The following is a 115,343-nucleotide window of genomic DNA, read 5'->3' as shown; positions in this document are numbered from 1 at the left end:
CATTCAATGCCATGACGGTCGATTGTATATTTAAAACGAGCATTTTTGCGTACGGAACGGTTGCCGTAATCACGTTGGATCGTAACGGTTTTCTCTGCCACGTCAATTACTTGCTCCGGTGTACAGAAACCAATAATACGTCCCAGCTGCGGATATGTTGCCGTATCGCCATGAGTCATGCCCATACCGCCGCCGGCAGTGATGTTAAAGCCCGCCAGTTTCCCATCTTCAATGATTGCAATATAACCCAAATCCTGGGAATATACATCAACATCGTTAGAAGGAGGAACTGCCATACCAATTTTGAACTTACGAGGCAAATAAACAGGACCGTAAATCGGCTCCACTTCCACTGCGTTATCCAAGCTGTTTACAACCTTCTCGCCATCCAGCCATATTTCATGGTAAGCAGGTGTTCTTGGAGCTAGATGATCGCTTATCTTCCGTGCCCATTCATAAACCTCGCCATGAATTTCGGATTGATACGGATTCGGGTTGCTCATCACATTCCGATTCACGTCACCGCAGGCAGCCAATGTAGTCATCAGCGTATCGTTAATGCCTTTAATCGTACTCTTCAAATTCCATTTCAATATGCCATGCATTTGGAAGGCTTGACGCGTCGTCAGGCGCAGCGTGTTGTTGCCATATTTATGAGCAAGGCTATCCATCACTAACCACTGCTCTGGAGTAGCAACACCTCCAGGTGCTACTACACGAATCATGAACTGGTAAGACGGCTCCAGCTTCTGCCGTTCACGCTCATTGCGCAGATCACGGTCATCCTGCATATAACTCCCGTGAAATTTCAATAAACGATTGTCGTCCTCAGGCAAACCGCCGGTAATCCGGTTTCCCAGCGTTTCGACAAGCGCTCCGCGCAAATAATTACTCTCACTTTTAATATGCTCAACCTCGCTCGGCGGTCCGCCAATCGGCTTCACAATTTGATCATTCGCCATTGTTGCAGTCTCCTCTCGCAATCATTCAATCCGTATTGTTCGCTATGATTAATACACATCACGCTGGTAGCGCTGCTGTTGCTGCAATTCAGCTAAGTACGCCGATGCGTCTTCTGGGCTTAATCCGCCCTCACGTTCTAGAATCATTATAAGTGCAGCCTGAACATCATGTGCCATATGCTTCTCGTCCCCGCATACATAAACATGTGCTCCCTCTTGCAGCCACTCATAAACCTCACGACTATTCTTGAGCAAACGATGCTGTACATAGACTTTCTCATCCGTATCACGGGAGAATGCAACATCCATGCGTGTCAGCACTCCATCCTTAAGCATCCGCTGCCAGTCTGTCTGATACAGGAAGTCTGTAACAAAATGGCGATCTCCGTAGAACAACCATGATTTTCCTTCCGATCCTAGCTCCTCGCGCTCCTCCAGAAAAGCACGGAAAGGCGCAACGCCTGTACCAGGACCGATCATAATAACCGGTGTATCCGGATTAGCTGGAAGCTTAAAGTTCGGGTTATTCTGAATATAGATGGACAGAGAATCGCCAGGTTGTACCCTCTCTGCAAGTTGAACAGACGTGACGCCGTAACGATCGCGGCCATGAGCCTGATAGCGAACGGATCTTACTGTCAGATGTACTTCGTCAGGATTCGCTTTGTTGCTGCTCGCAATAGAATAAAGTCTCGCCGGAAGCTTCCGGAGTATAGTCACAAATTCACGTGCTGATACTTGCCATGGTGAGAAATCTGTTACAAGATCCAGTAAATCTCTACCCTCTACATAGCTTTTAAGCTTCTGCTCATTGCCTGCAGCAAGCAGATCACGAAGTGAATCATTGGATGAAAGCTTAGCAGCCTGCTCCATTAATGGCTTCGTCAACACTGTAATTTCGTAATGATGTGTTAGCGCATCCTGTAAGGAAGATTCCTCGCCCTTCTTGTTTATAGGAACAATCTCATCAGCCTTCCAGCCCAATGCTTCAATAAGCTTCTCAACAAGCTCAGGATGATTCTCCGGATAGATACCTAGACAATCACCTGGTTCATATTGCAAATTAGAGCCTTCAAGGGACAGCTCAAGGTGACGGGTCTCCCGGTCTGAACCACGGCCATTTAAATTTATATTGGCAAGCACTTCTGCTTTAAACGGATTGGTACGCGAGTACGCCGACTGTTCCACCGCTAAAGCGCTGCCTGCTGCGCCTGCCGCTGCTTCAGTCACAGCCACTGCTGATACATTCAAGCGTTCATTTAAAGCGCTTAAAACCTGCTCAAACCACTCAGCTGCCGGCTCATCATAATCCAGGTCACAATCGACACGCGGACTAAGCCGTTTGCCTCCGATTTCCTCGAGGCGTTGATCGAAATCTTTGCCAGTTTGACAGAAAAACTCATATGAAGTATCACCAAGGGATAGCACAGAGAACCACAGATTATCTAATTGAGGAGCTCTTTTGCTATACAAAAATTCATGGAAAGATATTGCATTGTCAGGCGGTTCCCCTTCACCGTGGGTACTGGCCAGAATAAGTAAGTTCTCGACCTTCTTCAAACCGTTTGGCTTAAAGCTGTTCATTGCAGAAAGCGTTACTTGAAATCCGCGTTCTTCCAGCTTGCGGGACAAGCTGCCCGCTAATCGCTGGCAGTTTCCGGTTTGGGAACCAAACAATATCGTTACTTCCCGTGAACCAACCGGTTGGCTGATCGGGGATAATACTTCCGAGACTGCGACTGCTGCTTGCAGTTCAGCGCCAATCGGGCCTACTGCCGCTGTTTTCTGTAATGCGGTCAAATAGCCGCTGAGCCATATTTGCTGTGTCTCCGTTAATGACGGCAGAAGACGATTCAAAAGCTCGGCTTGCTCCTGATTAAAGGGACTGTTCGTTACTTGAAGTTGCAACAAAATCCACCTCTCATAGACATAAAATCTTCCTTATTTTAAACCCTCAATATAAACCTTTGTCGACTATCAAACTAACACAATATGAGGAAACGATCAATGAGGATTTTAGAGCGTTTTCGTCTCTTCAATTACATATTTTTCTAATTTAAACTCAAAACCCAAGAAATCAGGGGTATTCACCCTGATTTTCGTAATTTCATTATAAAAAATGATGATATCTATTAGAAAAAATGATGAGCGGATGAGAAAAAAATGAGATGTATTTTTAGTTTTAGCGGGGAATTTCCTTTTATTAAGTCGGAAAGTTTGTGCGTCTCATGGATGAGCTCACCAAATGAACATTCCTTAGTTGAATGAACGTTACTCTATTTCTCCGGGATAAACACCCAAACATGTAGGATCTGCTGTGCATATTATACAATGTACTCAACAAGTAAGGAGGTGCATTGAAAAATGTCAGGTTACGTTGGTGGAGCATTTAATAACACTGGTATAATTCTGGTCCTTTTCATTTTGTTAGTAATCATTGCTTGTAGTTGCGGCATATTCGGCGGCTGGGGTAAAGGCTACTAATTTGGCGGCTAAACTAACCTCCTGTAAACAACCGTGATTTCCCTTAAAAATAATACAACAACAGGCCCCATTTGCGGGCCTTTTGAATGTTCCGGCTTCTCCATTTTTTCTTTCTTCTTTTGCCCCCAAATGATTGCACACTGCAGCTTTACACACATATCTATTTCAATAAAATAATACGTTTACATTAGGTCAGATCTATTATAATATTCTTTATAAAGAACGAATTGTTCTTAATAAATTTTTTTGGGGGGTGTTAATGTCATGTCCAAATACAAGAAAATTATATGTCTGACCATCCTGATTAGTATGTTTATGGTACCTACTTCTGCATTTGCATCATCAAGCAAAGCATCGTCAGATAATAAGCAAGGCATTTTATCAAGTATTTTATCTTTCTTTACATCACCAAAAAGTCCAAGCAGCCCGCCGAGTAATTCAAACAATAATAACAATAACAACAAACCGGTCAAAACGGGTTGGTTTGATTGGTTCCTTGGTTTTGACAGTAAAAACTGGATGCACGACAAAGCATGGGATGCCTTGTGTTTGGAATCAAAAGACATTTGGAAAAATTACTACTGCTATTAAAGAAAGGAACAACAACAACCGCCGGAGCATACGCTTGCCGGCGGTTGTTGTTTTTATATAAAAGATTCTAAATGATAAACGAGCAGAAGCAGCTTGATTATGATACGTTATCTAAACGGCTGTTTCTTTACTAAATGTGCCTTGTTTTATTTTTTTCACATCATACATATTTACTGATGAATCGATGATGTAAGCTGGTCTTTCCTCATTCTTGCGGTTGCGGTGCCCAGCAATATGGACGGGGTCCTTCTCCCAATTTTTCCAGGCAGTTTCTGATTCCCAACGAATCATGATGACTACTTCCTCGGACTCTTTTGATTTCCGATTGACCATTATGTTAATGTCGATCAGGCCTTCTTTTCCATCAATATGGCCCTCTTTACTGAAATTTTGCACAACCTGCTCGGAATTGCCCTTCTCTACAACAATCGATCTCATTTGGATGAACATTGAAGTACCTCCTACAAGGTTATTATTTACAACCTATCATATCGATAACGATTCTCATTGTCAATGGCATACGTTTTTAAAACAAGCTAGGTTTCGAGTTAGTTTCATAATTTAACACTAAATCGTTGTAGACACCTTAATTTTTGAAATTATTTCATAATCTGATGTTCATTATGGAATGTGATTGACGCTGTTTCACAATAACTCACCTACGCATGAGCAAGCTTAGGCACACAAAAAGGCGGAATATGACTTAAATCAGAATTTGACTTCACGAACAAAACGTCTTCCTTTTTATCAAAAGGCGCCATGTACACTTGGTCTAGCAGTTGATCAGGTGTGAAATAAAACTTGATTTTTCGTGATTCTTTTGCAGCAATATGGACTATCAAATACTCTAAATCAATCTCTTCAGTACTAACGACATCATATAGATGAAGCACTTCACCATCATGTTCGTAAATAATAATGGCATCGTCTTTTGGCGAGTAATATAAACACTCTGGGTAAACGCTCAAAGCATAAAATGTAAAAAGTGCTTGATTGTTAGTAACACCGAACCGTTGTGATATTGGTCGTCGGGATTGAACAATATTTTTTATCAAGTTCCAATCTTCTTCCCTCGAACCATTTAATCTGTTTAAAGTTACTTCTTTGGTTGAAGTTGTATTAACATTTATAAAAAATTGAGATTCATCTGTTGCTTTAAACCCAAATTTAGGATAAAAATCGAGCACAGTGCTATTTGCGAATAAAAAAACGACATCACATGTTTTTTCGTACGTCTTTAGTACATATTCCATTAACTGTTTGGAGTAACCTTTACCCCTATGTTCGGGATGCGTCATAACCGTACCGATCTGTATCGCGTTCATCGTCACGCCTTCGACGACCAAGTTCATCCTGCTTACAGAAATATTCGCAATGATTTCGTTATCACTAACGATTGAGTGGCAAATGTAGTCATCATCCCAGCATCCTTTTTGAAACCAAGCTTCAAATTCAATGCCAAAAACGAGTTGGGAAAGGCGATTGAAACTGGCTCGATAGTGATCTTGCTGTTTAAAATCATAACTATGTATCACATGGATTCGTCCTTTCAGAACGTCATTTATATAGGCTTACATATTCAGAGTACGCACGAAGATGTATTTCTTTCGCCCGTTTCTGAGTCATTTCTTTCACTTCGGGTACATTCTCAGCATCAACGTAATCAGCAAGAACATCTATCACATCATCGAGAAGCTTCGCTCTAAAATAAATCGCAACCCTTTCGAAAACTTCTTCACCTGCTGAGGCGATTAGCCTATTTTTCCAATGTGCCCAATCTTCTGAATGATACAACGGCCACAGCAGGACAGAGTAATCCATGGCTGCATCCCCTTCTCCTGCTAGACTATCCCAGTCGATAATCCAAAAATCAAAATTATCATTTGCTAAGACATTTTCCCAGTTCAGATCGTTATGAACCACATCAGTCGCTTTCTTCTGAAAAGAAGGCGTTTCCTTTACTATCTTTCTTAATTCTTCAATTTCTGACTCAAACCAATTTAAAGTGTCTTCTGTCACGAAGTAAAGTAAATGTTTCTCAGCTCGAATGACCTGTAAATCTTCTTCAAATCGATTTATGTATTCCTCAATAAAAGCATCTGAGTAAGTTGGCTTTGTGGGCACACTTGTCATTACCGTTTTGATGTTCTTATCCTTATGTAATCGGCTTAGCGCGTGAAGTACTTTTTCAATCACAGGTGCTGGATTCGAAAAGGAACTGAGTGGCTTTCCCTTAATGAATTCAAAAACTAAACCGTAACAATAACCTGTAATGATTTCTTGTGACACCTCTCTAATAAGTCGAGGCGCATTATAATTATTAGTCAGATAGTTACTTAGCAAGGCCCATTGTTTAAGACGAGGAGCATTTCGTTCCTGCACGAGTTTTAAATGCCGAATGGTTTCTCCATCAGATAAACGGAAGGACTGATTGACAAATCCTCCTGGATTCCAAATATACTTCGCTTCTATTTTCGAGCGAATTAGTCCTAAAGAATATGAATTTGCTTCGGCCCACTCTTTCACTTGATTTTCGGCTAGCTGTAAATTCATTAATAATCACCTGCCCTTACACCATATTCATATAGACCACCTTAGACTCTATGGAATACAGAAACCATAACGGCGATTAAATATATTAGTCGATTTCTAACTATGTAACAATATATATAAATTATACTTCATATTTCTATATTTGGTTGATTACACTCAATTATAATTAAAAATTACTACACATCAATAAACGCTGCTGCCAATCTGATCTGGCAGCAACGTTTATTGATGATGATGATGATTAAATTTATGCTCTAATTGAGTTAGTGATTAAACCATATTCGGCATGTTTAGACTTTCTCAAATCCATAATCTCGTTCAACCTTACAAACTCTTGTTTTATAAGTCAGATACCAATCAGAAATACCTTTTCTTTGAGCTACTAAGTGTCGTTCGTTTTGTTTCCATTTTTGTATCGCTTCAAGCGATTCCCAATAGGATACAGTAATACCTACTCCTTCTCTAGCACTTTCTACGCCGAGAAACCCTGGTTGGACGGATGCAAGCTTCTCCATTTCGTCGGCCATTTCCGCATATTCATTATCCCCATCTGTACGTTCAGATGTAAAAATCACAGCAAAATAAGGCGGTTGTGGTGTTTTAGCAATCTTACTCATGATGATTTCCCCCGTTTGTTGGCAGTTACGTTTACTACATCAACATTACTGCATGTAGTATCCTAATGTATAGCTTTAAACACTACAGCAATTGCATTTTTTCACTCATCTCTAATATCCGACTACTTTCCCTACTATTTCTTCTTTTCGAAATCCAGCTGCTGATTGACTGTCGTTCATACCTCTCCAGCGGATATCTGCCAAGATAAAGTATTCTTTTTCATTTAATTGTAAGGGAATATCCATTGAGTCATTGGTTTGGGTCGAGTAATCTTTTCCATAGAACGTGTCTAATTTATTTCCATTAATATAAACCTGACCCTTTTTTATAATTATAGTCTCACCAGGAAGACCTACAATTCTTGCAATATCCGTATCCTGATTTATATTGTTCTTTGTCTTGAAAACAACAATATCACCACGGGAAACTTCGTTTTTGTCATAGTAATCATAATCGACCAACACTTCCTGATTCATTCCGAGAGGATGAGGCGAATCATAACCATTCACTACCATACCATCTGTTTCTACTTTCTTCTTCGTTAAGGATTGATCCGAGTTCTCTAAAGCCTTTATCTTCTTATCTGTAATGCTGTCTGTGATTGTATCATTGCAACCGTTTAGAATTATTGTAAAGGTAAGGAGAAAAGAAATAACTATAATCATCCTTTTTAACTATTTCACTCCTAGAAAGAACAATTTAACAGCTTCTTGAAGGACAATCTGATCTCTTAAAATCATAAATTTTGATGAGTAATCATCACAGCTCTGAATGGAATCATTCATTTTTTCTAATGCCCTCTCTATTGCCATCCATTCGACAACCATTCCACTTTTCATCTCATCGTCGCTTAAATTGATATCTTTATTTTTTTTAATCGCTTTTGCTACAAAACAATAGGAATATTGAAAGAAATTATTTTTGTTCTTATGCTCTTCGATGTAGCCTAAATTACCAATTATTTCAGCAGAGAAGCCTGTTTCCTCCCTTATTTCACGTAAAAAGGCCTCTTCCTTCGTTTCACCCTTCTCGATTCCACCGCCAGGTAGTTTATAAAGATCCATTCGCGACATATACAACATTGCAACATTATTATGGTTATCAATTAGAACGCCTCTGGAAGCAAATCGAGAAACCGTATTGATGAATTCAGGGGCTCCACGTAAGAAATCACTATCAGTTAAGCGGTAAATTAAACGCAATGTAATCACCTTCTTTGAGGTTGATATAAAAGATTGTTGAAAGTAGTCAAAACGAAGTGCGTCAGATAATAGAAGTGGTATCCTATCTAATTTAGCGGGTCGTTAACGCGGCGATTTCTGAAGTTAATTCTTTTATTTATGCTCTATTCTGAATTTTTTTTGCTATCATAGGTGTATGTTATAATAGTGGTTCCGTTTCTTAGAATTGTACAAACAACTGGATAAACAACTTAGCAAACATAAGAATGTAAGATACTTAATCATACAACCACACAATCATTCAAATCTGCGTAATTGCTAATCCAAAACGGGAGGTTCGACCAATGATTGCTCAAGGAATAATCGTTCAAGGTAATAGTGTATTGATGGTCAAGCAGTTTGTCCAACGAGGGGACCTCGTTTGGAATTTTCCAGGTGGTGGCATCGAAGATAACGAAACCTCTGAACAAGCTTGTATCAGAGAAGTAAAAGAAGAAACTGGATATGACGTTCGGATAACAAAACTACTACATGAAAAGAACGAAAAATACACTTATTTAGCCGAAATCATTGGCGGAGAACTTTTTCTTGATACAGTGAACGAATATAACCAAGATATCGTTGAAATTGCATGGATTAACTTAGATGACAATGATAAATTTGATTCTTTTACCACCCCTATGTTGAATCTATATTTGGAGAATGCAGGCTAATTTCAAAAAAATGTTTTGCTCTTGAGCACCTCTGCTCATAATTCCAATGGATCAATTATACCTCATTTGATCTAATAACTGGGTTTTATTGGAGAATCAGGTGAGCTTAGAGGTAAGGCCTACGGGAACGCTCTGTTGCGTCTCGTAGGCCTTAATTTATTTCATCAATATTTCAATTTGTTTTATTACCTTCGCGGGATTTCCACCTACTACTACATTATCAGGTACATCTTTGGTAACGATTGCTCCGGAAGCGATTACGACATTATTGCCTATTTTAACGCCTGGGTTTATGACGGCTCTCCCGCCTATCCATACATTATGTCCAATTGTTACGGATTTCCCGAATTCTGCACCCGTTATTCTTTCCTGTGCATTTAATGGGTGAGTCGCCGTATAGATGTGCACTCCTGGTGCAATGAAGCAATTATCACCTATCCGGATTTCACAAACATCCAAAAACACACAATCAAAATTAGCATAGAAGTTTTCGCCAACATGAATGTTATAGCCATAATCACAACGAAATGTTGGTTCAACGAATAAATGGTTACCAGTCGAACCAAACAATTCTTTAAGTAATTCCGTTCTTTTGCTATTTTCCGTTTCTAGTGTTTGGTTATATAACCGGGTAAGCCTTCGAGCGTTTAGTCTCTCCTTTACTAAAACCTCGTCTCCAGCATGATAAAGCTCTCCATTTATCATTTTCTCTTTTTCTGATTTCACTCCGAACCACTCCTAGTATTTGTTTGTATTTATTTAATAAGAAACCTAATATTCATACTATATTCTTGTTCCAGAGATCATAAGATCAAGTCCGAGCTTCTGTAATCCATATAAATAATCTTGTTTCCAGTCGCTTTTTATTAGTTCTGGAAGATGTTCTGCCGGAATATATACTGCACTTCTAACTGCTATTTGGTTGATCGTTGATTCGGTCAATTCATCGTTACAAAAGATAATCGTGTGTGGGTTCACTATAGCTGAGAACGAAGCAACCAACCGGCTAATAGCATCAATCTCACTTTCCTCACGAAGATTGGCTGTTCCGCTTCCATTGTTTAAAGCTTGCAGAAAGTTTCTATCATCATACTGAGGGACAAATGAAACCTCCCCAGAGAAAAACGTACTACCTCGAACCACATCTCCATTGATCATAATGCCGGCACCCGGACCATTTTGGCCTAAGTATAGATAGATCAAGGATGATGATTGGTCTTTATTTCCCCAATTATCGTTATATCCAAGGACGGCAGCATTCATATCGTTTTCTACAACGACAGGAATAGATAAACGATCTTCGAAGTATCCTTTCATATCAAAATCATGAAACTGCTCATAGCTTGGTATATAAATAATTCGACCATTTTTGACCGAACCCGGTACGCCAATAGACAAGGAATTGATCTTCGGATAATTTTCAATAATGTTTTCAATATGCTTCGCTAAGCTGTTAACGTCATCCATTAACACACTCGAAGTATTCCCTTGTTCCTTCACTTCTCCCAGACAATTAAAAATCGTGTAGTTTGTTTCTGTCTTTTCCAAAAAAATAGCTAAACCCAGCATATACTCTGGATTGTATGCATATCTTTTTGCTCTTCTTCCGCCGCTAGAATCATCGATTCCAACTAATAGCAGCTCCCCGTCCTTTTCCATTTGGGTGAGAAACTTACTTATGGTGGGGAAGCTAATACCCAATTTGTGACTTAATTCAACCTTCGTAGCACTTCCAAGTGCTAGAAGAGCTGCTCGTATACCCCGAAGGATAACCTGCTTTATCTCTTTTGGATTTGAAAGTAACTCATTCACTGTAATCACCACCTTTTAGCGCGACACTTATTAAACGTATTTAATAAGTTACAATAATAATATCAAAAAATCATAATAAAGAAAAGGCAACTTGATTTTTTACGGCATTATACCGGTTGACTTAAAACCTAAAACTCAATTCCCTCATCAGTTAAGATCAGTTCGTTTCCAGTTGGAAACAATATTAAATTATAAAAAGACTGAGATCACTCTTCAACCCCTTATTTCCTAATATTTATTAGAGAGACTGTGCTTTGGCCGCGTTTCAGGAATAATAAAAGAATCTCTTTCTCATAATAATATTTGGATTAAAATCCATCACAGAGATTAAGGGAGGAGGAATAACCTTGCCTAATAATGACAAAATAGATCTTGCAACTAAAGATTCAAGAAAAGCTGCGGATGCCGCTCTTCATTCCAGAGGAAACGAACTTGAGCAACATGCACAAAACGCTGTTTCTGAAGTGCAAACGGCTTTAGATCAGGCTATCCAATCAGTTAGTCAAGCAGCAACAAACCCTCAAGCTTTGGAAGATGCGCGTAAGCAAATAACTCAGGCAGAGGAATTTTTAGATCAAGCACAAACATCAGCCAATGCGTTGAACCTACCAACTCAACAATAGCTGAACCGCTCCTCTCCAGCCATCAGTATTTTACTATAGGTTTCGAAATATTACGCCATTATGAAAATCCGGAGGTCTTTATCTCCGGATCATGTGATTTTGGCATAAACCAAAAGGGTTAGGAAAAACTATCTCAGAAAAAAATATGGAGGTAATTATTTCACTATGCATACACAAACCTTAGCCCCGCATGAATCAATGGAGCTTCACGAAGCGCTTAATTTTAAAACGCTCTGTTTAGCTAAATCAAAACTTATGCAAGGTATCGTGTTTGACCAAGAGCTCAAAAATTTAATGCAAAAAGATGTCGTGCAATCCATCCAAGCTATCGCTGATTTGCAAGCCATTTATGCAAGGGCACCTTTCCAAGCTCCTCTCCTTCAAAATCGTCCCACTCCTATCTTAAACTAAAGGGGAAAATCAAATGAATAACGATTATTTAGACCCTATAAATGCATTAAATATGCCCGAAATGGCAGATATGACCTTTGCCATGGACTTCCTTATGCGTGCCAAAGAGGGAGTAAGAAATACGGCGATTGCCCTTACTGAAACGGCTTCGCCGGATGCAAGAGCTTTGCTGCGCAATCAACTAAAGCAAGGAATCGCTATGCACCAGGAAATTTCCGATCTAATGATGCGCAAGAAATGGTTTCATCCTTATGAGCTCAATGAACAGTACCAGTTGGACCAGCTTTCAGCGAAAAATACGGTCATGATCGGACAAATGAATTTGTTCCCTGAGGATACAAGTCGCAAAGGGATGTTCGATCGTACGCCAGATGAACACATTGGGGGAAATTATGCATGAAAGCCGTAACGTATCAAGGGATTAAGAATGTTGTCGTTAAAGAAGTGCCGGACCCTAAGATTGAGAAGCCTGACGATATGATCGTAAGAATGACCAGTACGGCTATTTGCGGATCTGACCTCCATCTTATTCACGGGATGATACCCAATCTTCAGGAAAATTATGTTATCGGACACGAGCCTATGGGGATCGTAGAAGAGGTTGGCCCTGGAGTTACTAAACTAAAGATAGGCGACCGGGTAATTATCCCGTTCAACATTGCCTGTGGAGATTGCTTTTACTGCAAAAACCAACTGGAAAGCCAATGTGACAATTCGAACGAGAACGGGGATATGGGTGCTTACTTTGGATACTCTGGAACGACCGGCGGTTATCCTGGCGGACAAGCCGAATATTTGCGTGTGCCTTTCGCCAATTTTACCCACTTCAAAATTCCCGAAAGCTGTGAGGAACCAGACGAAAAGCTTTGTCTGATAGCTGATGCGATGACGACGGCGTTTTGGAGCGTAGATAACTCCGGAGTGAAGAACGGAGATACAGTGATCGTGCTTGGCTGCGGCCCGGTGGGACTTCTCGCTCAGAAGTTTGCCTGGCTGAAAGGCGCAAAGAGGGTCATAGCTGTAGACTATGTTGATTATCGATTACAGCATGCGAAGCGTACGAATAATGTGGAAATTGTCAATTTCGAGCAAGAGCAAAATATCGGCAACCATCTCAAGGAAATCACCAAAGGCGGAGCCGATGTCGTGATTGATGCGGTCGGAATGGATGGCAAAATGAGTGATCTTGAATTTCTTGCAAGCGGATTGAAACTGCAAGGGGGAACACTGGGTCCCTTGGTCATTGCATCCCAGGCTGTCCGCAAGTGTGGAACGATCCAAATCACAGGGGTATATGGCGGACGCTATAATGGATTTCCGCTTGGCGACATTATGCAGCGCAACGTTAACATTCGTTCCGGTCAAGCTCCGGTTATTCATTACATGCCGTATATGTACGAGTTGATCACTTCAGGCAAAGTGAATCCAGGCGATATTGTAACACATGTTATTCCACTAAGTGAAGCGACACGTGGATATGAGGTGTTCGACACGAAGACGGACGATTGCATCAAAGTTATTCTGAAGCCGTGATTAATGATTTGATACAGGAGGAAATCCAATTGAATACGACATACGCCTTACACGAAACTCTGGAGGTTCATGAAGTAGCCGCTTTCAAAACGGTATGCATGACGAAATCCAAAACCATGCAGGTTCTAGTGTCAGACCCGGAGCTGCAGCAAATATTAAAACATGACATTCAGTTATCCACGCAGCAGCTTCAAGAACTCAGTGGACTGCTGTCTAAATCACAGCAAGGGAGTTGATAGGATGAACCCAATCTTGGAACATATGACGGGAATGAACACATTAACGGATGAAGTCATTGCAATGGATTTTCTCATTAACGCCAAAAGCGCGATCAGAAACTACGCTATGGCCGTCACAGAATGTGCCACTCCTGAAATCAAAACGATTTTAGTTAAACAGCTTGAGGAAGCCATCGACACTCATGAGATGATCACCAGCTACATGATGCAACGAGGCTTATATCACCCTTACAATGTTAACGAGCAAATTCAGTTAGATCTGCAAAACATTCAGATCGCTATGAATATTCCTTCCTGACATTCAGCGGGGAATTTTAGTGCTGCTTCTACGTGTTGAGTATCAAAAAAAAGATTCGGGTCACTGTAATTTATCTAAACCCAAAGTACATTTTGACCTCAAAAAATACATCAGTTTAGAAAGACAAAGCCACTCCTGAAAATGGAGTGGTTTAGTCTTCGCCATAGCCTTCAGATTTATAGACTCGGTGAGGATATGGTTGTACGCTATCTTACAAAAATAATATAATCAGTGCTAATTGGTTCAAAACCTTCTGCTCGAAGTCGCGAGTTAATTTGTCCTCGATGATACTGACCATGAAGCGCTACATGAGTTAAAATATCTCTTATAGAAGACGTAAACGTATTTCCTGTACTATTTGTATATGTTATTAAGTTATCCAGGTCAGTTTCTGCTATTTCAGTAAGAAATGCCTTGAAGCTTTCTTCATTTTGTTTAATAAGTTTTGCACAGACTGTTAGATCACCTTCCGACCAGATGGGCATTTGCGAACTGTCCATTCCTTGTAGTCTAGTTAGCCATACCTGTTCAGCATTTAAAATATGAGTAAATAAACGCAGCTGCTGCTCCTCAACGTTGTTCTTTTGCAATGTTTCTAAAATACGTTCATTAGCCCAATATAAATGTTCAAACATCTTTTGAATGGTTTTCAATGATTCCGCCTCCTACTTTGTCGATCTCTTCATTAGTTAATTCATAATAGGCATCTCTTAACCATGGATGTATCACTCTTAATGTTTCGCGTTTCTGCCAAAGATAATTAATATAGGAATAAGAGGCAATTTCTATAGATTTCTCAAGAGCCTCCGTTATTTCTTTGATGTAGGGAGGAATTCCATGTTGGTCCCATTCTATTTTATCAGCAACGAATAAAACTTTATCCAGAAGCGTTGAGTTCTTCCTCAATGTTGTATGACAGCCTATTGCGTTCAAAATGGCGTCATTTTTGATATTAAATAAATCCCGAGCCATACTTTGTGATATTTTTTGATGAATGATCATCGGAAATATTTCTTCTTCTTGTAAAATTTCAATTCCTAGCTGACGAGCAATAGAAATTCTAATTTCATTCGGAAAGACAGCACTAATATCGTGTAAATAACCCGCATACTCAGCTTCAATAGGGTCAGCACCAAACGTTATTGCAATTCTCTTCGCTGCACCCCCAACCTTCAAGCTATGAAGAGCGGTCTGTTCACAGCCATTTCTGGATAAGAAATTAGAAACATCTTCACTTAAGTTACCTGTCAACTGGCTTATCAATAACTCCGAATAAGCAGTATGCATGCATAATCCCCTCCTCCCACTTATCCTGAGCACAATTCGGATAAATGTGAAGTATCATTTAATACATGTTATACGTTTTGCCATGCCGTATACTTATTTCCATCTGGATCAAAAAAATAAAATGATCCTCCACAGCTGCCACTATCCTTAAGCTCGGATACCCTTGCACCACTATCCTTCATTTGCCTATAAAGCTCATTTATTTGGTTCACTTCAAAACAAATGGCTTCCATTTCATGTTCTTCATTATTCTCATCCCAATCATGTGTCACAAAATTCGAAGATTGTTTTTCTCTTGTCTCCAAGAAATATATACCTTGTCCAGAAGCAAGCTTCACATTCCCTTTGGGTGATAACGTAATTAATCCATGTTTCATAAAAAACTCTTTTGCCGTCTCAGCATTTGTTACTGGGATGTAGACGCATTCAATTCGTTTCAACAAAGCCTGTTTATGTGGATACTTTGTTTCTAATGCATTTTTTAACTCCATTTTTTCCATCTCATCACACTCCATTCTCAAATTGGAACACGACCGTTCAAATTATTGCACGCTTGACCTTTTGATGGCTCTGAGCAACGAAATGAATCATGATTTCGTTTCCAATTGTATTCGGAAGGATTTAGAAAAACCCCTTCTTTTTCCTGCCATAATCATTAAACTAACCATTTTCATTAAAAATTTCTTAAACATATCGTCCAATTTGTTTTTTCACTTTTTCTAATAAAGGAGCCGCTATAGCTCTTGCTTTCTGAGCTCCATGGGAAAGAATAGCATCAATTTGTTCTGGATTGGCAAGGAGCTCATCATATTTATTGCGAGGTCGCTCCAAGAATGAATTCATTACCTGAAATAATTCATTCTTCGCCTCTCCCCAGCTAATTCCACTTTCAAATCTGTTTCTCATTCTTGCAACTTGATCTTGTTCCGCAAACTCCGAATATAAAGTGAAAATACTTGAGCTATCTGGATTTTTCGGCTCAGTTGGAGGAATGGAGTCCGTTTTTATTTTATTAATAAGTTTCGACAACATATCTGACGATTCGAATAAGGGGATCGTGTTATTGTAGCTTTTACTCATTTTCCTACCGTCGAGACCTGGAATTACAGCAGTATTATCGTCAACTAAATAATGAGGCAGTTTGAATGCCTCTCCAAATGTACGATTAAAGCTCTCAGCAATATCTCGTGCTATTTCAACATGCTGTATTTGATCTTTACCCACTGGAACGAGATCAGACTGAAAGAGAAGAATATCTGCAGCCATTAGTATTGGGTATGTAAATAACCCCATATTTACTCCTGTATCGGGATCTATTTCGCTTTGTTCATTCATGTCTCTGATAGCCTTATAGGCATGGGCACGATTCATTAGTCCTTTGGAGGCTGTACAAGATAAAATCCAGCTCAATTCAAAAATCTCAGGCACATCTGATTGTCTATAAAAGACAACTTTCTCTGGGTCTAAACCCAAAGCCAACCAAGTAGCAGCAATTCCATATGATAACTGATTAAACTCATTTCGATCCTGAATAAATGTTAATCCGTGATAATCTGCTATAAAATAAAGCGATGTGTAATCAGTATGGTTAGCGAGTTGCAGCGCCGGTTTTATTGCACCGATATAATTACCGATGTGAACCTTTCCCGTCGGTTTAATGCCGGTTAAAACAATTTTATTTGCCATCACTAACACTCCTCATTTATAAAATAAAAAGAGGTTTCTCGTCCTGTATAAGGACGGGAAACCCCGTGGTACCACCTTCATTAGCCCGTTTCAGACGGACTCACTTTAACGTATCTAAACTAGGTTTTAATACGTGTCTCTTGTAACGATGAGACTTTCGCCAGAGCCTACAAAATCATTTTCGGTCTGGATGCTCAGAAGCCCAATTCAACATAATTTCTACACTGATTCGCACCAACCATCAGCTCTCTGAGAATCCCTTATGTTTACTCTCTTCATCATCGCACGAATGTTATTTGTTGTAAGAATATTACACATAAAGTATTTTGTCAATTATGGTCAATTGTTTAATTTCATTAAGTCATGGACCAATCATAAAGCAGAAAATCTGATGTCCATGATTTGCCCGCCCTCCACAAATCCAATATTTTTATAGACCTTATTGGAATCCGGATTTGTTAAATCCGCATACAACATAGGTATCAAATGCTCACGCTCTAGCAGCAAGCATAATTCAGCCACAATTGCACTTGCATACCCCTTCTTTCTCATCGATGGCGGTGTAAATACAGCATTGATTCGTCCATGTCTTGGTGAACGGTGTGCAATGTTAGCCATCGATACAGGAAATCCATCTACAATCCAAAGGTATAGGTTGCCTGCATCAATTGCCTCCATAGCAGCTGGTCTTTGACTTTTTGGATCAACTGAAATGCCATATGCTCCTTCTGAGAATCCGGCCATAAACTGAGCTACTATTTCAATGTCCCGACTCATAGCTCGTTGTATTTCCCCTCTAACATTCGTAGGTTTTTTAACGATAGGACAAAAATAAGATTCCATATTCATTTTGGTATCATAATGGAGGTTATTTATCTTTGAATAATCTTGTGCAAATTTTTTGGCGGTTTCAATATCACCAGTTACTCCAGATAAACGATGATCTTTCAAATGATCGATTAATTCCTTCATCATAGCTTTCTCTTCGTCGACATTCACTTCCTTTGAAATCCACAACCAGCCGTTGTGTCCGGGCGTTTGAGTAAAAATCATTTGGCCATCGGGTGTTTTTAGACATAATGAATGCTCTGATTCTGTAATACGATGTACTAAATTGTACTGAACTTCATTGCTTAGAAACGGTTTTCCTCCAAAAACAGGATCATTCTGAACAAGATTTTCTAACATACTCTTCCTCCTCGTTTTTGTGTGAAGACGTAAAAAACTCCGTCCCATAAGGGACGGAGTTGATCCGCGTTACCACCCTGATTGGTGTAAACGAAATACACCCTTCTTTGCCATCATCCTACAATGATGCTCCTTTATAACGGTAGGATTCCGGGTCCGCCTACTTTAAGTTTCGGAGACCTGCTCTGAGGTGATTTTTCAAATCCCGTCACTGACTGCTTCGCACCTACCAGCAGTTCTCTGTGCAGCTCCCGGATTCTAATTGTCCTCTTCTTCGCATTTTTGGATAAGTTTTTTCCATTCTATAGTTTAAAGAATTTTCTGTCAATTACAATGTAAGAAGTAACTCTGAGTGGAGGACACTTCTTATACCATTATCTTTTCACATTACCAAAAGTTATTTTCATATTAGGAGCATAGGTTAAAGAAGAAGATATTCCAAACAGCTTCGAAAATAATAATTGTGCCTCATATTGATTCCGTGCTTCATCGTGGGATAATCCCCGATTAATTAAATTATGGATCACTTCATCTGAATCTCCAGGTAATTCTCCTAATCCCTCCTCAATTAAAGAACTATAAAGTTTTTCCTTACTCGGCATATCCATGTTTGGATCTAGAAAATTAACCTTATCACTTACTCTGCATTCCACATTACTCAAACCCAATTCACTTAAATATAAGGGTAATTTCATTCCAATATTGCCGTCCTTACCCGTTCTTCCGAAATCTTTCTCGTACAGCCTTTGCAATATGCCCAGCTGGATTAATTTAGACTGCTCCTGATCATCTAGATTGTAATTAGACATATTTGCAATCCAATGGGGTTCGAAGCAAATCACCCTTCCGTCATTTACAACACTATCGATCATTTTCTGAAGAGCTCTCTTCGAATCCGTCATATGTAGTAGAAATGCATGACACAAGGCTATGTCATACTTTCGATCTATACTAATTTCTTCAATATCACTAACGAAAAACTCAGTCGTATAAGGCAGACTTCGAAAAACCTCTTTCGCCTTACTTATTAAATCGCTTCCCTTATCCATTCCCGTATAGGTTGATCCGTTAGGTAAAAGAGGCAGCAGCTTCAACCCCACATATCCATAGCCACACCCATAGTCGATCATATTCACCGGTTTATCTATCTTCCAGACCGATTTTACCAAAAACTCTAAATAATCATCATTGTAATACAACCCTCGAGTATTTCTTAAATATTCAATCTGTTTGTCCCAATAATAATCCGACATCTTCTATGCTCCTTTTTTTAAACTAGAAGTTTAATAGCAATCAGATTTTAACATTTTTTTAATTGCATTAATTACGATATGAGGCTCGTCGTTCTGAATATAATGCGTGCTATTGTGTGCAATGATCATTTCACTATTTTCAGATATTTCGAGCATTTCCGTTTGAAGCTTATGCCACAATTTTTGTGCTTCCTTGGAGTAATGAGCTTTCTTTCCAGCAGATATTACAATTAAAGGGATGCTTCCAAGATGTCTTTTATTTTGTTTTAATTGATATAAACTATCCATAAATTCATCATATGTACTTTCAGAAACAAATTGATTATTGTAAGCTTCTTGAAATTCCTTGGACATGTACGGAAGAAATCTATCCCTATAGTCTTCTGGTGTTGAGTCAACCAAAACAATGCCACTCACATTTTCAGGAAACTGCGAGGCATACATCCGAACGTTTATTCCTCCGAATGAGTGACCAACTAATACATACGGAGGTTTTAATTTAGAGGCTGTTAAAAGTTGATCCAATTCATTCACCATTTCTTTAGTCGTACGAGGATTTGGGCTTTTTTCGCTTCTCCCTAATCCAGCTCGATCATAAACAAGTACTTTAGTTGATTTCGCGATTTCAGGAACGATAAGATTCCAAACTTTCGAATCATCTCCGTAACCAGAATCCATAATAACTGTTGGATTACCTTTGTTTTCACCATAAGTTTCGGAATATAAGCTAAATCCATTTAGATCAACAAGTTTTTCCTCAAACAGTTTAGACATTCTAATAGCCACAGAGTCCTCCTCATATCTTACTGCATTTTGATCTTGTTAATACGAGATTCGATGAACGTAACAAGTGCTCTTACCGAATCCTCTATCGGGTACTGATCCGTATCAATGATCATATCAGACAGCATAGGCAGCTCGTAAGGGGAATCGATCCCTGTAAAATCTTTAATTTCTCCCGCTCTAGCTTTGCTATACAGCCCTTTCGGATCTCGTTGTTCGCACGTTTCCAGTGAGCATTTCACATAAATCTCAGCATAATCATTGGGTTGAAACTGCTGCCTTATGTAGTTTCTGAACGATTCATAAGGAGAAATCATCGGCACAAGAACGACAAACCCTTTTTCCAAGAACATGACTGCAACCTCCATAGCGCGGCGCATGTTCTCCATTCGATCCTCCTCTGCAAAGCCGAGGTCTTGATTCAGCCCTTGCCGCAAGCGATCTCCGTCGATCACAACGCATCTGATTTCTCGCTTCGCTAGTTCACGTTCTGCTTCGCAAGCTAACGTTGTTTTGCCAGAGCCGGATAAACCCGTTAACCATATGATGCTTCCTTTATGGTTATTCCTCTTTTCCCACTCGATTCTGTGCATTCCGAAATTCTCCATTCCTTGTTGATAAATAAAATGAAATCATACGTAAACAGCCGTAGAAAGGGATGTCCATCTACGACTTCCGGCAGACTCATCATTTCAATTTCCTGCATATTATATATATGTTTTAGTATAAAAGGTACGATGCTTAGGGAAAAGATACGATTTAACTATAACCATTTAAGACCGCGATTCCTGACTATTATGAAGGTAATTTTCCAACAAGGCATAGATGAATCCAAAAAATCCAAATAGTAGAATAGAGCTTCTCATGTTGAGGACATATTCCAAGACAAAATAATCGTCATATAACTCATGGAATAGCAATATCCCACCTATTACACCTAAACAGGAAAAAATGAATACCTTTCCAACTAAAGATTTCACAAAGAAACGAATGACCCAAGATAAAGGGAATAGGAAAATCGGATATAAGATTAACGATACTAGGAATACCATAAAAATGAAACTAAGCCCTAAATTTCGAAGACCATAATATTCAGTTGTCGTGATCTTGAACCCTTCCAGCATTTCTAAGCTGACTGCTGCTATTGTGAAGCAAATGATACAAAAAAACCATAGAATGATATGTTTAACAATTCGCAAACAAGTACCCCCTATTTGATTTCATTATCTAATAGACGGTTTTAGCATTTACAAGGTTTCAAAATTTATTTTTATCATCGCTTATTAAAAAGAGCTGCCAACTGGCAGCCCTAACTGAATTACTCCTTATTTTTAACGACTGGCTGTTTTTCCTTCCTTAGTGCGTCAAGCAATTCGGAATCCACGTGTAAATTATCTCGAACCAGTGCGTGAGGAGTAAGCGCCATCCATTGATTTAACGATATATCAACAAATCGGTCACTCTTGAACATCTCCAAAAACCATAATGATTCGTTTCCGGTATTTTGAATATAGTGGCCAAAAGCAAAGGGGACATAACCAACATCGCCCGCTCTATAATCAAATGTTCTTGCTACACCGTTTCCCGCAAATACGGTCATGCGTCCTTGTCCGGAGAGGTAATATTGCCATTCATCATTATTAGGATGCCAATGCAGCTCCCTCATTGCGCCTGGTTCTATCTCAACCAGTGCAGCCGCAATCGTCTTCGAAATAGGAAAGTTGGAAGAATCCACTATTCGAACGCTTCCTCCAGACGTTTTAATAGACGCTTGCGCCATCAATTGATGCTTGAAGCTTAGCGGAATAGTCCCATAAGGAGATTGTACTTTCTGACTCTCTATCGATCCGGGAATGCTATCCTGAAATATATATACTTGTTCAGACGGAATACGATCAAATGCACTTTCGGGTACTCCGAAATTAGCAGACAGTACATTTTTGGGAGTATGTGCAAACCAGTCGGAGATCGATAATGTATTCAAATCCGAGAAATGACCATCATCAAAAACAAGCAGAAATTCACATCCTTCATCCAGCCCCTGAATCGAATGCGGTATTCCTGGAGGGAAATACCAGAGATCACCTGGTCCAACATCGGCAATGAAATTTCGTCCATCTTGATCAACCGAAGTTATTCGCGCTCTCCCTAATAGCATAAATGACCATTCTGCTTGCTGATGCCAGTGAAGCTCTCGCACACCACCCGGAGTTAAGCGCATATTTACTCCTGCAAGAGTAGTCGCGATCGGCAGTTCCCTTATGGTGATTTCACGGGACCATCCCCCATAGTTTAACTGCATATGAGTATCCGAGAAAGAAAATTTCAAGTTAGGAATCAAGCCTGAATCCGTAATGGGGGGAACCAGCATGTCAGGGTTCTCCCTATCCCGCATAATGTCCCTAGGGCCATTGTCTGTCGCTCCGGCACCATCAAACCTTATAGGCTGAGGCACATTTCCTTTTGAAGCTTGGTTGCGAGATTGATTTTCCAAAAAACTCACTCCTCTCATCTAGATTGATTATAAGGAGAATTCGGTATTTTCATTCAATTAATTTATGTCATTGTTTCTGTTCTTATGACTGGATGTGAATTGTTACTTATACTGTTAATTACGTTTTTAATATATGAAGCAGGCTATTTTTCCCTTATGACCCTAAGTAATATCGGAATGACCAGAGTGAAACCAGCTAAAATAACCACTCCGACCGCTCCCCTATAATTACTCTGTTTCCAAAGCTGCGGGGCAAGACTGCCTACATATACACTTCCCCATAACGAGAAGAATGCTAATGCGGTATACATAAGAATTTGTTTGTTCATACTCCCTACTCTCCCTCTAGCGCAGGTCCTACCTGCCCTCCAGTCTGATGCAAAATAAAGGTTATATTGACTTCATACTTCATATCTTTTAACCGGCTTCTCCAATTGAAAGCATCCCACTCTTTGAGAGTAGAAAAGGTGGATACCACTCGATTGTTTATATTAAAGCAATCAACTCCCCATTTATGAACTGTCTTATCCAGCACTTTAATGGCCTGATCATGCAGCTGTAACTGCACAGCTTCTTCCAGCTTTTTTTTATTTTTTGGTTTAGTGTAATCCACTTTTGATTGTACGCTAATCAATTTCCCTTCCATTGCTATATCGAAGATTGCATTCACCTGATCACCTGATCGCACTATTTTTAAATGAGCATGTTTATCAGGCTTCATTGTCACGCTCAAATTAAGCTGTTTGTCAGATGGGTCTCGGAAATCCCAAATGGATTGACTTAATTCTCCGCGAAGCATATTAAGAATCCGCGTTTCCGATCCATTCAAGAAGCCTGCAAGAACACTGCTTTTATACACGGCGGTTCCGAAAAATTCCACTGGAACCTCACCCGTTCGTTTTATTTTTCCAGCGTATTGATCGCTCATGATAGGCTGTTTAACTTTTTGATTAGATTCATTCTCATCTGAGAATATTTCGGTATTTCCATTTTTGATATCTGGTCTTGGCGCGGACAGGATCGTAATAGCTCCGGTCCCTTTGCTTTCGATGTCCATAATGAATTCATGAAACCGCGCATGCATCGGGATGATCCCCCCTTGATTAATGGGATCTACCTCTAACTCGAACCAGAAACTAATATCTTGCTCCGTAGTAGGTTGAATATTTTGAAGGTAATCCATCGCCTTTCCCTTTGTCGTAATCATGCTTACTGTACGCCGAAATTCTCGATTCCTGACAGCCTCGCTTAACAAAGGCATCACGCCACTTCTTGCCAGATCCTCCCCTATGATTAGAGCCTTTGAGTGAATAAGGGTTAATCTACGAGCGATAAAACTTTGACTGATGGAGAGTGCAGAAACAAGATTAGAGCCTTCAACCGTATGGACGACGACAACCTTATTTGGTTTCCCTCCTGAACTTTGTCCTGAACTACTCATCTTAGGGACTGCAAGAGCGAAACTGAATAAGAAATCATTTTGCGGTCCTTTGTCTACGCCAATTGCAATGACGAAGGCCATATTTTCTGGATCCAGTCGATCCCAACACCCTGTTAAGAGGACAAGACTAATTATCGAAACGAAAATAGCATGAAAAAACCGTGCTGAGCTTCTCACACCTGCCTCCTCTTATTACGGATAATGCCTACTATCCAAGTTAACATCGGAAGGCCTATCGATATGATGGAACCATAGGTTCGAAGGATATTTTTGTCCCAGGCGTATGCAGTCATTTCACTGTCTGGCAGCATGGCAAAACTAAATATGATTATCGTTATTGGAAAAACGAGCGACTGATGCCTAGGCAAACGAATAATTTGAGATAAAGATGAAACCGTGCAGTATAAGCTAACTGCTAATTTAATTACGGTACAAATTAACCAGACGATGAGAAACAAGCTCTCCATTCTCTGCAGCCAGCGTCCAAATATGATTAGTTTACTGATTTGCAATAAAGGTACATTAATTCGCGCCGCAGTAGGGTAAGGGAAGATATACAGATAAAGAATTGTCGTACTTAACAATACGATGGATGATACCGTGATGGACCACCATGCAACTTTACCCCACTCTTTTTGATTTCGCATTTTTGGTAGAAGAAAACCGAGTACAAGCAGCTCTGAGAATAGAGAACTCTTAATGACACCCATCCAAAGCACATGGGATCGGCCAGTTCCCCACAAAGGCGAAAGTGCATTCGGCTCCATATGAGTAATTAATCCGCCAATAAGCAAAATATAGACACTTCCAACAATTAAAATAATCGTAACTGAGCTAATCCGACCCACAGCTTCAATACCTAAATGAGTGATAAAGGCAATGGGGATGAGTAAAGACAACAAAATAACGGTAAGAGGTGTTCTAGGCAGAATTTCAGAAGATATAATTTCCGAAAATTCCCGAAGTACAATGAAGGTAATCATAAAGAAAAAAATGCAATACAGCAGATTAACCACATTTCCGAGAAGTGGACCCAATATGTTTTCAGTCGCCGTAACTAAAGTACATTGTTCAGGACCATTCTTCAAAACACCTCTAACAGCCCACCAGGTTAACGGACAGAATAGTATGGCTATAAGTATAATAATCCACGCAGCAGTACCGCCCACCTCGGACAATGATCTTTGAAATGGCAGAAAAATTTTTGTGATTACAAAAATTATTACTATTGCTGAAGCCTCTCTTATTCCGATGTGATGCATTCTCACTACTCCGCATCCCCTTGCTCCCTGGATTTATGTGATTCATGCTGTTTTCCTGTATATTGTTTCTTCACCTCTTTGGGGCGGATGGAAAAGGGTCTGAAAATTTGCTTGTTAATTGCTCTTCTAATAATCGAATCACGGTCTGCTCGATGAGGTGTAATTGGAGCAAGCACGGGAACCCCAAATGAATTCTTGGTAGACCGGTCAGTCCATAGCATTAAAGAGAGCAAGACAATACCAACTAAACCAAGAAATGAAGCTGCAATCAAGTTAACAAAACGAAGCAATCGTGTTGCAAATTGCATGTTGTAGTTTGGAATTGTATAAGATGCAAGAGCTGTCGTAGCAGTGATGATAACGACAATGGGACTAACAATATTGGCTTGAACAGCTGCTTGTCCCAATATTAACGCCCCCACAATGCCGATGGTCGGACCCATTACGCTTGGTATACGAACTCCTGCTTCTCGAATAATTTCGAACATTGCTTCTAGCATAAATATTTCTGCTGCTAATGGGATAGGTACGACCTCACGCGTCCCTGCAATGGCTAGCATCAGTGTTGTTGGAATCATTTCCTGATGGTAGTTAGCAACAGCGACATAAACGCTTGGCAAATATAAAGCTATAACGAAGCCAACCACGCGAATGAAACGAATAAAGCTGCTGTAGGGCCAACGAAGATAGGTATCTTCTACGGTCTGCAGAAAGAGTGGGAAATGTGCGGGTACGATGAGCGCGAATGGAGAGTTATTAACCATAATGCTCACATAGCCATCTGCGATATGCGAAGCAGTCCAGTCAGGCCTCTCTGTACTTAGAATATTAGGATAGAAGGAATTAGAATGCTCTTCAATTAATTGTTCAATCGTGCCGCTATCGCCGATGTAATCATACTTGATTGTTGCTATACGTTTCCTCACTTCAGCCACAAGCTCATCGTTTGCAATCGATTTGATATAAACAATCGCAATTTCAGTGCGCGATAGTGTCCCCACATATCCTTCCTCAACGATGAGGTCCGGTGTCCGCAGCCTCCTTCTGATCATAGACAAATTCGTCTGAAGCTCCTCCGTAAAGCCTTCGTTGGATCCTCGCACCACAACCTCAGTTCGAGGGCTTTCAATTGCCTTTTTCTCCCAGCCTTGAACCTGAACAATAATTGCTTCTTTCATGTTCTCTAATAAAATGGCTGCAGAACCTGTCAAAATGCTATGCGTAATTTGCCCAAGCTGGGAATCGGAAGATACTTTTCCTTCTTTAAAAACCTCTGCCTTCATCTTATCTATATTCATATCATCATCATTCTTCAATTCCATATTCATTAATGGCACCATTACAGATCGATCCAAGTGCTCCCAATCCACTTGTCCATCCATGAAAAGAACTACTCCATTTAAAGAAGCGTTTCCGACTTCAACCTCTCGAACAACTAGGCCACTATTGCGAGGATAGGTGAAATGAGTTTTAAACCACTTTATATTCGTAATCAGACTTGTAGACAATGTACCATAATCTTGAATAAAATCTTTAATTTGCGGCATACTGCTTTCGTTCACCTTAGAATTGGCTTCAGGTGTGATAGGTTCAGCCTTCCCATCCCATTTCCCTAGTGAAAACTCGTTTTGGTGAGCAAACAAATCCGCAACGATATATTTCTTAAGCATTTTCTTGATATCCATTCGCTCCAGCACCCTTCCAATAGGCTTCGCAAAAACTCCCTTAGTTTTCCAATTAAAGATGAGCGTAGTATGTACGATAACATCGTTTATTATTCTAAATTTGTTGTATCGCGAGGAAACTATCATGTTATCTAAATAAAAGAAAAGCCGATCCTGTTTTCACAGAATCGGCTTCCTATTTAAGAAGGACTAAATTCAGTTTTTCTTTATCCTAAGACAGAGGCTTCAGGCTTTTTGTCCTTATTAACGATGTCAGCTTTTTTCTCGTAAAGCATACCGTCTTTTATGGTTACGATACGATCACATAAATCCAAAACACGCTCATCATGTGTAACCATTACAGCAGCCTTTCCTCTTTGCTTCACTTCTGACGCCATCAGTTCAACCACTGCTCTGCCTCGTTTAGAATCCAAGCTGGCAGTAGGCTCATCTGCAAGGATAACGCCTGGATCATTCATGAACGCCCTGGCTATTGCCACCCTTTGACGTTCCCCGCCAGACAACTTCTCCGGATAGTAATTCATGCGATGCAGCAATCCTACCTGGTCAAGCAGTTCCTTCGCTTTCTGTTCCGCCTCTTTGCCAACTTTGCCCGCTAGCTTCGACACGAGCAGCAACTGATCCAGCACTTTCAAATAAGGCACAAGATTGGACGCCTGAAATATGAATCCTAGGTTCTTGACTCTTACATCACTCATTTCACGTGATGTAAGATGGGTGACATCCTTCTGATTAATGAGAATGCGGCCGCTCGTGGGTGAAAGCAACGCTCCTGCAATGGAGAGAAACGTACTTTTCCCTGAACCTGAGGGTCCAACAACTGCCACAAACTCCCCTTCTTTAACCGTTAGCGAAACCTTTTGCAGAGCTGTAACAGCTGTTTCGCCATCTCCATAGATTTTATTCACATTTTCAAGTACGAGTTTTTCTTTCATTACTCAACCCTCCCAATGGCTTCAATCGCATCTACTTTTGCAATCCGATTCAAAGATAACAGTGCGCCAATAATTGAGACTAGAATAAGCAGGCCGGAATACTGAGACAGTATATCTGTACCTAATTCAAATGGCATACTCTCCGGCAGGATCGCACTCACGCCAAACGTTAGCCCAATGCTTATGGCAACGGCGACAATCGCTAGAAGCAGCACTTGTCCGACTAAATTTGTCGCCAGGTAAGACGTCTTGGCTCCGATTGCCTTCAGCACGCCGAACTGGCTGATCTTCTGCAACGTAATGACATAGAAGAATACCGCTTGGATAAAGGCTGCAATAACAATCAGGAACGCGATCATCATCGTCAAAGAGCCCTGTTCTTCTTTAAAGCCCGGAATTCCTTGCACAGCTTCTTGTTTGGTAATGACTTCTGCATCGGTCAAGTTTTTTTGCAGGGTGTCTTTATTCACACTGTCTGATTTAATAACAATCGAATTATAAGAAGCGACCTTTTTGCCCATAGATGCTTGCATCAGGTCTGAAAAATATTGAATATCCATGAACACTACCGGTGTATGGCTGAACTTCTGATTTTTTGTAAAGCCAACGACCTTCCATTCGATGCCTAAATCTTTATCTCCGATTGTATCGCCCAATTTAATTCCTTTTTCTTTGAGGGATGAGTCGACGACGATTTCATCGTTTGCAGCCATATTCTGGCCTTCTGTGATGCTGGGCATTAGCGTGCCTTCCGGTTCAATAGCAAATACAGCTATATCTATCTTTTTGTTCGAGCCAGTCTGGTATACGGATAACATGGTTTGAGAAAGCGGTTCAGCTTGTATATCTCCATTTAATTGCCGAACTTCATCCAGCTTCTCTACCGGGAGCGCAGACCGAGTCAGCTTATGTTCCGAATCGGATTGCAGTACAAAGTAATCTGCATCCATATTTTTCAGAATCGAAGCATTATCTGACGAGAGCCCATTGGCTAACCCAGACACAATAAAGGTTAACCACGCGACAAGCACCATAATTAATCCGATTAAACCATATCTGCCTTTCGAATATTTCAATTCGCGCAATGCTAGAAACATGTTCAACTCACTCCATTCATCCTGTTGATACGTTTAGTTTACGTTTGGATTATGAACAACTCATGAATGGAGGATTACAATTTCAACTTTATCGATTAGTACTAACAAAATAAAAGAGCAGAGCGTCTAAGCGACGTCCTGCTCTATTAGATATGTAAGATAATCAAATTACATTCAAGGATTTAATATACTGCTTCTCGAATTCATGTGCAATACAACTATTATTTGAGGGTGAGTATATGGATCATTTCCGCTATCCTATTGGACAATTCGTACAAATACACAAACCAACTGCCGAATAACGCAACAAATGGATTAAGGATATTTCGGAGAGCGCGTCAATTCTACGGGAAACTGTGCAACACTTAAGTTCAGGGCAGCTGCTTACACCTTATCGTCCTGGTGGTTGGACTGTCCAACAAGTCGTCCACCATATGGCAGATAATGACATGAATGCATTTATCCGCTTTAAGAGAGCACTTACAGAGGATGTCCCAACAGCAAGCTCTTACCACGAAGATTTGTGGGCAGAGCTAATGGATTATCAAACGCCTATAGAAACATCGTTAGTTCTGATGCATTCTATTCATAGTCGATTTGTAGCCCTACTCCATTCTTTACACCCAACAGACTATCAAAGGATGTTTATAAGTCCCACTCACGGTTTAATGAGTCTTGATGCTGCAGCCCAAAGGTATGCGTGGCATGGTCGACATCATATCGCTCAAATCGCTTCTCTTAAAGAACGAATGGACTGGTAATAGTTAGCAACTAAATTTTATAGACTTATTTATTGGCTAATTCCTTCTATTCAAGACTTAATTGCCACGAAACACCGAACTTATCTTGAACCCATCCGAACTTTTTAGAGAAAGGATACGCTGCCAGTGGCATTAACACTGCACCGTCTTGAGACAGCATCTCATATGCTTTATCGATCTCACCCTCTGTTTCACATGTTACAAATAAGGACATTGCAGGAGTGAATGTAAATCCGTGTTTAACATGGCTATCCACACATTTAAATACTTGTCCATTTATAGAAAAGCTTGCTTGCATGACAGATCCTTCAGCTCCGGCCTCGTTAGCTCCGTAACGTCGTATGTTAATTATTTCTGAATGATCAAATAAAGAAGTATAATAATTCATTGCCTCTTCAGCCTTGCCTTCAAACATTAAAAATGTAGTAATTTTTTGTTTTGAATTACCCACTTTAATCAGCTCCTATATTTTATTTATAACTCCCATTATAACATGAAGATGAATTTTTCTCTTCAGATGCATATTTGCTATGAGAAAGAGGTCCTCCAGCGAGGACCTCTTATTTTTACCTTACTCATTATTTTGACTATTGTTGACTTTTACTACGATTTTCGTTTTCGGATTTGGCACCGCCTTTGCCTTGATTACCGATTTGACCATTTGGCCCTTGATTTTCTGAATTGTTGCCGCCTTGCCCTTGGTTGCTGGATGGTTCGCGTCCTTTATTCTGATTCTCGGACTGGCCGCCAATTTGGCCTCCAGGCCCCTGGTTTTCCGACCTCGTTCCACCTTGGCCTTGGTTGCCAATTTGTAAACGTCGTTTATTTTGATTCTCAGATTGACCACCTATTTGACCGCCAGGACCCTCATTTTCTTTCTTTATGCCGCCTTTGCCTTGATTATCGATTTGTCCGCGACGTTTATTTTGATTTTCAGTTTGACCACCTATTTGACCGCCAGGACCCTCATTTTCTTTTTTGATCCCGCCTTTGCCTTGATTACCGATTTGTCCGCGGCGTTTATTTTGATTCTCAGATTGACCACCAATTTTACCGCCAGGACCTAGATTTTCCGACTTAATGCCAGCTCCGCCGCCTGCACCGCCACCAGCTCCGCCGCCTACACCGCCACCAGCTCCGCCGCCTGCACCGCCACCAGCTCCGCCGCCAGCTCCTCCGCCTGCACCGCCACCAGCTCCTCCGCCTGCACCGCCGCCTGCACCGCCACCAGCTCCTCCGCCTACACCGCCACCAGCTCCTCCGCCTGCACCGCCGCCTGCACCGCCACCAGCTCCGCCGCCTGCTCCGCCACCTGCTCCGCCGCCTGCACCGCCACCTGCTCCGCCACCAGCTCCGCCGCCTTTACCTATGCCTTTCGCATTTCCTTTCCACTTTGCTTTGCTGCGAGCTTTCATTTCTGTTTTTAAAGTCGAATACGAATAATTTATAGACTTAAGCGTAGCCGCATCAACTGCTCCAGTCACGGGTAATGAATGCTTCTTCTGATAATATTTCACGCCGCGCACTGTCTGAGCATTATAGTAGCCATCGATTGGACCAGAGTAGCTGCCTAATGATTTCAACATGCCTTGAATGACATACACATCCGGTCCCTTCGCTCCTTTCCCAACTGCAAGGCCTGTTTGCGGCATTCCAATCATCAGAACTAAAGCAAGAATCGCTGTACCTATGTACTTAGCAAGAAGCCCGCTTTTCTTATTGTTTTTACCACGTGTATCCGCTATACCATTATTCTCTTGCATATGAAATTCACTACCCCTTTAACCCTATTTTGAATTACCGAATTACTATCCCACACTTATTTATATTCAATACTTTCTTATCAAGATTTTTCGATTTCTCATTAACGAATAGGCAGGAAATTACTGGGAGGTTAGAGAATACAATCGTGTTTGAACTAATTTATTGCGAAGGGAGAAATGAGAATATGCAAGTGAAAGAAGAAGTCAAATCACAGGAAAAACTGGAAGACATCACAGGTATTACTTGTATTTACGTTCCGGTGAATGACGTCTTTGAATCCATTAAATGGTATCAAAAAAATTTAAGATGTGAGCCTACAGACATCCATGCTGTTGAGCCTGGAATGAAAATAGCGATCTTAAGATTTCCCGACGCTAACGGAACGCCTCATGGTCCTACAGGTGCCGTCCCAGCAATTTTCCTTATCGAATCTAGTACTGAAGGTGGCCGATTAGGATTTACAAACCATGAAGGCCATCGTCAAGCAGTTGGTTGTTTTATTACTCCTCGAATTCAAGACCTTTTCAACCGTTTCAAGGAAAACGGAGTGAACATTGCAGGCGACATTCGAATAACATGTGGTCCAAACCTTCAGTTCTTTGATCCTGACGGAAACATGTGGGAAGTATGGCAGCCGTAAAAATACGAGATCTAATTGCAATCATTTGTTCATATGAAATATGCAGAAGCTCGGAATGAAACAGGGTCCAGCCACGTAGGCTAGACCCTGTTTCTAGTTATTTAATTTACGATGTCCAATATAAAAGAAAGCTGTATCTGAAAAACTTAAGAAGGTAATATCTTTCGCAACCTCTGGAACTGTTTTAGCACAAATCAGAAAAATCCAAATGAAGAGTCCATTCTAAACGTCTCACCCATTCGTTTTGAACTTCTTTGGTGGCATGATTTACCCTATAAAGAATATTCCAAACCTTATATATACTACTTGCTTTTAATTGTTGTGGGGTTATAGAAATGGGATTATTTAATAAATAACTTTTAATAAAGTGCGTATTCAAGAAATGTGCATGTTCGGGATAATGAAGTTTAGTGAACCAACAGACCCATGCTATATCATTAATAGGATTTCCCCATTCAGACCATTCCCAATCTATAACATTCATGTTGTAATCCGCATCACTTAAAATATTATGCAATCCAAAATCCCCATGCGTTAAAACCCAATTTTGCTTGTTAACATCAACAGTCGATAATATTTCTATTGATTGTTTAATTAGCTCATCGTCCACGAAATCCAACAATAAATCGGATTCTAATAAAGTAGCAATATTACTTTTCCGTATCCCTCTTGGGTTTTCAGCAAAGCTTGTTGAATGGATCTGTAATGCAAGTAATTGTCCAATGCACTTATACAAAATTTCCGCCTGTTCCCAGTCTCTAGCATCAAGAATGGACTGTCCGTTAACACCATCCTTATAATCCATTACCATAATTCGCATATCATTCATTACTACTACATCAAGAATTACAGGTGCAGGGCATAACCCTTCAATAAGCATCAAACTATTTATTTCATTTAATATATCATGATTAGATAAGTTGGCTACCTTCGCTACGAGTACAGGACTAGTTCCCTCCATTAGAAATGTAAAATTCGTATAGCCCCCAGCAAGACGAACTAAGCTGCAAGCATATCTAGCTTCTAACTCTTTCATTATTTGTTCAATCATAAAGCGAACCACACTCTTTCTATCTCTTTTATTTTCAGGTTCTAAATAACCACTGTACAACAAACCTATCATGCCATATGATGGGAATTATTAATGAACATTTATATTAGCATAAGCTAGCTTTGAGGAGGCTGCAAGTTGAAAAGACCATTTTATATGCAATTATGGTTATGGCTAATAATAGCCTGTTTTGGCCAAGGATTTATAATGAGTAGAGTAATTACTACAGAATCGGATAGTTTTCTTCCTGTGTTTGTTTTTATAGCAGTCTTCATTATTACAATATTTATTAATGTAAGCATTAATCGCAAACGAGAAGACAAAGCAAATGGGATTCTATTTCGTGTAAAAGGAAAACACATCCACGGACTCCCCCTTCAAACAGGCTTGTTAGTGGAGGTTACACTTGAAAGTGGCTTTGTTTTGTTTAATGCCCCCGGACTTAGTGCGAGAATTAATCTCAACCAAATAAGAGTTGCAGCAGCAATGTCGCAAAGTGATTTTGCTAAAAAGCAAAAAAGTGTAATCGGAAGAGCTGTCGTCGGCGGGCTGCTGGTTGGGCCTGTTGGTGCGGTTGTAGGCGGAATGAGCGGGATCGGAGACAAGGACATGAAAGGTGGATTTCTTGTCATCAATTATATCAACGAAGTAGGAGAACTTGCTGCAGTTGTAATAAATGTTTTTGTTATGGCCTCTGCCGCTCAGGTTGCCCAACAACTTAACCATACAGCCAACATTGGAACGGTTAACCTATAAGCTGATTAGTGTAGATCACTAGCAAGCAATTTTTATTCTACTGATTAGGCCACCCAACAATTGCTGGTTGGCCTTTTTTACTATTAACAACAGTCATTGAAATAACTAGGCATTCTGGGGAACATTACTTTCAATAGAATACGAAATTCATTATCTACTCCTCTGCCATCACCCCGTATTTTAGATGGATTCACAATTCCATTAACTCCATTATTTTATTAATGACATGCTCTTCTTCACTACTCACTTTCTCCGTAGCTAATTGTGTAAGCTCCGCATGCTCTCCAACACATACAGAGTGCTGAGCATGCTTGAACATAGACACATCATTAGCATCATTGCCAAATGCGATAAATTGCTGCGGCACTACACCTATCTTTTGCAGCCCCGCCCATTTATCTACACCTATCGGGCTAATATCAATTATTTCTTCTTGACCATGTTTATATGTAACGATAGACAGCTTCTGCAGTTCCTCCAGCATTTGCTGCGAATTACGACTTTGTAAAATTACCACTTTTACAATCTCATTTAACTCCTCTAAAGCTACGTTTTTCGCTCGCTGCTCAGGATCAACATTACGCCTAATCGGATGCTCGATGCTGCCTGTGAATGCATAATCCCACTTGCTGTCTATTAAATATTGCGCTTCATATTTCTTGATTAAATGAAGGATCGTCTCGGCTATCTCTTGATCGAAATGAATCGTAGAAATGATATCCCCGCCAACTGCAACAAATGCGCCATTCCCGCCTATCATCGAGTAGTGGTGCATATGAACCGGTAAAATCGGCAACAAATCACGGATAGGCCTCGCCGATGCAAAGATAATTTCATGTCCCTTTTTCTCAAAATCATCTAATGCTTGTACCATCGCTTTGCTTAAGGGATTGCCTTTAAAACAAATTGTCCCATCTAAATCAAAAACAAATTTCATCCTGTTTGCCCCCTCCTTTATCTTTATCGTAACAGTTTCCTTTATAATGAAAAGGACAGATGTCCGAAAAAGGAGAAAACGATGAAAACCATTCAAGAACAATCTATCATACAACGATATATGTCCCAATTTAATCTTAAGCAGCTATTTTCCGAGTCTTCATTTCTTCCTATACAACTTCGAGTTTATGAGCGCAATGAGGTCATATTAAAAGAGGGGGATGAAATAGATGGACTTTATTTCCAAGTTGAGGGTCGAGCTAAGGTATCATCCAGTATAAACACAGGCAAACAGTTGCTTTTACGCTTTTGTCATCCTTTAGCTGTCTTTGGGGATGTTGAGCTTTTGCAAAAAGTTGTCGTACAGTCCCAGGTTGAAGCTACTGAGCAAACGTCTTTCCTGTTTATTAACAAACAAACGGTTGAAGCGGAGCTAATGGAAAATCACAAATTTTTGAATGAGCTATTGAAACATCTTTCTTATAAGCTCCAAACCTGCACGACTGCATCACGAATTAATTTATTAGCCTCAGTAGAGGAACGTTTTGCAAGTTATATACTAACGACTCGATCTCAGAATGAGTTTGGAAAAGAAATTCAGACTCCGCATAGTCATGAGATTGCTTCCCTTATTGGCACTACGCCGCGCCATTTATATCGCGTCATTCATAAGCTTGCAGATATGAAAATAATCAACAAAGAAATGAAACAAATAATTGTTATGGATTGGGAGCGCTTGGATGAGCTATCTAATGGCTTACGATATGAATAGGGAATACTGATCCTGCATTCATCTACTTCGCGTTTTTGTTATGATCTGCTGCTTCGCATTCCTGCTAGCACCTTCAGACTACTCTGCACCCCGTCTGCAAATTGTTGATACTGTGCAGACTCCATTGGTATGAGCGCAAGCTTGCCTGCTTCGTTGAAATGAATGCCCCAACCATATTTTTTCGGCAGCATAGAAGCCCGAAGGCAAGCCTGCGGCTTTGAGAAAAAGGCAGCCCGAATATCCTCTCCCCGCTCTGCTATTTCCTCTGGTGATATTCCTTTATGCCGAATATGCACCTCGTACATCAGCTCTTCCTGTGTATAGCGGTAAGGCTGGCCTGCTGCCAGCTCATATTCTAAACTCGGCTTTGTTCTTCCGCTCTTCTTGTCTGGCGGCACCACTCCGAATTCCACCGGGCAATCCGCAGATACGGTAATGAATGTATTATAGTAATTCCAATTCATAGAAATCCCTCCTACATAAATAGCTTTAATAGACGTTTGGGAGCAGCACGCATATAAGCTTCTTTAAGCAGAACTCCCATCTCATCCCAGTCTTTAGGATTGTGAATAGACACCCAACCGCGATGACCAATATAGGCTGGCTTGAAGAATTGCTCCTGCTGCAAAAGAATTTCTTGATTTTCCAGATCTGATTTAAAGGTAATTCCATAATCGCTCATCATAATAAATGATTTGTCTTTTACTTTGAACGTCGTATGCCCGTGCCCATCAATCAATTCTATCACCTCGGGCAAATCCTTGACTTTCAAACGCACCTGCTCAAGCATTTGGATTCCCATAGCCGTTTTTATTCCACTCACATTATCAACCATACAAGCACTCCCTTTAGATTAGTAGTAGACTTCTAGAATAATGGTATTTATAATTAATGCTTACACAATTACTTAATTAATGAGTCAAGGAAATGGGGAAAGCATATGATACAAAAAGCAACGTTTGCCGGCGGCTGTTTCTGGTGCATGGTAAGTCCTTTTGAAGAACAGCCAGGCATACATGGCATACTGTCTGGTTATATGGGCGGAACGCTAGAGAACCCTACTTATGAACAGGTATTGACTGGAGAAACAGGGCATTTGGAAGTGGTTCAAATTACTTTTGATCCAGACATCTTCCCATATGAGAAGCTGCTTGAGCTATACTGGCCGCAGATTGATCCTACAGATGCTGAAGGACAAGGCAATGATCGCAAAAGTCAGTACCGTGCTGCCATATTATATCATAATGAAGAGCAACGCCAGCTTGCTATTAAATCCAAAGAAGAGCTAGAAAAGAGCGGCCGCTTTGACAAGCCAATTGTAACTGGGATTGAGGAAGCAGCCGTTTTTTATCCAGCAGAGGAATACCATCAGAATTATCACCGCAAAAATCCGAAATTTTATAAAGAATCACGAATATATTCAGGTCGCGATGAAATAATTGAAAAATACTGGAAGTAATATATTGGATTATAACTTCTGCTAAATGGTTCAGGGGCGGAAATCGATTCTCGATTGATACTCCGCCCTTATTATGATCAAAAAAAGGTTTCGGTAAAATAACGGTCTGTGTTTTATATTTAATTAATTGATGTTACTTCATTCAGTTTCCACATCTATCCTCATTTTTATAACCTCATCCCCCATTAAGCATCGCCTCAAAATTAAGACGATATAAACAAAAATTATGTTCCATAAATTACGAGCTCGTCGTCTGCCTCGATGTTCTGTATCATATTACCGATAATAACGATTTCCGTAAAACGTTGGATGATATTTTTTCGTGCAAGGCCGATTATGTCATCTTATATACGCGAATTACGGGCTCCGATGAACCCGACATCGTACCGACTATTCGTGAGCGTGATATAATACAGCATCTAGAAGCCTATACCGATTATAGAATCGAGAGAACTATTGAACAAAAACATAAGCATTTATCGTCTGCCAGCTTTATTATATTGCAAAGAAGCTAAACGATTGCGTGCGCTGCTATCATCCAATTGTCCAAACTAATCATGTAGATTCAGCTATAGACACTACCCTATCAGGCTGTGTTTTCTTTCATGATTATTCTCCAGCCCCAAAAAACCTTGAAAGGCTTAGAGCCAATCAAGGTTTTTAGAAGGTTGGTTACTTATGAATTCAAAATCTTCTGAGCCATTCTAACAAGATCTTCAATATCAATCTTATTATCGCCATTCAAGTCGGCAGCCCTTGCAACGTTCCAGTCCGGGCTGCTGCTGTCCTTGCCATAATGGCTGGCAACAATGGCTAAATCACCAACTGAGATTTTACCATCATGGTTCAGGTCCCCATCTGTGCCGCTGCCCTCAATCCTCACAAGAAGTGCAGCGGCAGCAGCTTCCGTTTCGTTGCCTTCCCCATCCGCCAACACCGCCTTATTCACTGAGATTTCACCTGAAGAGTTAGCAGATCCTTTCGCTTTAAATACGATATTAACTAGATGTAACGATTGCTCGATTGGATGCTCTTTATCCACATTCGCAAGCACTATGCGAATACTACCCTTGCCGTCATCAACATATTTTACAACTTCTATTCCAACCGCAGCAGCGCTTACTTCCTGAAGCTCGAACAAATCTACATTATAGTTCAACGTAATATCAGAAGCAATCACAGCATTGGCTGTATTAGACACACCTAGTTTTACAGTAAATGTCGAGCCTGCTTGGACAAGGCTAGCGCCTTCCAAAGTCATGCTGCTCTCGGTTGGCGTCACCTCATCTTCCATTTCTGTCACAATAATATTATCAAATGTTGCATTTGCCTTGTATGTGCGAAGTCCGATTGCACCTTCCGTAAATGTACGATCTACAGCGCTCACCACAAGAGTGTCATTGACATAAACATCAATGTTCGGACCATTTGCAACTACTTTCAACCGATATACGGTATCTACTGTAATAGAAGGGGCAGCTTTATTCCCTATTTCCGTCCAATTATTATCCATCCTGCCCAGCTGGACTCGCCCAGAGAGCGTAATGCCTGCATAATAGCCTTGCAGATTATCACTTCCAACTGTCGGATTATTCACTCTAAATATAACGCCAGCATTGGCTAAATCGAGACTAGCACTCATTGAAATATCCGTTTCGTAAATAAAATTTTGGAAATTGGTATCATTGGCAACTGCTTTGAAGCCTTCGCCGTTAAGCACAGTGTACGCACCGCTGGCAGCATTCCACTCACCACCATAAGTCGTCCAGCCTTCAGCTTTCAAATCGTCAAACTTCTCAATGAAAGGCAGAGGATTGTTGATTCGGGCACGGAATTGCTTCACGGCGGTATTCAATGCAGCTATTGCATCCTTAATTCCATCCGTGGTAGTCTGAGTGTTATCATAAATAGCTTGAGCATTTGCGATTGCAGCCGAGAAATCATTAATAACTTGCTGCTTATACTGTCCTGGTCCATCACCTACTGCTGCTTTGTCATGAATTTGCTTCGCAGCTTGAATGCTATTCATCAAATCGGATTTATTGCTATTCCCGATTAATTCCCTATGCGCTTCGGCAACGCGAGCGAAGTCAACCTTCTCCACTTTGCGGTCATAGCTTAACAACCCATTTATCTCATACTCCACATCCGAGATTTGTGTGTATACCGCTGCACTGAGTCCGGACTTATCTTTCAATCTTTTAACCGTGTTAATATAGCTGATATACTTGTCCGTTAACTCTTCCTTATTGTTCATTAATAATTCAGAGTAAACGATCAAAGGGCTGAATTCATGGCCAGGCACACGTAGGCCTAAGCCCCCATATTCACCAAGCGTTGCTGCCCGATATTCCGTAGGTGTAGGCGCATCCGGTGCAGGATACTTATGCCAATCCAAGAAATGACCCGCTTTAGATTCATTTTCTCCACCTCCCGCATCATACCACCCTGTGACCCCATTAATAAGACGAGTCGGATCTGCTTTTAGCGCATATGCGATAGCTTCCCTCGTATATTTCCCGCCGTTGTCGAATTGACCCCAACCTTCATTGAACACAATATATACGATTATAGACGGGAAATTCTGTAATTGTTTTATCATCTCATCGAATTCTTTGTAAAATTGCGGTTGGGCCGAAACCTCTCTGCTGGTTCCGCTCGGCATGTCCTGCCATACGAGAAGACCTAGTTTGTCAGCCCAATAATACCAGCGGGCTGGCTCGATCTTAATATGTTTGCGGATCATGTTCATATCCATTCGCTTCTCAGCTTCAATATCATATTTCAGCGCATCATCCGTTGGCGCTGTATAAAGCCCATCCGGCCAGTAGCCCTGATCCAATGTTCCCATCTGAAATACGAATTTCCCATTCAGCAGAGGACGCTGGATTCCATCCACTTTTCCTAGTTTGACTTCCCTCATACCGAAGTAACTGTCAATTTGGTCGACGATCGTTCCGCCATCTTTCAATAATACTTTCAAATCGTAGAGGAACGGATCATCCGGTGTCCACCATCTTGCATCCGGTACCGGAAGCAGCAATTGTTCATTGGCGCCACCGCTAATGCGACCGACTTCAACGCCATCTTTTAGAGCCACCGCTTCTACTGTCTTGCCTGCTCCATTCACAGTATCCACTGATAGCTTCAATTGTCCGTTCCAAATATCCGGCACCATATCCATCCGTTCAATACTTGCGTTCGCGACAGGCTCTAGCCATACAGTCTGCCATATTCCAGAGACCGAAGTATACCAAATGCCGCCTGGCTGAACGACCGTTTGTTTCCCTTTGATTTGATCCCCTTTGGTATCGGTATAATCGAGTACATGAACGATCAATTCATTCTCACCAGGCTTCAACTGATCCGTTACATCAAAGCTGAATGAAGTGAATCCGCCCTTATGACTGCCAATCTTCGTTCCGTTCACATACACATTCGCTTCATAATCAACTGCCCCAAAATTCAATTTCACACGTTGTCCGTCCCAATTTTGCGGAACTGTGAAATTGCGCTTGTACCACATTAACTGTTCTTGGCGCGAAATGCCTGAGAGCTTGGATTCTACTGCAAATGGTACAATGATGTTCTCGCTAAGCTTCTGCCCTGTTGGAAGTACATCTCCCTCTTTCGCGGGCTGGAACTCCCATTTCCCATTTAGATTCAGCCACTGATCACGAACCATCTGTGGTCTTGGGTATTCCGGCAGAGGATTGTTCACATCAACATGGCTTGCCCAAGGAGTTTCTATTTGATAGGTAGAATCATTTCTTATTGCTAGATAGAAATCCTTTACTGCCTGACTACTTTCAGCATATACAAGTGCCCCGCCGCCAGAATAACGTACATTTGCCATTGGAGCATCTTGTGAATACATCGGATAATCGAATTCAATTTGGATCGTTTTAGGATCGTCTTGCTTTAAAGCTGCTGATTTGAGCGGCCAATCCTTCCCTAACACATTAACAGAGAGCTGCTCCCTTGCGTTGCTGCCAAGCTCCGCTAAAGCCTCCGAGAAGCTAAATTCTGCATGCAGCCCGTCAGAAAAAACCGAACCCGATATCGGTCCATTATTTTCAAAGCCAACAGGCAATGTAAAGGCTAAAGCAGGTACGATTTGCTTAGACACACTTTGGCTTCCCCAACGCAAGAATAAGTTAGATCCGCCATCATTCTCGAAATATTCAATTTTTATATCATATTTCTGACCTGCTGCCATTGGAATCGGACTGCTCGTTTGTTCCTTATCCCAATCATCGACCCAATGGTCAATAACAAGCTTATTATCTATCCATAGTCTGAAACCATTATCCCCAATCATCCAGAACGTGTAGTTTTCAGAAAATGGCGCAGTGATCTGTCCTGTCCATCTCACATTTACATGATCGTTCTGGCCGACCAGAGTCATGAATGTTCCTTCCAATGAACTAAAATTAATATCCGGATCAATCACCGTCGACATCAAATCTTCAAACCTATATTCGCTTGGTCCGGAGTTTTTATAATATTCGCCTTTTAATCCATAATTCGTTCCATTGGATATGGAATCTGCTGCTTGACTAATGGATAGGTTATACGGAAGAATGATGGAGATAAGCATTGAAAAGATAAGTAGATGCACAAGCCTTTGGGCTATTCTCATTTCATATTCTCCTTTTCTTTATTTCTGAATATGTACTCGATTTGCGTTCTTCAACGAATGACTAAATCTCCCTTCTTTTTCGACATGAAAGCGCTATTAAACAAAGCATACATGTCCCCCTACCCGATGTATTTATAAATAACAGGTATTTTTTGTTGTTTTCCGAAAAAAGATTGTTTCCAATAGGAGTTCTGCAAAATCTATATTCATAGGAGAAACGTCAAAAAGCCCTCATCTTGTGAAACAAGATAAGGGCCATATATTACTGTTGCATCACTTTAATTGCTTTTCTTTACGCCTATGAGAGATCGGTCCGAATAATACCCAATGGCCTTTCACTTTCCCTGCCAAAGTGACAATGCCCCATGAACCGAGCAGTGCAAGCAAGAATCCACCTACCATCCAAGCAGCATAGATAGAAGACCCTGCTTCAACCCCCATCATTCGATAATATTTCAGAAACAAGGGGTGAAGCAAATAGATGCCAAAGGATGCAATGCCCAGATGTATAAGCATTCTTTTCAAAAATTCATAATGGGATGCCTTAATCCAGAGCGATAATTGCATCAGCAGCAAACAAGAAGCAGTAATATATATTTCTTTTATGCACTCTATGAGCCAAAGATTAGTATCCAACATATTCCCTTGGGCTTCTTGTATGAATAAATTCACGCTTATGGTACCAGAAACCAGCCATATAATAAACATTGATCCATTTATCAAAATGCCTGCATAGCCTTGAAGCTTCTGCTCCCGATATTTAAGCAGGCTAGTATAGTTAATTCCTATGTAGGCCCCGATGCAGAAGTACAAGCTATACGCTGGGAAACCGCTCATAACATACTTAATACCCATTTCCTTCGCATTGAGCACATACAGCCACTGAATAACAAGTCCGACGGCAAACATCCATTTCACCGCAGAAGCCCACTTCCTCAAGACATACCACATGAGCGGGAATAATAAATAGAACTGTATAATAATAAAAATAAAGTACAAATGTGTATATGTTTTTCCTATAATCAATTTATTTACGAATTCCCAAGTTAGAAAATAAGAAAGAAATTGTCCGATATCGTAAAACCCATGCCTGTAATAAATCACAATCGCATAATAAATTAACGAAAAAATCAAGAATGGAAGCATCAGTTTAGTTAATCGTTTCATGTAAAAAACTTTAATCGTATTGATGTCTATTGGTTTATCATAGTAATTGTAAAAGAGCGTTAACCCGCTGATCATAATAAAAATGGGTACAGCGAATTTGGATAAGATGTTGAGTGCTGCAAAAAACAAAAAAAGGTTGGACTGTTCGTAGCTAACTACTGCAGCAGATGTCGCATGAATCATAATGACGGCGATGATGCCGAATGCACGCAGCATCTCAAGCTCGTTTAAGTAGGTCTTTCTCTTAGCTGTTTGCGACATTCATGTACCTCATTTATATGATAATGTAGATTATTTACGACTTTAGCACTTTTTGATGATGATCTCAAGTTCAACAACTAATCATAATGAAATGTTAATAGGATCACCTAAACTTTACGTGCTTTCACAATTAGAAAATGTGGATTTGTTGAAAGACGATCAAACCATCGCTGATACCAATCTATAGATTGGGAGTTTTCTTTGAATTGTATATCCTGCTGCGGCTCGACGATTTGGTCAATCGTAAATTGAGCTGTTGTTAAGTTAATAATTTCTTGAAGAGGTCTCCTATAAAATGTGACTTCAACAGGTCCCGCTTCCTTTTTGTTCCATACTTCTGACAGCAACTCATGGGCGAAATAATCTGGCCTTTCAAAGTGTTTAAAGTCCATAAAAGGGTGATGTACAGAAAAAATAAGGGTTCCGCCTGGTTTCATAATACGATTGAATTCACGAAAGGTTGGCTCCAAATCATCTATGTAGTGAAGGGTTAATGAGCTTACGATAAGGTTGAATGTCTCGTTCTTAAAAGGAAGAGTTTCAGCTAAATCACAAGTTAATACAGTTGCTCCATTGCCAACTCGTCTTTTACAAGCATCTACCATTGCAGGACTTAAATCAACAGCCGTTACCTGACAACCCAGTTTTATAAATTGTTCAGTATACCAACCCGCTGCACAACCAGCATCAAGGACTGCCAATTGATTCATATGTTCTGGCATTAGCTTCATCATTGCTGGTCGTTCGTAATAAGCATTAAACCCACTTTGGGTATCGACATGTTTTTCGTAATCTTTAGCAAGCTTGTCATAAGCTACGAGAACCTTTTCTTTCATTATCATCACACCTTCCATCTAAATTCATAAAGTGCTCTGTATTGAATTATATAAACCTTCTACTAATGTGTCGATATGGTGAGACAAATTATATAAACAGCTTGAGTATGTTAAACTATGATGTATAACAAGGAATTACAGATTAAACACCAATCATTATTAAAGGAGTCGTAACTATGTTTCATCCAGAGCAATACAAAGGAACACAAGAGCAAAATTATGAATTAGCGATCAGCCAGCTTCAAGCATTGCTGGAAGGCGAAGATGATGTGATATCAAATCTATCCAATGCATCGGCATTGCTTAATCAATTTTTAGACAATATAAATTGGGTTGGATTTTACTTGAATCGGAATGAAGAACTTGTTCTAGGGCCATTTCAAGGCTTGCCAGCATGTGTTCGTATTCCATTCCACCGAGGCGTATGCGGGAAAGCGGCAAGTCTCAAAATGACAGTCCGAGTGGGAAATGTCCATGAGTTCCCGGGACATATCGCATGCGACTCCGCATCTCTATCGGAAATCGTTATTCCAATCTTAATAAACGGCGAATTGTTCGGTGTTCTGGATATTGATAGTCCTGTGCTCAATCGTTTTGACGAGATTGACCAGCAATACCTGGAGAGGTTTGTCGATCAATTAATTAAGCACTTACATGTAGCGTAAAGAAGCATTAGCAATCACCTATCAGCAATGAGCCTCAGATTCGCTTCTGGAGGCTCATTTTTACGACCCTGCTCACATCTTGTGCTATTCAACAATAGACCCTCGTAACAAGCAGATTGTAACTATTACCTTGTTTTCAGTATAGAATCCACAACTTTAATATCAGGCTCGATATCATCCCATCTGTTCATGCAATGATAAATAATCATATCCAAATCGTTTTCTTTCTGGCTTTTTGCTAAGTTTCTATAAAGAATATTCATTAACCAATTAGTTAGATTTCGAAGATGATGACGATAAGCATAAAATCGTAAAACATCGAGATTTATCGTCACAGATTTGCCAAGTTGTTGTTCGTAAGCAGAAAAGAAAACATTGAATTCCTCCCCAATATATCCCACCAAATCAAGTTCTGGAGGAGCAATTAGAACGGATTCCCAATCAATCAGATACATTTCATTTTCCTGTAAAATCATATTTCCGCCCCAAAGGTCTCCATGACACAATACCCATTCTTTGGGATCAGCCATTGCAATGCCTTTAAGCTCATGAATAAGGTTTATCATTACTAAGATGTGACGTTTTTTGGTAAGAATCTTTTCCTTTAAAGATTGCTGAATGTAATCATTAAATGTTTTTGTGTTTTCAAGAAGAGAAAGACATTTCTCCAGTTCTGGTACAAAGGAAACATCATAAGTTTCTATTGGAAGCATCGAGCGATCAATGTAGGGAGTTAACTGTTGGATTTGAGCGACCGAAATACCAATCTTCTTAAGAATCTTATTAGAAAAAGGATATGCAGATGCCAATGTTTGTCCTTCAATAAAATGAAATAAAACAAATGTACAATCGCTAAAACGTACTATAAATTCGTCAGTCAGCGTTTTTATTGGATACGTAAGATTCTGGAAAAGACCCTGATGATATATACTCCAAGTTAACGGCAAGTAATAACTTAATCGAATGATGCCTCTTCTATGACTATCGTTCTCGTGGTCAAATAATTTCAGATAAAATCGTTCCCCTGACAAACCATTCACCTGATATGAATAAGCTGAGTCACCAAATGGGATAAAACAGAGGTTCACTATATGTACTCCATATTCTTTAGTGAGTTGCATCATTAGTATCGATTCATCAATATGATATTTACTCTTCATTCCCTTTCCCAACTCTCTATATTACTTTAATGAAGATGAATCTCAAACATCTGAAAAAAACCATATTTATCCAAAATAATACTGTACATTCATTCCTATGTAAACCCAATTAATACGCTATTATGAGCAACAAGAAGTTCAGCCCGCTGTTAGTTTGTTTATTGAATGAATACTTAGGACCCGTAAGTTGACCGCTTCATCCTACAAGGGTCTGTACTTACGGGTCTTTGTTTTATTTAATAACTATTTTTTTGAACGTTTCTTGGAAGATGTTGCAGCATGTTTCCCGCGATTCACGCTGGAAACCATAACATTTTTCTCCGTACACGTGTAATAGTGCTGATACACAGGACAACAATGATGTTGTTTTATGGTTTCAATATTTTGAACGACATTCACAATCTGCGGATGGTAGTAGTCCTCGTATTGTGTAATTGGTGGATCATAGATCGTTTGAGTTGGACAATCGGGACAAAATTCAGCTTCATTCACACCAGCAACATTACCCATATCACCCATATTGCCCATGTTATAGTAGTTATTTCGGTTCACAGTAATTATCCCCTTCCTGTTTTGGAATACACCATATTGTATTCGCGGAAAGGCGATGTGACCTGTACGTTTAACACGGAAGGCTATAGCCCTTAATGTTTTGACGAACATTATAATTTCATTTTTTGATTTTGGAATGACCAAAAAAAAGAGTTGCACCTACAGTAACGTTAGGGAGTATGATCAGGTTAGTTGAGGCATTGACCTCATAAGGAGGTTATTCATATGAAAAAGGATACGGAGTATAACATTGGGGATTTCTCGAAAAAAACAGGGATTTCGATTAGAACGCTGCATTACTACGATGAAATTGGCTTGCTTTCACCAAACAAAGCCTTCCACTCTGGCCATCGTATCTATGTTAAACAAGACATTATTACACTTCAGAAAATTGTTAGCCTTAAATCTCTGGGATGTACGCTCGCTCAAATTCAACAAATAATCAAGCATACCGATTCCCCTACGAGTTTAATCGATATGCTTCAGCTTCAGAAAAAAGCACTGGAGGAGAAAAAAGATCGTATAGACCTATCACTAAAAGCCGTCAACAGAGTGATGACGTTCCTGGCTCAGGAGCAAGATGTAAGCAGCAAGCGATAGCATATTATATTGATCATAACGGTTTCGAATTCCCTGTACTTGATCAAGAGAAAAAGTAAGCGCCTCTATCCATCTATAATTTCATTAATTTGTTTAATATGTCTTTGTTCATGTAAGTACAGTGATCTAACCCATTCAATTAATAACATTTCTTTAAACACTGGGTGTATAAAATGTCTTCTGCTGAGCACTAATGGATCTTCTAATGTATTTAATAATTCATTTAGCTTCTCTCTTGAGTTGTTTAGTTTTTTAACCATTTCTTTTTTTTCTAAAATTTCGTCTATAGGTTTAGCCATGTCAGGGGCCTCCAGCTTTTTACTTCTATCAAGTAGAAATTCTAATGGTTTATTTTCTATGAATGAATCTTCCTTGCTCTTTAATCCTTTTCTTATTGCTACGATATATAATTCTTCTGTCTTAATTAGGTGTTGACATATCTGACTAATACTCCAGCTGTATGAATCATTCTTTTTGTTTAGTTGATCTTCACTCAAGCGATTAACAATTCCTAATAATTCGTCTCTTGTTTCTTTTAATTTTTGATTTATTTCTTGAAGTTCCATTTCAATCTCCCTTTCTTTCGCTTTTTAGGAATTTCCGAAAGGACTTGGTTGCCTAATAAATAGGATAGAAATATCGACATAATTATACCATGAAATGGGAATTTGATTGTCGATTTTCCTATCTAAAAAGAGCCGCAGGAATTTTCCTGCGACTCTTTTTAAGAACTTCCATGGAGGCGAGAAGTCGCCTCACCTAATTACTGAAATCCAATTATCGGATGAGGCACATATGGCTCTTCCAGCGACGCAATTTCTTCAGATGTTAACGTAATTGAAAGAGCAGCTACCGCATCTTCGAGATGGGACATTTTTGTAGCACCAATTATAGGAGCTGTTACCGGTTGTTTCTGCAGCAACCAAGCAAGCGCAATATGAGCGCGGGGAACACCACGATTTTCAGCGATTGCCGCAACCCGCTCTACAACCAATCGGTCGGTATTTGCAGTCGCATCGTACTGGGATTTCTGAACTTGATCGGTTTCGGAACGATTGGTCGTTTCATTCCAATCACGCGTCAATCTCCCTTTTGCAAGCGGACTATATGGAATTACAGCGATTTTTTCTTCCTTACAAAGTGGGAGCATTTCTCTCTCTTCTTCACGGTATATGAGGTTTAAATGATTCTGCATCGATACAAACCGGGTCCATCCATTTTTCTCAGCTACATGTAAAGCCTTCAGAAACTGCCATGCGTACATGGCAGAAGCACCAATGTATCTTGCCTTCCCAGCCTTCACAACATCATGCATTGCTTCCATCGTTTCTTCAATAGGTGTATTGTAATCCCAGCGGTGTATTTGATAAAGATCTACATAATCGGTTCCCAATCTCTTAAGGCTCTTATCTATTTCACTCATTATTGCTTTTCGTGAAAGACCTGCACCATTTGGACCTTCATGCATACGGCTGAAAACTTTAGTAGCGAGGATAATTTCATCACGATTGGCATATTCTTTTAGAGCTCGTCCAACAATTTCCTCGCTTGTTCCATCGGCATACACATTTGCCGTATCAAAAAAATTGATACCAACATCAAGAGCCTTTTTAATAATGGGGCGACTGCGCTCTTCATCAAGTACCCATGGATGATGCCATCTCTCTGCTACACCAAAGCTCATACAACCAAGACAAAGCCGGGATACATCCATACCCGTATTTCCAAGTTTCACATATTCCATTTAATTGTCCCTCACTTTTCAATAGATATAGTTTCGTTCAGCCTGTTTTCCAGTTGTTGCTCAGCTTACCGCCATCGCTAATGACGAGGGAAGATGGGCCTATGGATCATAAACTGCTGTTAACTAAGCTCTCGACGACGAGGCAATGAGAACCATAGCTCATCAAGCCATGTCAATTCCTGTTCCGTTAATTCATTCATATCCGCAGCTCGCAGGCTCGAGTCCAATTGCTCTGGTCGACTTGCACCAATGATCGCGGAGTTGATTCCCGGCTGTTGTATTACCCAACGCACGGCCGTTGTGACTGGATCAAAATTGTTCTCTCGGCACCACGATTGGTATCGTTCAACAGCGTCAAACGACGCCTCTTGCCAATATCGCTCCTGATACAATAAACCCGCATTGTTCCCTAGTCCAAAACGGGTCCCCTCTTGGATATTCGCATTTTTCCCGTAGCGGCCGGTTAACATGCCGCCCGCAAGCGGGTTGTAACTGATAATTCCAACCCCCTCGTCAATTGCCATTGGAACCAAATCCTCCTCAATCATCCGAAACAAAAGGTTATAGCGTGGCTGAACACTCGCTATACGGGTGTAATTTTTTCTGTCCGCAATTCCGTTTGCCTTCGCCACTTGCCAAGCACGCCAATTGGATACGCCAATGTAACGCACTTTGCCTTGACCAACCAGATCATCAAACGCGCGTAATGTTTCATCCATTGGTGTGTTTGGGTCGAATTGGTGCGTTTGATAGAGGTCGAGATAATCCGTTTTTAGGCGGCGTAGACTGTCCTCTACGGCTGTCATGATGTGTTTCCGACTTAACCCCTTATCATTTGGACCAGGTCCCATTGCGCCAAAACACTTTGTTGCGAGAACCACTTTATCTCGTTTGTCCTGCAGCCACTCTCCGATAATCGACTCCGTTGCACCCGCGATTGCATACGATGCCCGTCCAATTGGATACACATCGGCAGTGTCGATAAAATTCACACCCTCAGCAAAGGCTTTGTCGAGAATCTCGAAACTGGTCTTTTTGTCTGCCTGATTGCCAAACGTCATCGTTCCCAAACAAAGATTTGTCACTTGTAAACCCGTTCTTCCAAGCGAAGAAAATTTCATCGCAATTCCCCTCTCTTAAGCCTATTAATCATCTTATTCATCACTTCAAGCAATTCTTTTGAACCATCTCCAATCACTTCATCCCTAAGCTTTCCCTGGACGAACGCATAAGACAGAAGAAGACGGTCGTTTGAAATGAGCGGCCTTACCATAACTATTGAGAGTGTAACCTTATTATGCAATAAATGAAAAAAAGACCGTTATCTCAATTGTCTTAAATGATTGCCTAATTCTCTCAATACCACTAACACTACAGAAGTATATGCCTTATAATTGAGAAAGATAAAACAATAAGGAGGAGCCTATGTCTGAGGAAAAACTAAAACGGCAGGATGAACTTGCTCAACTAATTGCGCGCCATTCGGGTAGAGAAGGCGTTTACGAGACAATTATCCCATCTTTATTTTTTATTCACCGCTCTAATGTGACCAGGCCAGTCTACAGAGTTTACAAGCCATGCTTATGCTTCATAGCTCAAGGTAAGAAAGAAATATTGCTGGCACAGGAGCGTTTTGAGTATGGTCCTGCTGACTATCTTATTTCATCCATGGACTTACCCGTGAACGGCCGGGTCATAAACGCTTCTTCCGAGGCTCCGTATATGAGTTTCAAACTAGAATTTACACAAAGTCAAATTTTAGAGGTTTTAAATGAATCTGAAATTCAAATCACCCCGAAAGAAAACGCTAAGCGAGCTATGTTTGTCGGCCAGATAGAGTTGCCTATACTAGATGCGATACTCAGATTAGCTCGTTTGCTGGAACATCCCGAAGACATTCCATACCTTGCTCCCATCTACACAAAGGAAATTCTATTCAGGCTTCTTCAAGGGCAATATGGGGGTGCACTGGCACAAATCGCAATGGAAGGAAGCAGCAGCTATCGAATCAGAGATGCTATTGAACAAATTATTAATAATTGTGAGAAGCCTTTGCGAATTGAAGAGCTTGCAGATATCGCAAGTATGAGCATCTCTTCGTTTCACAGACACTTCAAAGAAGTAACCGCTATGAGCCCTATTCAGTTTCAGAAACAGCTGCGATTGCAGGAAGCTCGGCGTTTATTATTATCCGAATCAGCGGATGCCGCTGATGTCGCATTCCGAGTTGGCTATGAAAGTGCTTCCCAATTCAGCCGTGAATATTCTCGTATGTTCGGTGCTCCTCCCATAGCAGACATAAGGCGTCTCAAACAAAAATATGATCATAAAGTACATGCTTGATTCTTTTGCTCAGAAGAGCTCCTCCATAAGTCAAAAGAAGGCAATCTAAACGGTTTCAAATAGGAATAACCCAGTCAAGCCGATATTTAGACAGCAAATAAGGACTATTCCAAAAGCTTACTGCTTGAGGGATAGTCCTTATTTTTGCGCTTATTCAGTAAGATAAAGTAGCGATTTATACAAGGTGAATCACCAGCGACCCGAAGCTCTGCTACTCCGTGCAACGACACTTAAGACACTAACACTTACAAATCATCAACATGTTCCCATCTGGATCTTTAAAATTAAACCAATGGCCATTCTCTATATCGGTGACAAGTTCAATTTTACGGTCTTTCATGAATTGGTAAGCCTTGTGTATATCGTCAGTGTTAAAATGGAAGACCGGATTTCTAAAGTATGAATCCCCATTATAAATATTGCTGTCTAAAACAAGATTCAACCCATTATTATCCAATGGTATACAACAAAGATGACCAGCGATAATATCAAATGTAGGTTCCAGACCCAGAATAGAGCAATACCATTCTCTTGCTTCTCTAATGTCACTCACCGGGATAAAAACGGCCCCAACTTTACTTAAAATAATACTCACAGTGATCACACTCCTTAATTATTGTATACCAAGATACATTGAACCCTGTTGTTCGGTAATATAAGGTTATTCGTTTATTGCTTTGCACTCAAATTCTTCATTCCGGTCACAACCATATATGTGATAGTCACACAGGTCAGCTAATGGCCTTACGAATGTCATAATCGGTTAGATCGATATCTAATTCCATTCCTAGTGCTAACTTAGCCATCTGGCTTCCGATATAAGGGCCCATCGTTAATCCGGAGGCTCCAAGACCGTTTACCGCAAGTAGTCCTTCCCAATCTGGAATAGCGCCTATAACCGGAAGAAAATCGGCTGTATAAGGGCGAAAGCCCACCCTTACTTCCTGGAACGTGCTATCTGCCAGATCAGGTGCGAATGTAAGACATTTGCTTAAAATTTCGTGCATACCGCCAGGCGTGATCCTGGTATCGTAGCCTTCAATATCATTCTCATGAGTTGCCCCTATCACGATTTTCTGCTGTTCAAAGGCGAGCAGATATTGATCGGACGGCGGCATAACGACAGGCCAGCTGCCAGTATTTTGATTGGCGTCTGGAATCTGCAAGTGCATGATTTGCGCTTTCTGATAACTCACTTTAAAATCAATGCCTAATGGCTTTAGCAACGGTCCCGCCCAAGCCCCCGCACAAACGATGACCCTGTCAGCCGTGTAGCAATTTGCCCCAATCGTTACGCCTGTTACACGGTTGGAGTGAAATTCAAGCTCAGCATCCCCATATATAAACTCAGCCCCGTTCCTTTGTGCAGATCGAAGCAAAGCATCACGCAGCGCCCGGCCATCGACTCGGGCTGCTCCGCTAATATGAACGGAAGAATACCCTTCCATGAGCAGTGGGAACAGCTCACGAGTCCTATGTTCATCAAGCCTTGTAATTTCACCGATTTCAGTCGCGTCTTCTAGACGCTTGTAAGCTCGTTCTTCCATTTTGCCGATCTTATCCGAATCCATATGTATGCTAAGGGCCCCGACCCTGGCATAGCCGGTTTCGGTTTCCCCTTCGCTTTCAAGCTCTTCAATCAAAACAGGGTAATAACGCGCCCCGGCTTTCGCAAGTCGGTACCAAGCCTGATTTCGCCGCTGTGACAGCCAGGGACAAATAATGCCGGCAGCTGCATCCGTAGCCTGTCCTTCATCTTTCCGATCGATGATGAGGATTTCTGCTCCCTGTTTAGCCAATTGGTATGCGGTGGATGCGCCAGCAATTCCCGCTCCGATGACAATTACCTTCACGATGATTCCATTCCTTTCTGCAAACGCTCTTCACTCTTCCCATTATAACGAGATCCCTATTAAATAGGAAAGCCGCGTATGTCAGCAAAGGTTATTACGTTGCAACACCATGCTGCATCTGTTCCCTGCTTTCTAGAAAGCTTAACCGCTCCACCTGATACAAATCATAGATCTGTTGCGTATTATTTATCAATTTATATACTTGCTGATTTATTTCGTTTGCTAATTTGACATACTGTAGTTTTTCTACCGCTTTCTTCGATCGAATATTTTGTTTCCTGATCTTCAAGAATACCGTTTCGATATTATGTTCAAGAAACAGCTCAGCGAAAAAGGATTCCTTCGCTCGTTGGTTATAACCTTTTCCGAAATAAGGAGATCCAATCCATGTGGCCAAAAAGCCTGTTTTATTAACAATATCATATAGATCAATGGTACCAATAGGATGTCCCGTCTCGTTAAGTATCGTTCTAGAAATACATGTCTTCTTTTCTTCTTCAACGATCAAATGTTTCGTTATGAATAAATATTGTTCATACGATTGGCATTTATAACGAACATAAGGAAAAACTACAGGATCCATCATTAAGTTATAGAGTGAATGGCATTCGTGCAAATCACGGTTTTTTAACATTTAATCTACCACCTAGTCCTTTTGATTCGCTATATCAAACAATATAAGTATATAAAAGGACTTGGTGGATTTTATGAATTCTACATGTTCTTTGTGTAAAATTTATCGTAGAAATTGTATTCCTTATCACTCAGATAAACTTAGAAAGATCAATTCTTCTCGGCCCTACAATTTTTCAAAGACCCGAATAAATCTAAAGGAGGAGCTGCTTTAGAAAATGCAACTCCTCCTTAATTATTAATTCTCTTTACTATAATTTACATAGAAAACTCCATTAGCCATGAATCCCTAAGTTCCCCTTCATGCAATTCATGCTTAGGTAATAACTTTACTTTTTTGAATCCACATTTTTCATAACACACGATTGCTCGTACATTCCAAGTTTCTGGGTCCATCACAATTTTGCTTACATTAAATTCAGTTATCAAGTAGTTGACCATTGAACTGACTAATAACTTGCCTATCCCTTTATTCCAATAATCGACCTCTCCAATGAATTGGTCCGTACCATATATTTTTTCTTTCAAATTTGTATAACCATATTTCTCTTTTCCTTCATCATCCAATTCATAGAATTGAATATACCCTATTGATTTAGAACCGTATTCAACAATGCATCTCGTTTCACTATCTTCTTCTTGAAAAAAAATCTCTCTCACCATCTCCATATTATGAGGGCGGTCTCTTCCTGCGTAATATTGCAGCACTAATGGATTGGAAAGCCACTGTACTAGATAATCCGCGTCTTTATTCGATAATTTGCGAACACGAAGGTTTCCTCTTTCAAAAATCAACAATTTGAACTCCCCCGTATCGATATTATTGTTTAATATTACCATATAGATTCCGTTGACCTCGACTTCTTCGAGTAACTCTTATCCTGCCCGTTACCTCAACGAGGCTGTTGTTACATGCCGGCTGCCTCCACTTGTTGATTGTTACGCTGCTAGCGTTGCCCGTCAGTGGAATAAACCATTTTACATTCGCGAGAAGTCCAAATCAATATAGGGGGTGTTATTCAGTAAGTTGAGATAGTAGAAGCGTCTAGCTTGTTCATCCCATTCACTCCAATCAGGAGAATTAAAATCTCTACTTCTATATAATGCGGATAAAACTCTAGCTTGTCTTAAATCGATAAATAAAGGTATTTTCTTTAACCATACTTGACTTACCGTATTTTCTTTACAATAGCCATTTAAGAAGTTGGAAAAAAAGCGCTTTGTAATCTCCTTTCTTACCTCTACATCCACAACCCACGGGATAGGGATTTCATAAAATAAAGGTGTAGCAATATCAGACACAAACCAGCTATATTCCGCCTCGTCAAAATCAATAATATTGGCCTTATCCCCATCATTTAGATAATTACCGCAACTGACATCCCCATGAATAAGACCGTACGTATCTTTATCCTTGGAAAGAGCGCTAACTTCCTCAATTAAACGGTCGAAACTGCTATATAATTCTGATGGACAATAGTTTTTAAATGAAGCTAATAATGCATTGTCATTCCATTCATAGCGTGAATGCTGGGGGGTATAGTGCAGTGAAAGCTTATGTATTTTTCCAACAAATTGACCTATATTCTCATAAAAAGTATTGCTCTCCTCGGCAATTTTTGCATTTCGCCCAGAGACTTTCTCAAAAGCTGTCACAACAAAAGCATCATCAATTGTATGGAGAAGATCACCCGTTAAAGAATGAATCGGTCTAGCTACTTTTACACCGGACTCCGCCAAAAACATGATAAAGTCTAATTCCGCTTTCGTTAATATTTCATTCCGATGTGTGATATGTGCAATTCTTAAAATAATTTCACGTTCTCCGGCCAATCCAGAATATACGAAGTTTTGAAACCCATTTAATTCGATCATTGAGTCTTCGCGTATACCATAACGTACTGCGGCTTGTCTCAATATATCTGGATTGAATAGCTGTTTAATTTTCTTATCCATATTATCCCTTGATCACCCTTCGAAAGTAATTTGATCTTATTCTAATCGAAATCAATTGATTGCGGTCAATAAAAAACGGCTTTAATTAAACTATACTGCCAGTTAGCTCAACGAGGTTTGTTTAGAAGACTAAAGTAGCCGAACCTCCATATAACACATAAGTAACCTATGACTGCACTCACCTCTTAAATCGTATTAATGGTGGTGAGCGGAGTCTCCTTCTAAATAAAAATAAAACCTCCCCACAGCCATTCATCGCTGTAGGGAGGATCACTTCTAATAATAAATCTACTCATCCCGCTTTTACTTAAGTATTTCCACTGCTTCGGCGTGGATCGAACGGCTATATAGTTAAGATTACATTAAAGCAAGTTCCGCCATTTTCATTATTAGTAACCGTAAGCGTGCCCTTATGCTTTTTGATAATACTGTCAACAATCGAAAGCCCTAAGCCCGCACCAGCGACTTGGCGTGAGCGTGATTTGTCAACACGATAAAAAGGCTCGAATATATTCTTTTTGTTATTATCGGTAATACCGATTCCTGTATCCTTAATTTTGATCGAAACCTGTTCTTTACTTAGTCTGTATACATTGACCTCAACGCTTCCGCCGTCAATATTGTACTTTATTCCGTTTTCCACGAGGTTGTAAAACGCACGATACAATAAGTCGGTGTTACCAGTAACAATGCTATTATTACAATCTAAGGACAGCGTAACATGTTTGTCTTTAGCTATGTGAGAAAGCTCGGAAATAATATCCTCAAAAATATCCTTTAAGTAAATGCTGCTTTGCTCTCCGTTATCTTTCATATTTGTCATTTCCAACAGGTTGCCTACGAGGCCTCTCAAGCGATAGGTTTGCTTTTCAATAACGGAAATAAGAGCATTGTATTCCTCGATTGTATGATCCCTTTTCTTCTTAAATACATCAACCTTTGTTTGTAAAACAGCAAGAGGTGTCCTAAGCTCGTGTGCAGCATTTGCTGAAAATCTTCCTTGCATCATAAAAGCATTATTTAGCTTATCTGTCATTTCATTAAATGTTACAGTAAGCTCTGCAATTTCATCCTTTGTAGGCGGCACAGCTAATGTTTCAGATAGATTATGCACATTTATGTTCTTCACTTGACCATTTAGTGTATGAAGAGGCTTTAATGCCTTACCCGAAATATAGTTGGTTAAGAATCCGCCGCCTACAATAATTAAAATCATATAAATAATACTTTTTATTTTAAAATCCATTCTTGCTTGCTCAGAATCATCAGATGGAACGGGAGTGATTATGCTGCTTGACGGTAATTGAGGGCTTTCATCAACCTGTCCATTATCGCTAATTTCTTTGGCCGGTAATACCGTAGCTGCATCAATCCTTGCAGCCATCGTATCCGCAGATAAATTAAGTATTAAGGTAAGACCTACACAACAAACAGTCAAAAGTGCAACGGTCATAACCGTAAGTCGCAATCGAATTGGCATTTTTTTAAGCATCAGCATCACCTTCCTTATCTGATAAAAAGTATCCCTCTCCGATTTTTGTTCCTATGGGGTCGTAGTTTAAGACAGCCCTCAACTTCTTACGTAGTGTCGCAATATGAACCCGTATAGCACCACTAAAGCTATCCGCATTCTGATCCCAGATATGTTCAATTAATTCTTCTTGGCTAACCACCCTATCCTTGTTAAGCAAGAAATATTCAAGCAAAGCAAATTCTTTTTTTGTAAGTGATATCTCATCTTTATTAACATGAGCAACACGCTTTGATAAATCGACTTTAATTGTACCGCAGGACAGCATACTACTTTCTTGTACAAACTTACGCCTTAACAAATTTCGTATTCTTGCTTCCAACTCTGCAAAATCAAATGGCTTAGCTAAGTAATCATTTGCACCTAAGTCTAAGCCTTTTACTTTGTCATTAACACTACCTCTTGCACTGAGAATGAGCACCTTTAATTCCGGCCTTTCATCTCGTATTTTAGCTAAAACCTCAAGCCCATCCCATTTCGGGAGGTTTAAGTCAAGAACAACCAAATCATAATTTATTTCATATAAAAGCTCGTAAGCTGCTTCACCGTTGTCACAGGTATCAACGGCATAACCATCTATTCTAAGCCCCTCTGCAATCGCTTCTTGCAGATCAAGCTCGTCCTCTACAACGAGTATCCTCATACACAAATCACCTCTTTTACTATTATACCTAAATACAAGTTAAATCTATGTTAAGCACTTAACAAGGATTTAACATCGTTTATTATACGATGGTTGCATCAAGCCTAGGAGGAACAAAAAATGTATATTTTAAAAACCGAAAATGGATGGGGATGCTGTGAGAATATCAAATTTGGCTCGTAAGGAGATTCTTGCGGCTTTCTGCTTTCTTGCTCCGAGCTTAATAGGTTTTGCCTTATTTTATTTAATTCCGTTTGGTCAAAGTATTGCATTTTCTTTTGAGAATCCAAGCGGAGAAGCAGGGTTCTCGCTTGCCAATTATCAGAACCTATTAGCCAGTTCGTCCTTTCAAAAGGCAATGGGAAATACATTCAGGTTTACTATTATTGGCGTTCCCATTCTTATTGTATTGTCACTTTCTCTTGCCATGCTGCTTAACAAACGAGTCTTCTTTCGAAACTGGCTGCGCACCTCTTATGTGCTGCCGCTCGTTGTTCCAGTAGCTTCAATTGTGCTCGTATGGCAGATTTTATTTGATTGGAATGGTTTTTTCAATTATGTATTGGAGTGGCTTGGAATCAATCGGATTGATTGGATGAAATCAGATTGGGCACAAGGAGTCATTATATTTATCTATGTATGGAAAAACATTGGCTATAACGTGATCCTGTTCTTAGCCGGGTTACAAAATATCCCTGATCAATATTATGAGATAGCAGACCTAGAAGGAGCAAGCTGGGCTCGTAAGCTCCAGATCACCTTGATTTATTTAATACCGACAGGATTTTTAGTTATACTGATGTCGATTCTGAACTCATTCAAGGTATTTCGGGAAATCTATTTAGTTGCAGGTGACTATCCACATGACAGCATCTATATGCTTCAGCACTATATGAACAATATGTTCCTATCGCTCGATATACAGAAGCTGTCGGCTGCAGCATGCTTGATGGTGCTCTGCATTCTAGTCATTGTTCTAATACTATTCCGAGTTGAACAAAAGTTCCGTTCGTTTATGGATTAAGGGAAGGTGTGTAGATGAAACAGAAACAGATAAGAACACTGCTACTCACTATCTTCTTAACCGTAATAGCACTTGTCATGTTGTTTCCTGTTGTACTGACAATAGTAAGCTCCTTGATGACGGAGAAGGAAATTATGCTGAATTACGGCATGTTAGGTAGTACTCAGATAAATGATTTTGCGAATTTGAAGCTAATTCCAGATTGGGTTTCGTTCGAGCAATTTTTTAAGGTGCTTATTTCAACCTCGCAATTTCTTCGTATGTTTTGGAATTCTGTATTTATGGTGGTTCCAATTATTATAGGTCAGGTCGTGGTGGCAACACTAGCGGCATTTGCATTTGCGAAGCTGCGATTTCCTGGTAGAGAGCCATTATTTATTGTGTATCTAATAACGATGCTGATGCCGTTTCAGGTCACACTAGTACCGAATTACATTATGTCGGATCGATTGGGGCTTATTAATAGTCCGAGCTCTATTATTTTACCAGGAATATTTGCAGCGTTTGGCGTGTTCCTGCTCAGACAATTTATGCTCCAAATTCCAACTGCATATATGGAAGCAGCCAAAATGGATGGGGCAGGCTATTTCCGTTCCTTTGTTACGATGGTCCTGCCTATGGTGAAACCTGGCATGGCAGCGCTTGTCGTTCTGCTATTTGCAGATTACTGGAATATGGTGGAGCAGCCACTGATATTTCTGCAGGATGCCGCTTTACAGCCCTTGTCCATTTTTCTATCTCGCTTGCAGGAAGATGCGTTTGGGGTATCCTTTGCGGCTGCGGTCTTGTATATGATGCCTATGCTTCTTTTGTTTCTTCTTGCGGAACGGTATTTTATTGAGGGCATAGAGCTTTCTGGAATTAAAGGATAGGTGGAATGAGATGACAAGTATATCTAGGCGACAACGTATAACGACTGTTTTGTTTATATTGTTCTTTGCGATATTGGCTGGCCTGACTTTTTTTAGCAGCACACTCGAAACGATGATGCTGCCCAAAGTGATTACGGAGAAGATCGCTTCTAAGCCATTAGTTCATCAGGTCAACGGGAGTGGAGTTTTGACGCCTCGCAAGCAGGTGGAGTTGATGAATGAGAGTGGCTCTAAAATTTTGAAGGTACATGTAAAAGAGAATGAAAAAGTTAAGAAGGGTCAAAAGCTCGTGACATTCGACAGCTCTGAACTGGATGAGCAGCTTTACCAAGAGGAAATGGCGCTGAAAAAGCAAAATATGAATCGGGAGGTGTTGAAGGAGAACTTAATGAATGCGCTGAGAGAGGGTGATGAGCAAGTCATTGCCAAAGCTAAGCGAGATTTTGAACTGGATAATATGGATCTTGAACTGGCACAAAGAAAATTGAGTAAGCTGCGTAAAGATAAAGCGGACAAGCAAACACTGACTGCTCCCTTTTCCGGCAAGATTACAAAGATCGTAGATGAGGACAGCATGAATGTCTCACAAGGTGGGACAATATTGACACTCATGGATAGTGGCAAGGGCTTCGAATTTTTATTTACTGTCGATTCGGGAAATACGGCATTATTCGAGATTGGGTCTAAGGTTTCTGTTCGATTGGTGAAAGACAATAAATTGGTTAACGGTACAATTCAAGAGATTAAAGTTGCATCTAAAGAGAATAGAGAAGATTCCAGTGAAGATGCACCCATTGATTCCAGTTATCAGGTTGTTGTTTCTGTCACCGATGATGGTCTTAAAGGCGGAGAACAAGTAAGTGTTGATATCAAGAAAGAATCCAATGAAAAGGGTTTTGTGTTACCAAAGAAATGGGTTCATAAAGATGCGACAGGAAGCTATGTCTATGTAGTTGAGGAGAAGAAAAGCTCACTCGGCAATACGTTCAATGCACGCAAAGCTTATGTTTTAACAGGTGATTCAACCGTGGATGACATCGTAGTAGTGAACGGGTTAAGTCCAAATGATGAGATCATTATTGAATCAAGTGAACCACTGCAGGAAGGTAATCGAATCCGAATTTATTGAAGGGAATGAATGAATTTGAATAGAAAATGGATACTGGCCTTATTAACAATGATAATCGTATTATCGGGATGCTCTAGCAGCAACGTGGGATCAGGTGGAGGTGGAGCATCTGATGAACAATCAGGTACAAATGGCACAACGATTGAGATTGCACTGATGTCAGCACATCCTTATTTAGATGAAGCAATTGAGAAATATAAAAAAATTCGTCCAGATATCAACATTGTAACTAAGGAGTATAAAGCTACATCTCAAATAGAGGAAAATACAACGAGTGCACCATTAACAAAGGGCGATATTGAGAAATATGTACAAACGGTCAGCACGCAGATGATGTCTGGCAAAGGGGCAGACATCATCGTAACGAATGAACTGCCGAAGGACAAATATGTAGCTAAGAATATGTTAGTTAATTACTATGATCTGATGGACAAAGATTCTGACTTTGATAAAAATCAGTACTATCAGAATATCTTTAAAAACTCCCAGAATGGTGATGGTTTGTACGCAATGCCATTCTCATTTGTCCTTGAATCGTTTACTGGCAATAAAGACTTGTTAAAGCAAGGTAATATTGAAATTGATGATCGAACCTGGACATGGGATGACTTTGAAGAAATTTCAAAGAAGCTTAAGGAACAAGTTGGTGAAGATGTTGTGGCATTTGGTAATCTATACTCAGGGCAACTGTTATCGGAGTATATAGAGGCTAATTATGATAAGCTCATTAATCAAGGTCAAGCAAATTTCGATTCCGATCTGTTTCGAGGTATGATGAAGCAAATCAAATCGATGTATGATGAAGGTGTGCTTAGTTCCGATTATTCGCGTGAATATTCCGATTCCTTGTTCGGCAATGCTAACCTTCTCGATCCAACAACAGGTCTAGCTCAAGTGCTTGATCCAAAGTTTAATATCTATCAAAAACCAACAGTAACTGGACAAAATAACGGAACGCCATTTAAGTCGAATTTCAGTTTAGGCATGAACAGCAAGTCTAAAGTTCAAGATGAAGCTTGGAAATTTATTAAATTCATGCTTTCCGAGGAAATGCAATCTTCACCAGCGGTATTTGGCTTTGCGATGCACAAGGGAGTTGTGGAGAAACAGCTCAAGGATGCCAAGCAGCAGGCAGTAGATGGTACACTTCTTGGACAGAAGGTTGATGCTAAAACAGTAGAAAGTAAGATGAAAGAATTACAGCAGCTCATCGGTGGAGTGAGTACGAATTTATCTAGTGATTTCAAGGTCGTTTCCATTGCGATTGAAGAATTTGATTCCTATATGAGCGGCCAGAAATCAGTTGAAGATGTCAGTAAGTTGATTCAAAACCGAGTCAACACTTACATTAATGAGTAAATAGAACGTCCTATTAAAGCTAGCTAAAACGGAACATTATATGTCTCCAGATAAGAGTGGGACATATCCCCATTTGGTGGCCCTCCCTTCACAAGAACATATCAAGCCTGCATCCAATTGAATGCGGACTTGATGTGTTCATGCTACTATGCCGCTTTAACCATTACGTGGATTAGCGCTCCAAGAGTGGTTACAGACACTTGTAAAATTGCAAATGATTAAGTACCTCTCAGTTTAGTAGACATTATGTCTACTAATATTCATCGTAACTGTTAGTATATAAAACTAAGTTGCCTCCCACAAGAAATTTTCAGAGCAATTTCAACTACCAATCAGCACCGTATATTGTTACTATCCTGTCCGTTAGCTTAATAAAAACGACCCAGAACTCAAAAACCCGACCTGATAAGGTCGGGTCTTCCATGGTGGAGTTGGAGGCGAAGCGTGGCTCTACAAAACCACAATTCTTCCGGAATGCGATGATTCGGTTGTTTGGTGAGGTTGCGTGACGTAAGCTTCTCCTATGGATTTATTTATTAATAATTCCATAATAAATAAGATCAACATATTGATTTTCCTTCATCACATGGTCTCTTAAGATACCTTCCTGCACCATGCCTATCTTCTTTATAACCCTTCCAGAAGCCGGATTTGACATAAAATGACGAGCATATACTTTGTGATATTGCTTTTCAAGAAAAGCAAATTCGAGTATCGCTTCGCCTGCCTCTGTGGCATAACCACTTCCCCAATATTCTTCTCCAATCCAATAAGCAATTTCACCATTATTAAATTTTTGATTGTTTGTTAAAGCTATTGCTCCGTATAAATTTCCTGTAGCCTTGTCTGTAATTGCAAATTCAAATGATCTATTATTATTAAAATTATCAAGATGATTTTCTATCCAAGGTAAAGCATCCTCTATGGAATAGGGATATGGTAGATACAAAGTGTTTTTGTATATGTTGTAATTATCACAAAGTCTAGTAACCTCTGATGCATCTGATGTTTGAAACAGTCTTAGCAATAACCTTTTAGTAGTAATTGTTTTATTTGGTTTATCATAAATCAAAACAATTCTCCTCCCCCTATAGGCTTAGGCTTATTTAAACTACACCCAATGACTTTCATTTCTCAAACCAATTTACTTAAGATCTCAACACCATAGTACCATATATTGTAACTATTCTGCCCGTTACTTCAATAAACGAAAAGGAGCTGATGCAAACAAGCTCTTAAACTATCGTTCCCGTTAGCTCAATGTATCATGACGAATCCCTTAGCGTAATACCGTGTTATACGTAGTCTCTTCTTCTTTGAATCAACTGAAATTTTTTATTCCTACTAATTTATAGCTGTTTACAATTACTTCTTTTGGTGTGTTATTCTCAAGAAATTCCATGTATTTTTCATTTAAATATTTGATTGGCGAGTTATTAAAATTTAAGAGTCTTGTAGTTCTTGTCCAATCTTCAAACCATTTGAAACCTTCAGTTGTAATAAAATACATCATCTCGTCAACACAATGTTTGACTGAAGCCAATTCCTCATTGTACTCAAAATTATATTTCGATCTGAAACCATCACTGTCTATTCCATTCAAGGCAACGGCATCGAATGTATCACACAAAAATCTAGTTCCGATATGTACTCTGAATTTAGGACCGAAAGTGAATTTATGTAAATGCAAAAAATCAATTCTATCGGTCTTAATTCTTGTGTAGAATGTTGGCTTCGTTCTCTTAAAGTGATATTCCTTAAGAGTTCTTGCTAACATTTTTCGGATCTCTTCTCCATTTTTCTTTTCTATTTCTTTGTCTATATTTATGGCCCCTACTTCGCAAATACTTCAATATTTAACATATTCGTGAATTGGTTAAACTATCCTGCCCGTTAGCTTAATAAAGAAATGGAGCAGCTGCCATAACAAGCTGCCCCTTGTATGTTCAACTATTGTGTCCCGTTAGCTTAATCATCTGTCGTAAGTATTGAATATTTCTCAAAACTTAATACATCTAAAACCTTTCCATTAAATTCTTGCATGTAATGGTACTGGGCAATAAGGCTTTCTTTATAGCGCACGTTTAATGTGGTTTGTATAAATTCAATCGGTGTATCAAAACGACAATTAATAACCAAAGCAATTCGTTCTTTTGTTAGCTTTATTGAGGAGATATCTTCATTTCCGAACACTTCATAATAAACTTCGGGGTCATCTTCCTTCCAATAATTTATCCAGTTCCAAAAGCCGTAGCGGTGAGCTTCCGCCGCTTGCTCCAACGAATAACGGCGGTCAACGACCGAACGCAACATGCCGGCCTCGATCAGTTCCTTCAAGTAAATCAAGTCTTCGGCGCTTTCCTTCATTGTTTCGCCAATCACCTTCTTTCCGCTCGTCAAGTTGATCCATAAACCTCGAACGGTTAGCAATGGGCTTACTTGGACCGCTTGCAAGTAGAACCCTCCAGGTGTCAGAAACTTGATGCAAACCTTGAATGGACTCTTCCCAACCGTATCGAAAATAATATCGTAAGCCGGACCGCCATCCGAGAACCGTTCTTTCGTATAATCGATAATACGGTCGGCACCGAGCGATCTTACTAACTCCACATTCGATGTGCTGCATACTCCGGTCACTTCCGCACCGAAATGCTTGGCCAGCTGCACCGCATATGTCCCGACGCTGCCTGAAGCGCCATAGATGAGCACTCTGCTGCCGCGCCGGATGTTGCCCTTCCGGAGAAAATGCAAGGCCGTACAGGCGCCGACCGGAACCGCGGCCGCCTCCTCGAACGTCATGTTCACCGGCATCGGTGCGACACTTCCCGTCTCCGGCAGGCATTTATATTCGGCATATGCACCGAAACTGGCACCACAGGCGGCATACACGGCATCTCCTGGCATGAATCGAGTAACGCTTCTGCCCGTCGATTCGACTACGCCGGCTAATTCGAATCCAAGAATCTTGATTCGTTTCGGTCTCCATAAACCGTTGAACAGCCGTGCCAGGAAAGGATATGCCTTACGTAATCGCCAATCCCCCGCTGCAGCAGTTGCCGCATAAACCTTAATCAGGATCTCGTCGTCTTGTGTTACCGGCTTGGCGACCTCACGCAGCTGCAAGACATCCGGTGGCCCATACCGCTCGTATACGATTGCTTTCATCCCTACCCCTTCATTTCTACGGTCCCAGTTCCGCGCGGGTGTAATGCATTTTTCCTTTTATCTTGTTGTTTCTTCGAGTTGTTACGGGCGCGACCTATGCGGATGGCCCATTCAGCCATGACGAGGTTGATGACTCAGCCCGCACCCATGAACAGCGCCTTACTTAAATCACCCGGAGGGCCGATGATTAACGTCCCAGCCATCTCGGACAGCACTTGCGTACCCGCGCCAAGCCCGATCGCATAGCCGCGCGTCTTCCAGGCACGGTGCCGTGTCATGTCCCCCCGCAGGATCGCGGTAAAGCCAAGCAGGCTGGACACGACCATAGCCGACCCGAATAGGAGCCGAAATGAAAACAGCAACTTACCGCCGTACGGGATGGGATAAAACAGGGTCATCCACAGCCCAGTAAGTCCTGCCAGCAGGCCGCATACAACAGGAAGCGCCCGGCCGTGCGGTGCCAGCCCGGCTTGTGCCGCCGCAAACCGGGTACGAACTGGAATGCGCCAAGGATGGCATACACGCTAGTGCTTAGGATATGCATCACCACCAGCAGGGGCGCCTCAAAGAACCGTGCGTTGGCCGGCGTTATTTCCGCGCCGCCGGCCAACGAAGCAAGTCGGAAGACCCCGGCGGCGAGCGGAATGACGCTCAGTAAGAGCAATGCGGCGACTAGCCGCCTGGCCGAGCGTTCTTTTATTCTCATATCAGGCTTTCTCACGCCGTTTGGACCAGACCGAGTACCCCAACCAAGCCAGACCCAACCCAACCGGCACCGCCAGTATCCGATCGTACGGGTGATGGATCAGCGAAGACAGCGGGAGGGGCAGAATGGTCCCGATGGCAAGCAGACCGGCAGCCCAGCGCGACAGAATGCCTGCCCGGAGCGTAGCGATGCCGAACAACAGCCCGCCGAGCAAATACAAGCCCCCTGTTACCGAATAGATCGTTTCGAGGTATCCGACATTGATATCGCCGACATTGCCACTTGGAATTCCCAACATGCCCTCGACAAAGATTGGCGATTCGGCAGCGAGCGGTGGCGAGACAAAGGCTTCGATGAATTGAAAAGCCATTGTGAGCGCATAGAAGTTGCTCATGAGGAGATAACCGGCCAAACCGAGCCAACCGGCCTTCTCCACTTGCCTTGCGTAGATCCCCGTTACGCCGAGCATGCCCAGAAAGCACATGGCGACGCCCAAGTAGTGAACAATGGCCCATCGACCGGTGTTGACTGACGAAAGAATATCGGCAGGATGGATCATCTGAACGACAATAAACAGGATCCCTGCCAGCATAGCGGCTATACCTGCGAAACGGATAAGATTCGGGGCTGTAATAGCGGCTCGCCGATTGGTTTGCATGTTCTCGCTCCCCTTTAGAACTGCGGTAGGTTGATTCGTTGTCATATGTTTGTCTCCTTTTTTTTCGAATGATTAGGATCTTTGTTCTCGTTGCCATTCGGACCATTCGCCTGATTGGGATCAAGCAGGAGGACCGAGACTAAAGGCAAGCCGAGACCGCGAACTTTCCTGAGCACGCCGTGCAATGCGGGCTGATCGACCACTTGAACAGTGAGGATGGTTGTTCTGTCGCTTTCGTGGGTGATTCTTAGCCCCTCGAACCAATAAATCCACCGGTCATCAAGGTGGCCCTTGAGTCGAATTTCATACTGGTTGTGATGTTCCTCTCTGGAACCGTGTGTTTCACTCATTTTTTACCTCCTTCATGTTCCTCCCGCGCAAGCATCTCCACGTCGTTTCTTAACTACCGCCACCGACTTCCTTGCTTCTTCACGTAGTTGGCAACCACATAACGCAAAGGAATAATGAAAGAAAAAATAAAGACCAATGAGGTGGATGTGTTCCTTGCATAATCAAAAATACACTTACATAGGGTGAGACCGCATCACCACATGTGGTGATTGACGTGGTGATTTTTTCAACAAGGGACTTACTGAAAATGAAAAAAAACGCCCGGCAATTTTGCCAGGGCGTGGGGGGATGAACTATTCAAGCTCACTTTAATAGATCGAGTTCCTCAGCGCGGCGGACGGCTGCCCGACGGTTATTTACCTCAAGCTTCTCGTAAATGTTCTTGGTATGGGTCCGTAAGGTGTTCAGAGACACCCTGAGTTCGCGGGCCATATCCGGGCCGCTCAAGTCGGTTCCGAGTAGTCGAAGTACGTCGCGCTCACGTTCGCTTAGCGGTTCTCTCAGAGGTTTGCGAATAACCGGTTTGGCAAGCATTCTGCCCTCTTCTTTCCCAAATGCCGTCAGGAGGCGTCGGACATAGTTCGGGGCTATCCCCTCTTTCGTAGCCAATTCCAGCAGGACCTCCATTGGCCGGCCTTCGTCTGCAAAGATTCGGACGTAGTCTTCCCGCTCGGCAAGCGTTAAGACTCGTTCCAGAAGCAAAAGCGCTGCAGGGATGTCGCCTTGCATATGGCGAGCAATTGCCTGCAACACCAGGATTTCGATCGCGCTTCCCGTCCTTCCTCCTTCTTCGGCTGCTTGAAGGAGACGCTCCAGGAGACCGATCGCCTCAAGTACGGTTCGATCCGCACGGTCACTTCTATATTGGGCCAGAATCACCCTTGCCAGGATGATGTGCTCGAATTCGCGCAGGTAGCAAAGATCGTCCTTGGCGGACAGGCCCTGCTCCCGTGCCCAATCGAGGGCTTCACCTAACCTCCCCTGCTTAACCCGCACCCGCGCCTTCAACGCCGCTATAGGACGTACATTTAGGAAGAAGTCGTCCACGTACAGGGACTCCGCCTCGCAGAGAAGATCGTGCGCGTCGTTCAAATCCCCTTCGGCCTCCCGTATTCGAGCCATTGCGACTCGCCAGCGATACCGGTATTGCGGGAACCCAGTGTGCTCACCCTGCTCCTTGCTTCTTAACAGGTTCCGTGTGGCGGCTTCCAGATCGTCATGCTCGCGGCAAAGTTCGCTCATTCCTACGTAAATGTCTGCCGTCCCCCGCAGATCAGGCTCGCCATTTTCCGTCGCAAGCTGCAATCCCCGCTCATAGATGTGCATCGCCTCGCGGAGTCGGCCTTGTGCGATCCGTATTTCGGCCAAAGCGATGGAGCCATTGATCGCGTCGGAGATAGCCCCAGCCTGCTGCACGCTGGCTATGCCACCGGCAAACATCCGGCGCGCCTCCTCGAGATCCCCGTTCCTCCATAATGCGAGTCCCAGGAGCGCAGTCGCCGCTCCGCGCGGAAGATGGTCATCCTCGGGCACGAGGTCGAGCGTTCGCCGCGCATAATTCATGGCGGCGGGCACATCACCGAGAACCAAGGCTAGTCCGGCCCGATACAAGGTGATCAAACCCGGGAGACGACGAAATTCCTCTTCGTCCACAACGACCATCTTGACCAGGCGGCCTTGCTGTCGTTCACCCTGATCTGCCACTGTCTCAAGCCATTGTTCGGCGTCTCGCAGTCGGACCTCAACGGCATCTAATTTGCCTCCGGCCAGCAACGCCCCGGCATACCAGACGTTGAGCACAGGTCTGCAACGGATCAGCTCGTCGGGGAGCGCTTTCAGCCATTTCAACATCACAGCCTCTTGTCTGCTCCTGCGCAAGGCTGGTATCGACAGCTCGATCAAGTCTGCCGCCCGCCCGAAATCATTGGAGGCCAGCGTGTGACGGATCGCATCGTCTGGCAAGCCATGCCGCTCGAACCATATGCTTGCGCGCTGATGTAATGCAGCCACCTGATCGGGCTGATCCGACCTCAAATGGACAGAGAGAACCTCGGCGAAGAGGTGATGATAACGATACCATTGGCGCCTGTCATCCAACGCAACGACAAAGAAGTTGCCTCGCTCCAGGGATTGGAGCCGCGCGATGCCATCCACCTGGCCGGTGATGGCATCACATAACGGTCCATGCAACCGATCGAGAATGGAGGTCTGAAGCAAAAAGTTCCGGGTCTGGTCGGACTGGCGCTGAAGGACCTCTTCGACCAAATAGTCCATAATGTACCGATTGTCTCCGGCAAATTCCTGAATGAACGTAGGGATATCCTTGCGCCCCTGCATCGAGAGCGCCGCCAGCTGAAGCCCCGCGATCCAGCCTTCGGTACGGGTTTCTATCGCCATAATTTCGTCGGCCGTAAGACTCAGACCCATGACCTGATCGAGGAACTCGGCCGCTTCGTCGGAAGTAAAACGCAGGTCGGTGTCGTGCAGCTCAGTCAAGTGGCTCCGGGCGCGTAATCGGCCCAGGGGAAGCTGCGGATTTTCGCGTGTGGCGATGACAAGGTGCATTTGTGGTGGGAGATGCTCGAGTAGGAAGTTGAGAGCATCGTCGATCCATTCGGCATAAATAACATGGTAGTCGTCCAGGACGAGGACGATTTTGAATGGGAGAGCTGAGATTTCATTCAGCAAGATCATTAGAATCGATTCGATTGACAGTGGATTCGGGGATTTGAGTGCAGTAACCGTGCCACCTCCAATATAGTCCTCAATCGTCTGCAGAGCAGCGACAAGGTGAGACAGGAAGCGCGCATAGTCGATATCCCCTTCGTCCAGCGACAACCATGCGACAGGTCGATCGCAACCAGCGACCCATTCGCTGACCAGCGTAGTTTTACCAAAGCCGGCAGAGGCAGAGATGAGGGTCAGCTTGCGGTCCAGACCCTCGTTTAGCCGATCGATCAGGCGCGGCCTTTGGACAACGTTTGTCCGTGGTACGGGGATAAACAGTTTTGTGGCTAAAATGGTCATATTCATCGATTTATACTCACATTTAAATGAGTTCCGCCCATACTTTTCAAAGAATTGATCACCCGCCCCATCCTACTACTTCATATGATTCATTTTATCGTCAATTTTAGCTTTTCACCACTTCAAATTTACTTTAACAAAACGCCATAGCACCTTCCTGTACGTATTCTGCAGGCCTTTCGCCCTAATTATGATAAGGTTCACCGCGTATGATCTTAAACTATCCTGCCCGTTAGCGCAACGCGGCTGCTGATCTATGCCGGCCACCGCGCTTTTGGTATTTTATTAAGCTATATTTCTCCGTTAGTTGAATGACTTAAGGTCTACTTCCGATAGCTTCCTGGTGAACTCATTCCACGCATTTGACTTATTTATGTCCTGAAAAATCATCTTGGATCTTTTTCAATCTTTCAAGGTGTGGTTTCAACTTCCCTAGCATCGACGCTTTATAAGACTCTACTTGCCCTTGGAAAAACATGTGATTTGCGTCTTCCTTAAACGACGTAATCGTCTTGTTTAACGCACGGAGCTCCGTCGCCAGCAAGTGCAAGGTTTCTCTAGTCTTGGCGTCTATCGTTTTAGGATTAGACTTCCAATACGAATAGCTTATATTATATAACGGTTTCCATACACGCGCTTGAAAAGCAAGAATAAACATGTCCTGCTGCTCATCCGTTGTCATTGCCGTATTATTAACTGAAAGCTTAGGGACAGCATTGTTTGTGTAGATATCGCTAAATTCAATGAATATTAATAGTTGCTCATCGATTTCTTCCGCTTGTATCTTCGCCTTATCGATCAATTGCCGAATCTTAGCAGGATCTTCGTTTTCCTTCGACTCACTGATTGCCACCAAAGTGTCAGCAAGCGGAATCGTTTCAGAAGCGTGCTTCACTAAATAGGCAAATGCCGAGTCGTTCTTCAGCTGATAAAGTGAATAGAGGTCGTTGTATTTTACAGATGATTGGTTTTCCGAATGTCTGTACATCGCAGCGTTTATTAATATGAAAATAATAAGTATTAGTGCGTAGATCTTTATGTGCTTGGGCAAAGTGTTCTTCCTTTCTGAAAATTTAATTATTAGCACTATTGTTCTAATAACTCCGGAATGAAGTCGCTAATCTGATAGTCCTGCTTTCGTACACATTTAAAGATTAAATTTAGCATGGAATTCATAAACCATAAATGGATAAAATATTTCACTAAACTGCCCGTTAGTTCAATAACAGCCAATCATAATTTTTTCTTTTGTTTTTCAATAAATATCCAAGTGTAATAAATTAACCAAAAACAATAGGAACTAATAACACATAAGGTCTCTGATTTGCTGGAAGAAATAAAAATAAAAACAGCCCAATTATTAGCATTGGTGGCATTAGAATAAAATACTTCACGTCAATCTTTCGGAGATAGTTTTACTTATTTCTTCAGGGTTTTTAACATCAATGATTAACTTTGATATTTTAAATTTACCAACAAGAAAATTATTCAAGTCAAAATGAAGGGTATCAACCTCATTATTAAAAAAGTAGAGATGATAACCTCCATTGAATCTAAATAATCCATTTCTTGTTCCTCCAAAAGAAAAACCATAAAGCTTGAAAGCATTTGGTATGGGTCTACCTGTTGTTATCCCCTTAATCGAAGAGTATGGAATTTGCAACCCGTTATCTAATTTTAAAAAGGGCGGATTTCCAAGATCGATATTTAAATGGGTTTCCATTAATTGAATTGTACGTTCCATTCGTTTAGTCCACCATTTCATAACGCTTTAGTATTTTAAAAATATATTCACATATTATACCATAGATAATCTTATTTATAGAATTTATTGAGCTAATTTACCCAAGAACTGAACATGCAAGCGAATATTTCGCCGGTTGCATGATGGAAAATTACATTATCCTGCCCGTTAGTTGAATAGACTACCCTACTAAAGTAGGAACTCTAATTGAAAATCTCTTGGATCGTTTTCGTATAGTTTCTTATTTATTTCTACCGTCTCTTTACAGCCAATTGCAAAATAAAATGCAACTGTCTCCTCGGCAGAACTAGCACAAATATATATTTTATCTGCTTGCCACTCTTTAGCTCTTTCTGCGATTATTAAGAATAGCTTTTTGCCAATTCCTTTATTTCTATGCTCTAATGAAATAAATAATTGGTCTAATAAAACGTATTTATAATTTTCACCAAAGAACTCACGATTTAATGTTGCGAACCCTATTAATTTGTTATTTTCATCAAAAGCACCTACCGCTTCACCGTTACTTAAAATAGTTGTTTTTAAACTATTGAAATGGTGTTCGTAACCATTAGCCCAATCAGAATCTTGATAATTAATTTCGACTAACTGGCGTTTTCCATCCACTTCTCTCCATGCATTATTTATGTATTGTGATGGATTCATATCTTTTATTAGTACACACTCTTCAATCGCTAATTTTCTATACTTCACACTCAACATAATTTACCTCCAATTACTATTTCTAGTATAAGTATCAATAAGATAAGTTTAACACCGCTGGTGATTAATTTACAGATAGATATATCTCTAAATAACACATGACATTGAGCAATACTGCCCGTTAGCTTAATAAAATGAGCAGGCCACCGCAGCGCCTGCTCATCCATATGTACTATGCAACCATCGTGTCCGTTAGTTTAACGAATTAGTTATACAAACAGCTACTCTTCTTGTTTTACTCTTTTTCGTCGAGAGAGTGATATTCCCCCAAAGCCGCTAATGACAGCAATGTAAAATCCTAAATCGTACCACCAACCAGAGTTATATATTTCATATACTCTAATATGGTGATTGAAAATGCCAATAATAAGTGAAACAGGAGCAACCCAGCCATGCCATATCCCCCAGAAAAAACCTGCAGGATGTTGAACATTATTTACTCCATCTCCAGGTACACAGCCCGTTAATGAAAGAACAGTAAAAGTCATTAGTACCATTATTAATAAATACCTTATTTTCATATCTCGACACCTCACTTTTGTTCCTGCATGCCCTTTAAGTTGAATCAAAATTCCGTCTACTCTATTTTCTTTTAATTGTGAAATCCTGAAGAAAATTATGCTTAGCTCTTCTGTGCTCCGTCTGCCATCGTGTTGTACTTTACTACCGTTCTCCGTTAATAAATACTACTTACCATAGTGATAGGCTGCTTTGTTATCAAATTAAGATATGTACTAAAGAAAACGAAAATGCTACATTTCTGTCTTGATGATTAATGCAAGTAAATCACGTTATATGGGCAAAAGACAGGCGGAAGATATTAATTCACTATCCATTTAGGGTAAGCGGTAAACCTCATTGAAACCTCTCATCCGAAAACCGGATGAGAGGTTCTTACATTCTACTTCTTCTGCTCCTTTATCACCTGCTCATTTCCTAACTAAATTAGCTCGAGCAAAGGATTATTGTCTATCTTTGAGCCACGGCGAGTCAATTTATTTGATTCGCTCCGCCAACTCTAAAATAATTCCCTCTGGCCCACGACAGTAGCATAACTTATAACTATCTTTATAGTATTGTATCTCACAAAAGATTTCCGTACCTTTCTTTTTCAATTTGGCAACAACGGCTTCAATATCTTCAACAGCAAATGCAACATGCCGGATACCTAGAGTATTTGCAAAAGGTTGCTGAATATCTTTTTCATCTGACGGCATATAAAATTTGATTAGCTCTATCCATGCCTGACCATCTGGCGTCCCCAATCCTACGCATGCTACTTTAACGTCATTAAGCCCAAATACCTGATCCATCAACTCTCCTTCCATTTCCCATTCCCCTTGCACCTTAAGGCCAAAATCGAGAAAAAACTCTTTAGCTGCAGAGAGATCATTTACGATTACACCCACATGATCTATTCTATGAATCATCATATGACATACCTCCTATCGTGTGCATAAATATGTTATTATTTAAGATCAAACTTGTTACAAATCATTCATTTTTGGAGGTATTTTGCATGTTGAGAAGTAAAATTTTAATCGCTCTAGTATCTTCTGCTTTACTCTTGAGCCCACTGACAGCTCACGCTAACAACTATATATCCTTAAATGGTAATTTGGTTGATGGTCGAATTTACATGCCTTTGAGAGCAGCTGGTAATGAAATGAAAGCTAATATAGACTGGGACCAAAAAACGAAAACAGCGACTCTTACCAAAGACGGAATAACTCTGAAAGCTAAAGTTGGTCCATTCGTTAAATTATTTGATGGAAGAGTGTACGTCCAATTTCGAGAAGTAAGTGATACGTTCTACAACAAAGAACAAATCATATGGGATAAGAGCAGTTTGATCGCTAGCTCAAACCACTTCATTCTAAACCTTCGTCCATTGAAGGACGATGAAGTTCAAAAAAAAATGACTGCTGCCATAATGAATAATAAAGCTGCAAAAGCTTTCTTTGAAGAGATGCCGAATGATTATAACACTTATATTGTTTACTCAGGACTAGATAAGTTAACAGCAAAATTTTCTGTTGAATACACAGATTCAAAGGGGGATAATTATCTTTCCGAGATTGAAGGGGTAATAGTAAAGTCTGGAGTCAATTGGAAGGTTACTTCTCTTAAACAAAGCAAAGTAGATATGCTTCCACCTCATTAAGCTAAACAAAAATAACCAAGAGGATGCAGCGATGCATTCTCTTTTTTTTATGATTTTGGATTTTTACAATTACGTTTTTGTGAAGTGGATCGGATAGAATGACATCACAAGGCTTTTGAGGACCTAGCAAACTGCTCTTCATGATTCGTTGAACTAAAGTCTCCCATTAGTTGAAAACGAGGCTTAAGTATTAGTGGGGAAATACCACTCTGTTACTCCTGTAGGCTGAAGACTGGATGTGAATATTTCGTATCTTGGTTTCGACAAATCAATATTATATTTTGCTTGATTTTCTTCAGTACAAATCGAACTCCAAAAATCACCAATATACTTTTCCTCAAATCTAAAAATTACGTATTCATCTTCAGGAATTATATATGTTGTCATTCCTTCTGGAACATCATTTGTTTCATTTACTTCAACAGCTACCAAGGGGAACAATCCTGGCAAAATTACTAAATACTGATTCTCACTCTTTTTCGTAGTGATAGCATTGAAATTTTGTTTCATTTGCTCGAAGAGTTTGTGCTGATCTTCCAAATTATATCCCTGAAACCCAATCAGTTGGACAGCCTTTTGTTTTTCAGTTCTCACTTGCATCATATCCTGAATATTCACCTAATATTGCACCATTTATGCCCCCTCAATAAAATTTTGTTAGCATACGAAATGACATATTCGCTTTTACGAATCAATTATCCTTCACGATCAAATTATAGGTTCATCAAGATCTTTCAAAATCGGAGGGTAATTTCTAAATGACTATGTCCAATATATAATTGTCCCATTTTCGCAATAAAGTAAGCGTCTGGAATATTATCTTTGTGAGTTAACATTTGATCATTAGGAGACGTTGGAGGCATAAGAAACTCTGTTGGATAAGCGCTTGCAATTTTGAAAAACATTTGCATCGGAAACGAGTTCTTCATCTAATGTTTTAATCATGATACCTTTTGTGTTTAGCTTATCTTCTATTTGTGCAAAAGGAGTAAGATCCTTATCTAAAAAAGGTAAATAGATACGCATCATTCTATGGTTCTCTACAAATCCATATTTTTTGTAAAACTTACTCAAAACCTCTTCAAAATCCTGCTCTTGAGATTCCCGAACAATAAATGACATGTGCACATATCCTCACTTTCAACAAAACAAAAGTTGCTTAATCTGCCAGATAGCTTAATGCATGTTTTAGTGAAATTTTTTAACTCATGCCGCAACCAAATTTGGTTCTTATGAAACTGTTCGGTATGAAACTGGTCTACTTTCTTTTATTGCTTTATTTTTTTTACAATATTTCCAAACCTCAACGAATTCATATTGAACACTATGAACCACAATTGTATTACACTGTATTACAATCATTTACTCGATAAAAATATAAGTTAAAAATCATAAAACCTCCTAATAGAGCAACTAATTCTAGTTTGCCTCTAATAGAAGGTTTTGTACTCCGAATATTCGATTCCTATTTCCAATCTTTGAAATGATCTGTTATAAAAAGAATCTCGTTCTCATAGTGAGCCAAGTGACCCTCATCAATCATTTTTTGAAAGGCTTTGTTTCCGTTAGCGGCAAAATTTTTCAACGTATCACACAGTACAATCAACCGTTGAATAATCCACTCTTGCAGATTATTTGGGACGGGAATTCCATAAGATTCAAAAAACAAATGAATTCGCCGACGGCGCTCCGCAGCATGTTTTTCACGCTGGTATGCTACTACATCCATTGTTCCAGAAGAACGGTCAGGCGTGAAACCGCCAAGCGGAACCGATGTGTAAAGGGTATACGCAATGTCCCACATACGCGGACCTGGGGCTGCCATGTCAAAATCAATCAGCGCCGCTGGTTCCCCATTTCGACAGACAAGATTGTAAAACGCCGCGTCATTATGACAAATTACTGCGCACTCGGCATCATTAGCGTATTTAAGCTGCCATTTATCCTCACTTTTGGGAGTGAACGATTGAGTCGCATCATGGAACTGACGCAAAAGGCGCGCGAAACCTGCAAGCATTTCGTCCGACCAGATGTACGGATCAAGTTCTGGTTGAGCAACATCTCCAGTAACAAATGTCAATATTTCACGGCCAGAGTCATCGATTCCGAGAAATCTTGGCGCTCCCTCAAAGCCTTGTTTTTCCAAATGTATGAGTAGTTCATGAACACTTGGACTCCAATACCCCGTAGGGCGGCGAACAGTGCTTCCTATACGGACGATATGATTTACATTTCCGCCTTTTAGCACTTCTTCCTGGGTCATAAGGTTTCATTCCTCGCTTTCAATGCACTATCGATTGCATATTTTATAGACTCCACCTGATAATAGCACAAGGTTACCGATTATTGCTAAATAAAGAACAATTATTACCAAACTATCCATTGACTTAGAGCCGACGCTAGGTCTTGTCTATTGACACAAAAATACACCAACCAATTATTATTGGAGGATATTATTGTGTGTGAAATTAACATTCAACTATCGTTCCCCGTTAGCGTAACGAACAAGTATGTCATCTTAGTTAAGCCCATCTTCTGAATAAGGTTATGACCGTACCGAATAGTGCTAAGAATACACTTATATCCATGTTTGAAACGATTTATTGACTATCTTTACATTATTCATTTTTGCCCAACTCTTTAAATCCGCTATACCTCTATCTTCATCCTTTAAATACCTAAATGCCATATCCGATGGGACGATTTTCCTTCTGTAAGGTAATATCCCGATAACAGGTTTAAAGTACCCTCTGGTCATAATCACTTTAATATCCTTCGAATTAATTATATTCCCATTTAATATGATTTGCTCACTGGATAGGCATAACTCGGTTGGTTTCTTGAAATATGTTCTGTACAATGCGAGTAACAGTACAACTAAACATAGAACAACCACTGTTAACGAAGAGTAGAATACATCTCTCAGATCCCATGATCTCAATACAAGAATAGATTGACTCAATATAATAGTAATCATGCCTATAATGGTACTAATTCTTGATAGACTCTTAACTGGATGATTTATTTCCCTCAACATTGTCCCCCTTATTCAAATCCCTTATATCGAAATACCAGGAACTACCCTGCCCGTTACTTCAGTAGGTTGACGATTATACCACCAGCCTACTGCAATAAGGACATTGTACTGAGCTTGAGCAATTCTGTCACATCTCAGTCATAATGAACCATCAATATTATACACACCACATGGCTCGAGTTGATTACATTGATGTCTGGAACCAATTTATATACGAAAACAGCAGGATTACTCCTAGCTGTTTTCGATTTTCCTAATAATTTTCGCGGGAACGCCACCTACAATAACGTTTTCAGGTACATTTCTGGTAACAACTGCACCAGCCGCAATGACACTTCCATCGCCAATAGACACGCCTGGCACAACAGTGGCACTTGCTCCAATCCATACGTTTTTTCCAATTACAATTGGAGCAGGATGAATTGTGCTACGTTTATTCGGATCAAGTTCATGATTAAGGGTAGCCAAGACTACATTATGGCCAATGAGAGTACCATCGCCAATTGTAATGCCTCCCTGATCCTGAAAACGGCAACCAGAATTAATAAAGACATTCTTTCCCACAGAGATGTTTTTCCCACAATCCGTATAGAAAGGAGGAAACATAGAGAAAGTTTCATCTACAGGTTTATCAATTAACTTAGAAAATAACTCACGAATTTCTTCGGGACTGTGATAATGTCCATTCAGTTCAGCCGTCAGTTTTAATGCTTCCCGAGCGACATCGTGCATCATCCGATGTATTTCCGAACCGCCCTCCACTGTATTACCTTGATTTAAGTGCAACAAAAAATCCTTGATATCCATTTAACCCCTCCTACCATTATTATATAAAAGATCTGGGACCTGTCACATCACATCTACTCTTTCCGAATCATCAATATTATACACCCCATAGTCTTCTAATTGATAACCTTTACTTCCATATGGAACAGCATACAACATGTAAAAATCAGGATGTGATGAAATTAATGATTCTAATATCTCGTCCTCTGTTGTTTTTTCCAAGGTATGTAACTGCATCCCGTTATAAAAAAACAATATCACTCCAATAAACATTGTTCTCAATTGAATCCCTCCTATGCAGTAAAACCAACTCATTGAATTTAACTGCCAGTTAGTTTAAAGAAGAAAATAAGCTACTCATCTTTCTCATCCGCTTCCGACCATGTAATAAACCCTTCTCTCCAATTATCTTTGTCAATTTCATATTCAACGATATAAAAAGCATCTAAATAATCTCTAAACCCTGGAATTGTTTTATATCTTTTCACTACTGATTCTGCTTTTTCTAATGATGAATAGATTCCTATTAGTTTTGTCTCATCGTAGACTCCATCTTCCCCGACCTCATAAGAATGTTCAACTAAAAATACAGTTTTCATATTCTATTCACCTCTAAAGGTGTATTCGAGAAATCATTGAACTATCCTGCCCTTAGTTTAGTCAAGATAGCCATCCAAATTAGCTACCTAGACCTCAATGCATTAGAAGAACCGCCGATACAGCTCTCGTCTTCGCTCTCCACGGAGCTGAGCATATATCTGAGTGGTCGATGCTTTCTCATGACCCAGCATGCCTTGAATAAACTCTAAAGGTGCTCCATTATCTAATAGCTGACATGCATAGGTATGACGAAAACGGTGAGAGTACACACATTAGCTTCAATCTCACCACGGTTTGCTAGCCGCTTCAACGCCCATCTGATTGTCGGTATCGCCATTCGGCGGGTAGGATATGTTTCCGTTACAAACAATGCTTTACAGGAGTCTTCGCGACTCTTTAAGTATTTTTTCAACCACACCTTGCATTCGGTGGTAAAGTAAACTTCTCTTTGTTTGGATCCCTTGCCATTTATAATCGCCGAACAATTTTCCCAGTTAAGATCTTCAATGTTTATTTTCTGTACCTCTCCAACACGGCAGCCAGAACTATATAGAAATTCCAACAAAGCTCGTTCTCGGTGTGATAGACAGGAAATCTTAAGATGAATCACATCCTCTTCTATTAGAAACTTCGGAATGCGTTTATCCATCTTAGGTTCCCTCAATTTAAGAGAGGGATTTTTCGTAAGGTAACCGTCTTCATACGCAAAGCGAAAAAGGGAGCGCACAAATCTGATACGATGTCCTAAGCTGCTCGGCTTCAATCGTCCGGATTGTATAGCCAGATATTCCTTAAGATCAAGCAAACTGATTTCCTCAATTTTAAGATCACCTAATTCGCCAACCAGCATTTTTAATTGCAATGAGTAGGCTTTTAATGTGTACGGACTGAATCCCTGAATCCGTTTATCAACTTCATACAGTTTCCATAATTCACTCAGGTACATAGAGAAACCCTCCCATAGTATAAACCTATTAGATCTAGGTTCTCATGAAATGGAAGGGTTTAATCACTTTATTGTATTAACGTTACCCGTTAGCTTAAAAATTTAATCGACTAAGACCCTATCACCCTTACTAATAGGTTGAGAAATTACAAGAAATTCAATGTCATCATTTGACTTGTTGAACATTTGATGAGTCACCAAGGGAGCGACTTCTACTCCCTCTTGTGTATTGAGCACAATCTCTTTACCATCAATCTCAATGGTTGCTATACCAGTTAAAACAAAGAAAAATTGACGTGATTGTTGGTGATAGTGCTTAACTTCGGAAGTTTGTGCTGGCATTCTTTCATGGATTACGCTTAAATCTTGATTCTTTACTAAATGCCAACCATCGCAATTATCGCCCCAAATATAGTGTTCAGCAATATGTTTACTCATTTTCATTTCTGTAACTCCTCTCATGATGTTGGAGTAATTTTAACATAATTTCATTAAGCAAATCTGCCCGTTAGTTCAATAAAAAAGCAGGCTATCTAGCGCCTGCTCATCATGTGTGTTATTCCATTATAGTTCTCCGTTAGTAACAAAGTAGTTCGTTCTTTACTGATGTTCATCATTGCTAAGCCAGTTAACTTACGAATAGTGTTATCAACGAAACAATAATAATTAATAATCCTATAATTAGTCCTCCGTGTCCATAATCACTATCGGTACCTATTCCGAGAAAAAAGGCTATCGATGAATCAATTATGGATACAAAAATAAGAACAAGTGATTCTGTTGTTAAACTAATTACGTACATGTGTATTGCAATAATTCCTAAAAATAATGAAATGATATCTTTTTTGCTTGAAACAAATTTGTCCATCATCTCTTCCTCCCATCTTTAGAATATATTCATGTAATGGTTGCGCTATACTGCCCGTTAGTTGAGAAAACGGTAACCAGATTCATGGCAGCCGTTTCATCGTATTTATTAAGCTATCGTTCCCAGTTAGCTTAACGAATGTCCGTATCCACTCCCCAGGATTATATCCAGTTGACTGAACGCTGCACACATCGTTACATGTCTGTCTTCTTTGCCAATAATTTATTAATATGTTGCGGAACTCTGCCCCCAAATCTAGCTCTTACTCCGACTCCATCAATAACAATATCAAGGTAATGCCAATACACGAATAGGAGATCAGTATCCTCCTCATATAAAAAATCCATCCAGCCATCGGCTACTAACACATCTTCAGCATTATAAAGCATAATCCCTGAATACCTATCCAACGAACCATCTAAATAATTTAAGCACTTTCCTTCAATGCAACTTTCTGACCAATCAAACCGAAGCTCACCGCTAAATATATGATAATGATTCAAGTCTCTCACTAATTGCCTCTCAACTTCATTTCTTAGTTTTGGACCCATACTAATAGAAAGACCTAATTCATGAAAATTGGGTTTCATATTTACCCCACCTACTTTCTTGCAGACGCCGATCTTAATTTGAACATATTCTTCGCTCTCTACCATATACTTTTTCGTGCTATCCTACCCTCTTTGTTGAGCAAATCTGCCCGTTAGTTGAGCAAAGGCAGCCAATCACTTTTGTCGGCTGCCTTTGCTGTTCCTTTATGAACTAACGTTTCCCGCTAGTTTAATGCCGCGAGCTCCATCGCGCTTTTCATTTGATTTCAAAAACGATAAATTCAATCACTCCTTAAAATCGAACGTCTCTATTTCTAATTCGCCAAGTTTGCGTTTCAATTCCTCGATTTCACCTTTCAGGGGCTCTTCTTCTGCCAAGCGCTTGAGGCGGTTTTCCTCAACGATCTGTCCCGCCGTTTTTTGAATCGGAAATTTAATCACATTATCATGGGTCATGCAAAAATCCTCCTTTTCATCATCGTGCATAGTTCGGGAAGGAAACGAGGAGCTGTTTTGTTGAACTATCGTGTCCCGTTAGTTTAATCACCTATTTGAGTTGAATTCTAAATTTTAACCCAACAGAGATTTCCCACACATAACGGTTCTATCAAGTTCCTTCTAAAAGAATATAGGAATCCTGCCCGCGGTAACGTATAGAATTCTATGTACATTGGTTTATTAACCTCACTCAGTATCCTACACAATGAAGTTATCACGCTCCGACATAATACTGCGCCTGTGCATGCCACAGTTCAGCGTACTTCCCGTCCCGCTCGGTTATAAGCTCGTCATGGGAGCCGCGTTGAATGAGACAGCCTTCGTGAAACACGGCGATGTCGTGACAGAACTTACAGGAGGAGAGCCGGTGAGAGACGAAGATTGCTGTCTTGTTGCTTATTAACTCATTAAATCGGGAATAGATCTCGAACTCCGCGATGGGGTCCAGTGCCGCCGTTGGCTCGTCAAGTACCACAAAAGGCGCGTTTTTATACAGCGCCCGTGCCAGCGCAACCTTCTGCGCTTCGCCTCCTGAAATCTCAATGCCGTCGTCGGAAAAATCCTTATGCAAAAAGGTATGAAGCCCACCCGTCATGTTGTTTAACTTCGATCCAATCCCAGCCAGAATGAGTGATTCTTCCGCCAATTCTGCGTCATAGCTCTCGGAGGCGGCAACGTTATGGCCGAGTGAGAATGAGTAGAGCTTAAAATCTTGAAATACGACGCTGAAAACGCCCATATAGGCCGAATAGTCGTATTCCCTAATATCGATGTTGTTTAATGTGATTACACCCTCTGTAGGTTCATAAAGCCGGCAAAGGAGCTTAATCATAGTCGTCTTGCCGCTGCCATTCAGCCCTACAACAGCAAGCCGCTGGCCGATATTGAACTTCATGCTAAGGTGTTTAATGGCATAATTGTCGGCGCCGGGATACATAAACGACACGTCACGGAACTCAAACTCCAGATCCCCTTGCGGGATTGGTCTGTTTCCCTTGTTCTCTCGCATGTTGTCAGGCAGGTCAAGGTAATCGAAAATTTGGCCGAGATACTGGTTGTTCGTAATAAAGTTGCCCAGAACCGAGACTAGCTTGGCCAACGCGCCGACAGCGCCGGAAACCGCGCCGATATATTGAACCACGCTGCCTAAAGGATACATGCCATATAAGGCGCGCAGACCGATAAAGAGATAGACGCAGCCGCCTAGCACGGCGTTTACAGCCGCTGCCAATGCGTTGTTTCTACCGAATAAGTCGAAAATTCTGTACCAGAACTCCGCTCCAACTGATTTATTATAGTGTTCCTCGATCGCTGACGCCTGTTTATAAAGGCGAATATCCTTGGCGGCATTCTTTGCCTGCATATACTCGTTAAAAAAATGTACATAGGTGTTTGACTTCGGGTTTTCCTCAAACACCGTTTGCTGGATCCTCTCCTCCCTCTTCTTGAGCATGTACGTAAAGGGAAGGATAAGCAGGATGAGAATGATCAGCAAAACGGTAGCAAACGGAGAGGTTATAAACATCTTCTCGTAAGAAGATACAGCCGTAAACATGCCGAAGAACAGTACGATAGACGCAATTAGTTCAAAAAGCGGCTGCAACAGTTCCGGCAAACTGTAGTGCAGGCGAAGAATGCCAAGTCCGTTGCCGTTTGTCTTCGCTTCAATATCCGCTAACTTTTCATTATTCATCGTATCTTCCACTTGATCGTAATTAAGCTGCATGTACCGATTGCCCAGGAAGAAGTAGAAACGCGCCCACAAGGTACTGTTTAAAGTCGTAATCCGGCGAGAGACCACGGCATTTGCAGCTGACAAAACAAATGCAAGCCCTACTGCAAGCGCGGCGTACAGGATAATGCGACTTGTGTCGCGCGCGCCGGCCAACTCGTTAATGATCTGTGCAGACAGGAAAAGTATCATTAACGGCTGTACAGCGTTAATAAAAGAGGAGACGAAAGTTAGTGGAATATAGGTCGGCGTCAGGCGATTTACAATCCCGTATCCGCGACGCAGGTTATGCCAGATGGAGCGCGTCTTCATTCTCGGAAACCTCCCCGTCCTTGTAGTAGTGTGACTGGACGTTAAACATCTCCGCATATTTCCCGCCATGTCTCATAAGCTCGTCGTGCGTGCCGCACTCGGCGATCCCTCCGCCGTCAATGAACAGAATTCTGTCGCAAAAACGCGTGCTTGCCAGCCTGTGAGAGATGTAAATGGAGGTTTTACCCGCAGTCAGCTCGGCGTAACGCTGATAGATTTCGCTCTCCGCGATAGGATCAAGCGCAGCAGTCGGCTCATCCAGGATAATAACAGGCGCGTCTTTATACAGTGCGCGCGCCAGCGCCAGCTTCTGCTGCTCACCGCCTGAGAGCTCAATTGCATCGTTGTGTACGCGACGCACAAGAAGCGTCGACTCCCCTTTCTCAAGCCCACTTACTTTATCCATAAGACCGGACATTTCCAGGCATTTCTTTACCTTCTCGTAATCTGTCTTTTCAGGCGATTGTTGAGATATATTTCCGGCAATATCGCAGCAGAACTGATGGATATCTTGAAACACCGTCGAAAAGAGCGAAAAGAATTCATCTCTGTTATAACGCGTTATGTCGACGCCTCCGAGCGTAATCTCGCCGATTGTCGGCTTATAGAGCCCGCATAAGAGCTTGATAAAGGTCGTCTTGCCTGCCCCGTTCCCCCCGACAATGGCAATACGCTCCCCCGGCTTAATATCAAGATCTATGCCGGTAAGGGTCGGTTCGTTTGCCTCCGGATATGTATATCCAACGTTTCTAAGCGTAATCGCGGGAGGCAGCATGTCTCCGGATTGCAGCTCATGGCCGGCGCCGGTGTTAGAAATATCAGGGACGTCATGATAAACGCGAATATCGGACATCTCGCTTAAAGCACGCATAAGCTCGCTTGAGCTTCTCAATATGCCCGATAACCAACCAGCAACCGCACCAGTGGCAGCAAACACGAGCACAAAATTGCCCAAGGTCATCTTGTCGTTCATCAGCAAATAAATGAGAAACGCGTATGCTGCACCGTCACGGAGGAGGCTGAGCGCTGCATCCGACAGATGAGCCTTCATATCGCCTGTCGCTACCTCTCGTTCTTTCTTGGTGCTAGCAGCGAGTACGTTTTGAAAAATGCCGTTGATTAAGCTGCCTAGGCCATATAAGCGTATATCCTTGCCGCCTGACGGCTCTTTCGATACTTTCTGGATATACCACAGCTTGCCATGAAGCTTTGACCGCTCCTCGCGCGTGTCCATCTCAATCTTGCGGGCTCGCGAGAGCGCAAGCCAATTGATCCCGGCTGAGACAGCCAGAAAGAGAATAATGAGAGGATGTACCGTTACAATAACCATCCCATATGTAAGAAAACCTAATACATTCATTAAAAGCTGTGAAATGTTGCGCGGTATGTTGGAAGCGGGAGAGTGGTTGCTTTGCATGGCGCGCGATGCCTTTTCCCCCAGCTTGGCGTATCCGGGACTCTCTAGCACCTCGAAGTCCATATTAAGATGCTTATGCATCGTAGTTTGAAGGTGTTTCAATATGCTGATTGTACCGACAGATTCATTGGTGATGAGGTCGGCATAGCTCTTCGCACTGCTCAGCAAGGCCAGAAGAAGCGCCATAGCGCCAACTGACAATATAAACCTGCCTGGCGTGACACCTGCTGTAATATTGTCGATGACAATTTTGGGCATAAGGATACTTACAAATGGCAGACCGACACCAACTAGCACCGAGATGACACAACAAATCAGCGTAAGTGGTCTTGCCCGCCAGTGCAACCGCAAGGCATAATTGATGTTTGACCAAGCGGAGTACGCCGCTCCTTTCTCAATTGACACTCTAAATCCCCCTTATAGTATAGTGCAACATCGTGAAGTTCAATGTCGGAATCAGCATAGCACACCCGCGAATGACAACCTATCAAGCATTAGTTGAAATTGCAAGCTCTGGGAGATTCAATTAACGGTAGAATTGGCCATCGTTTGAGAAATCCGTCATACCTAAGGTATTCGTATAGTGATTAAGAAATCCTGCCCGTTAGTTCATTAAAAAAAGCAGGCTATCTAGCGCCTGCTCATCATGTGTGTTATTCCACTATAGTGTCCCGATAGTTTAATCCTCCAACTTCTGAATGGAATCCATTTCGAAGGGGAAGATAATTAAAAACTGGGAGGGCCACTAATCCGTGAGAAAACAAATTTCCGTCTTTTTTTTGTCATTATTCCTAATTGCCATAAATCCATTGGGAATATCAGCTGACTCAATGACGTTAAAACCTCGTCAGGACTCCACAGAACTTCAACTTCAGGATATGCTTATGCTCCTATTAAGTCCAGCAGTCGACGATTCAGTAAACAATTACTACCGAAAATTACTTAAGGAATCTCCACTTGTTTATCCGTATCAAAGCAACATAGTACAAATAGAGAGATCGAACGGATTCCGTGGATTCATTTTCTTGATAACGGTGGAGGTTATGCCTGTTGTAGGACCACATATTGCTGTTGGAAAGGACCGTATAACCTTTCAAATATCTGCGGGACCCACGGTGAATCTAAAAGAATTTCGTCATATCCAAGACTTTGAGTTACCGCCACATTGGCAAGATATTATCCGTAAATAAAAGCTCGGCGTGCTGATTAAGGCTGCCCAGCTTGCACTTTTTCTTTTAATGAATCGAGGTTTACAGTAATATCTATTTGTTCCACTATCGTTCTCCGTTAGCGCAACGAAGCAGTTGAAGGGAGTTCCCGCGGCAGTACAAAAAGACTAAATATTTCGTTTCTCATACTCAAAGGGTTCTTCACACGAGTACATTTCATGAAAAAATCCCATATACGGGATATCGTCTTCCAGGCATTTTATGAGAAACGACAGCTCCTCGCCGCACTCCGGCTCTTCGTCGTTGTTCCGCATTACCTCGAATGCATCTACAACACTTTCCATGAGGTTTACTTGGATAAATAAGGGCAATTTATCCAACATCGAATTTGCGATCTCGGTCTCGGATCTGTACCCCGCGAGGGCTGTTATAAAATAATCATCCATAAACTTTTTGCGTTTTCCGGCATCTGGTTCAAATTGTATCCAGCCCACTCCGTTTGTCCAGAGACTGGCCAAGTCAAACATATACCAACAGTAACAAGAATTATCGAAATCATAAATGGTTATTTGCCCGTTATCAAAATCTATCGAATAATTCCCATCATTGTAATCATAATGGATCATACCGAAAGACTCACGGTTCCTGTCCAATTCTTCTAAGGTTTTAAAAAGCTGTACCAGCTTCTCCTTAAGTAGACATAACGAGTCTGGTATCAGTTCATTGATATATTCGGCATTGTATTTATCAAAAAAACTATACCGGCGATGGACAGGAGTATATCCTTTCGATATTTGGTGAAGATTCCCCAGGACTTTACCGCAATTATAATAATATTCGGTAATCGGAACTCCTTCCCGGTACCGATAATTATTTTCCACAAGCATTTTTCCCATGGCCTTTTTAAACAGACAGATAAAAAAGGTATGATTATCATAAGTTCTCTCTTCCAGCAGATTCCCCTTCAGAGAGTTGACTACATCTGAAACACTTCCGCCATGCTCGAATAAATACCTGACATACTCAAGTTCACCTAGAAAATCTTCTCGGCTTCTGTCATTTATGAAGGCAATTCTGAGTATTTTTGCATCGATGCCCTCCTTCACACAGGTATAAACGACATTACGCCCTCCGTCATGTGCCTTAACCAACTTGATTTCATAGCCTTCTAATCCGTATAACTCTGATACTAATGGAAGTAAATATGCATCACTGATTTTAACAACCTCGTTATAATTTATAATATCTCCTCCAGTCAAAATTCTTGCAACGACTTCCCACACTGAAATTACCACAGAAGAAACCCAAAAATGAAAGAATCCTTCTGTGGACTTAAATGATAACCACCTTGTTTGACATTGATACATCACTCCTTCAGCTTTTTCTACCTTATACTTTACCAAAAAATGGCATCAAAATTCTAGGGAAACTTTTTATATAATAAATTCTTTACCAAACAACATTCTTTTCTCTGAATAATTTGAATTAACGTCTACACCAAGTACTAATAGATTTACGTTATTCTGCCCGTTAGCTGATCGGATTTCCAGCAATGCAAAACAAGCGATGGATCGGTTCCACCGCTGTGCTATCGTTCCCCGTTAATTCAACAAACGCTGCTTATTTCTTAATAATGGGTATCCATATTTCGCTTTTATATTGCGGCGATGCTACATCTTTGTGCTCATTCCAGAGCATTTCCGGCCCTTCACTTAGTTCATATTCCGCGGACGGAAACCATTCGGAATAAATGCGTCCCCAGATCTCTTGAAGCGCACTAGGGAAAGAGCCGACGGCTGTGAATACAGCCCATGTAGAGGCTTTCACCTCCAGCTGGGCGAAGCCATCTCCATCTTTCGTTGTGGCCGCCCCGATGTAATGATCGAGTTCTCCTTTCTCCTCAATCCGCCCTTCACTGAAATTCGTGGAAGCACTGATTAGCCCTGAAGGTTGAACATTCGAAAATCCCTTAATCTTATCAATCATTTCTGGGGTGAGTCCTTCAAACATCGACGCAATCTCCGGATTTACCCCTTGAAATACTATTGGCACTCTTTTTTTGATCCCCACGATGCGAAAAGCCTCTTTTTCTTCAATTCGGTAGTTCATTTCACTTCCTCCTTTGATCGTCAGTTGAAACGTCATCCGCGGGAAGGCTTTGAGAGACTGTCCATGGATCCGGGCTTCCGAGGGAGTAATCCCATGCATGCCTTGGAAAGCCCTAGTAAAGGAATCCGGTGATGTATATCCATATTTCATCGCAGCATCGATGATCTTGATGTCACTGTGGCTTAGCTCGAGTGCTGCCAAAGTTAAGCGTCTTCGACGGATGTATTCCGACAGAGTAATGCCTGCAAGGAATGAGAACATCCGTGTAAAATGATATTCTGAACAGCAGGCAATTTTCGCTGCCTCCCGATAGTCCACACGATCAGTAAGATTCTCCTCAATATAGCTTAGTGCTTTGTTCAGTTGCGCCAGCGTATCCATGATATCGCCTCCCCTCGTTACTCAAAGCATAGCAGAGAAGGTAATTCCCTTCCCGACATTTAGTGCACAATCCTGTAGGGTATTTCTCAGCTCAGTGAACACAAGACAAGTCTGGTAGGAAAGCCGTGAGCTCCTTTGTTGTCTCTTTGAAGTTGGTTGGCAAATCCGTAGGATTGGGTAAAAGGAAAACTTACTGTAGAGTAACAGAAAAAACAATGAGCAGCTGCCGCGGCAGACTACTCATTGTTTTTTCACTAACGTTACCCTTTGCTAAACGATGGGGTAGTGTGTCGCATGGCTGGAACAAAGATCGCACGAACCGCCGCCGATACGGTCAGTTGTCCCGTCTGAATAGGAATGCCATCGCTCATAGTTGTCAGCGTGGCTCTAAACGGTATCGGCTCGGCCAGAAGCGGTAGTTCCCGAACCGTGAAAGGCACGGCACCGATGGTAACGCCCGAATTAGCAGCAATTGCGGACGCCTTGCGTCTCGCATCTGCAACCGCAAGTGCCAGTGCTTGATCCACGTAAGCGGCTTCCTGAGACAATTGAAAGCGGACACCCTGTACTACGTTCGCTCCTTGCGATACGGCTGTATCCACGACCGAACCAGCCGAATCGGCACTGCTCGTGACCTGCAGGAGATGAGTAACCTTGTAACCGCGGAATTCAGCTACGTTGTTCGTATAATCGTAGACGGGTTCTATCCGAAAATCGATCGTTGAGATGTTCTGCGACGGAATGCCAAATGCCTGAAGAGCCGAAACGATACGGCTGATGACCGCTGAATTCATGCTCTGTGCCTGCCGTAGTTCAGATACTTGTGTTTCGACTCCTACCGTCGAGACGGCTTGATCCGGCGACACCATTACTTTTCCTTCGCCAGTTACTTCTATTGTGGCATTGCTGACCATTGCCAAGCTCCTCTCTCACATGAATAGACATTCTAATTACTAGGTTAACGTATGCGACCGCTCCCTGCTCAATGATCTCATTGAGATAAAAAACGCCACGTATACTTTAAAATCATACGGGACGGTTTCGAATATTCGGTTATTACTAAACTTCCCTTTAGTTTAACAAAAAAAGCAGGTAATCCTACCGCCTGCTTATCCATATGTGATATTATCTATCGTTCCCCGTTAATACATCATTGTCAGGATACGCACAAATCCTTTGAATTCTCACCGGTTCAGGCTAAGCTTATTCGATTTACCGGATTCTGGGTGCATCAGGGCTTGATTGCTGGATAACTGCAGTCGATTGAAGATTTTCCCCCAAGAACCATACCGCAAGGCTTGTTCCCCATAGAATGATAGCAGAGTCAAGGCCAACGATGGTCATATAAGCGAGAATCTGATGATCTCCGATTGTAATATTTACAGGGATCAACAACCACGTACAAACCGCATGAAACAAAGCAACCCGCCTGTAATGTAATAAACTTGAAGTCGGATTCCAGATTCAATAAACAAAACAAGTTGAAGTTTAACCTGATATTCGCAGGGGAGGGCATCGCAACCTTTATTGTGGTTGCCATATGCAATGCGGTGCAGCTATTGATTCCAATAAAAAGCGTAATTTTATATTCATCGTTCTCTTACTCATGGAAAATATATTTTAACAATTAATTGGAAAACCGTACCAGTATACCATTCTATGCTTTACTGAAAAAAATGGGTTCAGCCCGAATTTATCCATGTATATGAACGTTTATGCAAAAGAAAAAAGCCCCAGAAGTCTCCTAACAGCCTTCTCATTTTGATAATGTTGATTACACCAGCTCGGCCAACGTCTAAGCTATAGTGTCCCGTTAGTTGAACAAACCAGCATCCCTTTACGATTGGCCGTTAGTGTATCCATGTTCATGAGCAAGAATGTTGATAAGCTTACCAAACGGGTCGCGGACATAGAATCGTCGAACGCCCCAAGGCTCATCAACAGGCCCATATTCTATCGGAAATCCAGCTCTCTTCATGCCTTCTAATGTAGCATCGACATCATCGACTTCAATCGATAGATCAGGCGTAGGCGTTTCTGAGCCACCCTGTGAGGCGAAACTAATTTGAATGCTCATCTCCTCGTTTAAACCATAAGTTCTAATCCAACCATGATCCATCATTAAATCAAGACCGAGCACATCCTGGTAGAAGCATTTAGCTGCCGTGATATCCTTCGTATTAATATTGGCGACGATTCGTTTGACCTTCATTTCAAACCTCCCAGACATAAGCAGATTGTCCTTCATTATAGAATACATTCGACATATAACAGTTAATTCTTCTTTGATATTAACAAATCCCCGTTTACTCCGTTATTCTGCCAGTTAGGGTAGCGAAGGTTAGCACTTGGAAGTCGTTCCTTTATTGAACTATAGTTGATATGCATCGGATTTCTTAGTTCTTGAATGAGCATTATCACCGGTACGAATCAAACCCACAACATCGCCCACTCCTTAAACTGTCGCGACGTTATTATAATTGTTAGCTGTGTTTATTATCTCCACCCTTTATATTACGCCTCCAACTGAGATCGTATATATATTGGATTTAAGGTCTAGTCATCTCAGCAAACACATATGTTCTAATGAGGTGAAACCATGTTCATCAACAGATATTTTCTATTTGTGATTTCTTTAGTAGTAACAACAACTACTTATGTCTGCAAGCGTGACAGACTTCCTTCGAACGAAATAATCCAAAACATAGCTTTCAACAGCAGCATTACCATAGTAATATACAGCACGATCATCATTCTTGATGATTTTTTACCTTAAAAAACTTCTTACTGACCAATATTTCTTCATCCAAAAGTCAAATAAACTTTCAAAGTTGTTGTTCTGTAAGATAACCAGTTCAGCCTCGAAACAAAACCCTTTGACGCCTGTTTTATCCCAAGACCATTCGTCCCCATTTTATCAATTGCTCCTCAGCCTCCATCACCTCTTTTATAGATTTGCTTTCCGGCTTATCTACAGGAGGCACAAACGGATAATCATCGGGATTATACACCACCCCCCTTTATATAAACGCCCCCAACTCTCACATTATTTGGTGTTACTTTGTAAATGTTTGTTTACTGAGGAAAAACAAACAAGGCTACCATCATCCGGTAACCTCATCTTATTAATCATTGTGTCCCGTTAGCGAAACAGGCTACCGTATTAATTATAGGCAGCCTATTTGTGTTACTTATCGAACTATCGTTATCCGTTAGCTCAAAGCTATGTCTTTTTTACCATGTTCTGATTATAACCAAGTACCGCTTTAATCAATACATTCGCTATGACGTTGATGCAGAAGTTTATATAATGGAACAAAAGGCTGCCACTCGGCAGCCCTTTGGTTATTGACATCATTTCTCATTATTGGAACAAAGGGCTGCGCACGGCCACCTTTTCGAATTGATTCTTCCCTTCCCAGTGCTATCCAGGGGCAGATTGTTAAAGGGTTGATGGCTTCTTTAGAATGGTTTAAGGATCATAAGTACGGCTATGGCAATCATAAGCAGCTGTGACGCCATCTCGATTGGTACGATCTTTTTCATCAATCGACCGAGCTCGGAGGGTACTTCATCCCCTTTGCTTTGAATTATAGATACAATTTCCATGATCTTTTTCATGCGCGGCCCGATCAATCCCTCGATCGTGGCGACCATGAGCAGCGATAAAAGGATCGATATATTTAGCCACATTTGGGACAACCCCATCTTCGTTATGATCATAAGCCAAACCCCGGTAATAATAAGTACGGCTCCGCCAATTTTAGGCAGAAGGGCAATCTTGTTCGTTACATCAAAAGCAAAGCGCAACTGGCCGACGGTTCTAGCGGACCTTCGAATAACGGGTACCACTAAAGCGGGACCGATAACAGCGATAGAAGCCAATATGTGCAAAACGAGGATCCATCCAAACAAACTCACCATCTCCCTTTTTGCTCCTTAGCACACCGGAATCTCGCTTTGATAGGCGAGTCCGACCCTTTTCCTCTTAAAAGGCCCTCCAAGCTCGATATGATCCAGCATGCATTTCACGACATCATCATAAGCAACCTCCAGCTCTTGAAGCCGACTGAACAAGTAACCGGCTATATCGACCTCGGATAATTCCTTGATCGTCTTCGGAATTGATATGGGCAAGATTTCCGTTGTTACATGAAGATGAACCGACGCTGGAGGTTCTATCGAATCAATCATAGTTCCCGGACACATAATTGACCAATCAAGCTCAGACTGCAGCAGTCGTTCAAAATTCCGGTTGTGATTTTTATACTCAGGCGGGAATCCGGGCAGATTGTTGCCAATGAGATCAGTATATGGAATATCCAGCAGGCCGGCACCTCCCATTACCCATACCCTCCCGGAAAAACTAGGGTTGATTTCACATTGGCTTATAATGTTATCAGCAAGACGAACGAACTCATCTCCTTGACCTGCATGGCCGGCAGCAATAATAGCGGCGTCTTGATGTGAGAGCGCCTCGCCGACGCTTACTGGGTTTATGATGTCGTCCTCGATCACCTTCACATGTTTGGCGGGACACTCTCCTTGCTGTCCATAAAACTTTTCGGAGTTTCGCACGAATGCGGTCATTTCATGTCCCATTTTACACCCTTGCTCAAGTGCTCTTCTCCCCGTATTTCCCGTTGCTCCGAAAACAATAATTCTCATCGTTTTTTCCTCCTTTTATAATTGACTCCCGATATTTCATTTCTGGATTAACTCAAGCTTAGCATCGTTTAAAAATCTTGATAAGAACCCACTTTAATGTAGGGTCCTTACTTAAAAGTAAGCATTAAGCAGAAAGGGTTATCCATGTTGGTCCACGGCGAAAATCTTAAAGGAGGATTGACTGTAAATAGCAAAAAGCTGCCAGGGAAAATCCCGTGGCAGCTTTTGTTATGAGTCCTTGAATAAATGTTCAAATGAATTGAACTAGCTTTAAGAAGCAGATTCTTCATATTTCCGCTTATTATGGTTTTCTCCCCAAGCACACATGACTTCTGCTACAGGAATCAATGTTTTACCATATTCACTTAGAGAATATTCTACTTTTGGAGGGACGGTGGGGTAGACTGTTCTATCGATTATGCCCTCTCGTTCCAAGTCCCGTAGATGTTGTGAAAGCATTTTTTGAGAAACATCAGGTATAAGCTTTTCCAGATCGTTGAATCGCTTATTGGATTGTATCAAATGCCATAAAATCATTGGTTTCCATTTGCCGCCTAGAACATGAATGATTGTCTCCACTGGACATTCAAGCTGATGAATCATTGATAAATCATCCCCTTACCTTTAAGTAAGCTCATTATCCTAAAGTATGCACTTAACAAAATTTTACTGAATGTTTGCAATGCGGTCAACCAAATAAAATTAATACGTTTTCGGATCCAAAATCGGTTGCGAAGATTAAACGAGGCTAATGAAATGGGGGTTATTCTTCTCTATAACTGCCCGTTCAACGAAAAGCAGCCGATCATTTCGACCGACTGCAATCACGTCTTTTATTCAACTATCGTTCCCCGTTAGCGCAATAACTCACGCTATGCACTGAGGAATCTTCATATCCTTTATGGGCATCTGCACAATCATATAGTAATTAACCTACATACTGTAAACACAGGTTATTTAACTATACGAATAGGGGATGTTTCTTTGTTAGCCTCTACTAATGTGGAAATATCAAGCTCGCTTTATGCATTATCTTTATAAAGAAATGGAGGTATTGTATGACAAATTTTTATTCTTTTCACGGGACTGTCACTATGATTAGTGATTTTTTTACAGGTGAAAATGGTAAAGGCGAAGGTTGTTATAAATTAATATCTGTAGAAGACGGATTGGGAGCATTAGTAAATTTCGTGGTGTCACCCACAACTTACTTTGTAGACCATGTAATGGTGGTAGTAGGAGATCACGTGACTGGATATTATGACGGAAATGCACCTGCTCTTCTTATTTACCCTCCACAATATCAAGCACTTGTCATGGTAAAAGATAGCCCATATCAGAATGTAAAAGTAGATTTTTTTAATAGTGAGTTGGAGAGTAGTGATAGACGATTACGATTAAATATTTCTCCATATACTCAAATAGTATTAACAAATGGGCAACTCTTCTCAAGAAGCCCTGCGAACCGTGATCTAATTGTTATTTACGGACCTGCGACAAAAAGTATCCCCGCCCAAACCACACCCTATAGAATTGTAGTTTTGTGTTAGGGATTATTATAGAAAATATACTAATCGGTATATAAAAACACAAAAGACTCGTCCATTTCGGCGAGTTTTATTTATATTTTGTTCTTAGACCAAAAACTTATTCTTCAGCTTAAAGCACCAGTTATCCATCCTTGCAGCCAAGCTGTCTACTACAGAGGATGGAATAATATGCGCAATTCCTTGGTTCAACTAAACTGCTGCCCTTAGTTGAGAAAAGGCTGCCGATCTGCTAATCGCAAACTGAACAACGTAGCGGAGGGCGTACCTTGAAGTGGTCGTAACCACAGCCTACTCGTCAATTAATACTAAGGAACAGCCCTTACTTCTTATTTCTCTATTTTTCCTCAATGATACTCCGAATACCGGGCCAATCCATCCAAATGTTCGTCATAGGAGGGTACAATTCATGATCTAAGTGAGTTAACCGATAAAAACAAGCATAACGGGTATGCGGTGAGACGTTCGGAGCGGCGGCATGAGCAATTTGGTAATGTACCAGAACCACATCCCCCGCTTTTCCGGTAATCTGTACAGGCTCCGGCATATCCACCGGCGGCATTCCTTTGAGAAGCGATTCTGGACCATGTTCCCTAAAATACTGTTCGTAAATATGGTGAGTTCCCGGCCATACTGTAAAATTCCCCGAATAAGGTTCAGGGGTATCACTTAAGAAAATACCTACTAATGCAGTAAAATTGCCAATCGTACCTTCATTCACTCCATTTAGCGGCGAATACATGCCATCGAGGTGCGGGTTTGGCTTCCTTGGCGGGTCTTGCATACTTGGGAATCGAAGAGCAATCTGCCCACCGGTGATTGCTTTGATTTGTCCTTCGCCAATGACGGACTCCGCTAAATCAGAGATTGGGGTCTTGTTGTATAAATCCGTAATCACTGGAGAATTCACGAGTTCGGGACAGTAGGATTGAGACCTGAATATCGGTATATCCGATACGTTCATTCCTTCGCCAACAGAATGATTAATTGCCTGCACGGCTTTATCAATCATAACCTTTGGAACGACACCTGGAATTTTAACATAACCGTTCTTCAGAATTTCCATCTTCTGCTCATAAGTTAATTTCATGGATTTCTCCTCCCAATCGGAAATGTACTTATAATGTGTCCGTGTATTAATTCGATAAAAATCATCACCCTATGATCCCTGGCAATTTGATGCTATATTGCAATATGTTTGTTTCAAGTTCATACCTTCAGTATTCTGCGCATTATAATAAAATCCTTTATGTAGCCTGTAACTGATTTCGTTTCGATAAGTTATCCTGCCAGTTAGCTCAACGAGACTGCCTATTCATGCCGGCAGCTTCGTTCTCGCGATAGTTAAACTATTATGTCCAGTTAGAGCTTAATGTGAATCTGCGTTCAAATGAGGAGTATATTTCTCCAAATACGTTTAATGCGGACCTATGGCCGAATGTCCCGAAGAGTGAATACAGTATTATTCGAATTCTTTGACTTCCTAGAATCGCCGCCAAACCTCGTCTCTTCCTTGATCTCTTTTACCCATAAATATGATTGATCCATCCTTTGATGATTTAATATCAAAGGATAAATAATAAGAATCAGGGACCGAGCGGGCTTGTCATCCGATCCGTGAACACATTGTTATAAGATGTCCTCGCCTTCGAAGCGCTCCCTAAGTCAGTGGGTTCTCTCCGAATCTTTCCCATAATAAAGGGTACCTGTCCTCTAGGTCTTCTTCCTCCCAATCGAATTCAATGTCCATTGGTACAAATTTATAGCCTCTAGCTTCTAATTCAATTAAAAATTCTGTATGAGTATCATCGTTATACTCAAAATTACCAGTTTTTTGATAAGTATACGCATCTGAAGCCACTGATAATATCTCTTCCAACTGTGGTGCAAACTCATCTTCTTGTAAATAATCTTCAGACAAATATTCAGCTAGAACTTCAGGATTCTTTAATACCTTATTAAATATTTCTTCTCCTCGAGAAATTAGCCAACCCCTGAAGTAATCAAATCCATCATCTGAACATCCTCCCATTATTACAAAAGCTGCACCCCATAATGAAGATGTATATGATTGTTCCAAATTATTTCTAAACTCTATTTCGAATTCAATTATTTCTTCAGTTTTAATCTTTAATAATTCTTTAATTAACCACTCTACTTGTTCTTCATCATGCTTTTTAGAATTAGTTATCAGTTCCCAGAAGATTTTATTCGTCATAAGGATTATCTCCTTAGATTATAATGATTTCTCATTGAGGGGATTTCTTATAACGCCTAATTTGCGAATTTCTCAGAACACTTGTATTATGTTGTATTCGTGAAATCATTGAACTATCTTGCCCGTTAGCTCAATGCTCAACTATGGTCAGTCCGACAGGCTAATGCCCCGATGCTGGAATACTGTGTTAGAAGGAGGTACTTTGGTATACTTACTAAATGGTTAGATTATTTCTATTCTCTTTATTGAAATAATTATTTGCACTCTTATTAAACAAAACTATCGATAGAGTTACTATATATACGATTCTTGGCAGAATAAAGTCAGCATAAATTACTAATGTGAAAAGACACCAAATTATTATTAATGTTCTCCCCAAACTCTTTCCTTTTATCGTTACTACCCCACTTAGTAATAGTACAAGTGAACTTAAATACATAATAATTATTTTAATTATTTTTGACGATGGGAAAATTATAGTCTTTAGTTCCATGTCGTATAATATTCTTAATGTGTGAGAGAAAGCGGTAATTGCAGAAAGAACAATTAATATAATCGAAATGATCGTTATAAGTACTGGTCTTTTATTCACTAATTAGTCCTCCATAAAATTTTAGTTTTCTTTTTATTCATCGTACTTTCGTCTAACGTTTTATTTCCGAACTTTGCAAAATGATTCGATACTTGAAGTATTCGCGAAATCGTTAAACTATCCTGCCCGTGAGACTTGATCCCGAGCGTTATAATGTTCACCCTATTTGTCACGACCATGATTGAGGCTGGTTGGGACTTAAAATCCCGTATAACAAGCGATGCTATGATAGTCAACTCTCCTTAAAGATAAGCATCAGCAGCATCCGTCTTTACTTTGCGAAGTTAAGACTTCTTAAGCCGATTTGAGATAAGCGGATTAATGACAATGTGTATGGTAATGACCAATTCGGATGTCAGGGCTTTGTACCACTTCAACGTCAAAGAAAATGAAATCCATTATGAAATTATGTGGTAAAGTCGCACGATTGCTAGAAGGCTTGGCTAAGAGCAGCGAAACTTATGACCCAGCCAAAGTTTTCTCACAGGCAGCCTGATACCAATCTGCATAATTTGGAACGATATGGGTTTTGGACACCATTCCTTTGCATCGCCCAATGATAAGAACCTTATTGCGCTTGTTGAACATATTAGTCTCGCTGCACTTTTAGAGCAATATGAAGAGTTTCAGGAGATGTTCAAGCAGGTATGTATCTAACCGATGAAGATCTTACCAAAGAAGTCCCTTTTGAAAATGGCTATCATGCAACGATTCGCTGGACAAGGCATATCGCCGACCATGCCCGCCATTATTACGCGAATATAGTCTGCATAAAGAAAACACTTAAATGCAGCTGAATTTCCTTGCTAAAATAAGGAAAATAAGATCTTTTCAAAAAAATCAGGGTAGAAACCCAACACTTTTCATAATGGGGCGTTTTCCTATATGTAACAACAAAATGAATGGAGGCGTTATAAATGGAGGAAATTGCAAAGGCAGAGAGAATAATCGAAAACATGGGTGTACTTGAGTTGATTAACATGAAACCTGAAGATCTCGCGGGAGTTTCGCTAATTCAAAATATTGGTGTCCTGCTGGTATCCGAGACCTTAAATGCATCATTAATGAACATCCAGCAGAGAAATATCGGGATGGTTATTACGATTCCAGAAACTACTGGCAAAGTGAAGGTTCTATCCGGACAGCTCACATTAAGCGGTGATGTGTTTGCGAATCGTTCGGGTTCTCCTGATGATATTCTGGTCATTGCCGGTCAGGCTATCATTTCGAATACAGCTCTTGAAGAGAAGGCGATCGGGTACAAAGAAGTTATCATTACAGGTCAATTACTAGCTCCAAAGGCGATGGAGAGCCAAGTGGTAAACGCGGTCTCGCGACTGTCTGGCCAAATTGGATACTATACTTCGGATGAACCAAGGATGTTTATGGGGGAAGAAACATTCTCAAAGGCATTTTTTGAACTTATTGATGAGAAAATGGCCATGGTGTTTATTGGAAGATTCGAGATGGATTCGGATGTAGATGCGGCCACACTCAAACAGAAGGTATCTGAAATTATCCTCTTAGGCGAGCTATTCGCTCCAAAAGCACTAATCCCGCTGATCCAATTGCTTACTGTTGTTAAACTTGGAGAAATTAATGTAAGAGAAGAATCCGAGCAGCTACGCGAGCAATGAGAAAGGATTTATTCCATGAGCTGTATGTCCGTTATTCTTCGCAAGTATTTGCCTACTTGTTCGGACGAACAAGCAGCAAGGATGTAGCTGCGGATCTGCTACAGGATGTATTCCTGCGGATATGGAACCGAATGGAAGCTGTAGAACAAATGCCTGATGATCAGCGGATGTACTGGATCTTTTCCATTACATCCAATAAAGTGAAAGATTACTATCGGAAGACTTCGAATCAAAAGAAGGCCGAAGAAAATATACGTGGCATAAACAATCCAATACTGGGAGGAGACCTCTCCCAGTTGCTCGAGAAACGCGAGCAGTTTAGAGATCTTGAATCTGCGATTAGCAGTCTTCCAGAGGAACTGCGCTGCATTTTGCTGATGAAAGTCATTGGTGAGATGAACAGCTCTCAGATTGGTGCGGCGCTCAACATACCCGCTGGAACGATCCGCTATAAAATTGCAAGGGCTCGTCAACTGCTCGCACAAAATATAGGACTGCTGGAGACTGAAGCAGCAGGAAGGAGTTCAACCCATGAATGACGAGTTCTTCGAAAAGCTGCTGCCCGTTCATGTGAACCGTCAGTTAGATGAGCTATTGGGAAATTGGGCGGAGCATGTTCGATTGTCGCCAGTTGAACAGGATGATCTTTATAACCAGATTTTCGTTATTAAAGATTTGGATTACGACTGGTGGCATCAGCTATTCGCTAGCATTTCCTTCAAAAATACGAACGTATATGGTAACTCGTGGTTTGGAAAAAATGCCGTATAATAAGGATCGAATGAGGCTGTCGGAGATCTGACGGCCTCATTGTATGAATTCACCTCAGGAGAAAAAGGGATGGAATTAAGAAATTTCCACGATTCGAATATTAGCCAGATTTTTCCCCTATTCTATGAAACCGTGCATAGACCGTTGAACGCAAAAACTTCAAACTGTCCCGCAGGTTCGTCCAGTAATGATAGAGTAAATCACTTAAAGTGTTCAAAATGTTTATTCAAAAATCAGCAACACCAACGATGAACACAATGATTGTCAGAATTATATTCGTTACAGCTTCAATCTGCTTTAACTTATATTCAGATAATAAATTGTATTTTAAGATACTATAAACCTTGCCATCAATAACCTACCTGTACCGCTTTGGTTCCATCCGTTTAATCATCTTAATTCATTAAAGTAATACCCCCTTCAAAATGTGAGGTTTTGGATGAATATACCTTAAAGTTCACAAATTTATTACTTGGGATTTCATTAATAACGCAGTGAAATTGATTACCATTTACTACTATTATTTTAGCTTTATTGCAGAATGTCTTCCCCATTAATATGACCCTCCATGGGCCGGCTACCGTTATTTCGTGATTTAACTTAACTAAAGTGGGACTAACCACATATCATTGACTGACTTCTTCATCATATTAGGCTCCTGTACAGTCAAATAGTTATTAACCCACATAGCATGGAATACGATTTAATTTAAACTTCTTATAAGGAAGTGAAATTCAATGTTCTTTATTCCACAACCGCAGGTATACATGAGGCAACCGCAATCTCCTCCTCCTGCATTCATCCCCCCAAAACCTGAGGTATCCTATGTAGTTGACTGTCTATATGAATTCACTTATGTCTGGCTGCTAAATGGAGACAATTTCTGGTTTTATCCGACTCGTGTAGAGTTTGGCGAGGTTTCCGGGTATAGGTGGAATGGAGCATTTTGGATGTTTTATGGCATTGATCCAAGAATAATTGAAGTCGTTGCGTGCCCCCCAATTCCTACCCTTTTCTGAAGATGACTACTAGGTAGTAACTGCTTATTTTTTGACTTTTGCAAGACGTCTTTCCTGATAGCAATAAAAGGCAGCCGTTCAATCTGCATCGTCTGCCTCCCTTGTTTAATGAACTATCGTCTCCCGTTAGTTTAAAATTAGGTCTAATGTATAGTCGTCACTCATAAGATCTTCCGGCAGAGAGGATAATTGCGAAAGTACTCCAATCTGGCTCTAGAATAGCCCCTGTTTCCTCAAGGGAACAAAATGCCAACTAGATAATTGACATATCGATTCTTCAACTCACGCTCCCTAAGTGAATATTAAATCTCTCCCCAATATAACTCTGTTTCATATATATAAGGTACTTTACCGTTTTTCTCATATCGATTAAATAACTTTTTTAATTCGTCAATCATAGGTCTGTAGTTAGGATGTTCAGGCATTGGAGTATAGGAGGAAGACATTACTCTTCCACTTAGACCCTCAAAATCAAATAATTGTTGTATTTCAAAAACGGACTTCTCCATAGTATTTTCTTTAAAGAATAATTGCAATTCATCTTCCGAAATGTTTTTGTGATTCACTTCGGAGTAATCAATACCATAGTTAAGCAATAAATGTTCTATCCCTTCTAAAAAAGGGGTTCCTTTTGTTTGACGTGTATTCCAAATTAAAATGACCTTACCACGTTCTTTTAGAATTCGTTTAAATTCCATTTTTGTAACAGTACGATCGAACCAGTGGAACGCTTGTGCACAAACTATAAAGTCTACGGAATTGTCACGTAAACATGTTGATTCTGCTGAACCTGCCACAGCACGAAAGTTGGATTCATTTCCAAGTATTTGTACACAAGCTTTTCGCATTTCCTGATTTGGTTCTACTGCAATAACATTAGTACCTCTTTCAACTAGTAATTTAGATAATTTCCCTGTTCCCGCCCCAATATCAGCCAACGTCGAATTCTCATCAAGTTTGACAATATCATATAAATAATCTATTGCGTCACTAGGATATGTTGGACGATATTTCAAATAATCTTTTACTCTGTTTGAAAATGATTGCTTTATGTCCATTACTATACTCCTCCATTTGTTATTAAAAGGATTTTCATTAGACAACGATGTTAACTATGTATCGAATATATCCCAATAGAATCTGCATCCAGCCTTACTTATTACAAAGTTCGCCCTTTAGTTGAAAAACATTAACTAAATCTGAGCCTTTAGTTAAAAGACGACAAAAGTTTACCTGTTGTTTCATACTCCTTCTTAAACAAAACTACCCGTTAGTTGAGCAAGGCAGATTAATCCTCTAATGAAAAACCATGGCCGTCGTAATTAACTTCAAATTGCTTTGCGTGATTTTCAGCTTTCACATCTTCCTGTGATATCTCGTTTCTATTTACTTCTTTTGTTGAATAAAATGACCACTCTGTTTTGCCATTATGCTCATAAGAAATCTGCTCACTAACTTGATAACCTTCTGTGGCAAGTTTTTCATGTAGCTTTTTTAGCTGTTCTTCGCTTTGAGAGTAAAAATATTGTTCGAGTGATACCTTGTCCTCACTCGTCTTTTGCATACTGTTGTAATTACCTGAACAACCAGTCAACAGTATTAAAACTATCAAAATCCCTATACGCATAACTTCTCCTTAAAGGATTAATGGAATCACTATTTTTCCATTTTATCACAATCACATTGAACAAAACTGCCCGTTGCGTAATAAAAAATGGAGTAGCTGCCGACTGCATCTGCTCCATTTTGTGTTTAACTAACGTTCCCATCTAGCTCAACGAGGGAGGAGAGTGCTTCCAGAAAGGAAGAAGCATAAAGGTTACCTTTATCCTTTGGTGTCCATCCCTGTTTCATCGCCTCGATAATGACAGTAGTCACATCCGCTGGCTTAATGACCTTCATATCCAGTGACTTTACATTCGGGCACTCAATCCAATATTCATTAATGTCTGATTCTACACTGACTCTAATCAACTGCCCATTGAAATCGTCGTGTTGCACAGTTAAAACAAGAGACCCTTTGCCTGAAGGAGAGACAACCCATCTATAATCCTCTTGCCCGATCGTTATCTTTCTTGATCCTCTATTACTAATAGTCATCAGTTCAACTCCAATAAGACTTCAAGTACCCGTTATTCCAGTGTTTAATTATCACTTTCATGTTCACCCTTAAAATGAAAGTGCTCATGGTAAATACCGTCCATACCTACCAACTTACCGTTTTTTTTATGAAAATAAGCAAAATTATGGTTCAATGGCAGTTCAAGCAAATCATAATTCATATCTTTTGGTAACCCTTGAATTACTTCTATTGCCTTTTCACGAGTCTCGAAGAAAGCAATTGGAAAAAAGTTTGGAAAACGTCTAACATCTTCTGAAACAAATATCCCCCAAATAACTACTTGATCCAAGGATTCACTCCGTTCTTGATTGTCCATTTTTACCATATTGTAGCACATTGTATTGCGTTAAACTGCCCGTTAACTTAATAAAATGAGCAAGCGACCGCATCGCCTGCTCATCTATGTTTGTTACTCAACTATCGTTCCCCGTTAGCGTAATACGTAATGGCAGACTTAGGGAATGTTATGCAGCGTGAATAAGATGTTTCAGAAGTCTGTACCATCTTAAATAAGATTAAGAATTTTCTTCACTGATCGTTTCCTTTCACTTATCTTCTTTTTTACTCTTTTTTCGATTAAGCAACAATTGGATTGTTATTGCTACCACAAAAACAATTATATATATCGGGTAGTTCTCTCTCATTTCAGAAAGGTTCGATTTAGCTCTTCCTGAAATAATTCCAAGTACAATCAGAATTACGAACCAAGAAATCATTGCAAATGCTGCTATTGTATTTATGAGCTTCTTGTGTTTATGAAGGAATTTGATTTGAAGTAATGTAATATTAATAGCTATTATTACTACGAAAATAAACATTTCCATGATTTGTCCTTCCTTTATTAGCGTAGTTTTCTGATAACGTCATATTTTTGAACTTCACAAAAACCTTAAATGAATTACATATTAGTGAATCGGATTAACTATCGTGCCCGTTAGCGGAACAAGGATCCATATATAAAATCACATCAGATAATTGATGTTTTTTTAACTAACAATGGCATCCCAGATTTGTTTAATAACATGATCATCATTCTCTTGAGGATAAAGTAAAACTGTAAATATTAATGTTATTAGGATAATTATTGTCCATACAGAAGTAGTTCGTTTCAAATGTCTAGTTAGACTTAAACCGATAATGCATATTGTACTGTTTACAATAAACACAGCTGGTAAGTAAAGTATTCTGCCAAGACCAGTATTAGGAAAAAGTGATATTAAACGCAATAATTAGTATTGAGGGCGAGATAAATAACAGATACCTATTAAAAATAGAGTTTACTTCTAACACACTTGCCTTAGTCCATTTAGGTATTGTTTTAAGAAAGGCTTTATTGCAGTTGAGGCATCTATTCGAGTAGGGAATTACAAAAGGAATCAAAGCAATTAGAGCTTCAAAATATATTCCTCCAGTAAAAAATAGGAAGGTTAAAAATATATAAGCGGATAATAATATTCTAGTAAAAATAGATGTGGTTTGTTTTATTTGGTCGCTATAACAATTTGGACAAGTCCTCATACTACCTCAAATTACTTTCACATTATTTGAAAAATTATTTTGCGATAAGCAATTACAATTATTGTAACAAGAAAACCCATTTTTGACATCCACCTTACTACGTTATCCTTCCCGTTAGTTGAGCGGAGGGCTGTCAGGCGACTGCCCTCTTGGTATTGAACTATCGTTACCCGTTAGCTTAACAGGACCGAGAGCCGAATGGCCCGAAGCGTGAATATGGTGTTAGCTAATGGATACGCCTTCTTGAACTACTTACTTATTCCCCTTAATCAACTTCTTAAAAGCAGTGTATTCTTTATTAGATCTTATAAAATTTAATATCTCATTGGCACACTCACTCGATCTCATTATTTCAGTATTGAATTCAAGATCATATTCATTAAAGCTATACACGTTATCGTATTGTGAACCTGCTAAACCAACCTTCCTGTCTCCTCTAAGTTGTTCTCTTCTAGCAAGTTCTTCCTTTGAACATTTAACTACTACGAATATGACAGGGTGATCCGATAATAATTCAATACAAGTATTGAACCATTTGTCATTACCTATAACAGAATCTACAACTACGTTGTTTCCCATCGCTGAATATAGTTTTATTGTCGAGTAGTATAATGAAATCAACGGATTTGTAAGAATTTGATTTACTAATTGTCCATCCTCTGCACCATTTGTTTCAATACTCGGATAGGTACTGTTAATGTAATCTTTATAACTATGAAATAGCCCATTAATAAAATTTAAGCAAGTAACGTAGTAAAGCACATCGTACAATTCTTCTTCAATGGTTCCTTTTATCGTCTGATCAGTTAGCCGCTTATCTTTCCTTAAAACCTCAGCTAACTCGCCTATTTCCTCGATCAATTTAAGAAAGTATGCCTGTTTAAGTTCAGGTTAATAATCCTTTTCCTTAATAATTGACTGCAATTGCTTCAGAGTTAAATCTGACATCTATAATCCCCCTTAGACGACAAGCTGAACTACGATATAGTTCTTGGTTTACTATCTAATCTCCTTCTGAATTCTCCTAACCGTTAGTTCAATAAAACGAGCAGGCTACCACAGCCTGCTCAACATTGTGTTATTCAACTATCGTTATCCGTTAGAATTCCTGTAAAACGAATAATTTTGGCGTTTGAACAAAAACGAGCGCCTCAGTACGATGGGATTATGCAACGGGTCAATAGCCCTTTAAATCCACATCAGGAGGTCGCTCTATCATGAAGTTTAAAGCACAAGACAAGCAAAATCAACTCATTGAAAACATTACCGTTCATCATCTAGTTGTAGGCGTAGATATCGCTCAGGAGGTTCATGTCGCTCGCGCTGTCAGCTTTCGTGGAATAGCCTTAGGCCATCCACTGGAGTTTGGCAGCCATCTTGAAGGGTTCAAACAATTAGGCCGCTGTATTCAGGATTTACTCAAAGCCTACAAGCTTAATAAAGTTATTGTCGGGATGGAGCCTACTGGCCACTACTGGTTTAGCCTAGCACGCTGGCTTATTGGGCAAGGCATTGAGGCCGTTCTTGTTAATCCACATCTCGTTAAGAAGAACAAAGAAAACCGAGATAATACACCATCTAAAAGCGATCATAAAGACACTTTAGTCATTGCAGATATGATTAAAAACGGGTATTACTCCCCCGTTCGTTTTCAGCCGGAGGCATACGAGGAACTGCGTATTCTCATGGCAAACCGAGAAACCGTTACTAAGCGACTCAACGCTGCAGATGAAACGTCACGCTGGGGTTAAGCGAGAGGATCAGCTCATTGCACTCGCTAAGTGCAGCGTCGGTACTACTCAGGCACTCCATGCTTACAAGCTTCATCTGCAGCATTTGCTCGAAGAATACGATATGGCGCAGCGTCAGCTTTAAAAGATTCTCACCGGCTCAAGCATTCGCAGGATAACAAGAAGTACGGAGTATCGAGATACGTTACGCAAAAGGGCTATGAACCGTTCCGTTAGAAAGACCGACCTCCACCTCTTAGTTAAGATGTGACGAAGGAATGAAAGGGCTATGCCCCGTTGAGACATGGGAGCGAGAATCAATAGGGTGAAGTGGAGACGTGCACATAATGGAACAATTGTGGGTGATTTTTATCCACCCTTTATTTCCTCATGCCCATTCCCCCATCTCCCAGCCACCGGCTCTTCCCTCATCCTTTTCTTCAATTTAACTATAGGATGAAATCCTGCGAATTCATGAGTCTGAGTGAGGAAATTAAATCATTTCGAGGGAGCTTAACCCCAAACAGAAAACAGCCATCTCCTCCCCAGCGGACGGAAATGGCTGTTATGACGGTACCGGATGGGTGGATGTGTTTGCCGTCAGCGCGCCTTCGCGAGTTTCGTGCCGCGAACTGATGCCGCAGCGTATACGACAAGCGCTGTCCAGATGAGCGCGAAGCCGATGAGAAGAACCGGCGAGACTGATTCCTTGAACACGAATACGCTCAGTATCAGCATGATCGTCGGCCCGATGTATTGTACGAAGCCGAGCGTGGACAGCGCCATCCGGGCGGCCGCTCGCGCAAAGAAAAGCAGCGGTAACGCTGTTACCACGCCGGAAAGAAGCAGTTCGACGAACGTGGATACAGGTAGCGTCCATGCCGTCGTCTTTCCCACGGTGGCCAAATAGATCCAGTAGCCGAGCGCAACGGGCAGGACTACAGCCGTCTCCGACAGCAAGCCTACAGAAGCGTCTTGTCCGATCTTCTTCTTCGCGAGGCCGTACAAGCCAAACGTCGCTGCCAGTGAGATCGAGATCCATGGGAACCGTCCGTAGTCGATGGCGATGATGAGCACCGCGGCGCCAGCGATGGCAATCGCGAGCCATTGGCCACGGTTTGGCTTCTCACGAAGGAAGACAACCGCAAGCAGCACGTTCAGCAACGGGTTTAAATAATAACCGAGACTTGTCTCGATGACATGGTCGTTGTTGACCGCCCAGATGAAGATGAGCCAATTAGCAGCGATCAGCACTCCGCTAGCGGTGAGTGACAGCAGGAGCGAGCGGCTAGCCGCAATCCGCTTCATGTCACCCCAGCGACGCTGGACGGTGACGAGAATACCCATGAAGACGAACGACCAGACAACCCGATGTGACAGAATCTCGCCTGCCGGCACATCGTTAAACAACTTCCAATAAAGCGGGAGAACCCCCCACATGATATACGCGATAATAGCATTGACCAACCCGTTGTTCATAATCAATTTCCCTCTTCTCACTCCGATGTCTTAATGGATTATACGCCCCGATCATCGTTTAAGTAAAGGGATTAGTATTTTGGCCCAAATAATATGCTACGGTATTGTATCACTGATGGTATCTCGTGAATTTTGCTTCTGTACGCGTCATTATCGTCTCGTCGAGTTCTATGAGATAATCTTAGGTATTTCGGCGGAACGCCCAAAAGGCGGTTTGCAATTGAAGGGCATCACTCATGAAGTGTTGCCGCGAGGAACACACGTGTCCAAGAAAATTTATCACATCCAACACGTAAACGCGTCTCATTCACGCTTGAAACGGTGGATGGATAGGTTGCAAGGCGTTGCAACCAAATACATGGATAATTACATGTTCTGGTTTCGCTTCTTGGAATTGAACAAAAAGCTCGGTGATACAGACAAGCAGAAGAAACTACTGTTGGATACCTGCAAGCTTGCGAATTTTACGACGGTTCAGCAATTGAGAGCATGTTGAAAAAGGTGAATGGAATTTATGAAAGTTGTTCCAATTTTTACATTGAGATGTATAATGGATACAGTTCATTTATGAGTCGGAGGAATGATTTATGAAAATTATTCGGACCACAGATTTTGAGTTAGTTGCAAAACTAAACAAGCCAATACATGATTTGCATGTCTCCTTGTATCCAGAGCACTTTACAGAATACAGCTTTGGAGCTATGCGAGACGCCTTTGAACGATTCATGCAAAACGAAAGTTTCAGTTTCTTCATTGTCGAGGATAACAATGAGCCACTGGGATATGCATGGATTGAAATTAAAAACTATTCCCAAGGCGCTTTCGTTAAACAACGCAAATCTCTATTTGTACACCAGATAAGCATAGTGGAGAATCAAAAGCGAAAAGGATACGGGTCATTCCTGATGAACTACATTTATGATTTTGCAAAATCAGAAGGAATCGAAATGATTGAATTGGATTACTGGACTGATAATGAACATGCAAAGAATTTTTATGACAAACAAGGTTTTGCCGCTTTCAGAGAATACGTGTATAAAAAAATATAACAGCACGAATGGTCAAAACCGCCTTATTATTAAGGTGGTTCAATATTTTCACCTCCAAATAGGTTTAATAAGAATTTTCAATCTTCCATTTACATCATCCTTATTATTAGACGTTCCAGAAATAGGAAAGTCGCACTAAACTGCCCGTTAGTTGAGAAAACGGCAGCCACTTCACAGGCTGCCGTCTCTTCGTGCTTTTGAGCTATCGTGTCCCGTTAGCGTAATCATCTGATAAATAGAGGAATCAGTTCAAGCTTTAGCGGCCTCAAACTCGCAGGGCGTGCTCAATTCGCTTATCAGGCAAGAACCAGATCATGGCAACAAGTACGAAAAAGAAGCCAGATATCCAAGGACTCGCATATGCGGTCAAGGCCGCGATCAAGTAGAGCAAGGGAGATAATTTGCCCTTCCAGTCTTTGCCCATCGTCAGAACAAATGTGGAATCACCGGAATGCTGGTTAATAATCGTGCGCTGAAGCAGCCAGTATGAAAGCGCCGCGAGTAGTAAAATAATACCGTACAATGCCGTTGGAGTGGCTGCAAAATGGCTATCCCCCATCCAAGCTGTCGTGAACGGCACAAGGGATAACCAGAAGAGAAGTAGTAGGTTGAGCCACATCAACCGCCCGTTCATCGTTCGAACCATGTGCAGCAGATGATGATGATTGTTCCAGTAGATGCCGATATATACAAAACTAAAGATATAGCTAAGAATCTTTGGGCCGAGTTCGATCAGCGCATACCAGTCATGGCCTTCCGGCACTTTGAATTCCAACACCATGATCGTAATTATGATCGCCAACACACCATCGCTAAACGCTTCCATCCGATTCGCTTTCAGAATATTTCACCTTTCCTCGCTTCGCGCTTTTTAAACTATTCAATACCAGTAACTTTGAATAAAATCCTTCATATTGTCAAGCAAAACTATCACCAATTTCAATCTTATTCCAACAGTACCTAAACCTCTCTCAACTAGCCGCCTCGTTAGCATTATGAAAAAGGAGCAACTGTCGCGGAGATCTGCTCCCTGGATGGTTCAACTATCGTTTCTCCGTTAGCTTAATCCTCCAACCTTTTCTTTAACATCTGTTCATCGTCTTTAATATAATTACAATGTTCATACGTTCTAATTGCAGCGTTATTCCTTCTACCTGTCAGTACCTTCATACTTTTTACTCCGCGTTCTATAAGGTTTTCTTCCAGACAAGAAATAATTGCAATTGCGATTCCTTTTCTTCGAGCAGCTTCTTCTACATAGAGTTCAGTAATTTCTCCATATGGTTCTTCATAACAAAATGAATAAAAGCTTTGAGCACAGCCAAAACCAACGATTTTACCACTTATCTCTGCTACGGCAATCAATTCGTTACGATTTATATTTAGGCGTTCAATTATCTTAGCTGGAGGTCTTTTTATACCACCGTTAAACTCTTGATTTAGTCTAGAAAGATCTTCAGCATCGGTTAAGGATGCTAGCCGTACACTTGCAACAGAATTCATTTCTAGTCACCCCGCCCACTTATTTTTAGATACATATTCTACCATATTAGCGTAATAAATTTTTGAAGAAAACTGCCCGTTAGCTTAATAAAAAGAGCAGACCACCACAGCACCTGCTCATCAATACATTATTTAACTATCGTTTCCCGTTAGCGTAACTCTCTCTTTGTTAGAAGTCATATGGGTCTACCGCTTCGAAGTCATCTTGACTTAATTGTTTTCTTTCCTGTAGCATATTTAAAAATTCATTTACGGTGTCCGTAAGAGCTTCTTCAATGGAAGTACCGAAACCTACCCCACCCTCGGGTCCATACTGTGTTTTTAATAACAAATTCGTGTAGCCAGAGAAGTTTCCATTACTATCTTCATAAATTTTTACCTTAAACTTAGCCCATGGTGTTACATTAAGCTCCCACACATTAAATTCTGCAACACACTTCTCAAGCTTTGCGATACCCTCAAGTTTCAATTTTCTCCACGTTTCCATTTCATCACTTTTTTAAACAAACTTAAATAACCTTACTCAAGCTTATCATACCGAACTTTTTTCCGATAAAACGCTATCTCGGTCGTTTTACGGTATCCGTTCAACTATCGTGTCCAGTTAGTTGAACAAGATAAAGTGTGTTATTCATTGTTTGGTTTTATCATTGGTTTTCCATCCTTATCCAATAATGGGGTAATTCCCCCTGCATAACCACTCCAACTAAATAAATAATGAATTCCTGTTTCTTTATCTACTATTATTCTGTTTCCATTAGCCACGCCATTTTCTGTAAGGATTTCTTCAAATCTCTTCTTTGAGCCTTTATTCTTCTCTGAGTCTTTATTAAACATTTTTCCGCCTCCATATTCAGTTAGATGTTAACACTATTACTGAAATTTCAAACAACACCTTTTTATACTATGATCTTAGCAGGTAATTATTAAAAAAGTAGTAAAAGGAAACATTTTTTCGAAAACAGCCTATTGCATTAACCTGCCCGTTAGCGTAACCAAACTTCGTTATTTAGCGGAGTCAAAACAAAAAGCTGCCGAAGCTGCCGCGGCAAACTGTTCCTTGTTTCGTTGAGCTATCGTTCTCCGTTAGCTTAACGACAAATTTTGTTTCTGATTGAAAAGCACAGGTATATCGCTGAATTGTCCTATATAAGCTTATAACTCTATATCTTTCCAAACACCATCTTCAAGTATTTCATATTGATGATCATTAGGCTTTTCTTTTCGGCGTATAGGTCTAATTAGATCATGTTGGCATCCTTTGCTTGGGTCATCGATGGACACCCAGTCCGAATTTTCGATTCCAAAATATTGATTGCTAAAGTCTTCTGCATCTTGCAAATCATCAAACCAGAAATCATTATGTGAAGAAGTATCGTGTTTCGACTTATAAAGATACACGTATACCCCGCTATCCTCAGTTTCATGAATCATTACTTTAGGAATCTCATGAGACGGATTACTTTGTGTTAATGCATATTTCCTCAATAGACATCCTCCTGACGATATCCATACTGTCTAGAATCCTAATTATAACAATTCGATAAGTTTGTGGCTATTATACTTTCCAGTCCGTTAGCGTGGAAAAAGGCAGTCGGTTGATGTCGGCTGCCTCGTTGTGGTCCGTATTGTGCTATCGTTCCCCGTTAGCCATCCATGCAGCTCAAGCGACACCACAGATTATCGAAGTAATTGCGTTCTTCCATGGGAGTTCAATTGTCTATATTTAAAATTCCAAAATCTTTTGGGCACATTTTAATACCTTACCCATGAATGCTGAAACTATCACTGGATATAATAATTGGCAGGAGGTGGAAAGGTGAAAAAAGTAATAATAATGAGCTTTCTAATATTAGCGTTTACTATGCCACTTGCTCAGGCGAGCAAATTTGAAAAGTATCCTGATAATGCAGAAAAAAAATTTCTTGGAGCTGACGAATATTATCAGCAAGCGAATCGAAGTGAATATACTGAATATCCAGATTCCGTATTTAAACTTAGAGAGAATGTTTTGTACAAGGATATTAACAAAGTGTTCTCCAATGTACCTAAACAGTTCAATACAACATCTGGAGTAGGTGATGGTGTTGGATATAATCAAAAAAGACAAGTATACATCTTTATTTCCGCCAAATACGTAAATAAAAAGCTTTTTTCTCAACATGCTGTTTTTGATGCAGAGACTGGTCGAAAGATTTCATCAGCCAAATAAATACTTTAATTAAGAGCTGCTTTCGCAGCTCCCTTTTTTTTGCAATTTCACCACGCTCTTCTGCCCGTTAGCGGAGCGGATTGCCAGTATTACAAAACAAGCGATGGATCGGTTCCACCGCTGCGCTATCGTGTCCCATTAGCCATCCATGCCGCTCACGCGACACCACAGATTATGGAAGCAATTGCGTTCTTCCATGGGAGTTCAACGCTTTAGAGCAGCAAATAATCTTAACTTGGTAAAACAATTTGCTCTAAGAATATTTATATTTATCTCTTGTAATTTTTTGATTAATTCCTTGAATTTTGAAATAAGTTCTTTTTCAAAGTCTTCCCAGTGTATTGTCTCGTTGATAATATCTTTTTTCAATGCATTAATAAATAGTTTTCTATTAGTTCGAATAAATGGACCACCATGATTTTCAAAATTTAACTCACTAATGATAAGTTTATTTCCTTCTCGAATGAACTCAAGCCATGTCCAAGAGTTTTCAATATATTTTAATACGACGTAGTTTCTTTTTTTTTGAAGTTGGTAATATACATCGATAAGAAAATCAAAGTGAGTCAATATTAGCTCAGAAAAAACGCGCTTCGTCTCTAGTCCAATTTCAGGAGAAGGATAAGTTAAATATTCAATTCCATTTACGATAATGGCGAAACAACCGTAAATTTGATTATATTCTTTGTTAAAAGTCTGGAGATCAATTGTACGAAACTCAAGGATATCATCTTCAAAGATTTCATATTTAATCTCAAACATTAGAGATCACTCCAAACTTAACAAATACACATATATTACCATGTTTTAGTGTTACAAAATTGAATGTTTACTTTATATTGTTGCGTTAACCTGCCCGTTAGTTGAGCAAGGCAGTCAATCACTTTTGTCGGCTGCCTTTGTTGTTGCTTTATGAACTAACGTTCCTCGTTAGCATTCCTGTAGAGCGTTAATTAGCAGCTTTGCAAAAAGAAGAGCGCCTCGGTACGATGGGAGTACGCAACGGGTCAAAGCCCTTAAAATCCCATCATCCAGGAGGACGCTCTAATATGAAGTTTAAAGCCCAAGACAAACAAAATCAACTCATTGAAAAAATTACCCCTCAGCATCTCGTCGTCGGAATCGACATTGCACAACTAACGCATGTCGCTCGTGCAGTAAACTTCCGCGGGATCGCAATTGGCAATCCGCTATCTTTCTCTAATGATGAAGAAGGATTTCAGGCCCTTCTTCGCTGGATTCAATCGTTGCAAGAAGCCCATAACCTTAACTTCGCAATTATCGGCATGGAACCGACGGGGCATTACTGGCTAAGCATCTCTAGATGGCTATTCGAGAAACAATTCGAAGTTGTTCTTGTTAATCCTCATCTCGTGAAAAAGAATAAAGAAAACCGTGACAATACACCATCGAAGAGCGACAAAAAGGATGCTCTCGTCATCGCAGACATGGTCAAAAACGGTTATTACTCTTTTATTCGTAGCACGCCTGAGGCTTTTGAAGAGCTGCGTGTTTATCTCTCAAACCGCGACTCTGTTGTGACGAGACTCGTAAGCGCTAAAAACCAAATCCATCGCTGGGTTGACGTAGTGTTCCCTGAGCTGCGACAAGTATTTAAGAACCTGTTGTGCAGGGGGGCATTGGCAACACTACGTCTTTTCCCAACGCCTGAAGAACTGAGAAGGCTAGCGCCTCAGGACGTGGTGAGTGGCTGGAAATCCATTATGCAACGTCAACCCGGGAACAAGAAAGCTCAGACCCTTATTGCGCTTGCTCGTCATTCTGTTGGCTCTAAGCAGGCAACGCATGCGTACAAGCTCCACTTAACGCAACTTCTGGCTGAATACGACCTGGCTTGCCAACAGCTGCAAGTCGTAGAGGCAGAGATTACGGCAGTCTTAGACCGTATTCCTTTTGCTAAATCTATGCTTGCGGTCAAAGGGATTAGCGCCATTTCACTCGCAGGTATTCTCGGTGAGGCTGGGGATTTAAGTGGCTTCACTCACGGTAATGCACTGCTTCGCCATGCTGGTCTCAACCTTGCAGAAGCAAGCTCAGGTAAATGGACGGGTCAGATGAAGATTAGTAAACGCGGA

The 115,343-nt window shown here is 40.9% G+C and carries 123 protein-coding genes, 3 pseudogenes and 2 other annotated features (1 of these 128 cut by a window edge); of the genes and pseudogenes, 31 read left to right on the top strand and 95 right to left on the bottom strand.

Going from position 1 to position 115,343, the window contains the following annotated elements; translation table 11 throughout:
* Window positions 1-962, bottom strand: partial view of an assimilatory sulfite reductase (NADPH) hemoprotein subunit gene (gene cysI, locus CEF13_RS12790; RefSeq protein ID WP_102711042.1) — the 5' portion only. It extends 763 nt beyond the left edge of the window; only the first 962 of its 1,725 coding nucleotides appear in the window; its start codon is at window positions 960-962; its stop codon lies off the left edge, out of view.
* 48 nt (window positions 963-1,010) lie between these two features.
* Window positions 1,011-2,870, bottom strand: coding sequence for an assimilatory sulfite reductase (NADPH) flavoprotein subunit (locus CEF13_RS12785; protein ID WP_102711041.1), 1,860 nt, complete (start codon window positions 2,868-2,870; stop codon window positions 1,011-1,013).
* Window positions 2,871-3,710: 840 nt separating this feature from the next.
* On the opposite strand from CEF13_RS12785, the gene CEF13_RS12780 reads away from it, so the two are divergent.
* Entirely contained in the window at window positions 3,711-4,037 is a 327-nt protein-coding gene (locus CEF13_RS12780) for a hypothetical protein (RefSeq protein ID WP_102711040.1), read from the top strand.
* Window positions 4,038-4,148: 111 nt separating this feature from the next.
* On the opposite strand, the gene CEF13_RS12775 is transcribed toward CEF13_RS12780, so the two are convergent.
* The 6 genes from CEF13_RS12775 to CEF13_RS12750 form a co-directional block, all read right to left on the bottom strand.
* Window positions 4,149-4,487: an antibiotic biosynthesis monooxygenase gene (locus CEF13_RS12775; protein WP_102711039.1), complete on the bottom strand. Its 339-nt coding sequence runs from the start codon at window positions 4,485-4,487 to the stop codon at window positions 4,149-4,151.
* Window positions 4,488-4,696: 209 nt separating this feature from the next.
* A complete protein-coding gene (locus CEF13_RS12770; RefSeq protein ID WP_166742773.1) occupies window positions 4,697-5,572 on the bottom strand; it encodes a GNAT family N-acetyltransferase in 876 nt (291 codons plus the stop codon).
* Window positions 5,573-5,594: 22 nt separating this feature from the next.
* On the bottom strand, window positions 5,595-6,590 hold the full coding sequence (locus CEF13_RS12765) for an aminoglycoside phosphotransferase family protein (RefSeq protein WP_102711037.1): 996 nt from the start codon (window positions 6,588-6,590) through the stop codon (window positions 5,595-5,597).
* A 290-nt stretch (window positions 6,591-6,880) separates the two neighbouring features.
* Window positions 6,881-7,207, bottom strand: coding sequence for an antibiotic biosynthesis monooxygenase family protein (locus CEF13_RS12760; RefSeq protein WP_102711036.1), 327 nt, complete (start codon window positions 7,205-7,207; stop codon window positions 6,881-6,883).
* Between the two features lie 111 nt (window positions 7,208-7,318).
* Window positions 7,319-7,873: a signal peptidase I gene (gene lepB / locus CEF13_RS12755; RefSeq protein WP_243864448.1), complete on the bottom strand. Its 555-nt coding sequence runs from the start codon at window positions 7,871-7,873 to the stop codon at window positions 7,319-7,321.
* A gap of 9 nt (window positions 7,874-7,882) precedes the next feature.
* A complete protein-coding gene (locus tag CEF13_RS12750) occupies window positions 7,883-8,410 on the bottom strand; it encodes an NUDIX hydrolase (RefSeq protein WP_102711035.1) in 528 nt (175 codons plus the stop codon).
* Between the two features lie 323 nt (window positions 8,411-8,733).
* Here CEF13_RS12750 and CEF13_RS12745 point away from each other — a divergent pair, with 323 nt between their 5' ends.
* On the top strand, window positions 8,734-9,102 hold the full coding sequence (locus tag CEF13_RS12745; protein ID WP_102711034.1) for an NUDIX domain-containing protein: 369 nt from the start codon (window positions 8,734-8,736) through the stop codon (window positions 9,100-9,102).
* Between the two features lie 156 nt (window positions 9,103-9,258).
* Here CEF13_RS12745 and CEF13_RS12740 read toward each other — a convergent pair whose 3' ends face one another.
* Window positions 9,259-9,828, bottom strand: coding sequence for a maltose acetyltransferase domain-containing protein (locus tag CEF13_RS12740; RefSeq protein WP_102711033.1), 570 nt, complete (start codon window positions 9,826-9,828; stop codon window positions 9,259-9,261).
* Between the two features lie 57 nt (window positions 9,829-9,885).
* A complete protein-coding gene (locus CEF13_RS12735) occupies window positions 9,886-10,914 on the bottom strand; it encodes an ROK family transcriptional regulator (RefSeq protein ID WP_102711032.1) in 1,029 nt (342 codons plus the stop codon).
* Window positions 10,915-11,261: 347 nt separating this feature from the next.
* Here CEF13_RS12735 and CEF13_RS12730 point away from each other — a divergent pair, with 347 nt between their 5' ends.
* The 6 genes from CEF13_RS12730 to CEF13_RS12705 all read left to right on the top strand — a co-directional run bounded on the left by CEF13_RS12730 (window position 11,262) and on the right by CEF13_RS12705 (window position 14,018).
* Window positions 11,262-11,537, top strand: a complete 276-nt coding sequence (locus CEF13_RS12730) for a hypothetical protein (protein ID WP_102711031.1) — start codon at window positions 11,262-11,264, stop codon at window positions 11,535-11,537.
* Between the two features lie 165 nt (window positions 11,538-11,702).
* Window positions 11,703-11,948: a spore gernimation protein GerQ gene (locus tag CEF13_RS12725; RefSeq protein WP_102711030.1), complete on the top strand. Its 246-nt coding sequence runs from the start codon at window positions 11,703-11,705 to the stop codon at window positions 11,946-11,948.
* A 13-nt stretch (window positions 11,949-11,961) separates the two neighbouring features.
* On the top strand, window positions 11,962-12,348 hold the full coding sequence (locus CEF13_RS12720) for a spore coat protein (protein ID WP_102711029.1): 387 nt from the start codon (window positions 11,962-11,964) through the stop codon (window positions 12,346-12,348).
* On the top strand, window positions 12,345-13,481 hold the full coding sequence (locus CEF13_RS12715) for a zinc-dependent alcohol dehydrogenase (RefSeq protein ID WP_102711028.1): 1,137 nt from the start codon (window positions 12,345-12,347) through the stop codon (window positions 13,479-13,481). The genes CEF13_RS12720 and CEF13_RS12715 overlap by 4 nt, the downstream gene beginning before the upstream one ends.
* 29 nt (window positions 13,482-13,510) lie before the next feature.
* Window positions 13,511-13,717: a hypothetical protein gene (locus CEF13_RS12710; protein WP_102711027.1), complete on the top strand. Its 207-nt coding sequence runs from the start codon at window positions 13,511-13,513 to the stop codon at window positions 13,715-13,717.
* 4 nt (window positions 13,718-13,721) lie between these two features.
* A complete protein-coding gene (locus CEF13_RS12705) occupies window positions 13,722-14,018 on the top strand; it encodes a spore coat protein (protein WP_102711026.1) in 297 nt (98 codons plus the stop codon).
* Window positions 14,019-14,224: 206 nt separating this feature from the next.
* On the opposite strand, the gene CEF13_RS12700 is transcribed toward CEF13_RS12705, so the two are convergent.
* From CEF13_RS12700 to CEF13_RS12625, 15 genes are all read right to left on the bottom strand, one after another.
* Window positions 14,225-14,671, bottom strand: coding sequence for a DinB family protein (locus CEF13_RS12700; protein WP_102711025.1), 447 nt, complete (start codon window positions 14,669-14,671; stop codon window positions 14,225-14,227).
* Window positions 14,646-15,305, bottom strand: coding sequence for a bis(5'-nucleosyl)-tetraphosphatase (symmetrical) YqeK (yqeK, locus tag CEF13_RS12695; protein WP_102711024.1), 660 nt, complete (start codon window positions 15,303-15,305; stop codon window positions 14,646-14,648). Before yqeK ends, CEF13_RS12700 begins: the two co-directional genes overlap by 26 nt.
* A 68-nt stretch (window positions 15,306-15,373) precedes the next feature.
* Window positions 15,374-15,805: a VOC family protein gene (locus tag CEF13_RS12690; RefSeq protein WP_102711023.1), complete on the bottom strand. Its 432-nt coding sequence runs from the start codon at window positions 15,803-15,805 to the stop codon at window positions 15,374-15,376.
* Window positions 15,806-15,989: 184 nt separating this feature from the next.
* The gene (locus CEF13_RS12685) at window positions 15,990-16,991 is read right to left on the bottom strand and encodes a tryptophan--tRNA ligase (protein WP_102711022.1); all 1,002 of its coding nucleotides are present in this window, start codon (window positions 16,989-16,991) and stop codon (window positions 15,990-15,992) included.
* Between the two features lie 46 nt (window positions 16,992-17,037).
* Window positions 17,038-17,282, bottom strand: a binding site (T-box leader).
* An 81-nt stretch (window positions 17,283-17,363) separates the two neighbouring features.
* Window positions 17,364-18,179, bottom strand: a complete 816-nt coding sequence (locus CEF13_RS12680) for a GNAT family N-acetyltransferase (RefSeq protein ID WP_102711021.1) — start codon at window positions 18,177-18,179, stop codon at window positions 17,364-17,366.
* A gap of 46 nt (window positions 18,180-18,225) precedes the next feature.
* Window positions 18,226-18,463, bottom strand: a binding site (T-box leader).
* 90 nt (window positions 18,464-18,553) lie between these two features.
* The gene (locus tag CEF13_RS12675) at window positions 18,554-19,432 is read right to left on the bottom strand and encodes a class I SAM-dependent methyltransferase (protein WP_102711020.1); all 879 of its coding nucleotides are present in this window, start codon (window positions 19,430-19,432) and stop codon (window positions 18,554-18,556) included.
* 30 nt (window positions 19,433-19,462) lie between these two features.
* A complete protein-coding gene (locus CEF13_RS12670) occupies window positions 19,463-20,206 on the bottom strand; it encodes an alpha/beta fold hydrolase (RefSeq protein WP_102716360.1) in 744 nt (247 codons plus the stop codon).
* Window positions 20,207-20,235: 29 nt separating this feature from the next.
* Window positions 20,236-20,808 (bottom strand): adenylyl-sulfate kinase, encoded by a 573-nt coding sequence (cysC, locus tag CEF13_RS12665; protein ID WP_243864446.1) that lies wholly within the window; start codon window positions 20,806-20,808, stop codon window positions 20,236-20,238.
* A gap of 725 nt (window positions 20,809-21,533) precedes the next feature.
* A complete protein-coding gene (locus CEF13_RS12655; protein WP_243864445.1) occupies window positions 21,534-22,709 on the bottom strand; it encodes an oxalate decarboxylase family bicupin in 1,176 nt (391 codons plus the stop codon).
* Between the two features lie 143 nt (window positions 22,710-22,852).
* The gene (locus CEF13_RS12650; RefSeq protein WP_102711016.1) at window positions 22,853-23,038 is read right to left on the bottom strand and encodes a hypothetical protein; all 186 of its coding nucleotides are present in this window, start codon (window positions 23,036-23,038) and stop codon (window positions 22,853-22,855) included.
* A 5-nt stretch (window positions 23,039-23,043) separates the two neighbouring features.
* A complete protein-coding gene (locus tag CEF13_RS12645) occupies window positions 23,044-24,327 on the bottom strand; it encodes a Ger(x)C family spore germination protein (protein ID WP_102711015.1) in 1,284 nt (427 codons plus the stop codon).
* Window positions 24,324-25,412, bottom strand: a complete 1,089-nt coding sequence (locus CEF13_RS12640) for a GerAB/ArcD/ProY family transporter (protein WP_243864480.1) — start codon at window positions 25,410-25,412, stop codon at window positions 24,324-24,326. The genes CEF13_RS12645 and CEF13_RS12640 overlap by 4 nt, the downstream gene beginning before the upstream one ends.
* Before the next feature lie 5 nt (window positions 25,413-25,417).
* Complete coding sequence (locus CEF13_RS12635) at window positions 25,418-27,097, bottom strand: spore germination protein (protein ID WP_166742772.1); 1,680 nt, start codon at window positions 27,095-27,097, stop codon at window positions 25,418-25,420.
* Between the two features lie 206 nt (window positions 27,098-27,303).
* Window positions 27,304-28,032 carry an ABC transporter ATP-binding protein gene (locus CEF13_RS12630; RefSeq protein WP_102711012.1) on the bottom strand — a complete coding sequence of 243 codons (729 nt, stop codon included), beginning with the start codon at window positions 28,030-28,032 and terminating at the stop codon, window positions 27,304-27,306.
* Window positions 28,032-29,129 carry an ABC transporter permease gene (locus CEF13_RS12625; protein WP_102711011.1) on the bottom strand — a complete coding sequence of 366 codons (1,098 nt, stop codon included), beginning with the start codon at window positions 29,127-29,129 and terminating at the stop codon, window positions 28,032-28,034. Before CEF13_RS12625 ends, CEF13_RS12630 begins: the two co-directional genes overlap by 1 nt.
* A gap of 314 nt (window positions 29,130-29,443) precedes the next feature.
* Here CEF13_RS12625 and CEF13_RS12620 point away from each other — a divergent pair, with 314 nt between their 5' ends.
* Window positions 29,444-29,890 (top strand): YfiT family bacillithiol transferase, encoded by a 447-nt coding sequence (locus CEF13_RS12620; protein ID WP_341806286.1) that lies wholly within the window; start codon window positions 29,444-29,446, stop codon window positions 29,888-29,890.
* Between the two features lie 46 nt (window positions 29,891-29,936).
* Here the strand turns inward: CEF13_RS12620 and CEF13_RS12615 are convergent, their stop codons facing one another.
* Window positions 29,937-30,341 (bottom strand): VOC family protein, encoded by a 405-nt coding sequence (locus CEF13_RS12615; protein ID WP_102711010.1) that lies wholly within the window; start codon window positions 30,339-30,341, stop codon window positions 29,937-29,939.
* A 136-nt stretch (window positions 30,342-30,477) separates the two neighbouring features.
* Window positions 30,478-31,653, bottom strand: coding sequence for a peptidoglycan-binding domain-containing protein (locus CEF13_RS29470; protein WP_102711009.1), 1,176 nt, complete (start codon window positions 31,651-31,653; stop codon window positions 30,478-30,480).
* A 185-nt stretch (window positions 31,654-31,838) separates the two neighbouring features.
* Here CEF13_RS29470 and CEF13_RS12605 point away from each other — a divergent pair, with 185 nt between their 5' ends.
* On the top strand, window positions 31,839-32,294 hold the full coding sequence (locus CEF13_RS12605) for a VOC family protein (protein WP_102711008.1): 456 nt from the start codon (window positions 31,839-31,841) through the stop codon (window positions 32,292-32,294).
* 184 nt (window positions 32,295-32,478) lie between these two features.
* Here the strand turns inward: CEF13_RS12605 and CEF13_RS12600 are convergent, their stop codons facing one another.
* Window positions 32,479-33,345, bottom strand: coding sequence for an aminoglycoside phosphotransferase family protein (locus CEF13_RS12600; protein ID WP_166742771.1), 867 nt, complete (start codon window positions 33,343-33,345; stop codon window positions 32,479-32,481).
* Between the two features lie 138 nt (window positions 33,346-33,483).
* Here CEF13_RS12600 and CEF13_RS12595 point away from each other — a divergent pair, with 138 nt between their 5' ends.
* Window positions 33,484-34,101, top strand: a complete 618-nt coding sequence (locus CEF13_RS12595) for a hypothetical protein (RefSeq protein ID WP_102711006.1) — start codon at window positions 33,484-33,486, stop codon at window positions 34,099-34,101.
* A gap of 190 nt (window positions 34,102-34,291) precedes the next feature.
* On the opposite strand, the gene CEF13_RS12590 is transcribed toward CEF13_RS12595, so the two are convergent.
* The gene (locus tag CEF13_RS12590) at window positions 34,292-35,038 is read right to left on the bottom strand and encodes an HAD-IIB family hydrolase (RefSeq protein ID WP_102711005.1); all 747 of its coding nucleotides are present in this window, start codon (window positions 35,036-35,038) and stop codon (window positions 34,292-34,294) included.
* An 81-nt stretch (window positions 35,039-35,119) separates the two neighbouring features.
* On the opposite strand from CEF13_RS12590, the gene CEF13_RS12585 reads away from it, so the two are divergent.
* Window positions 35,120-35,809, top strand: coding sequence for a Crp/Fnr family transcriptional regulator (locus tag CEF13_RS12585; RefSeq protein WP_102711004.1), 690 nt, complete (start codon window positions 35,120-35,122; stop codon window positions 35,807-35,809).
* A 38-nt stretch (window positions 35,810-35,847) separates the two neighbouring features.
* On the opposite strand, the gene CEF13_RS12580 is transcribed toward CEF13_RS12585, so the two are convergent.
* Together CEF13_RS12580 and CEF13_RS12575 are read right to left on the bottom strand one after the other, a co-directional pair.
* On the bottom strand, window positions 35,848-36,273 hold the full coding sequence (locus CEF13_RS12580) for a DUF6157 family protein (protein WP_102711003.1): 426 nt from the start codon (window positions 36,271-36,273) through the stop codon (window positions 35,848-35,850).
* An 11-nt stretch (window positions 36,274-36,284) separates the two neighbouring features.
* On the bottom strand, window positions 36,285-36,644 hold the full coding sequence (locus CEF13_RS12575; RefSeq protein WP_102711002.1) for an MmcQ/YjbR family DNA-binding protein: 360 nt from the start codon (window positions 36,642-36,644) through the stop codon (window positions 36,285-36,287).
* 105 nt (window positions 36,645-36,749) lie between these two features.
* On the opposite strand from CEF13_RS12575, the gene msrA reads away from it, so the two are divergent.
* Window positions 36,750-37,268, top strand: coding sequence for a peptide-methionine (S)-S-oxide reductase MsrA (gene msrA / locus CEF13_RS12570; RefSeq protein WP_102711001.1), 519 nt, complete (start codon window positions 36,750-36,752; stop codon window positions 37,266-37,268).
* A gap of 676 nt (window positions 37,269-37,944) precedes the next feature.
* Here the strand turns inward: msrA and CEF13_RS12565 are convergent.
* The 3 genes from CEF13_RS12565 to CEF13_RS12555 all read right to left on the bottom strand — a co-directional run bounded on the left by CEF13_RS12565 (window position 37,945) and on the right by CEF13_RS12555 (window position 44,174).
* A complete protein-coding gene (locus CEF13_RS12565; protein WP_102711000.1) occupies window positions 37,945-41,910 on the bottom strand; it encodes a PA14 domain-containing protein in 3,966 nt (1,321 codons plus the stop codon).
* Between the two features lie 273 nt (window positions 41,911-42,183).
* Window positions 42,184-43,338 carry an acyltransferase gene (locus CEF13_RS12560; protein ID WP_102710999.1) on the bottom strand — a complete coding sequence of 385 codons (1,155 nt, stop codon included), beginning with the start codon at window positions 43,336-43,338 and terminating at the stop codon, window positions 42,184-42,186.
* A 107-nt stretch (window positions 43,339-43,445) separates the two neighbouring features.
* Entirely contained in the window at window positions 43,446-44,174 is a 729-nt protein-coding gene (locus CEF13_RS12555; protein ID WP_102710998.1) for a class I SAM-dependent methyltransferase, read from the bottom strand.
* Between the two features lie 176 nt (window positions 44,175-44,350).
* Here CEF13_RS12555 and CEF13_RS12550 point away from each other — a divergent pair, with 176 nt between their 5' ends.
* Window positions 44,351-44,839, top strand: a complete 489-nt coding sequence (locus CEF13_RS12550; protein WP_102710997.1) for a GAF domain-containing protein — start codon at window positions 44,351-44,353, stop codon at window positions 44,837-44,839.
* Between the two features lie 125 nt (window positions 44,840-44,964).
* On the opposite strand, the gene CEF13_RS12545 is transcribed toward CEF13_RS12550, so the two are convergent.
* Together CEF13_RS12545 and CEF13_RS12540 are read right to left on the bottom strand one after the other, a co-directional pair.
* Window positions 44,965-45,999 (bottom strand): phosphotransferase, encoded by a 1,035-nt coding sequence (locus tag CEF13_RS12545; RefSeq protein ID WP_102710996.1) that lies wholly within the window; start codon window positions 45,997-45,999, stop codon window positions 44,965-44,967.
* Window positions 46,000-46,242: 243 nt separating this feature from the next.
* Window positions 46,243-46,551, bottom strand: a complete 309-nt coding sequence (locus CEF13_RS12540) for a hypothetical protein (RefSeq protein WP_208414445.1) — start codon at window positions 46,549-46,551, stop codon at window positions 46,243-46,245.
* A gap of 225 nt (window positions 46,552-46,776) precedes the next feature.
* Here CEF13_RS12540 and CEF13_RS12535 point away from each other — a divergent pair, with 225 nt between their 5' ends.
* Complete coding sequence (locus CEF13_RS12535; protein WP_102710995.1) at window positions 46,777-47,151, top strand: MerR family transcriptional regulator; 375 nt, start codon at window positions 46,777-46,779, stop codon at window positions 47,149-47,151.
* Between the two features lie 65 nt (window positions 47,152-47,216).
* On the opposite strand, the gene CEF13_RS12530 is transcribed toward CEF13_RS12535, so the two are convergent.
* The 3 genes from CEF13_RS12530 to CEF13_RS12520 form a co-directional block, all read right to left on the bottom strand.
* Window positions 47,217-47,717, bottom strand: coding sequence for a DinB family protein (locus CEF13_RS12530; protein WP_102710994.1), 501 nt, complete (start codon window positions 47,715-47,717; stop codon window positions 47,217-47,219).
* A gap of 197 nt (window positions 47,718-47,914) precedes the next feature.
* On the bottom strand, window positions 47,915-48,895 hold the full coding sequence (locus tag CEF13_RS12525) for an aldo/keto reductase (protein WP_102710993.1): 981 nt from the start codon (window positions 48,893-48,895) through the stop codon (window positions 47,915-47,917).
* A 119-nt stretch (window positions 48,896-49,014) separates the two neighbouring features.
* Entirely contained in the window at window positions 49,015-50,016 is a 1,002-nt protein-coding gene (locus CEF13_RS12520) for an aldo/keto reductase (protein ID WP_102710992.1), read from the bottom strand.
* 304 nt (window positions 50,017-50,320) lie between these two features.
* Between CEF13_RS12520 and CEF13_RS12515 the strand changes: the two genes are divergently transcribed.
* Complete coding sequence (locus tag CEF13_RS12515) at window positions 50,321-51,238, top strand: AraC family transcriptional regulator (protein WP_102710991.1); 918 nt, start codon at window positions 50,321-50,323, stop codon at window positions 51,236-51,238.
* Window positions 51,239-51,476: 238 nt separating this feature from the next.
* Here the strand turns inward: CEF13_RS12515 and CEF13_RS12510 are convergent, their stop codons facing one another.
* The 7 genes from CEF13_RS12510 to CEF13_RS12480 form a co-directional block, all read right to left on the bottom strand.
* Window positions 51,477-51,833, bottom strand: coding sequence for a VOC family protein (locus CEF13_RS12510; protein WP_102710990.1), 357 nt, complete (start codon window positions 51,831-51,833; stop codon window positions 51,477-51,479).
* Window positions 51,834-51,969: 136 nt separating this feature from the next.
* The gene (locus CEF13_RS12505; RefSeq protein ID WP_102710989.1) at window positions 51,970-53,094 is read right to left on the bottom strand and encodes an NAD(P)/FAD-dependent oxidoreductase; all 1,125 of its coding nucleotides are present in this window, start codon (window positions 53,092-53,094) and stop codon (window positions 51,970-51,972) included.
* 91 nt (window positions 53,095-53,185) lie between these two features.
* Window positions 53,186-53,725 (bottom strand): GNAT family N-acetyltransferase, encoded by a 540-nt coding sequence (locus CEF13_RS12500; RefSeq protein WP_102710988.1) that lies wholly within the window; start codon window positions 53,723-53,725, stop codon window positions 53,186-53,188.
* Window positions 53,726-53,982: 257 nt separating this feature from the next.
* Entirely contained in the window at window positions 53,983-54,522 is a 540-nt protein-coding gene (locus CEF13_RS12495; RefSeq protein WP_102710987.1) for a GNAT family N-acetyltransferase, read from the bottom strand.
* 180 nt (window positions 54,523-54,702) lie between these two features.
* Window positions 54,703-55,680, bottom strand: a complete 978-nt coding sequence (locus tag CEF13_RS12490) for a phosphotransferase enzyme family protein (protein WP_102710986.1) — start codon at window positions 55,678-55,680, stop codon at window positions 54,703-54,705.
* A gap of 343 nt (window positions 55,681-56,023) precedes the next feature.
* A complete protein-coding gene (locus tag CEF13_RS12485; protein WP_424991955.1) occupies window positions 56,024-57,172 on the bottom strand; it encodes a sensor histidine kinase in 1,149 nt (382 codons plus the stop codon).
* The gene (locus CEF13_RS12480) at window positions 57,165-57,854 is read right to left on the bottom strand and encodes a response regulator transcription factor (RefSeq protein WP_102710984.1); all 690 of its coding nucleotides are present in this window, start codon (window positions 57,852-57,854) and stop codon (window positions 57,165-57,167) included. Before CEF13_RS12480 ends, CEF13_RS12485 begins: the two co-directional genes overlap by 8 nt.
* Before the next feature lie 157 nt (window positions 57,855-58,011).
* Between CEF13_RS12480 and CEF13_RS12475 the strand changes: the two genes are divergently transcribed.
* Genes CEF13_RS12475 through CEF13_RS12460 form a run of 4 tightly spaced genes read left to right on the top strand, consistent with a single transcriptional unit; the run spans window position 58,012 to window position 62,238 of the window.
* Window positions 58,012-58,878, top strand: coding sequence for a carbohydrate ABC transporter permease (locus CEF13_RS12475; protein WP_244917074.1), 867 nt, complete (start codon window positions 58,012-58,014; stop codon window positions 58,876-58,878).
* A gap of 14 nt (window positions 58,879-58,892) precedes the next feature.
* Entirely contained in the window at window positions 58,893-59,750 is an 858-nt protein-coding gene (locus tag CEF13_RS12470) for a carbohydrate ABC transporter permease (protein ID WP_102710982.1), read from the top strand.
* A gap of 10 nt (window positions 59,751-59,760) precedes the next feature.
* Window positions 59,761-60,879, top strand: coding sequence for an efflux RND transporter periplasmic adaptor subunit (locus tag CEF13_RS12465; protein WP_102710981.1), 1,119 nt, complete (start codon window positions 59,761-59,763; stop codon window positions 60,877-60,879).
* 9 nt (window positions 60,880-60,888) lie between these two features.
* Window positions 60,889-62,238 (top strand): ABC transporter substrate-binding protein, encoded by a 1,350-nt coding sequence (locus CEF13_RS12460; protein ID WP_102710980.1) that lies wholly within the window; start codon window positions 60,889-60,891, stop codon window positions 62,236-62,238.
* A gap of 529 nt (window positions 62,239-62,767) precedes the next feature.
* Here the strand turns inward: CEF13_RS12460 and CEF13_RS12455 are convergent.
* The 12 genes and pseudogenes from CEF13_RS12455 to CEF13_RS12400 all read right to left on the bottom strand — a co-directional run bounded on the left by CEF13_RS12455 (window position 62,768) and on the right by CEF13_RS12400 (window position 74,045).
* Window positions 62,768-63,310, bottom strand: a complete 543-nt coding sequence (locus CEF13_RS12455) for a GNAT family N-acetyltransferase (protein ID WP_102710979.1) — start codon at window positions 63,308-63,310, stop codon at window positions 62,768-62,770.
* Window positions 63,311-63,559: 249 nt separating this feature from the next.
* Window positions 63,560-64,015, bottom strand: coding sequence for a hypothetical protein (locus CEF13_RS12450; protein ID WP_102710978.1), 456 nt, complete (start codon window positions 64,013-64,015; stop codon window positions 63,560-63,562).
* A 191-nt stretch (window positions 64,016-64,206) separates the two neighbouring features.
* Window positions 64,207-65,403, bottom strand: coding sequence for an NAD(P)-dependent alcohol dehydrogenase (locus tag CEF13_RS12445; RefSeq protein WP_102710977.1), 1,197 nt, complete (start codon window positions 65,401-65,403; stop codon window positions 64,207-64,209).
* Window positions 65,404-65,537: 134 nt separating this feature from the next.
* A pseudogene (locus tag CEF13_RS29685) lies at window positions 65,538-65,947 on the bottom strand (DUF2306 domain-containing protein).
* 163 nt (window positions 65,948-66,110) lie between these two features.
* Window positions 66,111-66,812: a hypothetical protein gene (locus CEF13_RS12435; RefSeq protein WP_243864441.1), complete on the bottom strand. Its 702-nt coding sequence runs from the start codon at window positions 66,810-66,812 to the stop codon at window positions 66,111-66,113.
* Entirely contained in the window at window positions 66,809-67,117 is a 309-nt protein-coding gene (locus tag CEF13_RS12430; RefSeq protein ID WP_102710976.1) for a hypothetical protein, read from the bottom strand. The genes CEF13_RS12435 and CEF13_RS12430 overlap by 4 nt, the downstream gene beginning before the upstream one ends.
* A 304-nt stretch (window positions 67,118-67,421) precedes the next feature.
* Complete coding sequence (locus CEF13_RS12425; RefSeq protein ID WP_102710975.1) at window positions 67,422-70,151, bottom strand: winged helix-turn-helix domain-containing protein; 2,730 nt, start codon at window positions 70,149-70,151, stop codon at window positions 67,422-67,424.
* Between the two features lie 361 nt (window positions 70,152-70,512).
* The gene (locus CEF13_RS12420) at window positions 70,513-71,196 is read right to left on the bottom strand and encodes a hypothetical protein (protein WP_244917073.1); all 684 of its coding nucleotides are present in this window, start codon (window positions 71,194-71,196) and stop codon (window positions 70,513-70,515) included.
* Window positions 71,197-71,535: 339 nt separating this feature from the next.
* Complete coding sequence (locus tag CEF13_RS12415) at window positions 71,536-71,889, bottom strand: hypothetical protein (protein WP_018757707.1); 354 nt, start codon at window positions 71,887-71,889, stop codon at window positions 71,536-71,538.
* Between the two features lie 189 nt (window positions 71,890-72,078).
* Complete coding sequence (locus CEF13_RS12410) at window positions 72,079-72,612, bottom strand: GNAT family N-acetyltransferase (RefSeq protein WP_102710974.1); 534 nt, start codon at window positions 72,610-72,612, stop codon at window positions 72,079-72,081.
* A 221-nt stretch (window positions 72,613-72,833) separates the two neighbouring features.
* A complete protein-coding gene (locus tag CEF13_RS12405; RefSeq protein ID WP_102710973.1) occupies window positions 72,834-73,133 on the bottom strand; it encodes a hypothetical protein in 300 nt (99 codons plus the stop codon).
* A 474-nt stretch (window positions 73,134-73,607) separates the two neighbouring features.
* Window positions 73,608-74,045 carry a VOC family protein gene (locus tag CEF13_RS12400; RefSeq protein ID WP_102710972.1) on the bottom strand — a complete coding sequence of 146 codons (438 nt, stop codon included), beginning with the start codon at window positions 74,043-74,045 and terminating at the stop codon, window positions 73,608-73,610.
* A gap of 86 nt (window positions 74,046-74,131) precedes the next feature.
* Here CEF13_RS12400 and CEF13_RS12395 point away from each other — a divergent pair, with 86 nt between their 5' ends.
* Window positions 74,132-74,776: a copper amine oxidase N-terminal domain-containing protein gene (locus CEF13_RS12395; protein ID WP_166742769.1), complete on the top strand. Its 645-nt coding sequence runs from the start codon at window positions 74,132-74,134 to the stop codon at window positions 74,774-74,776.
* Window positions 74,777-74,959: 183 nt separating this feature from the next.
* Here the strand turns inward: CEF13_RS12395 and CEF13_RS12390 are convergent, their stop codons facing one another.
* The 14 genes from CEF13_RS12390 to CEF13_RS12330 form a co-directional block, all read right to left on the bottom strand.
* Entirely contained in the window at window positions 74,960-75,394 is a 435-nt protein-coding gene (locus tag CEF13_RS12390; RefSeq protein ID WP_146022709.1) for a GyrI-like domain-containing protein, read from the bottom strand.
* Window positions 75,395-75,619: 225 nt separating this feature from the next.
* Window positions 75,620-75,898 (bottom strand): hypothetical protein, encoded by a 279-nt coding sequence (locus CEF13_RS12385; protein WP_102710969.1) that lies wholly within the window; start codon window positions 75,896-75,898, stop codon window positions 75,620-75,622.
* A gap of 343 nt (window positions 75,899-76,241) precedes the next feature.
* Window positions 76,242-77,039, bottom strand: a complete 798-nt coding sequence (locus CEF13_RS12380; protein WP_102710968.1) for a phosphotransferase — start codon at window positions 77,037-77,039, stop codon at window positions 76,242-76,244.
* A gap of 1,008 nt (window positions 77,040-78,047) precedes the next feature.
* Entirely contained in the window at window positions 78,048-78,620 is a 573-nt protein-coding gene (locus CEF13_RS12370; protein ID WP_102710966.1) for a sugar O-acetyltransferase, read from the bottom strand.
* Between the two features lie 42 nt (window positions 78,621-78,662).
* A complete protein-coding gene (locus tag CEF13_RS12365; protein ID WP_102710965.1) occupies window positions 78,663-78,881 on the bottom strand; it encodes a hypothetical protein in 219 nt (72 codons plus the stop codon).
* A gap of 71 nt (window positions 78,882-78,952) precedes the next feature.
* A complete protein-coding gene (locus tag CEF13_RS12360; protein ID WP_102710964.1) occupies window positions 78,953-79,198 on the bottom strand; it encodes a DUF7336 domain-containing protein in 246 nt (81 codons plus the stop codon).
* 102 nt (window positions 79,199-79,300) lie between these two features.
* Window positions 79,301-79,468 (bottom strand): tyrosine-type recombinase/integrase, encoded by a 168-nt coding sequence (locus tag CEF13_RS29575; RefSeq protein WP_341806268.1) that lies wholly within the window; start codon window positions 79,466-79,468, stop codon window positions 79,301-79,303.
* Complete coding sequence (locus tag CEF13_RS12355) at window positions 79,423-80,145, bottom strand: tyrosine-type recombinase/integrase (protein ID WP_341806267.1); 723 nt, start codon at window positions 80,143-80,145, stop codon at window positions 79,423-79,425. The genes CEF13_RS29575 and CEF13_RS12355 overlap by 46 nt, the downstream gene beginning before the upstream one ends.
* Window positions 80,146-80,247: 102 nt before the next feature.
* Window positions 80,248-80,589: a cupin domain-containing protein gene (locus CEF13_RS12350; protein WP_102710963.1), complete on the bottom strand. Its 342-nt coding sequence runs from the start codon at window positions 80,587-80,589 to the stop codon at window positions 80,248-80,250.
* Window positions 80,590-80,773: 184 nt separating this feature from the next.
* Entirely contained in the window at window positions 80,774-81,013 is a 240-nt protein-coding gene (locus CEF13_RS12345) for a hypothetical protein (RefSeq protein WP_102710962.1), read from the bottom strand.
* A gap of 194 nt (window positions 81,014-81,207) precedes the next feature.
* A complete protein-coding gene (locus tag CEF13_RS12340) occupies window positions 81,208-81,603 on the bottom strand; it encodes a hypothetical protein (protein ID WP_146022708.1) in 396 nt (131 codons plus the stop codon).
* A gap of 246 nt (window positions 81,604-81,849) precedes the next feature.
* A complete protein-coding gene (locus CEF13_RS28790; RefSeq protein WP_166742768.1) occupies window positions 81,850-82,020 on the bottom strand; it encodes a hypothetical protein in 171 nt (56 codons plus the stop codon).
* A 256-nt stretch (window positions 82,021-82,276) separates the two neighbouring features.
* Entirely contained in the window at window positions 82,277-84,106 is a 1,830-nt protein-coding gene (locus tag CEF13_RS12335) for an ABC transporter ATP-binding protein (protein WP_166742767.1), read from the bottom strand.
* Window positions 84,081-85,928, bottom strand: coding sequence for an ABC transporter ATP-binding protein (locus CEF13_RS12330; protein WP_146022707.1), 1,848 nt, complete (start codon window positions 85,926-85,928; stop codon window positions 84,081-84,083). The genes CEF13_RS12335 and CEF13_RS12330 overlap by 26 nt, the downstream gene beginning before the upstream one ends.
* A 347-nt stretch (window positions 85,929-86,275) precedes the next feature.
* Here CEF13_RS12330 and CEF13_RS12325 point away from each other — a divergent pair, with 347 nt between their 5' ends.
* Window positions 86,276-86,713 carry a DUF3888 domain-containing protein gene (locus tag CEF13_RS12325; protein WP_102710959.1) on the top strand — a complete coding sequence of 146 codons (438 nt, stop codon included), beginning with the start codon at window positions 86,276-86,278 and terminating at the stop codon, window positions 86,711-86,713.
* A gap of 146 nt (window positions 86,714-86,859) precedes the next feature.
* On the opposite strand, the gene CEF13_RS12320 is transcribed toward CEF13_RS12325, so the two are convergent.
* From CEF13_RS12320 to CEF13_RS12285, 8 genes are all read right to left on the bottom strand, one after another.
* The gene (locus CEF13_RS12320) at window positions 86,860-88,095 is read right to left on the bottom strand and encodes a phosphotransferase enzyme family protein (RefSeq protein ID WP_243864431.1); all 1,236 of its coding nucleotides are present in this window, start codon (window positions 88,093-88,095) and stop codon (window positions 86,860-86,862) included.
* A gap of 217 nt (window positions 88,096-88,312) precedes the next feature.
* Window positions 88,313-89,182 (bottom strand): AraC family transcriptional regulator, encoded by an 870-nt coding sequence (locus CEF13_RS12315; protein ID WP_102710957.1) that lies wholly within the window; start codon window positions 89,180-89,182, stop codon window positions 88,313-88,315.
* Window positions 89,183-89,442: 260 nt separating this feature from the next.
* Complete coding sequence (locus CEF13_RS12310) at window positions 89,443-90,096, bottom strand: SIMPL domain-containing protein (protein WP_102710956.1); 654 nt, start codon at window positions 90,094-90,096, stop codon at window positions 89,443-89,445.
* A gap of 298 nt (window positions 90,097-90,394) precedes the next feature.
* Entirely contained in the window at window positions 90,395-90,601 is a 207-nt protein-coding gene (locus CEF13_RS12305) for a hypothetical protein (protein ID WP_102710955.1), read from the bottom strand.
* Window positions 90,602-91,019: 418 nt separating this feature from the next.
* A complete protein-coding gene (locus CEF13_RS12300) occupies window positions 91,020-91,394 on the bottom strand; it encodes a VOC family protein (protein ID WP_102710954.1) in 375 nt (124 codons plus the stop codon).
* A gap of 1,250 nt (window positions 91,395-92,644) precedes the next feature.
* Window positions 92,645-93,106, bottom strand: a complete 462-nt coding sequence (locus CEF13_RS12295) for a DUF2269 family protein (protein WP_102710953.1) — start codon at window positions 93,104-93,106, stop codon at window positions 92,645-92,647.
* A gap of 15 nt (window positions 93,107-93,121) precedes the next feature.
* Window positions 93,122-93,850: an NAD(P)-dependent oxidoreductase gene (locus tag CEF13_RS12290; RefSeq protein WP_102710952.1), complete on the bottom strand. Its 729-nt coding sequence runs from the start codon at window positions 93,848-93,850 to the stop codon at window positions 93,122-93,124.
* A gap of 270 nt (window positions 93,851-94,120) precedes the next feature.
* The gene (locus CEF13_RS12285; RefSeq protein ID WP_102710951.1) at window positions 94,121-94,453 is read right to left on the bottom strand and encodes a winged helix-turn-helix transcriptional regulator; all 333 of its coding nucleotides are present in this window, start codon (window positions 94,451-94,453) and stop codon (window positions 94,121-94,123) included.
* 455 nt (window positions 94,454-94,908) lie between these two features.
* Here CEF13_RS12285 and CEF13_RS12280 point away from each other — a divergent pair, with 455 nt between their 5' ends.
* On the top strand, window positions 94,909-95,400 hold the full coding sequence (locus CEF13_RS12280; RefSeq protein ID WP_102710950.1) for a hypothetical protein: 492 nt from the start codon (window positions 94,909-94,911) through the stop codon (window positions 95,398-95,400).
* Between the two features lie 334 nt (window positions 95,401-95,734).
* Here CEF13_RS12280 and CEF13_RS12275 read toward each other — a convergent pair whose 3' ends face one another.
* Together CEF13_RS12275 and CEF13_RS12270 are read right to left on the bottom strand one after the other, a co-directional pair.
* Complete coding sequence (locus tag CEF13_RS12275; RefSeq protein ID WP_102710949.1) at window positions 95,735-96,487, bottom strand: phytanoyl-CoA dioxygenase family protein; 753 nt, start codon at window positions 96,485-96,487, stop codon at window positions 95,735-95,737.
* A gap of 570 nt (window positions 96,488-97,057) precedes the next feature.
* On the bottom strand, window positions 97,058-97,615 hold the full coding sequence (locus CEF13_RS12270; protein ID WP_102710948.1) for a DUF4240 domain-containing protein: 558 nt from the start codon (window positions 97,613-97,615) through the stop codon (window positions 97,058-97,060).
* 1,509 nt (window positions 97,616-99,124) lie between these two features.
* Between CEF13_RS12270 and CEF13_RS12250 the strand changes: the two genes are divergently transcribed.
* Genes CEF13_RS12250 through CEF13_RS12240 form a run of 3 tightly spaced genes read left to right on the top strand, consistent with a single transcriptional unit; the run spans window position 99,125 to window position 100,615 of the window.
* Window positions 99,125-99,844 carry a hypothetical protein gene (locus CEF13_RS12250; protein WP_102710945.1) on the top strand — a complete coding sequence of 240 codons (720 nt, stop codon included), beginning with the start codon at window positions 99,125-99,127 and terminating at the stop codon, window positions 99,842-99,844.
* The gene (locus tag CEF13_RS12245; protein ID WP_102710944.1) at window positions 99,841-100,383 is read left to right on the top strand and encodes an RNA polymerase sigma factor; all 543 of its coding nucleotides are present in this window, start codon (window positions 99,841-99,843) and stop codon (window positions 100,381-100,383) included. Before CEF13_RS12250 ends, CEF13_RS12245 begins: the two co-directional genes overlap by 4 nt.
* On the top strand, window positions 100,376-100,615 hold the full coding sequence (locus tag CEF13_RS12240) for a hypothetical protein (RefSeq protein WP_102710943.1): 240 nt from the start codon (window positions 100,376-100,378) through the stop codon (window positions 100,613-100,615). Before CEF13_RS12245 ends, CEF13_RS12240 begins: the two co-directional genes overlap by 8 nt.
* A gap of 1,321 nt (window positions 100,616-101,936) precedes the next feature.
* Here the strand turns inward: CEF13_RS12240 and CEF13_RS12230 are convergent.
* From CEF13_RS12230 to CEF13_RS29465, 6 genes and pseudogenes are all read right to left on the bottom strand, one after another.
* Window positions 101,937-102,692 (bottom strand): class I SAM-dependent methyltransferase, encoded by a 756-nt coding sequence (locus tag CEF13_RS12230; protein WP_102710942.1) that lies wholly within the window; start codon window positions 102,690-102,692, stop codon window positions 101,937-101,939.
* A 230-nt stretch (window positions 102,693-102,922) separates the two neighbouring features.
* The gene (locus CEF13_RS12225) at window positions 102,923-103,261 is read right to left on the bottom strand and encodes a ribonuclease E inhibitor RraB (RefSeq protein ID WP_102710941.1); all 339 of its coding nucleotides are present in this window, start codon (window positions 103,259-103,261) and stop codon (window positions 102,923-102,925) included.
* A 125-nt stretch (window positions 103,262-103,386) separates the two neighbouring features.
* Entirely contained in the window at window positions 103,387-103,734 is a 348-nt protein-coding gene (locus CEF13_RS12220; RefSeq protein WP_102710940.1) for a hypothetical protein, read from the bottom strand.
* Between the two features lie 44 nt (window positions 103,735-103,778).
* Complete coding sequence (locus CEF13_RS12215; RefSeq protein WP_146022706.1) at window positions 103,779-104,045, bottom strand: hypothetical protein; 267 nt, start codon at window positions 104,043-104,045, stop codon at window positions 103,779-103,781.
* A gap of 1,481 nt (window positions 104,046-105,526) precedes the next feature.
* The gene (locus CEF13_RS29210; protein ID WP_280531337.1) at window positions 105,527-106,036 is read right to left on the bottom strand and encodes a phosphotransferase-like protein; all 510 of its coding nucleotides are present in this window, start codon (window positions 106,034-106,036) and stop codon (window positions 105,527-105,529) included.
* Window positions 106,016-106,141, bottom strand: a pseudogene (locus CEF13_RS29465) (MazG nucleotide pyrophosphohydrolase domain-containing protein); the annotation flags it as partial. The pseudogene CEF13_RS29465 and the gene CEF13_RS29210, both read right to left, overlap by 21 nt.
* Window positions 106,142-106,491: 350 nt before the next feature.
* On the opposite strand from CEF13_RS29465, the pseudogene CEF13_RS12195 reads away from it, so the two are divergent.
* Window positions 106,492-107,146: pseudogene (locus CEF13_RS12195) on the top strand (IS110 family transposase); the annotation flags it as partial.
* Between the two features lie 458 nt (window positions 107,147-107,604).
* Here the strand turns inward: CEF13_RS12195 and rarD are convergent.
* Window positions 107,605-108,483: an EamA family transporter RarD gene (gene rarD, locus CEF13_RS12190; protein ID WP_102710937.1), complete on the bottom strand. Its 879-nt coding sequence runs from the start codon at window positions 108,481-108,483 to the stop codon at window positions 107,605-107,607.
* A 79-nt stretch (window positions 108,484-108,562) separates the two neighbouring features.
* On the opposite strand from rarD, the gene CEF13_RS29680 reads away from it, so the two are divergent.
* Both CEF13_RS29680 and CEF13_RS12185 read left to right on the top strand, forming a co-directional pair.
* The gene (locus tag CEF13_RS29680; protein ID WP_146022705.1) at window positions 108,563-108,979 is read left to right on the top strand and encodes a hypothetical protein; all 417 of its coding nucleotides are present in this window, start codon (window positions 108,563-108,565) and stop codon (window positions 108,977-108,979) included.
* 91 nt (window positions 108,980-109,070) lie between these two features.
* Complete coding sequence (locus CEF13_RS12185) at window positions 109,071-109,532, top strand: GNAT family N-acetyltransferase (RefSeq protein ID WP_102710936.1); 462 nt, start codon at window positions 109,071-109,073, stop codon at window positions 109,530-109,532.
* A 265-nt stretch (window positions 109,533-109,797) separates the two neighbouring features.
* On the opposite strand, the gene CEF13_RS12180 is transcribed toward CEF13_RS12185, so the two are convergent.
* The 5 genes from CEF13_RS12180 to CEF13_RS12160 form a co-directional block, all read right to left on the bottom strand.
* A complete protein-coding gene (locus tag CEF13_RS12180) occupies window positions 109,798-110,373 on the bottom strand; it encodes a TMEM175 family protein (RefSeq protein WP_102710935.1) in 576 nt (191 codons plus the stop codon).
* 221 nt (window positions 110,374-110,594) lie between these two features.
* Window positions 110,595-111,035: a GNAT family N-acetyltransferase gene (locus CEF13_RS12175; RefSeq protein ID WP_102710934.1), complete on the bottom strand. Its 441-nt coding sequence runs from the start codon at window positions 111,033-111,035 to the stop codon at window positions 110,595-110,597.
* A 169-nt stretch (window positions 111,036-111,204) separates the two neighbouring features.
* Window positions 111,205-111,522, bottom strand: coding sequence for a hypothetical protein (locus tag CEF13_RS12170; RefSeq protein ID WP_102710933.1), 318 nt, complete (start codon window positions 111,520-111,522; stop codon window positions 111,205-111,207).
* 140 nt (window positions 111,523-111,662) lie between these two features.
* The gene (locus tag CEF13_RS12165; RefSeq protein ID WP_102710932.1) at window positions 111,663-111,872 is read right to left on the bottom strand and encodes a DUF6440 family protein; all 210 of its coding nucleotides are present in this window, start codon (window positions 111,870-111,872) and stop codon (window positions 111,663-111,665) included.
* A 318-nt stretch (window positions 111,873-112,190) separates the two neighbouring features.
* Window positions 112,191-112,523, bottom strand: coding sequence for a hypothetical protein (locus CEF13_RS12160; RefSeq protein ID WP_102710931.1), 333 nt, complete (start codon window positions 112,521-112,523; stop codon window positions 112,191-112,193).
* A gap of 331 nt (window positions 112,524-112,854) precedes the next feature.
* Here CEF13_RS12160 and CEF13_RS12155 point away from each other — a divergent pair, with 331 nt between their 5' ends.
* Window positions 112,855-113,247 (top strand): hypothetical protein, encoded by a 393-nt coding sequence (locus CEF13_RS12155; protein ID WP_102710930.1) that lies wholly within the window; start codon window positions 112,855-112,857, stop codon window positions 113,245-113,247.
* Between the two features lie 204 nt (window positions 113,248-113,451).
* On the opposite strand, the gene CEF13_RS12150 is transcribed toward CEF13_RS12155, so the two are convergent.
* Window positions 113,452-114,009 carry a hypothetical protein gene (locus CEF13_RS12150; RefSeq protein ID WP_102710929.1) on the bottom strand — a complete coding sequence of 186 codons (558 nt, stop codon included), beginning with the start codon at window positions 114,007-114,009 and terminating at the stop codon, window positions 113,452-113,454.
* Window positions 114,010-114,296: 287 nt separating this feature from the next.
* On the opposite strand from CEF13_RS12150, the gene CEF13_RS12145 reads away from it, so the two are divergent.
* On the top strand, window positions 114,297-115,343 hold a 1,047-nt coding region (locus tag CEF13_RS12145; RefSeq protein WP_102710928.1), incomplete at its 3' end, for an IS110 family RNA-guided transposase.

Source organism: Paenibacillus castaneae (assembly GCF_002884445.1).
GTDB classification, from domain to species: domain Bacteria; phylum Bacillota; class Bacilli; order Paenibacillales; family Paenibacillaceae; genus Pristimantibacillus; species Pristimantibacillus castaneae.
This window is presented reverse-complemented; position numbering and strand designations above follow the sequence as displayed.

Excerpts from the sequence above, each read along its gene's own strand:
- CEF13_RS12780 (WP_102711040.1), top strand. The coding sequence starts at position 3,711 with ATGTCCAAATACAAGAAAATTATATGTCTGACCATCCTGATTAGTATG.
- CEF13_RS12775 (WP_102711039.1), bottom strand. The coding sequence starts at position 4,487 with ATGTTCATCCAAATGAGATCGATTGTTGTAGAGAAGGGCAATTCCGAG.
- CEF13_RS12765 (WP_102711037.1), bottom strand. The coding sequence starts at position 6,590 with ATGAATTTACAGCTAGCCGAAAATCAAGTGAAAGAGTGGGCCGAAGCA.
- CEF13_RS12760 (WP_102711036.1), bottom strand. The coding sequence starts at position 7,207 with ATGAGTAAGATTGCTAAAACACCACAACCGCCTTATTTTGCTGTGATT.
- lepB (WP_243864448.1), bottom strand. The coding sequence starts at position 7,873 with ATGATTATAGTTATTTCTTTTCTCCTTACCTTTACAATAATTCTAAAC.
- CEF13_RS12745 (WP_102711034.1), top strand. The coding sequence starts at position 8,734 with ATGATTGCTCAAGGAATAATCGTTCAAGGTAATAGTGTATTGATGGTC.
- CEF13_RS12725 (WP_102711030.1), top strand. The coding sequence starts at position 11,703 with ATGCATACACAAACCTTAGCCCCGCATGAATCAATGGAGCTTCACGAA.
- CEF13_RS12720 (WP_102711029.1), top strand. The coding sequence starts at position 11,962 with ATGAATAACGATTATTTAGACCCTATAAATGCATTAAATATGCCCGAA.
- CEF13_RS12715 (WP_102711028.1), top strand. The coding sequence starts at position 12,345 with ATGAAAGCCGTAACGTATCAAGGGATTAAGAATGTTGTCGTTAAAGAA.
- CEF13_RS12705 (WP_102711026.1), top strand. The coding sequence starts at position 13,722 with ATGAACCCAATCTTGGAACATATGACGGGAATGAACACATTAACGGAT.
- yqeK (WP_102711024.1), bottom strand. The coding sequence starts at position 15,305 with ATGCATACTGCTTATTCGGAGTTATTGATAAGCCAGTTGACAGGTAAC.
- CEF13_RS12690 (WP_102711023.1), bottom strand. The coding sequence starts at position 15,805 with ATGGAAAAAATGGAGTTAAAAAATGCATTAGAAACAAAGTATCCACAT.
- CEF13_RS12685 (WP_102711022.1), bottom strand. The coding sequence starts at position 16,991 with ATGGCAAATAAAATTGTTTTAACCGGCATTAAACCGACGGGAAAGGTT.
- CEF13_RS12680 (WP_102711021.1), bottom strand. The coding sequence starts at position 18,179 with ATGTTAGAAAATCTTGTTCAGAATGATCCTGTTTTTGGAGGAAAACCG.
- CEF13_RS12675 (WP_102711020.1), bottom strand. The coding sequence starts at position 19,432 with ATGTCGGATTATTATTGGGACAAACAGATTGAATATTTAAGAAATACT.
- CEF13_RS12670 (WP_102716360.1), bottom strand. The coding sequence starts at position 20,206 with ATGTCTAAACTGTTTGAGGAAAAACTTGTTGATCTAAATGGATTTAGC.
- cysC (WP_243864446.1), bottom strand. The coding sequence starts at position 20,808 with ATGCACAGAATCGAGTGGGAAAAGAGGAATAACCATAAAGGAAGCATC.
- CEF13_RS12650 (WP_102711016.1), bottom strand. The coding sequence starts at position 23,038 with ATGAACAAACAAATTCTTATGTATACCGCATTAGCATTCTTCTCGTTA.
- CEF13_RS12640 (WP_243864480.1), bottom strand. The coding sequence starts at position 25,412 with ATGCATCACATCGGAATAAGAGAGGCTTCAGCAATAGTAATAATTTTT.
- CEF13_RS12635 (WP_166742772.1), bottom strand. The coding sequence starts at position 27,097 with ATGGATATCAAGAAAATGCTTAAGAAATATATCGTTGCGGATTTGTTT.
- CEF13_RS12630 (WP_102711012.1), bottom strand. The coding sequence starts at position 28,032 with ATGAAAGAAAAACTCGTACTTGAAAATGTGAATAAAATCTATGGAGAT.
- CEF13_RS12625 (WP_102711011.1), bottom strand. The coding sequence starts at position 29,129 with ATGTTTCTAGCATTGCGCGAATTGAAATATTCGAAAGGCAGATATGGT.
- CEF13_RS29470 (WP_102711009.1), bottom strand. The coding sequence starts at position 31,653 with ATGCAAGAGAATAATGGTATAGCGGATACACGTGGTAAAAACAATAAG.
- CEF13_RS12605 (WP_102711008.1), top strand. The coding sequence starts at position 31,839 with ATGCAAGTGAAAGAAGAAGTCAAATCACAGGAAAAACTGGAAGACATC.
- CEF13_RS12600 (WP_166742771.1), bottom strand. The coding sequence starts at position 33,345 with ATGATTGAACAAATAATGAAAGAGTTAGAAGCTAGATATGCTTGCAGC.
- CEF13_RS12590 (WP_102711005.1), bottom strand. The coding sequence starts at position 35,038 with ATGAAATTTGTTTTTGATTTAGATGGGACAATTTGTTTTAAAGGCAAT.
- CEF13_RS12585 (WP_102711004.1), top strand. The coding sequence starts at position 35,120 with ATGAAAACCATTCAAGAACAATCTATCATACAACGATATATGTCCCAA.
- CEF13_RS12580 (WP_102711003.1), bottom strand. The coding sequence starts at position 36,273 with ATGAATTGGAATTACTATAATACATTCATTACCGTATCTGCGGATTGC.
- CEF13_RS12575 (WP_102711002.1), bottom strand. The coding sequence starts at position 36,644 with ATGGTTGATAATGTGAGTGGAATAAAAACGGCTATGGGAATCCAAATG.
- msrA (WP_102711001.1), top strand. The coding sequence starts at position 36,750 with ATGATACAAAAAGCAACGTTTGCCGGCGGCTGTTTCTGGTGCATGGTA.
- CEF13_RS12565 (WP_102711000.1), bottom strand. The coding sequence starts at position 41,910 with ATGAGAATAGCCCAAAGGCTTGTGCATCTACTTATCTTTTCAATGCTT.
- CEF13_RS12560 (WP_102710999.1), bottom strand. The coding sequence starts at position 43,338 with ATGTCGCAAACAGCTAAGAGAAAGACCTACTTAAACGAGCTTGAGATG.
- CEF13_RS12555 (WP_102710998.1), bottom strand. The coding sequence starts at position 44,174 with ATGAAAGAAAAGGTTCTCGTAGCTTATGACAAGCTTGCTAAAGATTAC.
- CEF13_RS12550 (WP_102710997.1), top strand. The coding sequence starts at position 44,351 with ATGTTTCATCCAGAGCAATACAAAGGAACACAAGAGCAAAATTATGAA.
- CEF13_RS12545 (WP_102710996.1), bottom strand. The coding sequence starts at position 45,999 with ATGAAGAGTAAATATCATATTGATGAATCGATACTAATGATGCAACTC.
- CEF13_RS12535 (WP_102710995.1), top strand. The coding sequence starts at position 46,777 with ATGAAAAAGGATACGGAGTATAACATTGGGGATTTCTCGAAAAAAACA.
- CEF13_RS12530 (WP_102710994.1), bottom strand. The coding sequence starts at position 47,717 with ATGGAACTTCAAGAAATAAATCAAAAATTAAAAGAAACAAGAGACGAA.
- CEF13_RS12525 (WP_102710993.1), bottom strand. The coding sequence starts at position 48,895 with ATGGAATATGTGAAACTTGGAAATACGGGTATGGATGTATCCCGGCTT.
- CEF13_RS12520 (WP_102710992.1), bottom strand. The coding sequence starts at position 50,016 with ATGAAATTTTCTTCGCTTGGAAGAACGGGTTTACAAGTGACAAATCTT.
- CEF13_RS12515 (WP_102710991.1), top strand. The coding sequence starts at position 50,321 with ATGTCTGAGGAAAAACTAAAACGGCAGGATGAACTTGCTCAACTAATT.
- CEF13_RS12500 (WP_102710988.1), bottom strand. The coding sequence starts at position 53,725 with ATGTTAAAAAACCGTGATTTGCACGAATGCCATTCACTCTATAACTTA.
- CEF13_RS12490 (WP_102710986.1), bottom strand. The coding sequence starts at position 55,680 with ATGGATAAGAAAATTAAACAGCTATTCAATCCAGATATATTGAGACAA.
- CEF13_RS12485 (WP_424991955.1), bottom strand. The coding sequence starts at position 57,172 with ATGCTTAAAAAAATGCCAATTCGATTGCGACTTACGGTTATGACCGTT.
- CEF13_RS12480 (WP_102710984.1), bottom strand. The coding sequence starts at position 57,854 with ATGAGGATACTCGTTGTAGAGGACGAGCTTGATCTGCAAGAAGCGATT.
- CEF13_RS12470 (WP_102710982.1), top strand. The coding sequence starts at position 58,893 with ATGAAACAGAAACAGATAAGAACACTGCTACTCACTATCTTCTTAACC.
- CEF13_RS12465 (WP_102710981.1), top strand. The coding sequence starts at position 59,761 with ATGACAAGTATATCTAGGCGACAACGTATAACGACTGTTTTGTTTATA.
- CEF13_RS12460 (WP_102710980.1), top strand. The coding sequence starts at position 60,889 with ATGAATTTGAATAGAAAATGGATACTGGCCTTATTAACAATGATAATC.
- CEF13_RS12450 (WP_102710978.1), bottom strand. The coding sequence starts at position 64,015 with ATGTTAGCAAGAACTCTTAAGGAATATCACTTTAAGAGAACGAAGCCA.
- CEF13_RS12445 (WP_102710977.1), bottom strand. The coding sequence starts at position 65,403 with ATGAAAGCAATCGTATACGAGCGGTATGGGCCACCGGATGTCTTGCAG.
- CEF13_RS12435 (WP_243864441.1), bottom strand. The coding sequence starts at position 66,812 with ATGACAACGAATCAACCTACCGCAGTTCTAAAGGGGAGCGAGAACATG.
- CEF13_RS12430 (WP_102710976.1), bottom strand. The coding sequence starts at position 67,117 with ATGAGTGAAACACACGGTTCCAGAGAGGAACATCACAACCAGTATGAA.
- CEF13_RS12425 (WP_102710975.1), bottom strand. The coding sequence starts at position 70,151 with ATGAATATGACCATTTTAGCCACAAAACTGTTTATCCCCGTACCACGG.
- CEF13_RS12415 (WP_018757707.1), bottom strand. The coding sequence starts at position 71,889 with ATGGAACGTACAATTCAATTAATGGAAACCCATTTAAATATCGATCTT.
- CEF13_RS12410 (WP_102710974.1), bottom strand. The coding sequence starts at position 72,612 with ATGTTGAGTGTGAAGTATAGAAAATTAGCGATTGAAGAGTGTGTACTA.
- CEF13_RS12405 (WP_102710973.1), bottom strand. The coding sequence starts at position 73,133 with ATGAAAATAAGGTATTTATTAATAATGGTACTAATGACTTTTACTGTT.
- CEF13_RS12400 (WP_102710972.1), bottom strand. The coding sequence starts at position 74,045 with ATGATGATTCATAGAATAGATCATGTGGGTGTAATCGTAAATGATCTC.
- CEF13_RS12395 (WP_166742769.1), top strand. The coding sequence starts at position 74,132 with ATGTTGAGAAGTAAAATTTTAATCGCTCTAGTATCTTCTGCTTTACTC.
- CEF13_RS12385 (WP_102710969.1), bottom strand. The coding sequence starts at position 75,898 with ATGTCATTTATTGTTCGGGAATCTCAAGAGCAGGATTTTGAAGAGGTT.
- CEF13_RS12380 (WP_102710968.1), bottom strand. The coding sequence starts at position 77,039 with ATGACCCAGGAAGAAGTGCTAAAAGGCGGAAATGTAAATCATATCGTC.
- CEF13_RS12370 (WP_102710966.1), bottom strand. The coding sequence starts at position 78,620 with ATGGATATCAAGGATTTTTTGTTGCACTTAAATCAAGGTAATACAGTG.
- CEF13_RS12360 (WP_102710964.1), bottom strand. The coding sequence starts at position 79,198 with ATGAAAACTGTATTTTTAGTTGAACATTCTTATGAGGTCGGGGAAGAT.
- CEF13_RS12355 (WP_341806267.1), bottom strand. The coding sequence starts at position 80,145 with ATGTACCTGAGTGAATTATGGAAACTGTATGAAGTTGATAAACGGATT.
- CEF13_RS12350 (WP_102710963.1), bottom strand. The coding sequence starts at position 80,589 with ATGAAAATGAGTAAACATATTGCTGAACACTATATTTGGGGCGATAAT.
- CEF13_RS12345 (WP_102710962.1), bottom strand. The coding sequence starts at position 81,013 with ATGGACAAATTTGTTTCAAGCAAAAAAGATATCATTTCATTATTTTTA.
- CEF13_RS12340 (WP_146022708.1), bottom strand. The coding sequence starts at position 81,603 with ATGAAACCCAATTTTCATGAATTAGGTCTTTCTATTAGTATGGGTCCA.
- CEF13_RS28790 (WP_166742768.1), bottom strand. The coding sequence starts at position 82,020 with ATGACCCATGATAATGTGATTAAATTTCCGATTCAAAAAACGGCGGGA.
- CEF13_RS12335 (WP_166742767.1), bottom strand. The coding sequence starts at position 84,106 with ATGAAGACGCGCTCCATCTGGCATAACCTGCGTCGCGGATACGGGATT.
- CEF13_RS12315 (WP_102710957.1), bottom strand. The coding sequence starts at position 89,182 with ATGGATACGCTGGCGCAACTGAACAAAGCACTAAGCTATATTGAGGAG.
- CEF13_RS12310 (WP_102710956.1), bottom strand. The coding sequence starts at position 90,096 with ATGGTCAGCAATGCCACAATAGAAGTAACTGGCGAAGGAAAAGTAATG.
- CEF13_RS12300 (WP_102710954.1), bottom strand. The coding sequence starts at position 91,394 with ATGAAGGTCAAACGAATCGTCGCCAATATTAATACGAAGGATATCACG.
- CEF13_RS12295 (WP_102710953.1), bottom strand. The coding sequence starts at position 93,106 with ATGGTGAGTTTGTTTGGATGGATCCTCGTTTTGCACATATTGGCTTCT.
- CEF13_RS12290 (WP_102710952.1), bottom strand. The coding sequence starts at position 93,850 with ATGAGAATTATTGTTTTCGGAGCAACGGGAAATACGGGGAGAAGAGCA.
- CEF13_RS12285 (WP_102710951.1), bottom strand. The coding sequence starts at position 94,453 with ATGATTCATCAGCTTGAATGTCCAGTGGAGACAATCATTCATGTTCTA.
- CEF13_RS12280 (WP_102710950.1), top strand. The coding sequence starts at position 94,909 with ATGACAAATTTTTATTCTTTTCACGGGACTGTCACTATGATTAGTGAT.
- CEF13_RS12275 (WP_102710949.1), bottom strand. The coding sequence starts at position 96,487 with ATGAAATTAACTTATGAGCAGAAGATGGAAATTCTGAAGAACGGTTAT.
- CEF13_RS12270 (WP_102710948.1), bottom strand. The coding sequence starts at position 97,615 with ATGACGAATAAAATCTTCTGGGAACTGATAACTAATTCTAAAAAGCAT.
- CEF13_RS12250 (WP_102710945.1), top strand. The coding sequence starts at position 99,125 with ATGGAGGAAATTGCAAAGGCAGAGAGAATAATCGAAAACATGGGTGTA.
- CEF13_RS12245 (WP_102710944.1), top strand. The coding sequence starts at position 99,841 with ATGAGAAAGGATTTATTCCATGAGCTGTATGTCCGTTATTCTTCGCAA.
- CEF13_RS12240 (WP_102710943.1), top strand. The coding sequence starts at position 100,376 with ATGAATGACGAGTTCTTCGAAAAGCTGCTGCCCGTTCATGTGAACCGT.
- CEF13_RS12230 (WP_102710942.1), bottom strand. The coding sequence starts at position 102,692 with ATGGACATAAAGCAATCATTTTCAAACAGAGTAAAAGATTATTTGAAA.
- CEF13_RS12225 (WP_102710941.1), bottom strand. The coding sequence starts at position 103,261 with ATGCGTATAGGGATTTTGATAGTTTTAATACTGTTGACTGGTTGTTCA.
- CEF13_RS12220 (WP_102710940.1), bottom strand. The coding sequence starts at position 103,734 with ATGACTATTAGTAATAGAGGATCAAGAAAGATAACGATCGGGCAAGAG.
- rarD (WP_102710937.1), bottom strand. The coding sequence starts at position 108,483 with ATGAACAACGGGTTGGTCAATGCTATTATCGCGTATATCATGTGGGGG.
- CEF13_RS12185 (WP_102710936.1), top strand. The coding sequence starts at position 109,071 with ATGAAAATTATTCGGACCACAGATTTTGAGTTAGTTGCAAAACTAAAC.
- CEF13_RS12175 (WP_102710934.1), bottom strand. The coding sequence starts at position 111,035 with ATGAATTCTGTTGCAAGTGTACGGCTAGCATCCTTAACCGATGCTGAA.
- CEF13_RS12170 (WP_102710933.1), bottom strand. The coding sequence starts at position 111,522 with ATGGAAACGTGGAGAAAATTGAAACTTGAGGGTATCGCAAAGCTTGAG.
- CEF13_RS12165 (WP_102710932.1), bottom strand. The coding sequence starts at position 111,872 with ATGTTTAATAAAGACTCAGAGAAGAATAAAGGCTCAAAGAAGAGATTT.
- CEF13_RS12150 (WP_102710929.1), bottom strand. The coding sequence starts at position 114,009 with ATGTTTGAGATTAAATATGAAATCTTTGAAGATGATATCCTTGAGTTT.